The following is a 115,343-nucleotide window of genomic DNA, read 5'->3' as shown; positions in this document are numbered from 1 at the left end:
GAAATGGGTATTCATCTGAATATTTTGCAAGCCAATATTGAATGTCTTAAACAAACAATTTTAGGTATCATGGTCGTCGAAGTCATCGGTGATCAAACACCTTTACCTCAAGGTATAGATTATTTAACTGATAAAGGACTTCAAGTAGAGATTATGGGCTATGTCGACGAATCTATTGTTTGAATTATTTCTTTCAACCGGGGAAACACTCTATATGGTGTTTGCCTCAGGATTGTTGGCTATGCTATTGGGATTACCTTTAGGCGTGTTGTTATTTAGTACGCGCCAAACCAATTTATTGCCGATGCCCTTACTTAACAAAAGTTTATCCTTAATGGTTAATATGGCACGTTCAATTCCTTTTATCATTTTAATGTTAGCCATTATTCCTATTACACGTTTGCTAGTCGGGACTTCGATTGGTACTAGCGCTGCTATCGTCCCGCTAAGCTTAGCAGCCACACCTTTTTTTGCGCGCATGATAGAAAATAATCTTAACCAGTTACCTTCGGGTTTAATTGAGACGGGCTTAGCGATGGGGGCTACCACTTGGCAATTAATTCCCGCTATTTTATTGACAGAAGCCTTACCCGGTATGGTAGGTACACTAACGACCACACTCATTACTTTAATTGGCTATTCTGCCATGGCAGGAGCTGTTGGCGGAGGGGGTCTAGGTGATTTGGCCATACGTTATGGTTATCAACGTTTTGATGCCGGCGTCATGATCATGACTATCGTGATCCTCATTGTTTTAGTACAAGGCATACAGCACCTGGGAGATTATTGGGCAAAACGCTTAAATCATCATTAAACCCGATTGCTGCGCGGTTTGTGCTCAAAATGACAAAAATAGACTGCACTTACAATGATGCGGTGAAGGTTAAATTTTACTCATGTTTCGGATATACTAATTATGCTAAAAAAAATTTCTCATTACATATTGAGTTGCCTATTACTAAGCAGTCTATTCGGCCTGAGTGCTTGCCATCATCGTGAAAATTCACAGCAAATTCGTTTAGGTACGATTAGTGGACCAGAAACAGAACTCATGCAAGTCGCCAAACAAGTCGCTTTACGAGATTATGGTTTGCAAATAAAAATTATTGAATTCTCCGATTATTCGCTACCCAATCGAGCGTTAAACGATGGTAATCTCGATGCCAATCTATTTCAGCATCAAGCTTTTTTAAACGACGAAATTCGTAACCGAGCTTATGCATTGACTCCGATAGCCAAAGCGTTTATTTATCCTATGGCTATCTATTCTGCAAAAATCCAGCATTTAAATGAATTAAAACCGCATGCTATTGTGGCCATTCCTAATGATCCAAGCAATGAAGCACGCGCTTTATTATTGCTAAGCTCAGCTGGATTATTGACACTTGATACACACAAAGGCGCATACATGACCCCTAACGATATCCAACTTAATCCTAAACACTTAGCTATCAAAGAGCTAGATGCTGCGCAATTACCGCGTGTACTTGCTGATGTTGATTTGGCAGTTATTAATGCTAATTATGCTGCGCTAGCCCAGCTTTACCCGCAACAAAATGCACTATTTAGTGAAAGTAAAACCTCTCCTTATGCTAATCTATTAGTGGTAAAACTAAGCGATAAAAATAACCCGAAGTTTATTAATCTAATAAAGGCTATACACTCTCCTGAAGTATTAGCCGCCGCCGCTCGATTATTTCATTGTACAGCCGTTCCAGCTTGGAAGTAGTTGTAAAACTAAACTTAATAAGACAATAAATAATGGAAAAGCATATTAAAGCAATTTTAAGCGCACTCGGAGAAGACCCGGAACGGGAAGGTTTAAAAAATACACCGTTACGCGTAGCCAAATCCTTACGTTATTTAACCAGTGGTGCGCGTGAATCTCTAGATGTCCTGCTAAATGGTGCTGTATTTCATTCGACAATGGAAGAAATGATCTTAGTCAAAGACATCGAATTATATTCCTTGTGTGAACATCATTTATTGCCTTTTATTGGCGTCTGTCATATTTCCTATATTCCGAACGGAAAAATCATCGGTTTATCAAAAATACCGCGTATTATTAATTTTTATGCACGACGCCTACAAATTCAAGAAAATTTAACTCGTCAAATTGCCGATACTTTGATGAAAGTATTAGATGCCAAAGGTGTTGCCATCATTATTGAAGCCAAACATTTATGTATGATGATGCGTGGTGTTGAAAAACAAAAGGCTTCGATGAAGACCTCGGTAATGCTAGGTCTATTCCGAGAAGATTTGCGCACGCGATCGGAGTTTTTAAGCTTAGTTGTCTAGGTATCACGACACAACTTAAGAGCTAAAATTATATTTTAAATAAAAAAAACTTGGCGTATGCGGTAAATACGGAGGATCAACCCAATAGGTATCATTAATTGGCCGTAATATTTTTTGTCGATAGTTCGGATAATTAAATTGTGTGCCAAGCAAATAATAAAAAGTGGCCTGCTCATAACGCAAAGTATGCAAGGCAACGCGTTGAAAATAAGGCTTATAATCGTTATACACCAGTGGTGTGCGTGAAAAGATTAAAAAGTTTCTATTTTTAAAGTGTTTGAAATTAGTAATTAAATCATCTTCACGACCATGATAAGACCCTTTTAAAAATACCGATGCATAATGATTCGTATCGAAAAAAAATAAACAAGCGTCCGCATAGTTAGGACTTGCATAAATATAATGCAGCGAATATTTTTCTTTTAACAAGTCATTAATGGTTTTATGATGAAAAAAATAAACGATCTTATTATAGTTTAAACCCAGAACATGCCGATCTTGCACCGATTTAAGAGGAATAAGCAATAAGCTAACAATCAGGATTAGCTGTAGTCCACTCCAATAAACGGTAAATTTTAATAATTTTCTTAGGTTTTTACTGCTTAAATACTGACCCGCCCACACATAAATTAACGGAATAAAAGCAAGCGGCCAATGTAATCCTATCGGTTTAAAACTACTCAGCAGAAAAAATAACAGTAATGGGATAAAAAAGAAGTAAAATACCGCCTGCTGTTTTAATTGCTGTTTTGGGAATTTAGCAAGCGCGAACACTAATGGCGGCGTAATTAAATACAATAAAATAAGCACATAGGCAAAAATGGTTTTAAAACTAAAACCCATATCATTATTTCGATTGTAAATATTAAATAAAATATTTGACCAATCATGATGATAATTCCAATAGATATTCTGCACGACAAAAGGCAGTGTGAATAAAGCCAATAAACCTAGACCTATGAGACGCGCCCGGTTTGGCGCAATAAAAAGAAAATACACTGCATAGGCTAAGCCTAATAGACATGCAAAATATTTTGAGAAAAAAGCCAGTCCTAAAAACAATCCGCCTAGCGCAAACAAATACCATGCATCATTATTTCTTAACGCTTGTAAGACGCACATCACCGACAAAAACGAAAACATAAATAAGGGTGTATCGGTAGTCACAATAATATTAAATAGACTAATCGGTGCAATCATTAATAGAATGCTAGCAATAGCCGCACGCTCTGGATCCTCTTTTTTGAGATAAAGATAGCTTACGACACCTAGTAATAGACTGCTGAAGATGGCCGGTAAACGCAGCGTCAAGGCATGATGACCGAGTTGCAATAACGGGTATAAAACAAATCCTATCATGGGTGGATGATCATAACCGCCGCCACTCAGATAAGCGCCCCATATGGCGTAATAGGCTTCATCCGCAGTAATGGGAATAAACCAGGCTAATAGGAATTTAATCGCAAGTACGCATAAAAGCGCGAGCGTGACGCTAACCGTAGGAGAAAAAAAGTGTTTCACTTGTTATTTTTAGTCGATATTTGAAAGAAAAGAAACTATGCCGATACTAACCTTAGACCTGAATAAAAACAAGAAATCTATTCTACAAGTATCTTAAACTTCTAAGTTTATTCGAATTATATGTTAATATAATTCACACTATCACGATAAAAAAAAGGGAGCCAATATGGATAATGACGATCGAAAAATAATTATACTTTCTGAAAATAGCAATCCACAAGACGAGCATGGTAGAACACCATTACATGACTTTGCTGTGGGAAAAGGGGCACTCGATCCTATGCCTCTTGAATATATTAATGCAACGAAAGACATGATCGATATTTTGGTAAAAATGGGCGGAAGGTTTGATATTAAGGATAACGATGGTAAGAGCGCGCTTGATTTAGCTTTAGATCATGCTCCTGATGTGTTAGTTAAGATTTTTATTGACTATTCATTAAGAGAAAATCCAAATCTAGCTAAACCTTCTTCCCTAGCAGCAGATTTATCAGGCTACTGGGATACTTGCAAGCTAGCAAGTAAGCAACTCAATGCGCAGGCAAGCACTTCCAATAGTAGCCCAGCATTCTTTAAAGCAGCTACTCCAGCGAATGCATCTACTTATAAGGAAGAAAACGAAAAGCAACAAATCAACAGACATCGGTTAAATTAAAGACTGATCGTTTTGTATGGTAAACCTACGGCAATAGGATAAGAAATTGTAATGAAATACATTATTATTATTTTATTTGCTGTATGTGTTTTGTACATTCATCGTCGCGGAAAACAGCGTTATCCATTTTGGCGTCAGCTTTCGGATCATTCGACTTTTTTCGCGCCGCTGAATGTGTTTATGTACTGCTTTTCGGCGGTGCCTAATACGCCCTATCTAAAACTGGAAAATTTTCCTGAATTAGAAATTTTACGTAAAAATTGGCAGCTGATACGCGAAGAAGGCATGCATCTTTTAAAACAAAAACACGTTAAAGCTTCCGAAAAATATGATGATGCCGGATTTAACTCTTTTTTCAGAACCGGTTGGAAACGTTTTTATCTAAAATGGTATAATAGCCATCATCCCTCCGCAGCAATTCACTGTCCGAAAACCACGGCGCTATTAAAAACATTACCCTCAATTAAAGCCGCCATGTTTGCAGAATTATCGGATAAAAGTCGTTTACCACGTCACCGTGATCCCTATGCGGGCTCGTTACGTTATCATTTAGGTCTAATAACACCGAATGATGATTGCTGTTATATCAATGTCGACGGCAAGCACTATAGTTGGCGGGATGGTGAAGCTATCATTTTTGATGAAACCTATATTCATTATGCAGAAAATACCAGTGGTCAAAACCGATTGATTCTATTTTGTGATATTGAACGACCTTTAAAATATCGTTGGGCACAACAATTTAATTATTTAGTGGGACGTTACGTGATGAGCGCTGCAGCTGCGCCGAATGATGCATCGGATCAGACCGGTGCTGTGAATCGCATCTTTAAATATGTTTATTTTATTCGCCGTATCGGCAAATGTATTAAAAAATGGAATAAACCCACTTATTATTTAATTAAATGGACCTTATTTGGTGGCATCGCTTACGCCATCTTTTTTTCACTCTAATACTTTTTGCAATAAATTTTTGTTTGTGTTATCGCTCAATCCACAATTATTTCTCGGCACTTGTCAAAAATCTAATTGCTGTGAGCATTGTAATCAGGTTTGATAAATCGCTGTTCAAAACTTAAAAATTGTTGTTCTAATTTCCATTCACTATCCGCTTTTTCGTTGCCCGCTAAGAAATCTTGACAAGTCGAAGACAACTGAGCGCAGCTTAAACTATTTTTACAATACGAAACCGGATGTTGATAATCGGCCGCTTGCCATAAACTCGCTCCGGGTAAAAAACTATAATGAATACTGTTCCGAGCTAATTGTTTTAAGATCAAATAAGAAAAATGATAATTTCTTACGGCTATTTTGAATTGCTCGGTCAGATTGGTTCTTAAAACCCCTTCATCATCTGTAGATAAAGCCACTGGAACTTGATATTGTCTATAAAGTAGTATCGGATGTTGTTGACCTTTAACGTTGAGTATAGCGGCATTACTACTGAGATTAATTTCAACTAATATTTGTTTTTTAGCCATTTCTTGCAATAACTGTAAAGCGTGATCCTCATAACGAATGTCTACACCATGACCAATTCGATTAGCATGCGCATTTTCTATGGCTTGACGAATATGAAAGCGTAAACCCTTCATCGACACCAAACCGGGAACCAATTCGCCGGCATGTAAACTAATCTTAACCTTGGGATAATGTCGATGTAGAAATCCTATCATGCGCATTTGCAAACAATAGTCGCGCATAGATATTTTTCCATCTTCCGCTTGCACAAGATTAATACCCACGATGCGTGGATCACGGCTCGCCGCTTCAAAACCGGTTAACAATTGTGCAAAAACTTGCGTGCGCGGCTGCTCACGCAATACTTGATATAAATAACGCAGTTTAAAATCTGGGCACAGCTGCTTTCCAGGCCCGTTTAAAAAAGTTTGTAATGGCTTTTGATAGCTATCTAACTGCTTAGAAATATCCTGCACGATAGGAATAACCCCTGATTTTAAAAGTTTTTCGCGCAAGCTGTCTAAATTATCATGCCAAGCCATCTGACTGCCTAATAATCCGGATTTATTATCATCAGGCATAATCATTAGTTCCAGGTAGATTAAATTTTCTCGACATGCCCTTTCCACCGCTTCATTCACCATCTCGGCACGATGCTTCATCAAAATAGGCAAATATTTTATAAACGTCGCAAAAAAATGATCATGCCCCGATTCTTTACCCGGACGAAAATGGCGCATCGACCAGGCGTCAATCAGCTGATTGTATAAAATTGGAAATTTTTGTATCTGCGCAATGCTCAGTTGCTTTGGACAACCGCGATCGCTGTGTACGCTAAAATTTTTTCTATTGACACACAAAGCATCCTGTCGCGCATAACGCAACATATTCTCTGGCATACTCACACCGCCGAGATGATTATGCAGATCCCCTCCTTTCGGCATGTCATGCAAAAAACGGCTTAATTTCTTCGGTTGGTTCTGTACCGAATTAAAATACGCCGCGGTTGCTCGTTCGCTAGCGCTTTCCGCCATAGATAAACTGCAGCTAACTAGTAATACACAGAAAGTTAATACGCGCATCATTTAAAACGTCTCTCTTTTGAAAGTTAACGTCTATCCCTGACTAGTTAGTTGTGCTTGTTTAAATAAAGTAAAAAAATTAGTGGTGGTTTGATTGGCAATATTTTCTAAAGAACAATCACGCAATTCAGCTAAATATTCGGCAACGTAACGCACGTAAGCTGGCTGATTAGGTTTACCGCGAAATGGATGCGGTGCTAAGTAAGGTGAATCTGTTTCAACTAATAGACGCTCCAAAGGTAATGTTTGCGCAATAGCTTTTAACTCAACAGCATTTTTAAACGTTATAATTCCAGAAAAAGAAATATAAAAATTATCTTCAATAGCGGCCTCAGCCATACCTAAATCTTCGGTAAAACAATGAAGTACACCACCCACCTGCTGCGCACCCTCTTCTTTTAAAATGCGCAAAGTATCTGCGCGCGCTGCTCGAGTATGCACGATCAATGGCTTATTCACCGCAATAGCCGCGCGAATATGTTGCCGAAACCGTTGTTGTTGACATTCCTTTGCTGTATTTTCACGATAATAATCCAAACCCGTCTCGCCTATTGCCACCACTTTAGGATGTTTTGCAAGCTTAGTTAATTCATCCAATGTCGCTTCTTCAGGGACTTGTTCGGTGGGATGCACGCCGACGGAAGCAGAAACATCGGTAAATTGCTCAGCAATCGTTAATACGGCCGGAAAATTGGCTAAATCAATACAGACACAAAGAAAGTGCATCACACCTTGCTCTCTAGCAAACTCCAGACAAGCAGTTAGGTCTTTTTTAAAATAATCCAGATCCAATCGATCCAAATGACAATGTGAGTCAACTAACATGATTTACCTTGTAAAGCCCAACGAGAAAACAGATCTTCTAGCATTAAGGGTAAGTTCAAGGTGATTTTAGCGGTATGCGCTTGTAATACCAATACGCTATCAAAATACTGCAACAAAAAATCCGTCGACAAGCACGCGGCTAAATGCGCTAACGCACCCTCTATCGCTAAATATCCATTCAGTAACCGGCATTTAAGCAATTCGCTGATGACATTCAATAGCGTCGATAATAATTGCCGCGTATCACTTTTCACATACTGTGCTGCACAATGGACGGGATCCAGTTCTTGATTGAATAACTGCGTTAATGAAACCAACAAGTCGGTATAAAATGAATAATAATTTTGCTGGGCATAGCTCAATGCAAGTAATGGCGCACCGGCGGATAAACGATAAAGCTTATCGATAGGTGTTGATGCTGGAAGTTGCTGCGCTAACCAAGTCGTCGCCAGCGATTTTTCTGGCGTCGCAAAACGAATCACTTGGCAACGACTACGAATAGTTGGTAATAAGCACTCAATTTTTTCAGTCAATAAAATAAATAAGGTACGTTCACTCGGTTCTTCTAAACTTTTTAATAAAGCATGACTCGCTGCCAGCAATAAGCTATCTGCTGGGTTAATTACAATAATTTTATAGCTTGCTTGACTGGTGTGATTTAATTTTTCTATCACTGCGCGTACTTGATCAATTTTAATGCCCTGGCTGGATTTTTCTGTAGCAAGCCAACACAAGTCTGGATGTGTTGCCGCTGCAACTAACACACAATCACGACAATGGCCGCACGCTATTTGATTCACTGCCTGCTTACAGAGTAAGGTTTTTGCAAAATTTGCTACAAATAAGGTTTTACCTAAACCCGCTTGTCCTACCAGTAATAAAGCATGCGCTAATCGGCCTTCTTGATGACAGTGATACAGTTGCTGCCATTGTTGAGCTTGCCATGGGAAGGGCGCTGAATAATTATTCATCCGATTTTACCCATAATGCTAATAGTTGATCCAATACCTGCTTAATTTGTTTTTGCACATCCTTTAATGAACGACTGGCATCAATCATATGATAACAATCAGCCATTTGTTTGGCCCGCTCGAGATAACTGGCACGTGCACGCGTAAAGAAATCTTGTTGCTCGGCTTCAATACGGTCTGCGGTTTTTCGACGTTGTGTGCGACGTAAGGCAATATCGACCGGCGCATCGAGTAATAAAACCGCATCAACTTTTAAATCTTGCTGTACCCACAACTGTAAACTGCGGATAAAGGCTAAATCAATACCTCTACCGCCGCCCTGGTAAGCATAACTGGTTTCGGTAAATCGATCACAGAGTACCCAATCACCTCGCTGTAAGGCCGGTTTAATGACATAGTGTATATGTTGCGCACGTGCAGCAAAAAATAATAATAGCTCGGCTTCAGGAATAATAATTTCCGGTGAAAAATCGGATTGTAACACTAAAGCACGTATGGCTTCTGCGATTTCCGTACCACCCGGTTCACGCGTAATGGTCAGCGGGATCCCCGCTTGTTGTAAATAATCGGCGATAAACTTGAGTTGCGTTGATTTTCCTACGCCCTCAATGCCTTCTAAGTTAATAAAGCGCGCTCGATTGATTTGCATAACACATCCAACTGAATATTTCAGCAATTATACCTAACTGGCGGTTTTGCGAATAGCACAATGATAGTTTATGTTTAACCCAATTAGCGAAATTGATGATTTGTTTAGCTTGGCCTATTTAAGCTTTCGCGCTGTTTATTCATGTAGTTTTCAGCTTTTTTATTGAATTTTGCATATTTTTTATTTTTTTTTTATAATTCGACCAGTGTACCTATCAGTAATAAATTAATTTTTAATAAAAAAATACAAAAAAAGGAATTTATGCATCGTCAATTAGTCGCCATTACTACTGAAAAAATTGAAAGAAAAGCAATCCAGTCGAAAATGCTCACTGATCTAAAAAAAGATAAAGTCGACGAACAAGTAGGTAATAAAAATCTTTTAATCGAATTATTAACGATAAAAATATTTCATTCTGATAAATTTAAAGAACTAACCGGAGGGTTTTCAAGCAACACTTACCACTATAAAAAAACCAATCTTGTTTTACGCTTTCCTAAACCGCATAACCCACTTTATCGTCATGCCCGCATAGAAATACATAATCTAGCTGAAGCCAAGTTATTTGAATTAACTCCTATAAAAATAATAGGGTATTATACAAAATATTCTTTGTTAGTAACAGAATTTATTCCTTCCTTTCAAGCTTATTCAGAAAAAGATTTTAAACAAACCGAAAAATTAATTGCGTTAACTCATTTAATTAAAAAATTACATTATTCTCAAGCGTTATTTAAAAAAAATCCTGAAGCTTCGCTTTGCTTTATCGATTCATCAACAAAAACTTTTCAAACCATCAAGTCGATCCTAAGTGAAGAAGATTATAAAATATTGCATAAATTAGATGCAATAAGATGCTGTTTGACAAAGTTTAACATTATAAAACGACCTGCTCATGGTGATTTACATCATTTTAACCTTATTGAAATAAATGGAAAAATGCAATTGATGGATTGGGAATTATCTACTCTAGAAGATCCCGCGCTTGATATTTCCAGATTTTTCTGTGTATCCGATTTAAATAACGAGCAAAAAGATATTTTTTTGCAATACTATAAAAGCGCTCTGAATATTCCTTTATCAGAAGCTACTATTACTAGCTTAGCAATTCGTGTGAAATTATTTGAACCCTTAAATTATTTTTCGATAGTTGTTTGGGCTAAATATGCGATATTATTTGCCTATGGCGATAAAAGAAATTTACTAGAAGCTACAATTAAAAATTTCACTGCAAAAACCTTAAACGCTATTGAAAAAATTGATTTAGCAACTATTAGCCATAAAAATAATGTTGAGGATAATCTCACCTATTCCAATAATTTCTCCTTATTTAAACCCCCTTCCGAAAATGTACCTCCTAAAGAACAAGAAAAGAAATTATTTAAACACCGTTAAATGACTATTTCCAAGTTCGAATCCGCACGCCTATCTAGCAAGATAGGCCAATGCAATTTTAATTTTAAGAAAGCAGCGCATAAAGCTGTTGTATGTTGCGGATATTGCAGATTGAATTATCGAGATCTAACAAAAATTTTCTCGTTCAACTAGTTAATTAAAGATTCTGCCGATAATGCACGCAAATAATTAAAAAATTATTACTTTATCTTCTTAGTTTTCTGTCACAGCGGCATCTTGGTATAATATGATCGAGAGCTACTGGAAAAACGAAAAATTGAATATTAAAGGAGGTTTATGCTGGGGCAATTTATACAAGCGATTGCAAAAAAAGAAAATTGTCATTTTTGTCAAATTTTATCGGATATTATCACCGAAAAAGAAGGACCCGAATTACAAAATAAAAATCTTTTAATTCAATTGTTAATCCTTAAAATCTATCAACCGAACCAATTTAAAGAAATCAAAGGCGGTCATTCCAATGATACCTATCATTATCCAACTGAAAATTTGGTGTTACGTTTTCCAAAATATTATAGCCCCTTATTTCCTGAGCTATCGATAGAAATACAAAACCTTAGGTTAGCGAGATTACTCAATTTAACGCCCTTAAAAATAATTGCTTATTATACAAAATACAGTTTCTTGGTAACAAAATTTGTTTCCAACTATCAATTCTTATCTGCTGCTGACCTCAAAAAACCCAGTAAATTAATTGCTTTAGCGCGTATAGTTAAAAATTTACATTATTCGGAGTTTAACTTCAAAAGAAATTCAGAAACGGGTATTTCTTTTATCGACGAAGCATCGCAATGTTTTCAAACCATTCTACCTATCTTAAATAAAAAAGATCATCGCTTATTAAAAAAACTAAGGGGTATTAAAAATTTTCTGGCAAAGTCAAAAGTTTTATTTCCTTCACATGGAGATCTACATCATCTTAATATCATCGAAAGCAACGGATATCTGCAATTAATGGATTGGGAGCTTTCTAGTATGGAAGATCCTGCCTACGATATTTCTAGGTTATTCTGTGTGAGCGAATTTAACTTTGAGCAAAAAGAGCTTTTTTTGAAAACCTATAAGCATGCCTATATCAATTTATCAGATGGTGATATCAAAAATTTAATAAAAAGAATATTTTTATACGAATCTCTAAATCTTTATTCAATCGTCACTTGGGCAAAATATGTAATGCCTCATTTTTACGATGCTCAGCAAATCTTACTAAAAGAAACTATCAAGCACTATAGTCAAAAAGATAGGCTAATTCGTTATTAAGTGATATCTCTTTCAACGCGTCATTGTAGCTAGAACTAACTACTTAAATCATTTAATTTACAAAAAAATGCACGCATCGTTTTACTGACATACCATAAACTTTGACACGATCTTTTTTTCTTAACAATTGGATAGCGCTGATCGAGTTGATAAAGTTGTACGGCTAAATTATGTTCGGCTAAATGCTCGGAAAATTGATGCGACCCATCGCCTTTTGCCACAAAATATAAATTTTGACTATGATCCGGATGCAAAGCAGCAGTGATAGAAGCAAAACTGGGGCTGCCTATCGGAGTCGGTGGCAAACCTCTGCGCGTATACGTATTGTAGGGTGTATCTTTACGGAGATCTTCAATAGTTAACTTACCGGTATAATGCGCACCTAAACCATAAATAATACTGGCGTCGATTTGTAAGGGAATCCCCTCCTGCAAACGACGCACGATCACGCCGGCAATCATTGGCCGTTCTTTAGCAACCGCAGTTTCTTTTTCCACTAAGGATGCTGCAATCAATGCTTGGTACGGTGTTTTATAGGGTAAATTAGTGGCACGATTCTTCCACGCAGCCTGTAGTTTCTTTTCTAATAATTGATACGACCATTTTAATAAATCACTATCATTGACACCTGCGCTAAAATAATACGTGGCTGGATAAAATAAACCTTCGGGATTCTGCGCGGGTAAGCCCAAATTAGTTAAGACTTGTTCCGAAGAAACATATTTAAGCTGATGTTTAACAAAGTCTATGTTATTCAACGCGCTAATTAATTGTTGAAATGTCCAACCTTCAACAATCGTAAAACGGTGAAAAATAGCTTTCCCAGCTAACATTTGACTCAACAGCTGACTGGGTGTCGTACCCGGATCAAACTGATATTCCCCAGTTTTTAATTTACTCGTCGCCCCTTTTATATAGGCTAAAAATAAAAAATAACGCGGATGTGGCATGTCACCTAATTTTTGTAAATCTGCAATCAAGCGATGTACGGATGAACCGGGTGCAAAAACGATGTGTATCGTTTGGGTTGGATTTAAAGGTGATTGTAAAAAACGATGATAATGCGCGACAAAATAACTGCATAAAAAAGCGACAATCAGCATGACTAATGCAATCAAGGTCAATCTTTTAGACATAAGATTTCTTCCGAAACTATGTAATTTGCTTGATTTCATTATTGAACATGGGCTCCGGGTCCGCACTTACCTCATGTAAACTCCGGTCCTCGCCAGTCGTTCGCCGCGAACTCAAGCAAATTCCTGTGTTTCCAAAGAAGTCTCATAATCGTGCAAAAAGCAAGGATGCATTCGTTCCACCAAATCCAAAAGAATTAGAGAGTGCATAATCCATTTTTAATTCTTGTGGAACATTCGGTACAAAATTCAGATCAACAAAATCATCATCGGATATATTCAGCTCAGGGGGATTTCCTGGATTATCTAAATTAATGGTCGGTGGTGCTTTTTGGTCTTTCAAGGCCAAAATAGTAAAAATAGCTTCTACCGCACCCGCCGCTCCTAGTAAATGGCCGGTCATCGATTTAGTCGAACTAATTGCCATCTTCTTGGCATAATCGCCAAATACACGGCGGATGGCTCTTAGTTCTAAATAATCGCCTTGTAAGGTCGACGTGGCATGCGCATTGATATAAGCCACTTTTTCCTTATCGATATTCGCATCATGCAAAGTATTCAACATAGCCGTCATCGCACCCTGCCCGTCGGGCGCTGGGCTGGTCATATGAAAAGCGTCAGCACTCATACCAAAACCCACGAGTTCGGCGTAGATCGGTGCATTGCGTTGTTTAGCACGTTCATATTCTTCTAAAACTAAAATACCCGCGCCGTCACCTAATACAAAGCCATCACGCGCTTTATCCCATGGACGACTGGCTGCTTGCGGATCTTTATTCCGATTAGATAAGGCCCGGCACGCAGAAAATCCACCTAAACCTAAAGGTGTGGTCGCCATTTCCGAACCACCAACGACCATCACATCGGCATCACCATATAAAATAGTGCGCGCTCCTAAACCGATATTGTGTGTGCCTGTAGTACAAGCCGTTACTACTGCAATATTTGGGCCTCGTAGTCCATAACGTATCGAAATTTGACCGGCTAACATATTGGTAATGGCACCCGGGATAAAAAAAGGAGAAATTTTCCGTGGACCACCTTGTTCTAATCGTGTGTGATTTTCTTCAATAAAAGGTAAACCGCCAATTCCAGAGCCTACTGCAACACCGATCCGGTCAGCGTTTTTTTCAGTCACTTCAAGTTTTGAATCCGTCATCGCTTCTAGCGCTGCCGCTAAACCATATTGAATAAATAAATCCATTTTACGACCATCTTTTGGCGTAATACCATAATTTTCTGCTTGAAAATCGCGCACGCTAGCAGATATTTGACAGGGAAAAGTAGAAACATCAAATTGGGTGATAGTGGTTACTCCACTTTTGCCAGCCAATATCGCTTCCCAGGTTGTTTTGGTGTTCAAACCTAATGGCGTCATCATACCGACACCGGTTACTACGATACGTCGCTTTTTCTTCACGTTATTTTCCCCCTTCAAATGAACTGACTTATGTACTCTTCGCATTTGAGTTTTTGTCTGCTTTGCCGCTGATACATAATTCTCTTCGCGGCAAATGACAAAACACAATGAGTGTGAGCCTATATTTAGATGGAATTTATTATTCGTTGTGTTCTGAGTCTTCAGTTTCAGCTTGATGTTGCTTAATATAATCAACTGCTTGCTGAATGGTACGAATTTTTTCAGCTTCTTCATCTGGAATTTCGGTTTCGAACTCTTCTTCTAAAGCCATAACTAATTCTACGGTGTCTAAAGAATCGGCACCCAGATCATCGACAAAAGAAGCTTCCATGGTCGCTTCTCCTTCACTTATCTCAAGTTGATCAATCACTACCTTCTTGACACGCTCTTCAATTGTACTCACTGAGAATCTCCCCTATTTAATATAAATAAAACCTGTCGCTTAGTTTATTCAATTCCTGAATGAACGCAAGCCACTTTAATTAATTTAAGCAATTAAGTTTAGCCGCTTATAAAACTAAACTTACTTTGCAAAGCTATTCTGATCAATTCATATACATTCCGCCGTTAACATGCAACGTGTTGCCGGTCACATAAGCAGCCCAATCCGAGGCTAAAAAGACGCATGCGTGAGCGATATCCTGAGCACTGCCCAAACGTTTGACTGGAATTTTTTCCAACAACATAGTGCGTTGATTTTCATTTAATTGACTAGTCATATCGGTAGCTATAAATCCTGGCGCCACAACATTCGCAGTAATATTCCGCGTTGCCACTTCTTGTGCCAATGCTTTAGTAAAACCAATTAATCCTGCTTTTGCCGCCGCATAATTGGCCTGACCAGGATTTCCGGTACACCCTACTATAGAAGAAATATTAATAATACGTCCAGATTGTGCTTTTAGCATTGGCTTCAAACACAACTGCGTTAGTTTAAAAACAGCACTTAGATTAGTCTCTAACACGGCATTCCATTCATCGGCCTTCATGCGCAATAACAGATTATCACGAGTAATACCCGCATTATTTATCAATATATTAGGAGGTCCAAACGTTTGTAATTCAGTCATTAAATTTTTTATCGATGCATCATCATTTAAATTTAAGACGAAACCTTTACCTTTCAATCCTTGCTCTAGTAAGGCGTGAGAAATTTTTTCTGCACCGGCAGCGCTGGTAGCCGTTCCAGCAACCAGTGCACCTTGTTGCGCCATCGCAACCGCAATCGCTGCACCAATACCACGGCTAGCACCTGTTACCAGTGCCACTTTATCTTTTAATAACATAAAACCATCCTTAACCGATTAAAGCTTCTTGTAGTATTTCTGGATCCTGTAATGAGAGTGTGGGTATCGATGTAATACGTTTATTCAAACCTGCTAACACTTTACCTGGACCACATTCAATCATTTCTTCAATGCCACGCTTCTCAAGCTCTTGTATTATTTCTACCCAACGCACGGGATTGTATAATTGTTCGACTAATGCTTTTTTTATCAAATTTGGATCATGTTCGATAGCGACATCGACATTATTAATAATAGGGATATGTGGCACAGAAATATGAATGGTCTCCAATGTTTCGGCTAAATGTTTTGCAGCGGGTTTCATTAAAGCACAATGCGATGGAACGCTAACGGGAATCAGTTTCGCTAATTTAGCGCCTACTTGTTTAGCCTGTTCAAGCAAGCGCTGCACCGCAGCGGCATCTCCCGCCACCACCGTTTGACCGATGGAATTGTAATTAGCGGGCGATAAAACTTGGCCTTCGGCTAGCGACTCACACAAAGCCTGTATTTTATCATTATCTAAACCCACGATAGCCGCCATCGCGCCTACGCCGGGTGGAACCGCTGCTTGCATTAAGCGTCCTCGTTCAGCCACCAAACGTACCGCTGTCATAAAATCCAATGCCCCACCACACACTAAAGCAGAATATTCACCTAAGCTATGACCTGCCATAAACGTCGGTTTGAGACCCCGTTGTTGCTGCCAAACACGCCATAAAGCCACACTGGCTGCTAATAAAGCAGGTTGGGTGTTTTCTGTTTGATTGAGTGCGGCTTCTGGACCGTCTTGACACAATTCCCATAGGTCAAATTTTAAGACGTGCGAAGCCTCTATAAATGTGTCTTGAATGATAGAAAACTCTTTAGCAAATTCCGCTAACATTCCTAATATTTGTGAACCCTGTCCCGGAAAAATAAATGCAATTTTTTTAGCCATAATTATTTATTCATTCAAATTAAACATAATAAAATCAAAAGTAAGAGACGATAATTTTTTGTTAGAGGGCATCTTAAACTGTATTAGACTGAGAAAAAAACAGTGCTTTTTGGCCAGCATCGTGCAATTTAAGACGCCCTCTTAGTAGCGCACTAAAGCCGAACCCCATGTTAACCCTGCACCAAAACTTTCCATTAATAATAATTGGCCTCGTTGGATGCGACCATCCCGCACGGCGACATCTAAGGCTAACGGAATAGAAGCAGCCGATGTATTGCCATGTTGATCTAATGTAACCACAACATGTTGCATAGTCATTTTAAGTTTATTCGCCATCGCTTGAATAATGCGCAAATTGGCCTGATGTGGAATTAACCAATCAATATCTTTTTTATTTATTTTATTCGCGGCTAAAGTTTCTTCTAATACGGCACTTAATTTCTTCACTGCAATTTTAAATACATCACTGCCTTGCATGGTAAGATGTGGAATATCACCTTTTTTCAAACCGGTGCTTAATGATAATAAATTTTGATAAGAACCCGCCGCATGCAGATGTGCAGAAATAATGCCAGGTTCATCAGCGGCTTGTAATACCACAGCACCCGCACCATCACCAAATAAAATACAGGTGGATCGATCTTCCCAATTAATAATATTCGACATGCTTTCACTGCCTATGACGAGTGCAGTCTGAACGACACCGTTACGAATGAACTGATCCGCAACACTCAATGCATAATTAAAGCCGGCACAAGCCGCTACAATATCAAAGGCCGGACAACCATCTTCACCCAATGCCGCTTGAACTAAACAGGCTGTGCTAGGAAAAAATTTATCGGGTGTACTCGTAGCAACAATAATTAATTGTATCTCTTTAGCCGATAACTTAGCCGCTTCCAAGGCATTTTTAGCCGCCGCAGTGGCCATGCTCGCTGTGCTATCGTTAGGACCAATAATATGACGTTCACGTATGCCGGTACGTTCAACTATCCACTCATTCGTGGTAGCCACCATCTTCTCAAGTTCGGCATTCGTTAATATTCTTTGCGGTAAATAACTACCCGTGCCTGCAATACGTGAATATTTCATAAAGACTGTTCAGATTCCTTCAATAAACCGGTCACTTGTTCTCTTATACGTTCAGGGATATTTTTTTGTACTTCTAAGATCGCTTCATTAATCGCATTTTTGAAAGCCAATATATTGGCACTACCATGACTTTTAATCACAATGCCGCGCAAACCGACTAAGCTTGCACCGTTATAATGGGCTGGATCAAATTGTTTACGTAATCCTTTTAATACATGTAAAGCCATTAACCCGGAGAGACGCGAAAACCAATTACGATTAAACGCTAATTTAATATAGTGACCCATTAATTTTGCCACACCCTCTGTCACTTTCAATGCTACATTTCCGACAAAACCATCACAGACGATGACATCTGCCAAACCTTGATAAATCTCATCGCCTTCGATGTAACCAATATAATTGATATGCGCATTCTTCAATAACTCAGCGGCCTTTTTAACTTGTTCATTCCCTTTAATTTCTTCAGCGCCAATATTCAATAAGGCCACACGCGGACTGGGAATATTGTCGATCTCAGAACTTAATATCGAACCCATAACGGCAAATTGCAGTAGATGTTCAACCTCTGTATCCACATTCGCACCCAAATCTAAAACGCGTACTTTGGTTTGTTCTTTCATGGTAGGTAGCATGGCACTGATAGCCGGTCTATCGATGCCGGGGATAGTTTTCAGTACAAAACGGGCGGTCGCCATCAATGCGCCGGTATTGCCAGCGCTCACGCAGGCCTGCGCTTCGCCTTCTTTAACTAAATTAATTGCAACGCGCATTGAAGAATCTTTTTTATTGCGCAGTGCTAAAGCGGGAGGTTCATCCATCGATACAACCTGAGTAGCCCCGTGTAGCGTCAGTTGACTCGCTGCAGGCTTATTTTTTACCAGTTTCAGCTGCTCTTGCAACTCAAGCAAATCACCGACAAGAATAATATGTAGCTGTGGCTCTTCCTGTAACGCTAAGAGCACAGCGGGGACTATCACGGAGGGACCGTAGTCGCCTCCCATAGCATCTATAGCCAGAGTATAACGAGACATTTTAAGGTGTTATTCCTTAGCTTTTAGTACCTTTTTTCCACGATAATAGCCATCTTTGGTAACGTGGTGACGAATATGCGTTTCTCCACTGGTTGCATCAATGGAAATAGCCGGCGAAGTTAATGCATCATGCGCACGGCGCATGTTTCTTTTGGAACGGGATTTACGTGATTTTTGGACTGCCATGATGGCCCTCTTATATAAGCAATTCTAAAAGACGCATATTATGCGGTCTGATGGTCGAAAAAACAACCGGCGTTTTTTGTATTAAGGATTTACTACTAAGCCTTGGTATTTCATTAACAATTGTTCTGGGGTTTCTTGGTATTCGGGATTAATGACAATGCAAGCGACAGGACAAACTTCAACACATTGCGGAGCATCAAAATGACCCACACACTCAGTGCATTTATTCGGCTTAATTTCATAGATAAACTCACCCTGAATAATCGCTTCATTCGGGCATTCGGGTTCGCAGACATCACAATTGATACAGTCATCGGTTATTAATAACGCCATTTTACATCCAATACTCTTCGCACTTGAATTTTTGTCTGAGTTGCCGCTCGATTCGCAATCCTCATGTATGGGAAATACACTTGGGTGCTTCATTCTCACGACGCCTTGCCAAAAATCCCATTGCTACGAGCAACTATTTTATACTCTTCTTTTAAACTTGGTTTGTAAAGCCTCGGCAACCACCACCGGTACAAACTGTGCTACATTACCGCCAAAACTCGCAATTTCTCTGACTAAATTAGCCGAAATAAAGGAATATTGTTCGGCGGGGGTTAAAAATAAGGTTTCTAAATCAGGCATCATTTTTCGATTCATACTCGCCAATTGAAATTCATACTCAAAATCAGAAACCGCGCGCAGACCGCGCAAAATAACCCGCGCATTATATTCCTTAGCACAGTTAATGAGTAAACCCTCAAATCCATGCACCTGTACATTACTTAAATCTTTTAATACTGCTTGCGCTAAAGCAATACGTTCATCGACAGAGAATGCCGGTGCTTTACTCGGATTCTTCGCTACAGCGACAATCACAGTTTCAAACAAACGTGCCGCACGTTGCACTAAATCGACGTGGCCGTTGGTCATTGGATCAAAAGTACCGGGATAAATAACTTTAGTTTTCATCACACCCTATACCTCTTGTATTAACCGTGCATACCAAAGAAAAATCCTAAAAATATCAAACCACCTATCCATGCATTATTCAAAAAAGCTTTAAAACATGCTTCAGGTTTTCGGTCTTTAATTAAATAATGTTGATAAATAAATAAACTGATTACCAATACCAACATCACATAATAAATTATGCCCAACTTTAAGCAGACGCCGATGATACTTAATAACAGAACAAAACCACATTCTAGCGCGGCAATAAATTTCACATCGTGAGGGCCCAAGGCGATGGCACTGGATTTAATGCCCACACGCTTGTCATCCTCTCTATCCACCATGGCATAAATAGTATCATAAGCGACACACCAAGCATAAGCGGCCAGAAACAACAGCCAAGCCATGCTCGGTATTTTTCCAGTTTCTGCAGCAAAAGCCATTAAGATAGACCAAGCGCCAAATACGATGCCTAAAAATAATTGCGGCCAGGCGATATAACGTTTAGTAAACGGATAGAGTGCAATCATCCCTGCAGCGATTACCGCCAATTCTATGCTTAGGCGGTTCAGTTGATAAACCACAAGAAACGCTAATAATGTCAAAACGATTAATATCAACACGGCTTCTTGCAAACTCACTGCGCCTGTCGCTAAAGGTCGATGCTGAGTTCTTGTCACAAAACCATCCAGATTTCTATCGGCGATATCATTCATCACACAACCCAGTGATCGCGTGAGCACTGCTCCAATTATAAATAAAGCAAGGATTTTAAAATCTATTGCGCCCGCACGCGCAATCCATAACGCCCATAGTGCAGGCCATAACAATAAAAAAATTCCTATCGGTTGATGTAAACGAAGTAAGGCGAAATAAGCTCGCCAGCGCGGTAGGTAGTTCATGCCGCTTATCGTATAATAGGATATCTTCATTCACAAGGAGCGTTGTTCATGTTAAAAAAAATTAGGCCCAAAATAGTTTTTCTTTTTTCATGTTGCTTCCCGATAGTGGCCAGTGCATCGATTCCTGGATTTTATCTCTTAGGCCAACTCGGCACAGCTGACACTCATCAAGAAGCCAGCAATGCCGCCGCACAATCGATTAATAGTAAAATGGCTTTTACGGGTCGCATCGCCGGTGGTTATCAATTTAATCAAAATGTTGCTTTTGAAATTGGTTACACGCGTTTTTCGGATGTCGATTTTTCCGGCGTCGGTGGTGTGTCAGGCGCAAATGTTTCTTTAAGTGAAAAAGCTATCGATTTCATGGCGAAACCGATGTTACCTATTTCGAGTAATGTAAATCTTTATGCCAAATTAGGTTTAGCGTATCTTAAAGCCAATGGTTCTGCTGTGGTGAATGGTCGTAATTACTTAGGTTATTCCGATAGTTGGAATCCCAGTTTCGGTATCGGTCTTAGTTATGATATTACACCGTTTGTACCCATCGATTTAGCTTGGACACGCATCCAGAGTGTCGGAGGCGGTAACAGCATACCCAGTACCGACTTTTATTCTATCGGTTTGGCGTATTATTTTGGTTAATGCGTTTGTATTTAAAAATGTAGTTTACTGTTATCTGCAAAACATAATTTTGCTAAACTATTTTTAACTCGTTAAACTTTTATTAGGAAGCATTATGCTAAAAAGAAGTACAAGTACCTTACTACTGGCTAGCGCTATTCTCGGTATCACGCAAAACACGCAAGCTGAAATGCCAGGTTTTTATGCAGGTGCTCAGCTTGGTTATGCAAATAATCATATTAATACCACTGATTTAGTAACAGTCAATAACGGAACTTCGCCCGTACCCTTACCCGGTCTAAATAATATTTTGTTAACGTATCGTCTTAGTTTTGGTTATCAATTTGATCAATATTGGGCGATGGAGTTTGGTTATCGTCATTTTAGTAACTCCGACACATCAATCGGTACTAATAATTACATCGCCAATGCATCGACTAAATCCAGTGCATTTGACTTAACGGCAAAAGGTATACTTCCGGTCACTTGTAAATTAGCACTCTACGCAAAATTTGGTGTTGCTTATCTACGACCTAATGCACAAGGGGCGGTACTTATCTTTAATTCACCCTACTCTGGAACCATGAATAGCTATTCTAAAACTTTAGAACCGACGTTTGGCTTAGGCATCAGTTACGCACTAAAACCGAATGTTCCCGTCGAATTTTCTTGGAATCGCATTCAAAAAATGGGGGGTAGTAATCATGCACCGAGCAGTGATTTTTATTCACTCGGCGTATCGTATTATTTTGGATAACGATAAACTATTTAGTGAGTAATTTTTTTGTATTTGCTCAGGTTATCCCTAACAAATTGACATTAAATCGTATTAGCGATTAAATAGTAAGCTCTAATAATAAAATTTCCGTGGAGAAAATAATAACAATGCTTAAAAAAATACTCATTACTAGTGTATTAACCGCTAGTGCGTGTGCTGTGATAAACGCGAATGCAGCGCTTCCTGTGGGTTTATATGTCAATGGTCAGGTCGGTTATGCTGATACACACATGAAATCGCAAGTAAAAAATAACGGTGCTAGTTTTGCAAACGATGGACTGACAGGTCGTTTAGCCATTGGTTATAAAATCACACCCAATTTTGCTTTAGAATTAGGTTACTTACAACTACCCAGCGCAGAATTCAAAATTGGTTCAGTTACTTTTTCTAATAAACAGCATGCTATCGATGTTGCTGCTAAAGGACAGTTACCCATTACCAACAACGTTGGTATTTATGGCAAACTCGGCGTGGCTTATTTAACCACACAGTTAGAAGCAAATAACTCTATAACCTCTAGAGACATCAATTCCAGACAAGGTATTGATAAACATCAATGGTCACCTGAAATCGCTGTCGGTATGGACTATAACATCACACCTAACGTCACTGTGGATACCTCTTTAACTCATATCCAAACCCTGGGCAACGATCGTCCTGGTAACATCGACTTCTTGGCTGTCGGTGTCGGCTATAACTTCGGCTAAACACGCACTTAACTAGTTAAGCTTTGGTTAGCTAGTTAAGTTTCTTTACAGTCATCTCAAGCTAACTTTTTATTTCATCAAACTTAAAGTTGGCTTATTGCAATCGAAGCGCTTAACTTTATATTTTTTTATCCCTGGCTCAGTACGCTTGGATCTTGTTGATTCGAAATTTTCATTTTTTAACTCATGAAGGAACGAAACTCACTTTCAATGCTGCATTTGTTACTGCAGGCTGGGGATTTACCGGTGTTACAGAAAAAAAACGTGCCCTAGCGGATGAGGAGGGTTCTACCGGCTCCACCTGTTCCTTACTGACTAAACTACCCTTTTCTGTCTGCTCAACGTTTAATTTCTTTTTGAGCATTTCTGCATAGTCTTTAACATCCTTTTTAAAATCATTTTCATTACTGGTTTTCAATAAATTAAGCAAGCTTTGCCAAATTTCTGCGGTAATTAAATCTTTTGGCATTTCCTCAAGAGCCAATAACCACGATAAATTATCTTCTGTTGAAATCACAGCAAAATTTTCTTGTGTTAAAAAGTCTATTTTTTCTAAGAATTCGAATGCACGATGCAATGGCAAAGGACTAGAAAAATTGGCTAAACTCTGACGATTGGTCAATGTATTTAATCCCGCTTTTTCCAAAGCGATTAGCATATGCGTTACTGGAATAATAAGCGCTCCGGAATAAGCGCTAATAAACTGCTGATTTTCTGCCGTTAATGTGCCGGTGTGTTTCATTTTAATCAAACAATTCGCCAAAAAAATAGCTTGCGTACTTTGCTGAATAAGTTTGACATAATCTTGAGTTAACATACCTTCCACACATAATTTACTGAATGCAAAAAAGTGTTCATCGTTAAAACTGCTTTGCTGATAAGCTTGACTCAACACTTGAAAATATTCCCCCATTTTTTCAGCATTGTTTTTTTTGTCTAAGTGTTCTCGTGTTAATTTGGAAAAATGCGCTTGACCATAATTTAAAGTGCATAAATTTTGATAATTTATAGTAAACCAAGCCGCATAAGATGCTTTTCCAGGTTTTACGGGATGCTCGAATAGAAAAAAACGATTAATGTTAAATAAATCTTGATTAGATAATAAATCCTTATCCCGTTGCAAAGACTTCAAATACGTTTCGGTAGCACGTATCGCAGGATGATCCGATCCACTTAATCTTTTTATTAAGCCTTTATTACGACGGTAAACATGGAACGCCTCAGTAACTTCTTGGGTATTAAGCATAAATTTTCCTTAATTTATGAGTATTATTAATTAAGTGTTTAAAAGATTTTTAATTTTTAGTCATGCTTAGTCCATAAACCCTCCTTTTTTATACTAATTTTCTTTGTAGACGCCGCTATCTTAAGCAAAATAATAAAAAAAGAAAGCTTCACATAAAATTATTTCTCTGATCAATGAAAATATAAATATGCAAATTAAAAGAAAATTATTTTTTGCGTAGAGAAGTTGACAAAAAATCAATCCGATTGTTTAATAGTTGCTCGTTTGACTAGTTAAACTCTTCAGGAGAATAATAACAATGTTTAAAAAAGTTCTAAGTACAACTGTGTTAAGTGTTTCTGTATTAGCTGCAATGACTGCAAATGCAGCGGCACCCGGCGTTTATGTAACTGGCCAAGTCGGTTATATTAATTCGCATCTAGGCGGCAAAACTAAAGTGTCGGATATTCTTGCTCCAATTGTCAATGACATCGACCCTGCTATTAGAAACAAAAACCTATCCAATAATGGTTTAGCCGGTCGTATTGCGATTGGTTATCAATTTAATCAAAATTTTGCGGTTGAAGCCGGTTATTTACAAGTCGGTCAAAGCAAAGTAAAAAGCGCATTACACGATATCGCTGACAACATGCAGCTTAGTGAAGGCACTTTGAAACTCCAACAAAATGCTATTGACCTGGTAGGCAAAGGTATATTACCCCTAGCTAGCAATTTTAATGTTTACGGTAAACTCGGTGTAGCTTATGTCACAACCGATATAACAGGTACCATAAAAGCCCCTGGTTTTCCTACTGTAAATGTTGATTTAAATGATAGAGCTAATGTTGCTAAACACACATGGGCGCCAGAAGCGGCCGTTGGTGTTAGCTACGACATCACGCCAAATGTGTCAGTAGACACTTCATGGACACACATCCAACCCTTAGGAAACAAAAAACCAGGCAATATTGATTTTGTTGCTGTCGGTCTTGGCTACAACTTTGGTTAAACCTTCGTTTAGACCATAACTTCAATAAAAACCCCTTTTTAAGGGGTTTTTCTTTTTTTTCATTAGAAAAATGATTTTTAAGAGATTTCCTATAAAAATAGTCCTATGGATGACTAATTTAGGACTTTTTGCTCAATTATCCTTTTAAACATATTGCTTATTTTTTAGACAAATGATATAAAAGGTCCTTAATTTAACTAGTTAAATTCTCATGAGGAAAATAATAATATGTTTAAACGTATAATCGCAGTAAGCGTACTGGGCGTTTCCGCGCTCGGTATGATGGCTGCCAATGCAACGACTCCTGGCGTTTATGTTGAAGGACAAGTTGGTTATGCCAACACCGGAAAACACTTTGTAAAGCCTTTCCCTTCTTCAGGAAAAGTTTCTTCCAAATATCAAGGTGGTTTAGCAGGTCGTTTGGCGATTGGCTATCAATTTAACCCTAATTGGGCAGTTGAAATGGGATATTTACAATTAGCTCAGCAAAAAGCTAATGTAAAATCAAACATTTCCAAGCAATCTGTCACACTTAACCAACATGCTTTTGATGTCGTTGGAAAGGGTATTCTTCCTATTAACAATAAGCTTGATATTTATGCTAAAGCAGGTATGGCTTATCTAGTAAACGACCTAAAAGCTGATGTAGTGAGTGGACCATCTATTATTGCGCCATTGGCTAAACATAGCTGGGCCCCTGAAGCAGGTGTAGGCGTAACGTATAATATAAGCTCTAATGTGTTTATTGATACTGCTTTTACGCATATTCAACCCATGGGTAAAAATAGACCGAATAACATCAATATGACCACGATAGGTTTAGGATTTACTTTCGGTTAATTTTGTTTAAACCAACATTCTGTTTGTAAAAAACCCCTGGAATAGGGGTTTTTTTTGGTTCTTTTGCCGCTTTGATCCACCTTTAGGCCTATTTCATTCCCATATATCAATATTATTGATAATAAAGTTGACAACTATTTATTCAAGTGATAGAAATGCCGACAGTTTAACTAGTTAAATTCTTACGAGGAAAATAATAATATGTTTAAAAAAATAATCGCAGTGAGCGTATTAGGCGTTTCCGCGCTGGGTATGATGACTGCTAATGCAACAACTAATGGTATTTATGTGACTGGCCAAGCCGGTTATGCAAAGACGCACATGAAGAATACACTCTCTTTTGATCCCGTTCTTCCTGGCGGTAAAACAATGCCTAACGGCGATGTGGCTGGACGCTTAGCAATCGGTTATCAATTCAACTCAAACCTAGCTGTCGAATTGGGTTACCTACAATTATCTAAGTTAAAAGCGACTTCACCCCATACACCCGATTACTACGCTGGATTAGTAACGTTAAAGCAAAATGCCATTGATTTGGCTGCTAAAGGCATTTTACCGATCAACGATAAGTTTAATATCTATGGAAAATTAGGTGTTGCTTACTTAACCAGTGAGGCGGATTACCTTAATAAAGATACGGGTAATAACAACAACAACTGGAATGGTGATAACTTGGGTGTCGCTAAACATCAATGGGCTCCTGAAGCAGGTATTGGTGTAGGTTTCAACATCACACCTAATGCTTTTGTTGATACCTCATGGACACATATCCAACCAATCGGTGGAAAAAACAAACCCGGCAATATTGACTTTGTTGCGGTAGGTATTGGTTACAGCTTCGGTTAATTCCTGAGTTTAAACCAACATTTCGGTATATTAAAAAACCCCTGTTTTAGGGTTTTTTTTTAATCCTTACTGCGCATAAGTCTCTAAAAATTTATTAGAAATATTGATAATAAAGTTGACAACTATTTATTTGAATGATAGATAATAGACAGTTTAACTAGTTGAACCTTACGAGGAAAATAATAATATGTTAAAAAAAATAATCGCAGTAAGTGTATTCGGCGTTTCGGCACTGGCAATGATGACTGCTAATGCAACAACTAATGGTGTGTATATCACTGGCCAAGCCGGTTATGCAGAGACGCACATGAAGAATAAAATCTTTTTAATGCCCGTCCTTCCTGGCAGTAAACCAATGCCTAATGGTGGGATAGCTGGACGTCTAGCAATTGGTTATCAATTCAACCCTAACTTAGCTGTTGAATTAGGTTACCTAGAATTATCTAAACTAAAAACGACTAGCCCTAATATCACAGTACATGGAGAGTGGTATGCACCGGGATCAATAACATTAAATCAAAACGCCATTGATGTGGCTGCTAAAGGCATTTTACCGATCAACGATAAGTTTAATGTCTATGGAAAATTAGGTGTTGCTTACCTAAGCAGTGATCTTACCTACCTCAATGAACATACAGGCAATACAAACAACGATAATCATGACTTTGGTATCGCTGAACATCAATGGGCTCCTGAAGCAGGTATTGGTGCAAGTTTCAACATCACAAATAATGTTTTTGTTGATACCTCGTGGACACATATCCAAACTATCGGTGGAAAAAAGAAACTCGGCAATATTGACTTTGTTGCGGTAGGTATTGGCTACTCATTTGGCTAATACGTCAATCTAGAATTTTCCTAAAAAAAACCCCTGTTCTAGGGGTTTTATCATATATAATTATTGTCTTCAATTAACCATGACGACTACCATTTTCACTGGATAAGCTGCGTTTTCCTAGTAAGGGTTTTAAATATTGACCGGTATATGAGGTCGGTTGTTTGGCAACCTGCTCAGGTGTGCCGACACAAACGATTTCGCCACCTTTGCTACCGCCTTCTGGACCAAGATCAATAATCCAATCCGCAGTTTTGATCACATCCAGGTTATGTTCAATTACTACTACGGTATTCCCGCGCTCACGCAGACGGTACAGCACCTTTAATAATTGTTCGATATCATAAAAATGTAAACCGGTCGTTGGCTCGTCCAAAATATACAGTGTACGGCCGGTATCGCGTTTACTGAGTTCTTTAGCCAATTTAACACGTTGCGCTTCGCCGCCGGATAAAGTCGGCGCGCTTTGACCCAAGTGTAAATAACCCAGTCCGACTTCGATTAGGGTTTGTAATTTTCGTGCTAAAACAGGAACAGGATTAAAAAATTCGTGCGCTTCTTCTACGGTCATTTCTAGGATTTGATAAATATTTTTTCCTTTGTAACGGATCTCTAAGGTTTCACGATTATAACGCTGACCTTTACAGACATCGCACTGTACATACACATCCGCTAAGAAATGCATTTCTACTTTGAGCACACCATCGCCCTCACAGGCTTCACAACGCCCACCTTTCACATTAAAACTAAAGCGTCCCGCTGTGTAACCACGTGAACGCGCTTCGGGCGTAGCAGCAAATAAATCGCGTATCGGTGTAAACAAACCGATGTACGTGGCCGGATTGGATCGCGGCGTGCGCCCTATCGGACTTTGATCTATATCGATCACCTTATCCAGCCGTTCTAAGCCAGTAATGGATTGATAAGGTGCTGCTTGCGGCAAAATGGCCGCATTTAATTTTTTCGCTGCAAGTGGATATAAGGTGTCATTTATCAGTGTTGATTTTCCAGAACCTGACACGCCAGTAACGCAGGTCATTAAACCAAGGGGAATTTCAACATCAATCTGTTTTAAGTTATTGCCGCTCGCGCCAGACAGCTTAATCACATTATTCTTATCGAATTTGCAGCGTTTTTTAGGTAATTCAATACGTCGCTCGCCGGATAAATATTGACCAGTTAATGAATTTGTATTGCGCATAATTGCAGCGGGCGACCCTTGAGCAATCACGCGACCGCCATGCACACCCGCACCCGGGCCCATATCAACCACATAATCTGCATGTCGAATGGCCTCTTCGTCATGTTCAACGACTATCACGGTATTGCCTAAATCGCGCAATCTCAGCAATGTACTTAACAAACGACCGTTATCACGCTGATGCAAGCCTATCGACGGCTCATCGAGTATGTACATCACCCCCACTAAACCTGAACCAATTTGACTGGCTAAACGAATCCGTTGCGATTCACCGCCAGATAAGGTATCAGCACTACGATTCAATGACAGATAATTTAAACCGACATCAATTAAAAAGTTTAAACGATCGATGATTTCTTTTTGTAAGCGCAAAGCGATCTTTGCACGTTGACCCGATAAATTTAATTTTTCAAATAATTCTTTTAATTTATCCAGTGGTAAAGCCACCCAATCGGTAATGGCTTTATCCGCAATAAAAACATGCCGCGCTGCGACATTAAGACGTGTACCTTGGCAACTGGTACACGGTTTAGAGGCTAAATAACGCGCTAAATCTTCACGCACTGAATGCGATTCCGTCTCTTGATAACGGCGCTGCATGACCGGTATCACCCCTTCAAAGGGTTTCTTCTTCTTATAGACATAACCTTTTTCACTCTCGTAATGAAATTTTATTTCTTCTTTGCCACTTCCATACAAAATAATTTGCTGAATAGTATCTGGTAATGCATTAAAAGGTGACTCTAAAGAAAAATGATAATGTTTCGCTAAGGTCGATAACAACAAAGAATAATAAGGATTTTGTGCGTCCCAACCACGAATAGCACCGCGCGCGATACTTAATTCCGGTTGTGGTATCACCTTATCCGCATCAAAAATCATTTCATGGCCTAAACCATCACATTGCGGGCAAGCACCGGCCGGATTATTAAAAGAAAATAAACGCGGTTCTAACTCGCTAATACTATAACCACACTCTGAGCACGCAAAACGCTCAGAAAAAACTAATTCCTGCGACGTCTTTCCTGACGCCTCTTGCACCACCACCGTCACTAAACCTTCACTCAAGCCTGCTGCAGTAGCTAAAGATTCACTCAAACGTAATCGATTGTCAGGTTTGACTCTCAGTCTATCGATCACAACATCAATGTTATGTTTTTGCTTAGCTTTTAAAGACGGCATTTGATCCAATTCGATCAATTCACCGTCAATGCGCGCTCGTAAATAACCTTGGCTACGTAATTCATCAAATAAAGGTTTAAATTCACCTTTTCGACCTTGTACTTTTGGTGCCAAAATAACTAGGCGCGTCTCATTCGGTAGCGCCATCAATGTATCCACCATCTGACTCACACTTTGCGCGGCTAAACTGGTGTTATGCACAGGACACCGTGGCTCACCAATTCGAGCAAACAACACGCGCAAATAATCATAAATTTCAGTAACCGTACCGACGGTCGAGCGTGGATTATGCGAGGTTGATTTTTGATCAATCGCAATCGCGGGAGAAAGTCCTTCGATATGATCGACATCCGGTTTTTCCATCATGGAAAGAAATTGCCGTGCATAAGACGACAAGGATTCCACATAGCGACGCTGACCTTCAGCATATAAGGTATCAAAGGCTAACGAAGATTTACCCGAGCCGGATAATCCAGTCACCACAATTAATTGATCACGTGGAATATCGAGATCGATATTCTGTAAATTATGGGTGCGAGCACCACGAATGCGAATTGTATCCATAGATAATTAGGAAAGTTTTGATGCAAAAGCTAAAATCTTTATCAGCTATTGCTGAAACACCACACTATAACCTTGAAAATTATGAAAAGAAACCTCTAAAAACCTCCTTTTTAATGCTTTCTTTTTTGTGCGACAAGATTTAGAATTCAATGTTAAACTGTTTTAATTTAGTTAGCGCAGGAGTATTCGAACATGGCTAGAGGCATTAATAAAGTTATTTTAATCGGCAACTTAGGTGCTGATCCGGAAATGCGTCATATGCCCGGCAATGGTGCAGCAGTAACCAATATTAACCTTGCCACTAGCGAAAGCTGGAAAGATAAAGCGACTGGCGAACAACAAGAGCGCACCGAATGGCACCGCGTGATTTTATTCCAACGCCTCGCTGAGATTGCCCATGAATATTTAAAAAAAGGTTCTAAAGTTTATATTGAAGGGCGTTTACAAACACGCAAATGGCAAGATAAAACAACGGGCCAAGATCGCTATACTACCGAAATTATTGCCAATGAAATGCAAATGTTAGATAGTCGCGGTGGCAGCACGGGCAGTGAATCACCCTCCTTCGCTACACAAAATACTTCCGCTGCGCGACCCAAACGCGAAGCTGACAAATTACCAGAAATGGCCAGCGAAGCATTTGATGACGATATTCCATTTTAACTGTATTTTCCAAAATATCATCATCGGGTAGTATACCTATCATTTTTATGCTGCGCACTGCAGTGCGCAGCAATCCTTTGTACATTTTATGCACATAATCTATCTCATTTAAAATGAAAGTACTTGATTTATTTACCGACTTGACTAATCTTTTTATAGGGAACATTTATTCTCAAAGAAGAGCGAACACGAGGGGGGATAGTGAAATATTTAATTGCTTGGTTATTAGGCATACCTATTGCTGTATTGTTACTTATTTGGTTATTCAGTCATCTATTTTAAAATCTAACCCTTCATAGAATAAAATTTTTATATACAAAATGATCCAGGTTCTATTTTCAAGTAGGAGTATTCATACTATGAAAGCAAAGTTATTTGTTATCTTAGGCTTAATCGCATTACCGATGGTAGCTACAATAGCCATGAGCAGCCATCGCGCCATGCAACAAGAAACCACTGGTCAATATGTTGACAGTAGTGTCATTACCTTAAAAGTGAAATCTAAATTATTAGCCGACCCAGATATAAAAGGTCTCGCTATTTCAGTCATGAGCAATAAAGGTCAAGTCAAACTCGGCGGTTTTGCGAATAATTGGGCACAAAAACAAAAAGCCGGCATGCTTGCTAAACAAGTTGAAGGCGTCACCGGTGTAACCAACAATATTGTTGTTAAAAAAATGCATCGATAAAAAATAAAAAACTATTAGGTAAGAAAAACAAGGTTCATCCTTGTTTTTCTTACTCTATAATTAAGTGTGAAGCGTAATTAGATTTGACTATAAATACTGCGCGCCAAGCTAACACTTTTAACATAATCACGTGTTTCCTTCCAAGGTAAAATCTCTACCCAAACATCTTTTGCTAGGCGCTGATACAATCCTTGAAAATGTTTCACCCGATTAGGGCCGACGTTATAAGAAGCCGTTGCTAAGGTTGCATTGCCATCAAATAATTTTAATAACTGTCTTAAATAAATACTACCTAAGCGAATATTCTGTTCAGGATCAAGCAAATCTAGACGGCGTAAAGCCAGGCTGCGCGCTAATTGGCTACCAGTACTCGGCATAATTTGCATTAACCCTAAAGCACCAGCACTGGATTTAGCATTCCACATAAAAGCACTTTCTTGACGCATAATTGCCCAGACCCACGCCGAGTTTAAATGGGTTTTACGCGCAGCTGCCAGTACTGAACGCCGATAAGCAAAGGGGAAACGTAATTTAATATCATTGTGAATATTCGCTTTGCTCGCACCCACAATAGCTAAGTCATACCAACCCCATTGTTTAGCCAATTGCGCAGCCGCTTGACGTTCAGACAAGCTCAAACTATCCAGTGCCCATAACCATTCCTGACGCGCTTCACCCACAAAACCTAAAGCCAGCAATTCTTTAGCACGTTGTATGGCAAGATGATTCCCGAGTGCGGCGCGATCACCCAAAATATTACGCGTAGACGGATGATAGTTTAACTTCAAACGTTGACTGGCTAGTACACCATAATAATCAACTTCTTTAGCGAGACTTGTATAAATGCTATTCGCCGCTGCAATTTGCTTGGTCTCAGCTAAGGCCCGCGCCCGCCAATAACGCCAACATGCGGATTGCTGTTCTTTGTGTGACAAATGATCCAACCAATAAAGCACCTTATCCCATTGGCCATTTAACAAACTATTCCGTACGCGCCATTCACGTAAGGTGGCATCGGCATAAATCGGTTTAATTTTTTTTAACCAAGCACCCGCTGCACTGTGACCACGTCTAGCTAAACCGACAGCGAGATCAGCCAATATTTGCTGGGTTTCTGCTTCAGTTAAATCATAGGCTTTACTTAATTGCGACCAATCTTCTGCTAATGTGATAGGATCTTTATTTGCCAAACGTTTCATACCAAACAATAAAATTTTTCGATCGATAGTATTATCGGGATCAAATTGATTGCTGTGTTTAATTAACAAGGGATAGCGTTGCACTCGATACCAATGTTTAACTTGTTGGCGTTGTGCTAACGGTAAAAATTGTGCAACGTGTTGAATAACGTTGACATTATTTTTGTTCATTGCTTGATCTAATTTTTTCCAAATTAAATCGGAATTCAATCCGCCGGATTGCTCCCAACGACCAAAAACTTTACGACAAACACTCGGCGGTGAATTAACTTCTAACCAAAGTGAGGCTATTTTTTTAAACGCTAAAGATTTTTGTTGCGTCGCTAATAAAGATTGCAGGTAATAACATTGTAATGGTGTACCATAAATAGGTTGATAGTAATGAATGAAATGATTCCAATCCTGTTTTTTGGCCAAATAAGCTAACCAATCAGCACGTAGCCTAACAGCCAAAGGTGTATCGTTATAGGTTTGCAAAAACTCGTCGATTTCAGCGCTATTTGCATAAGACCATTGTTGTTTTAATTTGATAAAAATTAAATAAGGATATAAAGGGTAATCTTTTAGTTTAACTTTTAAAGCAGAAAACTGTGGATAATGTTTAGTCATTAACAGCTGTCTCGCCTGCCAAAATAGTTTTCGTTGTTGATCTCTATTCTCAGCGTGGGCTAAACATGGCCATATCAAGAGTAAACTTATGATCAATACGGTGCTTTTTACAGTCCCCATAGCATTCTAAGAGTAGGAAAAATTTATGCCCCTCTATTTTATATATATCACTTTAGGGCTGCTTACCAGCTTAATCGCTTTTACATTATTGCATTTTTATAAATTAGAACGTCAACACGACAAATTAATCCAAATGGAAAGTCGTTGGACAGATATCAATCGTTTACTCAATCAACTGCATGATGCGCGGGTTATTGATCAACGTCATACAGCAGCCAACAAAGAGCAACTTTTACTCCAACTCAATACCTATCGCCAACAATTTGATCAACATCAACTAAATAGTTTAAAACTGTTACAAGATAGTTTACAACAAGGTTTGCAGCATATCAGTCAACGTATGGACAAATTAACTGAAAACACACAAGAAAAATTATTGGCGATTAGTGGTCAAGTCGAAAAACGTTTATTTGATGGCTTTGCACAAACCACCGCTACATTTGCTGATGTGGTAAAACGATTAGCATTGATCGATGAAGCACAAAAACGCATCACTGAACTTTCCACGAATGTGGTTAATTTACAACAAATTCTTGCCGACAAACGCTCGCGCGGTGTTTTTGGCGAAGTACAACTGCATGCCTTAATCGAAAATGTCTTACCAACAAAAAATTACAGTCTACAACATACCTTAAGTAATGGGAAACGTGTCGATTGTCTGTTACTGCTACCCCCACCCACCGGTAGCATCGCCATCGATGCTAAATTTCCCTTAGAAGGTTTTAGAAAATTAACCGAAATCGATCTACCAAAAAGTGAACAACGTGCAGCGGCAGCGCAATTTCGCCAGGATATCCGCCATCATATACAAGCTGTCGCCAGTAAATATATTATTCCCGGCGAAACTTCAGAAGGTGCTTTATTATTTATTCCTGCTGAAGCGATTTTTGCCGAAATTCACGCCCATTATTATGATTTGGTCGAAGAAGCACAGCGTCAACGCGTCTGGTTGGTCTCACCGACAACGATGATGGCCGTTCTCACCACCACCAGCGCTATTTTAAAAGATGCCGCGACACGCGAGCAAATCCATTTGATACAAGAACATTTAAGTGTTTTAGCCAAAGACTTTTCACGTTTCAAAAAACGTATGGATGATCTATCCCGTCACATACAGCTTGCCTATACCGATATTCAAGACGCTAAAACCTCGGCGGATAAAATCACTTCACGTTTTGAAAAAATTGAAAAGGTTGAATTAAGTGCTAATTTGCTGGAATAAAACTGAACAACTGAATTATTTTTCACGGCAAGTAACATTTGCCACAAAAATTGTTTATCTAATAAAAATAATAAGGATAATTTTTTAATTAAGACTTAAGTTTTTGGTGTTATCTTAAAAATGTCATTAATCGAGGAGAAAATATGTCCAATGTTGTAATAATTCAGCTTAATGACAATCTAGAACAAGGAACAAGAAAAAATGAAAGCATAAACCCCTGTTCTCAATTAGGAAAACATTACTATCAGCTAGCATAACTGCTATGCGATGGACTAGCTGGTGGGTAGGAGTACTCGTAATAAATACAGCAATAGGTGCATTACCCGGTTTAATAGCGGGTGCAGTGTCTGGATCTGCTTATGCACAATGGAACCAATGTATTGAAGAAAAAAATTCATATGTCGTTGATAAGTGCACTTTGACATCTGCGGAGTTTGGCTATGGAGCTTTATATGGCGCAGCGGCGACTGGACTTATAGGTCCTGCTTTAACAATATTTGGACTTTTTAAAAACCCAACTATCGACGGTGCCAAAAATTCCATGATTGCGGGCGGTTGTGGTCTTGCAACGTGCAAAAAATAACACTAAAACTTCTTTTTTGGTTATGGGATAAACTTTATTGGTAGTTTTTATTAAAAAAATAGTATCCCCCCCGTACGAGACGGGAGGTTTTTTGATGAGCTGATACCGATTTAAGGTACTGAAACATGATTTTTACAGCAACTAATCGCACGCACTAGTACATAAATTGCACATAAACCAATGATAATATAAATAATTCTAGCTATCGGGCTGTAATCTCCAAAGATGCCGGTAACTAAATCGAAATGGAATAAACCGACTAAACCCCAGTTCAAACCACCGATAAATAAGATAACAAGTGCAATCCAATCTAAAACGCTCGGACTTTTGAACATAAATACTCCTTTATTTAAGCAAGTGAAACTCACGTAACACACTAAACGTCTTATTTTTGGCTCATTTGACAGTAATACCCCCTTACTGTAGCTCAAAAATTTAAGATAAACAAATTTTGTTAATTCGACAACATACTTTAAGCTTTATTCCAAGCAATTAGGCTAGTGTAATGCTAAACAATTATTGTCCTTAAACTTTGTATAAATATCTTCTTATTTATATTAATTAATAAAAAATAACTATTATTTTTAATAGTCAAATAAAATATACTTGGAATACACGTAGATCCCATTTGTGGCTGAACGCCGCAACCAAGTGTCAGCATAAACCAAAAAAAGAATTATAAGCAAAAATTTTTTAGTCAACTGCATCAACTTGATCCATCTATAATTGTAAATGTAGTTGGAAAATGTTGGTTTATATCACTTCCACATGCATTATAATTGATTAATCCACCAAAAATTTAATATTAAATTTAAATTTCCGTATTCGAGTTAATCATGTTTTTTATTTTTTCTAAATGATAATAATTACTATTCAATAGTATTCTTAGAGGAATAATTATGCAAGAACAATCAGTGCTAGAAAATTAAAAACGAAACCATACATTAACGTATGGTAAACGTTAGTTGATTTTGTTAAATAATAACAACTATTAATTAACGGTTACCCAATACAAAGTAAATATTAAGCTTTGAGTTCAGGAATCTTCACCACTAAGGCGTCACAAGATAGATGGTGGATTACAGCACTGGCTGTAGATCCAAATAACACTCCAATACCATGTCGACCATGGCTACCAATGATAATTAAATCAGTTTTTAATTGTTTCATTTTATCGAGTATCACCACTTTCGGGGATCCGACTTCAACAAATTGATGTTTTGTAGGGATATCAAATTTTTTCGATACTTCTGCTAATTGTTTTTGCGCTTCGGCTAGCATTTCACCTTCTAAATCGATGACAGCAGGGTAGGCTTGAGCAACACCATAAGCATTAATATGTTCCACTGCATGAATGACCGATAAGCTGATATGCCCACCTTTGGCTAAGGCGTGAGCACGCTTCAAGATAATGTCATCACAGGTAGGGTGTAAATCTATCGCTACTAAGATATTTTCATAAATTGTCATATCTTATCTCCTGACTTTAGGTAAATAAACTATATTCCTAATATTTATCCTACACTAAGCAGACAAAGATATACAGCGATAGTATTAAACTTTGGTCGGGACGACTGGATTTGAACCAGCGACCACCTACACCCCATGCAGGTGCGCTACCAGGCTGCGCTACGCCCCGAGCAGCGCACATTGTAATGTCAGGACCGTCAACTCGCAACTAGCAATTAATTCCAAAAGCAATTAATCCTTGCAGCAAATGCAATGACAAAAGATTAAAATTAATTTTTTTGATTCTTTAATTGGGATTTTAATTTCTGGCTGGCTTGAAATAACACCACATTCCGGGAAGTGACGATGGTCGTCACACCGGTTTTTGGATTTCGACCCGGTCGTTCTTTTTTTCTACGCCGACGAAAACTACCTAAACCGGAGATTTTAACCGGCTCCCCTTTTTCTAAGGCAAATACAATTTCTTCAAAAAAAGCATCCGCCAGTTTTGTTGCTAGAGGTCGGCTGAGACTGGGCTCTTGTTGTCTTAAGCTGTTAATTAAATCAGCTTTAGTTAACACTGGGCTCATAGTACTTTAATCCCGTATATGAATAGCAAAACTCTGTTTAAGATTGTCGATTACTTTTTGCATTAAATCATCCACTTCAGCATCAACTAAGGTACGTGTCGGATGCTGCCAACATAAAGCCAAAGCTAAACTACGTTTTTGCGGTTCTTGTGCTGAAAAATAGACATCAAACAGGAAGGATCGATACAACAACTCACCCGCTTTATGATTCACACGCTGCAAAATAGTTTGTGCGGGATATTTTTCATCTACCCAAAAAGAAATATCCCGTCTTACCATAGGAAATTTAGAATAAGCTTTAAATTGTGGCAAATGCCTGTGCTTAATGGCAGAAGTTTCTAGTTCAAAACAATACACAGGACCCATTAGATCTAATTCAGTGATGATTTTTGGATGTAAAGCGCCAAAATAACCGACAATCTTACCCTCACGTAGTAAGTCACTGGATAGACCGGGATGTAAAGCAGGATGTGTTCCTGGCATAAACTGAATATCGTTTTTAGCGGTTAAACTCAGTAAGGCTTCCAGATCAGATTTCATCGTAAAAAAATCTAAGGGTGTGTTAGCAACACCCCATTGTTCCGGTAAACTATGCCCACTGGCAACGGCAGCTAAATATTCTTGCTGTTCAAGTTTTTCTTTATGCAACTGAAAACAAACACCCGTTTCAAATAAACGACAACTTAATTGCTGTCGTTGTTGATTATAGCGCAAAGCATTCAACAAACCCGGCCATAAACTGGTACGCATCACTGAGAGTTCACTGGAAATCGGATTTAGCAAACTGATTGATTCAACGTGCGGAATTAGCGTTTGCTGTAGTTTAGGCGCTGTAAAGCTATAATTGATGGCCTCATGATAGCCTCGGTCGATAAGTAAATCTTGCAGACGAGTTAAGGAAAGTTGTGTTTCAGATTGCGGTAAAAATCTTAAAGGACTATTCGGCAGTGTGACTGGAATATGTTGATAACCATGAATCCGCGCTAACTCTTCGATGAGATCAACTTCTAAGGATAGATCAAAACGCCAAGTCGGCGGCGTTACCTGCCAAGCGTGCGCATCCTTATGTTGTACATTAATTCCTAAGCTAGCAAAAATTGTCGAAATTTTTTCTTCGTTTAAGGAAAAACCTAAAAATTTTTGTAAATACGCCGGACGAAATTTTATGTTGGGCACAGCCTGGGTTGCTGATTGCACCTGCGTGATAGGCCCTACTTGACCGCCCACTATTTCCGTCAATAATTCTGTCGCCCGCTCCAAAGCCGACACAGTAATAGCCGGATCCACACCGCGTTCAAAACGGTAAGCCCCATCGGTATTCAATCCATACTGCCTAGCACGACCGGCAAGGCATTTGGGATTAAAAAAGGCGCTTTCCAAAAATACATCCTGAGTTTGCTCGGAGACAGCAGAATGCAAACCGCCCATTATACCGGCTAACGCTAGCGCTTGATTTTTATCCGCAATCACCAAGGTATTTGTATCTAAAACCACGTTTTTACCATCTAATAAAGTAATTTGTTCTTGCGCCTTGGCATAACGTACACACACTTCATCTTTTAATTGCTTAAGATCAAAGGCGTGCAGCGGTTGACCTTGTTCTAACATCACATAATTTGTCACATCCACCACGGGATGAATGCTACGCACACCACTACGACGTAAACGCTCTTGCATCCATAAAGGTGTTTTGGCTTGCGTGTTGATATTACGGATAATTCTTCCGGTATAATGCGGACAATCTGCTACGGCAGTCACTTTAATAGTCAATTTATCTTCTATAAGCGCCGTCTGTTTGACAATGGCAGGTTCAGTCAGTGTTTGCTGCGTTATGGCGGCAATATCACGGGCTAAGCCTTTGACACTTAAGCAATCGCCGCGATTAGGTGTCAGATGAATATCCAAACAATGATCATTTAATTGCAAATACTCGCGAATATCTTTACCGAGGGGTGCATCATTAGGTAATTCCAAGATCCCGGCATCTTGTGTTACTTCAGCAAGACCTAACTCACTGCTGGAACATAACATGCCCTGTGAAAGCACACCGCGTAATTTAGCTTCCTTAATCAATACCTCGTTGGGTAATTGCGCGCCTACTTGTGCAACAGCAACTTTTAAACCCACTCGACAATTTTTAGCACCGCACACGATCTGCAAATCTGAATCCATACCAATATTCACTTCACACACTTGTAAACGTGAGGCATCGGGATGCGGCACTGCGCTTAACACTTCACCGACAACAACTTGATTAAACGCTCCGGCAACCGGATGCACTGCAGCGACTTCTAAGCCGGCCAAAGTAAGTTGTTCAGCCAATTGCTCGACACTTAAGTTAGGGTTCACCCAGGTACGTAACCATTGTTCGCTTACTTTCATATTAAAATTGCTCTAAAAAACGACAATCATTTTCAAACATTAAACGCAAATCGGGAATTCGATAACGTAATAAAGCTAAACGATCGATGCCCATACCAAACGCATAGCCTTGATATTTATCCGGCGCTACACCCACTTTTTCTAAAACATTAGGATGCACCATGCCACAACCTAATATTTCTAACCATCCGGTCTGACTGCACACACGGCAGCCTGCTCCGTCACACATCACACATTGGATATCTACTTCCGCCGAAGGTTCAGTAAATGGAAAATACGCAGCACGAAAACGAATCAATAGATCGTTTTTTTCAAAAAATTTCTGTAAAAACTGCGTTAATAAACCTTTGAGCTCAGAAAAATTAGCTGACTCATCGATCAACAATCCTTCAACTTGATGAAACATCGGTGTGTGTGTGACATCTGAATCGCAACGATAGACCCGGCCGGGTGCAATCATTTTTATCGGCGGTTTAGCGTCTTGCATGGCGCGTATCTGTGCGGGTGACGTATGCGTGCGCAACAGTAAACCATTCGCAAAATAAAAGGTATCATGTAAAGCACGCGCTGGATGATTTTTCGGAATATTCAATGCTTCAAAATTATAATAATCATTCTCGATTTCAGGACCTTGCTCCATCGTAAAACCCACGCTGGTAAAAAAATCGACAATGCGATTACGCGTACGCGTTACGGGATGCAAACTGCCATTCGACTGGCCACGACCAGCTAAGGTGATATCCACTTTTTCACGCGCCAATTGCGCGTTGATTTCTTGGTTGACTAATAACGTACTCTGCGCTTTCAACAAGGCTTCAATTTGTTGCTTAGCTTGATTAACCGCTTGTCCTGCTTTAGGTTTTTCAGCCGCTGGCAACTGAGCTAATTTTTTAAGGAAATCATTTAATGCACTTTTTTTACCTAATAGCGAGCTACGTAATTGTTCTAAATCAAAAGAACGTTTTGCTTCGGCTATCGACTGCGCCGCTTGCTGAATAATTTGTTGCAAATCATCTATCATGAAACTAAACCTTTTTTAATTCTTGAATCAGATGCAGAGCTCGGCTCTATAAATCGTTCAGTCTAGCATATCCGTAAGATATATCGGTAGAAAATATCCGCAGCTAAAGAGATCTATGCTGAATTTCTGATTGTTACCGAACTAGTCCGGCTCAGCTCATTTTCAGAAATAAGTGATGGCAAAGTAATATTTACCGTAGGTAACAATACGTAAACAGGATTTTGAGTTAGGTCAGTACTTCCACCCGTTTTATATCCACACTCGTTCAAGGAATCTTTACTGATTTTGCTCGCTATATTTCTGCTATTTTCTGCATGATCATCCTGTTTACCGAGCGTACCCGCTAGCGCAGAAAAAAAACATGCTACTGCCGCAAAAGCTGAGATGAGTTTTCCATCGAAAACTTGGATGGATCGACCTGCTGCATTGGCAGTTAATAAAATACCATGCGTGATCCGACCCAAAAGAGATTTTTTATTGGCTGCAGACACGCGCTCTTCAATCTTCTGTGTCGTATTCGGATCAGTCGGTGCAAACAATTGCTTGAAACCGCTACAGAAATTAAGGATAGTTATTACTGTAAACGGAAGATCTCCCAAAAACGCAGCAAAACCCACGATCCAAGAACCTATTAAAGTAAATGCAGGAACTAAGCTAGGAATCCCAGTGAAACATATGAAAAATAAGCCAAATAATGCAAAACCCGTAAACACAACTTGTAAAAGATAACTTAACAACTGCGTAACAGTAAGATTTTTCAATGCTTTTATTTCTTTAATAAGACATTCTAAAAACTCCCTACCCGAAGAAAACTTCGTTTGAATAATATTAACTAAATAAACCCATGCTTTAAATATAAGTAAGCTTAAACCTAGCGTCATTCCGAATATTAAAACGCTGATTAAAATAGCAGGTAATATCGCGGGTAGCGTTGGGAAAAGCGTAGCAAGTAATGCCATACCAAACATAATAGTTAAAGAAGCATTGCTGAGGCCAACACAAACTGAAAAAAAAGCACCGATTACAAGCAAATATTTCATACTTATTGACAATTGCTTGCGTTTACCTTGTTGGTCAATCACTTCGGTGATGCCACCGTTTTTTGCTAAAGTGCGTAAAAATTTACTGCTGTGAACAGAAAAAAGACCATAATTTGCATAAGTACTCGCAGAAAATATAGCCAATCCCGCCAACCCAGCAACTACTAAAGGAGCGCCAAGTCCATTTAATAATAAGAATATAAATCCACCGGTAGCCAAGCCGACAGCTAATGCGCTAAGCAAGCCAATACAAATAGCAAATCCGTGTAAAAACTTATCTGTTAGGGGGGTAAAGAACAAAATAGCCTCAGCCGCTTTATCAAAAGTTTGATTGATATCCTTAGGAGTTTCACTCTTTAATGCACGAATACAATCAGTAAGACAATCTATAAGTTCTGCATTTAATTCACAATTGATGGGAGGTAAATCTTTATCGATAAATACACTGACTTCATTTTGTAATTTATTGACTTCTGCGATCAAGGCAGCATGGATAGATCGTCGAAAAGATTTGTCTATACCGCTTTTGAACGTAATTTCTTTGCGTAATTTTTTGTCTTTTTGTTTACGTAATGCAGGATCTTCCCACGCCTTTAAAAAGCTTTGTAGATTCCAAAGCCTCGTACATAAACTCTGCTGATTAGAGGGAAAACGTAAAAATTTAAGTGTGAAGCGATTTGCAATATATTTAAAGAATCTTTTCTTTTTATCCGTTTCATCAGCAAATGTTCCTTCTACACAATTATTAACATCTTGGACAAACTCCTTTTCCAGAATATCTCCTAATTGATATAAAAGCTTAATATAAGCAGAAAAATTTCCTTCCAGTAATAATTGATTATTTGCTTCGATTAATAGCTTGAATTGCATAATGATTTTTTTATTTTTGTGGAAATTTGTCACGCGCTTATGAATTCGATATTTCTATATTAATGCAACATGACATATTTAATTATAAATGCTAAAACTTAGGTTTTGCTTAAGTGATTTAAAATAAAATCATCCAGAACAAACGTATTTTAAAAAGAAAAATGAAATGCATTAATACTATCGCATTAGAAGATACTCGGACTAAAATATAGCTTTAAATACCTGACTTTTATTAACGGTTAGGAAGTTAGTCTAAAATGATCCGAAACTGATAATCCAGCAACTGATAAGTCACCATTTCTTTCCTCCTTAGGAAGATTAAAAAGAGCAAAATTTTTAAGACTACTATATTTTACGTTTTTTGCTTGCAGTGCTTCTAGCACTTTAGGTAGATGGCTGTTTATTTGAAAAGTAAAAAGAGGAAATTTTTCAGCTGATATTTTTAATTGACTGATTAAATGGGCTTCATTACTCGTAATCAACACTAAATTTAGATTGTTTTCAGTACAAAGACTGTACATTGAAAAACCCCAAATAGGATGTACATTTTTCATACGGTCAAGTTCTGTGACAAGCGCATCCCATTGCTCACTATTTTTAGATGTCATACCCTCTGGCTTTTCTGCATCGGGATTTTTAAATAAAATATTCGCTTGGAGTAATTTTGTCATTCTTTGGGAATCAACGTCAGATTTCGATGCCACATCGATCGGCCTAAAACCTTTTTCGCCTTCTGTATAGGGATTAGCACCGTATTGCAATAAAAGATTGACTAGGGTTTCTTCCTTTTCTCCTACCTCATCTAATTCGACAGCCCTATGCAGAGGCGTATTACCTAAAATATCTTTAGTATCTACATCAGCACCGTATTTTAGTAGTAAAGCGATGGCTTTTCGTGCGCGAAATACAGCTGCCAGATACAAAGGTGTTCTACCAAACCCGTCCTGTGCATTTAAACAGGCTCCTTGTTTTATAAGAAATTTTATTAATTTTATCGGTTGAGAAGTATCGATCGCTTGATGCAGTAAGGTATAATTATCTTCCTCTTTTCCCATTTTCATATTTATATTCAGGTTTTTCTTTTTAAGAAGATAGACAATAAAATCAATATCATGTTTTATCTCCATTGCTTTAAATAAAGCAAAATTTAAAGCTTCGGGCGACACATTTAATTGCATATCAAGTATTCGAAAATCTACCATATTCTGTTTTATTTTTTTTACGCTTTGTTCATCCATACCTGCCTTTCCTTTATAAAAATGTAATCTGCGTTGATTGCTTAATAGTCGCTATTAAGCGGTTTGATTTTACGCCAACGCTAAAAAAAATAATTTTTTGTTTACTGAATTAGTAATAATCTTGATTAAAAAAACATCAAAAATACAGCGCTTTAACTCAAGCGATCATATTCTTCTAAAGTTATTCTTCTCGCTTCTGTCTCTAACATAATCGGAATCTCATCTCGAATAGGATAAGCCAAACGATCAAAACGACAGATAAGTTCTTGAGCCGATTTTTCATACACCAAACTTGCTTTGCATAACGGGCAAACTAGAATACTGAGCAAATATTTATCCATCGCAACCTCGTCGTAGAGCGACTGTTTCTCTTAAATAAGTCGGTAAAGCTTCGGCCGCAGTAACTATTTCACCACGCCGATAAGCATCTGCGGCAATCACCGCAGCGTCATAGGCCTTAGGATAACGTTGTGGAACCCAACGCTGCAACTGATTCTTGAATTCTGTTTCGAATAAGTCATGGTATTGATCCCAACCACTACCGACTCCCACGAAACGGGTTAAACCGCTCATGTCACATTGGTGTGGTAAGCATAATTGTTCAACGCCGCAGGCTTGCATAATTGCTGTTTCAGTATGTAAACGATAGGCAGCAGAAAAAACCTCCTGTAAACGCGCGTCGATAGCCGTTAGCACCCGCGGCGCTTGCAATTCTCGATAAGCACCTTGTGCCAAACAATGTAAACTAGACACTAACACAACCGGTAAATCAGCAGCAAAAGCACTCGCTTGAATAACGCTTGCAGCAATACGTATTCCAGTAAAACTACCGGGTCCACGTGTAAAAGCTAACGCGTCCAGATCGCGTAACTTAAGCCCCGCTTCATCTAACAAGGATTGCATCATCGGTAAAATCAGTTGTGAATGGGCGCGCGGTGCACATTGATAACGTTCCTGTATATGCTCTTGGTATAACAAGGCCGCCGAACAGGCTTCGGTACAGGTATCAATGGCTAATAGCTTAAGTGACATACATTTTAGTTATACTTTAACGCTTCGCCATAGTAATTGGCTGCAGCAGAGGACAATTCACCCGTTTCTTTATCAGGGATATAAAAAAACTGTGATTGAAATTTATTCACGATATTAGCATTACTGGATTGATCTTTGCTAATTTTTGCACTGTCAGGTTGTTGTTTTTTTAAATAATCAAGTACTGCTACTCGTTTTAGCGGCGGTATTGGCAAATCCTTTAACCACTGCTCGATGCGTGGTAGCTTAACTACATAATCGACTAATTGTTCAAAATTCAAATTAGCGCTTAAGCTCTGAAAGCATGAAACACGCCTAGCAAATATTGATAACCCAGCTCGGTTATTCTTACCGCTTTAACTAAAAGAATAATTTTGACTTGATAGTTAAATTTGACGTCCTGATCCTCTGGGCGCAAATCTTGTTTTTGCGTATACTGCATTTTTGCAATCAAATAGACATAAGCGGTAATCCCTTGCCAAAAAGGGATCATTTGCTTTTGAATGAGATAAATAAGATATAAATTACAATCGCGATTATTCCAAATTTTTGCCCGAAAATTTCCTCTACGATTGCTTTTTTTAAGCAACACAGTCGCGGATCATTCGCTGTTAAATTATTTAAAACAGCGGCGATAGTTTTATTTTTTTGAACTAATTCTAATAGATTGTCGTGCATGGGTTGCACAACATTTGAACTTGAAGCATTCGGCTTCTTGTAATTTTCATCCATAAAAATTAATGTTTATTTAATTAATAGATTTATTAATAAATGGTATTGCGTGAAGCGCAATTTTTAACGTACTCATTTTTCAAGATATTGTAATTTATCTTCTTTATCTTTCCATTCATCGGCGTCGGCAGGCGGGTCTTTACGGTGCGTAATATTCGGCCATTTTTGCGCGAGTTCTTTATTCAACGCTAAAAATTCTTGGTACTTTTCCGGCAAATCATCTTCGACATAAATAGCATTGACTGGACATTCTGGTTCACACAGACCACAATCAATGCATTCGTCAGGATGGATTACCAACATGTTCGGCCCTTCGTAAAAACAATCGACCGGACATACCTCGACACAATCGGTATATTTACAACGTATACATTTTTCAGTGACTAAAAATGTCATTGGACTACTTTAAAAATACAAATTGAATTAAATCTGGTGCCCGGGGCCGGACTCGAACCGGCACAGTGTTACCACCGAGGGATTTTAAGTCCCTTGCGTCTACCAATTTCGCCACCCGGGCAATATAATATTATCTTTCTTTTTCTTGCTCTCTAACTGGAGGCTAGGGCCGGAATCGAACCGACGTACGCGGCTTTGCAGGCCGCTGCATGACCACTCTGCCACCCAGCCAATCTCTTTATATCTAATGGCTTTGTCTTTTTGTTAATTTCTTCGTTGGATGCTCGTTTCCGGTGCTCATGTACTTCGCAGTACATTCTGCTCCTCAACAATCACCCGCCTTGAACTTAACAAAAATACTTCAGCCTCTGTGTCTATAACATCTAAAAATAAAAACTTTGGAGCGGGAAACGAGGCTCGAACTCGCGACCTCAACCTTGGCAAGGTTGCGCTCTACCAACTGAGCTATTCCCGCAAAACGGGTGTTATTGTAACTGCATGAAAAATACTGTCAAGAAGATAAATCATGCCAAGCCGCTTTTAAATATAAACACATACTCCATAACGTTAACAATACTGCAAGATAAAGTAACACATAACCTGACCAAGCAAATCCTATCCAAGCGTCCGGTTTATAAAGTAGTAATAAAATGATGGCTAACATTTGTAAAATTGTTTTTATTTTCCCTATCATGGTTACGGCCATGTGCTTACGTTTACCAATTTCTGCCATCCATTCACGCAATGCAGATACCATAATTTCGCGACAAATAATAACAATCGCGGGAACCGCTAAATAAGGTAAGGAGCGATCACCGACTAATAATATCAATGCTGTTACAACAATTAATTTATCCGCAACCGGATCGAGGAATGTACCTAGTTTAGATACTTGACCTAAACTGCGTGCTAAATAACCATCTAACCAATCCGTCATCGCAGCAAAAATAAAAATGATCGCGGCCAATATATGGCTACCTCGAAATGGTAAATAAAATAATAAAATAAAAAATGGAATTAAAACAATGCGCAGAAAGGTCAATGTATTGGGGATACCCATAAGGTGTATACCAGCAGCTAGCAAATTTTGTGATTAGCTTAGTGTAACCGGTTAGTTTAGGCTTTTAAAGCTAAATAAATCTGTTCGGCTAAACGTTTACTGATACCGGGTACCTTAGCGATATCGGGGGCACTGGCATTTTGTAAGGCTTGTAACCCACCAAACTGGCGTAATAATTCGCGGCGTCGTTTCGCGCCGATACCTGGAATATCTTCCAATGCCGAAGTTCGTCTTTTTTTTGCACGCCGACCACGATGACCGGTGACAGCAAAACGATGTGCTTCATCGCGTATCGTTAAAATAGCACGCAAGGCCAATGAATCGGCTGCTAATGTAATCGCTTGCGATCGGGAAGAAAGATATAGGCTTTCCCGTCCTGATCGTCGCCCCGGTCCTTTCGCCACGCCTATAATGAGGACACCACTGATCTGTAATTCTTCTAAAACGTGTTCGGCCTGTTTTAATTGACCTTTACCGCCGTCGATAAGCAAAACATCCGGTAAATTTTTTTCTTCTTTCTTCAAATATTTATAACGGCGTAGCAGTGCTTGACGCATTGCCGCATAATCATCGCCAGGCGTAATATCCTCAATATTAAAGCGCCTATAATCCATTTTTCGTGGACCTTGTGCGTCAAATACCACGCACGATGCCACTGTTGCTTCGCCTTGTGTGTGACTAATATCAAAGCATTCTAAACGTTGCGGTAAATTATCCAGGCGCAACGCCGTTTGCAAACATTCGAGTTGTTTATAAAACGCCAATTTATCCGAAAGATGCGCGGCTAAGGCTTGTTGTGCATTGTCATTGGCCAATAGCAACCAGTGCTGCTTTTCACCGCTCGGTTTACTCAGTAATTTAACTTTATGTCCCGAACGCTCCGCTAGCGTAGCCATTAACCAGGCTTGTTCGGCAATTTTTAACGGCAAAATGATCTGTTCAGGAATGCTATGCGTAATTTCATTTTGTAAATAAAATTGTCCAATAAAAGCCGATAACACTTCTGCGGCTTCATGTTCTGGAGGAACATTCGGAAAATAGGCTTTTCCACCCAATAATCGACCATGGCGCACATTCATCACATACAATACATAATGAGAGGTTTGTTGTGCTAAACCAATAATATCCAAATTTCCCTGGCCGGTAGTAATGACTTGTTTTTGTTGAATTTCACGCAGCGCTGCAATCTGGTCACGCAAACGCGCTGCAGTCTCATAATCTAATTCTTGAGCTGCCTTTTCCATTTGTTCAGCAATATCATCGATAACCGTTTGATTTTTTCCTTGTAAAAATAAAACGGTATTGTTTACATCACGCTGATAATTTTCTGATGTAATCAATCCAACACAAGGGCCGGTACACCGTTTAATTTGGTATTGTAAGCAGGGTCTAGTACGATTGCGGAAAAAACTATCTTTACATGACCTAATTCTAAATAATTTCTGCAATAAATTTAAAGTTTCCCGGACTGCCAAGATACTCGGAAACGGTCCAAAATATTGATATTCTTTGCTGCGGGCACCGCGATAAAACGCTAAGCGCGGATAACTTTGATGTTTGCTTAAAATAATATACGGATAACTTTTATCATCACGTAATAAAATATTATAGCGTGGCTTGAGTTGCTTAATAAGATTACTTTCGAGTAGTAAAGCTTGGTTTTCAGTTTCAGTCATCGTGGTTTCGATGGCGGTAACCTGTCGCATCATCAACGCAACACGACTACTTTGCTGAGCTCGGAAATAACTGGTGAGACGTTTTTTTAAATTTCGTGCCTTTCCAACATACAATACTTGTTGCTCGACATTTAAAAATAGATAAACGCCAGCACTTTGACTGATAAAAGCAAGTTGCTGCTTTAAATTCGACGTTTCGCTAGCACCTGCCACCACAATCACCCATCAACAACTTAAAAATCAGCTTAAACGCTTGTTCCTTCAAGATGCAAACAGCATCTTGAAGGAACAAGTATATTTTATTTATTTAAGTTATCAAATATCTGTTTTACTGTTTTCAACGCGGGCAAGTTAGGAAACTGCGTAGCCAAAGCATCCACTAAAACGCCGACGCCTTTAAAGCCGGTTTTGGTCGTAGCTTGTTGTTGATTCAGTTCCTTAGAGGCATTAACTTGTTGATTTTGTTGGCTTTTAAGTTGATCTTTAATCATTTGCACTTCGTGGCGTAATTCTGCACAGCAATCGCTGTCTTGCGCCCAAACGGGACTCACCGCAAAAACAGCTAATAGGAATAATGTGACTGGTTTTAATACTGACATCCGAAAAAACCTCCTTATGACCTAAAAAGGGATCCCCGCGCACAGACGTTGCACGTCCAGCACGTACTTAGATTTAACTAGGGTAAACAACCCTTCATTTCGATACCAAACAAACGAAGCATAGTCTAAAGCCTAGAGTTATGCTAAATATTGTATTTTTAGGTAAATTTTAGCTAAATTAATGTGCAATTGTGAACTTTAGATCGTTGACTTTTTTTATTTTTAATAACGTTATTCAATTATAAAAAAAATATCTATTGAAATGAAATCTATGAACACTTGATAATTTTACTGAAAAGATCTTAAATGAATGTTGTCATAATTATTTTTATTAGCGATTTTATAGAATATTAATGATAAACACTTAGACCATTTTATTTATAAGGTTCAAAGTTAGTAACTTGTTAGGTATTCGCCTTGACTCGTACCATCGAGTTTCAAGGCGAAATTTGATGAGACTATAACCTAACTACACTGTTTCTCACTTTAATTATCTATTTTTAAGATACCAGACACATACTCAGAGGTTATTGCGTTGCTTCCTTTTCCCAGGAATTTTCAATATAAATAAATGTAACACTTTCACCTTTAGAGACTATAAATTGTCGTTCATCATCGAGTAAAACATTAATAGATGAACACAGATTTTCTGTAATTACTAATCGCTGACCATCATAGGCGAATTGAGGTAACTTAATGCAGCTCAATTGATGGTTTTCAGTTGCAGAAATATTAACAATGAAATACTTTGCAAAATAGCTTGCCATTTTTTCTCTGGAATTATTTAGTTCATAAATATCAGTCTTATCAGTTACTTTTATAATTGAGTCGGATTGAATTCCATTTATAGTATAACCGAGTGGCTTGTTTGGACCATTGATCGTTAACGAAGCAACAATTTTTTCATGCACAACTATTTCTGCTTTTGAAGGTCGGTCAGATTCGCTTATATTTACATGAAATTTATTCATCGTATTTTCATTGAAACGTCCCCCGGCTAATTGATAATTAACGATTCCATTTGAAGTGTGTACCCTCAAATAGCAAGCATTGAGCTCCTTATCTGTTGTTGGAGCATAAACGAACCCATACCCACCATGCAAAGCAGGGTAAATAGTGCTGGGTAAAATATTATCTGGATCATAATACCCCACTAACGTTGTTACCGGCACACCTAATTCGAGAGGAACTCTAGTTGTAAAAAAATCACTTATTGAACCATCAATCTTTTCACTTGTCTTATTTTGGAAATCGACACCATAATCATTTCCGTCTTTACATAGGAGATGCGATGGACCTGGAGCTTGAGTAGCTTCAATGTAATTCTGAGACACATTTTGATTATTGACTCGTACTTTCCAATTGCTATTTTTCACTTCAAAAACACTATAGTGCCTGTAACTGACTAGATATTCCTCGTTATTTACAAAAATATGCATTGTATACCCTGCATTACTTCTTACATAAACAATACTATCTTCAAGCTGATATTCTGCTACAGGGAGACAGACATTGCGAGTCCAATTACCGTCACTTGGTAATATGTTTACCTTTCCCATCTTTAATAGATGTGTTCGAATAAACTTTCCATCAGGATCATTGGCAATTTTATTAAATTGAGATTGAGAAGAGATAATAAAAGCATCTTTTTCTATATAATGGGTATAGTTAACATATTCTAGAGTCTGCGGATTCCATATTTTAAAGCCAGTAGGTGATTTTTTTGAAAAAACAGCCTGTTGCTCAATATAATTTTGCATAATACTAAGTGTATAGGGTGTATGTAAGGTATAAGAAGATAATGGTGAGCTGGCTACGCCACCTGCCATAGCATCAGTATTAAAACGATTTCCTTCAAAAGGGGGGATACTGCCACCACAACAAGTTTGATGTCCGTCCTTATCCCAATAGAAATTAGCAATAAAACGATTATTACGACGATCCCATCCCCATCCTGCATTAGTAACATCAGGAATTGCACGCCGATGCGATGAGCCTCGCCATTGTTCTGGGTAGTGTCCAAGACTATAGGCATGACCTGCCTCATGACTCCATTCATTCCCTACAGAATTTTCAATGGTGAGTATACCACCTCCACCACTACCTCCATGAACCTTTATTCCATTAGCATAGACCCCACGTGCATTATGCGCGGTAATCATAAATGCAACATAACTTATCGGACCTTCTTGCGTGGCATCGGAACTATTCAAGCCATAATTAGCAAAGTTAATACCTTTAGATATAAGAACTTTAGCAATAGATTGTCGCATATCTCCCTCGTGCCAACCTCCATTTGTTGAAGATTGGTTGGTATATTCAGTTCCATCTGGCATTACTACATGAGAGAAATGAACAGATTCATATTCTCCAACAATAAGTCGACTAACGGGAATTTTTTGATAATAATCGAGATGCAGAGCAGGTGTGTCAGCAAAAGAATATTTATTTCGGGGAGTTGTTAACATACCAATATCAATCGTTTGGAAAATAACTTCATTTGGCGCACCAATAATGATGTTGTTTAAAGTACTCATTTTATCTGTATCATTGATAATCAATGTTAAGCCCGGATTGATCCATTCAGCTGGCAAGATGCCAGTCCATACATTGTTTGCATAAATAATAGAAGTGTTGTCTGGTGAGTCTACTACAGGGAGATTTTCTGGAGGTTCAAGAACGATAACACCCAGCATTGAGCCCTTAGCACTTTTGCCAGTAACAGAAATGACTGACGAAGGAACAATTAAAGGTTGCACCATGATCAGAGTATCTCGTTGCGCCACCAAAGTTGGACGTCTATCCTCTGGAATGGTTCTTTGATAAATTGTGATATTTTGCGCGTAAGAAATTCTGGCCTCAAAACTACCATCAAGGTCATTTAATATAGGAAGTTCATTAAATGCAACTTGATTTGAATTAGCTTTTGCAAATTGATTATTGTCATATAATGGAACTTCATTTTCACTTTTTATTTCTGATGAATAGAATGCTTTAGCATAATCTTGTGTCTCTGTGTGTACAATTTTATCAAAATTAGTTTCAGTTGTTGGATTAAATTTCATATATCTCCTTATAATGTAATTTCAAAATGAACTAAATTAAAAATTATAAACTTTAGAATAATAATTAAAAACTGCAATATCGAGTGCCCACGAGCCCGTGTTTGTTTGATTGGATGTTCTAATACGTTCACTTGTTCCTTATTTTCCTGGAAATTAATTGATAAATTTTTCTCTTTTAATTTAATTATTGTTATTTTTAAATAAAAAATATAAAATAAAAATTCTTTTTTAAAAAAATTAGAAAAGGAATTTTATGCCGTATTTTATTGAACAAAAAAAAATTTTAATTGTCCCTTTATCTTCATTTATCCGCTTTAATAAAAAAATTTCCGGAGAACAATTTGCAAATTTATTTGGAAATTCTTTGGGTGACACATTTAGTTGTGACGAAGAAATACACGATCATGAGAAATTTTGTAAAAATTTATTGCACAAAATCCTAACTTCAAAAATTGTGGCTGATTTTAATCTAGGAAAAAAAACTACACAGGAATTTATTGCAGAATTATTGAATTTTTTAAAGTTACCTGCCAGCCAATCATCACATCTTCAAACAGCTTGGAATTCATTGCTTGAGTTTGATAAAGAAACAGCGGATACCTTTTATGAGTTAATTAAACTCACTCATCAAGGAAAATCAATTTATTTTATTGGGGATACCAATGAATTGCACGCTAAAAAAGTCTTAGATATTTTTAGAAAATTTTCATTCAAGCAAATCTATTTAAAATTTTTAGAAAATTTACCTGAGACAATACCAACTGAGCCTTTGACAGTGAGTCAACTTGCCGACCCAGAATTGGCAAGTAATGTCTTATCCCAGTCACACGGCAACGTGTATTTTTGTTTATCTTATATGTATAACACTTTAATAGAACAACCTAAAGATATCTTGAGTAAGTTATTTACCGCTTTTAGTTTCACACCAGGCCTGTTAATGTGTTTAAAAGATTATTTAAATACCTTGGGTAAAACTAAAGACGATATTTTACTGGTAAATCCTTACAAAAAATCTAATGCTATAACAAAAAAATTAGCATTTGATACTATCTCAAAAGATAATTTTTATACTGATTTACATAAATCTGTTGATACTGCCGTAGCATCAATGTTTACCCCGCTATCTAGCGAACGCATTCTGCAACGATAGAATCATTCTCTTATCAACCCAACCTTAATTTTATAGGATAAATTTTTAACAATTAAACATCAGGAAACCAAGCTATGCTACCCACTCAAACTGCACATAACATAACTCAAGATTACTCCGCTTATATCATCAATTTATCGACTATCCATACAGTCGCGCCCATCTCTAAGGTATTAGATAATTTTGCTAAGTTGCACTACGACTATGCGAATAGTTGGTTGCACTTTGAATGGTATAGCAAGCTTTGGGTCAGTTTAAAATACTTGACAATGACAGCGACCATTAATGAATACAAACTGGGAAAAATAAATACTGAGGAATTTATTGAACGCTTATTAGGTATTTTTTATTTTCTCAAGAACAATCCTCAAGTGGAAAATCCCCAGCAGTTATTAAAAGACACTTGGAATTCATTGATTACCTGGACCCCCGAATCAACAACAAAATTACAAACCTTAGTTAACAAAAATCAATCTATTTATTTTATTTCCAATACGAACCCATTAAATATAAAAAAAGTCATAGAATTATTTGAGGAAAACTTTCCTAATGATTGGAAATTACCTGAAGAAACCGAAGCAAAACCTTTAGAAATTGCTAATAATTTTTATCTTTGTACTTCTTATCAATATAAAGAATTTAAAGAAGGAACACCTGGTTTGATAGCTAAATTAAAAGAATATCTGTTGAATAAAGGCGAAAAATTAGAAAATATATTGCTAGTAAGTCAATACAAAAGGGATCTAGATAAAGCAAAAGAATTAGGTATTGAAAGTCAATCGGCTGATCAATTCTTCCCTAAGATTGCAGCGCAAATAGCATCACAACCCACAGTTTTAAATAATGCAATCGTGCCGCTCACTCAGACTGGACCCTTTTTCATTTTGGCTAATAATTTGTTAAATTATAATCGACGCGATGAAACCTTACAGCAGGAAGAAGAAAACAATGATGAAAAAACTCCGCTACTTAAGCACTAATAAAAAACCAACGGAAGAATATTATTCTGCCGTTGGTGTATCTGATGATTTATCCGCATAACCCTCTTCTTCTTCCAATAAGCCATAACGCAAAGCAAGATGGGTTAACTCGACATCGTTGTGCACACCTAATTTTTCATACAATCGATAGCGATAGGTATTCACCGTTTTAGGGCTTAAACAAAGTTTTTTGGCAATGCCGTTCACTTTTGTACCATGTGTAACCATGTACATAACTTGCAATTCACGTTCGGAAAGTTGCGCAAAAGGTGATTTGGACGCATCAGAAACTTGACGTAATGCCATTTTTTGCGCAATTTCTAAGGTTATATAAATTTGACCGGCAACCACTTTACGAATCGCGGTAATCAATTCTTCAGCATTGGTATTTTTGGTAATATATCCCGCCGCCCCAGCACGCACCAGACGATCCGGAAAAGGTCCTTCACTAAATACAGTAACGACGATAATTTTAAGTTTAGGATTTACACGAATTAAACGACGGGTGGCATCTAATCCACCTATACCCGGCATTTTTAGATCCATCAATACCACATCAGGTTTAGTTTCCTTTACTAAATTAATAGCGGCTTCGCCACTTTCGGCTTCACCGATCACATTAATATCACGAACATCCTCTAACAAGCGCTTCATACCCAAACGTACTAAGGCATGATCGTCAACGATAACGACGTTAATCATGGAACGCCAACTCCTCTTGTCAATTTCATTTTTTTGGCGGAGGGACAGGGATTCGAACCCTGGAAGGAGTTACCCCCTTGACGGTTTTCAAGACCGTTGCTTTCAACCGCTCAGCCATCCCTCCTACTTTGATCAGTAGCTACTACCTTATAACAAAACGAAAATATTATCTGTTTGCACCTTTCTGAATCATTATAAGTGCTATGGCTATATTAGCATAAACTATATAGGATGTAGACTATAAAGAAATACGTCAAACACTGAACTAAGATTACGCAATTAACTTTTATTGTTCACCTTGTACATTCAGCATTTGACGCTTGTGTTTAAAAAATTTCTTTAATTTTTCTGCACAGCATTCAGCTAATAATCCATCTGTAAAATCAAACGTATGATTTCGTCCTTTTAACAGAGACCATTGCGTGGTTATAACGCCAAAACGTGTATCATAAGCACCAAACACCAGTCGCTTAATCCGAGCTTGAATCATCGCACCTACACACATTAGACAAGGTTCTAAGGTAACATACAATGTCGACTCGACTAAACGATGATTTTTTAGCTGTTTGGCCGCTTGTTGCAGTAATAAAATTTCAGCATGTGCGGTAGGATCACACCGAGTGCGTGTTTGATTGTGAGCGCTGCAGATGATCTGTTGATTCAGTACCAATACCGCACCGACCGGGATTTCGCCATCCCTCTCTGCAAGCTCCGCCGCTTCTAAAGCACGCTGCATATAATAGATATCTAGATCAAGCTGCTGCATAACACAAAAATGTTGTTAAATAAATTTTTTGGAATTATCCCGCGGCTTAAACCGCGGGATTTGAGCTTGAGTTAAAAGACCTAATCTTTGTCTTTCACTCAACAAAGGCAGGTTGTAAATGGTAAAAAAATAGTCAACTTATTTTTGATTACACATCTTACAATGATCGCAGCCGCAATGACAGCCTTTGTGTGAGCGAGGACAGCATAAATATTTTATCAATGCGCCCACGGCTAAAATCGGCAGCATAATATCGAAGAATCGTGAAACCATGACGATGGTATCAACCGACTCAGGTTTCGCAAGACTTGCAGCGATAGCCATCAGAACAGCAATAATAATCACTATTGCTGGGAAGAATTTACGACACATAGTAGGGTCTCCTTGCAATTTTAAATAAAAAATTAGGTCTCTAACAACAATACAACGTTGTATTTTATTTTACCGTAACATAAGGCGGTAAATAGTATCATAGTTGGATTTTATTGTCTTTGCCTAACCGCTTCGAATAAACAGATCCCGGCGGCAACCGAAACGTTTAAGCTGCTAACGCTACCTGCCATGGGAATAGCGATCAAACCATCACAGCGTTCTTTGGTTAAGCGACGTAAACCTTTACCTTCGGCGCCCAAAACCAACGCCAATGCTCCCGTCAATGTCGTCTCATAAATAAGCTGTGTGGCCAAGTGATCCAAACCATAACACCACACTCCGGCCTTTTTAAGCTTTTCTAAGCTTGTTGCTAAATTCGTGACCGTAAAAAGCGGCGTCATTTCAGCTGCACCTGCGGCTATTTTTCGCACACTTGCTGTCATATTCACTGAACGGTCCTGTGGAATAATGACGGCATCTGCACCGGCTGCATTCGCAGAACGCAAACAGGCACCTAAATTGTGCGGATCTTGAACCTCATCTAACACTAATAAAAACGGCGGTCTTGTTGGGTCTTGTAATCGATGCTCTAACAAAATAAATAAATCGCGTTCGTTTAATGGTTTAGAAGTTTTTATTTCCGCTAACACACCCTGATGTACGCCATCTTTTGACCATTCATCACATTGATACTTTGATAAACTTTGTATTGGAATACCAAGAGAATCTGCCAACTGCAGAATCTGTTGGATGCGTTTATCTTCGCGGCCCTCTTGTCGATAGAGTTGACATATTCTTTCTGGATGTGATTTTAATAACGCATTAATGGCATGAAAACCAAAAATAAATTCTTTTTTAAGTGTATGACTCATGTTAAAATTTTACTGCTTAGTAAATTAAGCATCCAAATGATAAAAGGATTTAAACGTGCCCCATAGTTTAACACTTCAAATAAACCTTGAAAATTTTAAGTTTTTTAAATATAAATTTTTTAGATTTTTACTCTCTCCTGCGCAAAAAAATGTGATGCAAAACCTTAAAAAGATTCATGAAGACCTATCCAGATTAAAAAAGCCAACTCTTTATTTAACAGAAAACAATGAAAACCATATTGGTCGTGGTGATACTCATGCCATAACCAAAACTTTAGAGGAAAAGCTTGAACGAGATCGCATTCGTTTAAACAATCTACATGCTGCTTTCAAACAAAAAAACATTAATTTAAACGATCTTACCGCGGCACTTGATCTAGAAACTAATAATTTAGAAGCTTTGCATGAATCACTCAAACAGAAAAGCATTAATTTAGACGATCTATACGCTGTCATTAATCAAAAAGAAATAAGATTGGAAAATCTCTCTAAGGCACTCAAACCAAAAAAAATTACATTAGAAGATCTAGTAGAGGCCTTAGAAAATAATTATCATATTAACAATAAGGAAATCTTATCCGCCATCCTATTATGCTTGGTGGAACCCATATGGGTTCATGGCAACTTGTCAGTTTTCGTTCTTTCTTTTCTATCACCCTTTGATTACTTTTGTTCTAACTTAAGTGAATATAAAGGCCCTAGGAAATCAAAATTACGCGTCGAAACAAATACTGATAGCAACTCTATTGAGTTTTGCCTCAACTTATACATAATAAGCACTGACGTTGATAAAATTGAATACCCTGCTAATGACAATTCCAAGCTTATCGAAGGCTCAGTTGATCTATTCTTTTCATTAGAAAAGACCACTCCAGCGCAAGTAAAATTATTACCTATCACGATGCAATTTAACTTTTCTGATGAACAAAAGTCTGAACAATTTCAACAAAAATTAGCAAAAAAATTTAAAGGCTGGGTATTAACTCAAAGTGAATCCGATTATATACCTATCAAACTTGAACAATGGCGGGCTATTCAGATAGATTTTTGGGTATTTCCGATCTTAATAGGACTTTTAGTTGGCTTAAGCGCTATGGTTAGTTTCATCGTTTTAAGCTTAACGCCTGTTTCTCCCTTGCTGCTACCACCTTTAGGCTTAGCATTGGGTTTATGCTTAGCAAGTGTTATGAACGCTTATGCACAGATTAATATAAAAAAAGAACAAAGCAAACCTCAAAGACCTATCCATCTACTCAATAAAAAATCGACACAAGACCCGGGGTTTTTCAATCATCCTGCGCCACATAATTCTTCTACAACCGCTGAAACTCAATTTATATTTAATAGATAAAGAACTCGCTATTTTCTTTTTTTGTATTTTTTAATTTTTTTTGCAGATTTTTGCACTTCCGGCTCGATTAATTCAAAATCAATTTTACGTTGATCCAAATCGACACGCCCTACTCTCACCTGAATTCCGTCGCCTAAACGATAAACTATTCCGGTACGCTCACCTTGCAAGCAATGACGATTCGCATCAAATTGATAATAATCATTATGCAAGGCGGTGACATGCACTAAGCCTTCCACATAAATATTTCGCAATTCAACAAATAAACCAAAACCAGTTACATTGGTAATAATGCCATCAAAGGTTTCACCGACGCGATCGCGCATATATTCACATTTCAACCAATCTAATACTTCACGTGTCGCTTCGTCGGCACGTCGTTCGGTAGTCGAACAATGTTCACCCAAACGAGAAATAGTCACCTTATCATAGAAAAAATTCTTTGGTTTACGTTTTGCTAATACATGGCGTATCGCTCGATGAACTAATAAATCGGGATATCGACGTATCGGCGAGGTAAAATGTGCATATGCATCGAATGCCAAACCAAAATGACCAATGTTTTCTGGACTATAGATGGCTTGACTCAAGGATCGCAACATAACGGTTTGGATTAAATGTGCATCCGGTCTGTCAGCAATTAATTTTAACAAGCTTGAATAATCTTCGGGTGTGATGACTTTTTTATTCGGAAAACGTAAACCCAATTCGGCGAGAAAACTTTTTAGATCCGCTAATTTTTCCGCTGCAGGAACCGCATGAATCCGAAATAAAGTGGGAATTTTAGCTTTCAATAAAAAATGCGCTGCGGATACATTAGCTAGTAACATACATTCTTCGATAATACGATGTGCCACGGTACGCACGCTAGGAATGATCTGTTTAATTTTTCGATTGGGTCCAAAAATAACTTGTGTTTCGGTGGTCTCAAAATCAATCGCGCCGCGCGCTTCACGCCTTTGACGTAACAATTGGTACAGACTATGTAGATTTTGTAAGTGGGGTAATAGATTTTTATACGCGGGAGGACATTTATTAGTTGTTAACCAAGTCGCCACTTCATTATAAATTAAACGTGCTCTAGAGTGGATGGTAGCAGGATAGAATTGAAAGCGTTTTAATTCTCCTTTACTAGAAATCAACATATCGCAAACCATGCACAGTCGATTGACTTTAGGCTTTAATGAGCATAGCTCATTGGAAAGCACTTCCGGTAACATTGGCAATACACTATTCGGAAAATAAACCGAATTTCCTCGTGCTTCTGCTTCTTTATCTAATTCACTTTGCGGGCTGATATAATGACTGACATCCGCAATAGCCACTACTAAACGCCATTGTTTTTTTTGTTGCTCACAATAAACGGCGTCATCAAAATCCTTGGCGTCCGCACCATCAATCGTAACAAACGCCAAATCTTGGAGATCAATCCGATCCTCTTGCTCATCACTCATTGGCACACCGGCTTGTAAAGCCGCAATTTCTTCCTGTACCGAATCGGGCCAGATATGCGGAAGATTATAATTACGTATCGCTATTTCTATTTCTAAACCCGGCGCCATATGTTCGCCGAGTATTTCGGTAATGCGACCAATCGCTTGCTGACGAAAACTAGGAAAACGCGTTATTTCAACGACGACAATCTGTCCCGATGTTGCTGCGCTTTCATCATCAACACCGATTAAAATATCTTGTGTAATACGACTATTCGACGGTACAACAAAAGCGACACCTTTCTCTTTGAAAAAACGTCCGACTAAAGAAGGTGTGTTTCGTTCTAAGACTTCAGCAATCACTCCTTCACGTCGATTACGTCGATCCATTCCAATGACGCGCGCTAAAACTCTATCGCCGTGAAACACCAACTGCATCTGTCGCGCACTTAAATACAGATCATCGCTACCATCATCAGGAACTAAAAATCCAAATCCATCACGATGACCAATCACTCGACCACGCACCAAATTCATTTTGTCTGGCAAACCATAACCTTCACGTCGCGTTAAAACAATTTGCCCATCGCGTTCCATCGCCCGTAAACGACGACGCAAGGCTTCTTGGCGTTCGGGATCGCTTAAACCCAAACGTTGATTAAGCTCCTCGCGTTTAACCAGATGGCCACATTTTTTTAAGAAATCTAAAATATACTCGCGACTAGGAATGGGATTATCATATTTACCGGCTTCACGTGCCGCATAAGGATCAACGAAGCGTTTCGATTTTTTTGCCATAGTTATCACTAATTAATGAGTTGAATACACATTCGACTCTTGAAAATTCAGAATCGTTCCAATCGTTAGTCAGGCAACTGGTCCAAATGTGCAAATACGTTAGGAATAAATTTTAATACCACAAAGTTATGCCTTAATTCTATATAAGGAATTAGGTAATATAGCATAAATAGTAGTTTTTTTTGAAAGATGATATTTTATCTAAAAATCACTCTATGCAAATGAAAGACTAAACGATAGGGCATATCAAATTTTTAGCTTAATTTAAAAAGGAATAGTTAAAGAAAATTCTTCAATAACCTATATCACTGCGGACTTTCCCCCAAAATACCCAATAAGACCAAGCCGTATAAATTAAAATAATGGGTAATAAAATCAACGTGCCAATAGCAAGGAAAAGTTGTGTTTCAGGAGAAGAAGTTGCTTGCCAAATCGTAAAATGAAAAGGAACTATCATCGGAAATAAACTGACCGCTAAACCCATATATCCGAGTAAAAATAAAGCTAAGGCTCCAAAAAAAGGCATAATATCATTAGATTTTTTGAGTAAACGCCATTCCACTATAGCTAATACGGCAGTAATTATAGGAATAGGTGAAAAATAGAGCTGATTGGGCCACGTAAACCAACGTTGACGCACAGATTCATCGACAAAGGGTGTCCAGACAGAAACAATGATCATCGCAATGATAACACCAATTAAACAAATCCGTCCTTGATGCCGAGCAGATCGTTGTAATTCACCCTCAGTTTTTAAAATTAGCCAACAGGCACCTAATAAAGCATATCCAAAAACCAAGCCTAAGCCTGTAAATAATGAAAACGGTGTAAAACAATCCCAAGAACTACCGATAAATAATCGACCTTTAACTGCGAACCCTTGAATAAACGCACCTAAAATTATACCTTGAGCAAATGTTGCAATTAATGACCCCAAACTAAAGCCACGATCCCAGAATGTAACATGTGCCTTTTCACCAAAATGAAACTCAAACGCCACGCCACGGAATGCCAAAGCCAACAGCATAATCAGCACAGGAAAATAAACAGCAGGAAAAATGATAGCGAAAGCCAATGGAAATGCCGCCATCAAACCCACCGCTCCAAGAATTAGCCAAGTTTCATTACCATCCCAAACTGGAGCAATTGAATTCATAACTAATTTACGGGCTTCGCGATGCGGTGCGAATGCATAAAGAATACCCACACCGAGATCAAAACCATCAAGCAAAACATAGAAAAAAATGCCGATCCCCAATATTAATGTCCATAGCAAAATTAAATTATTTGTCATTTGAATACTCCGGCGGAGACAAAATAGGATGGCTTGGCTGTTGTCCAGCAATAGGCGAATTGGGTTCTTCAATAAAACCTTTCCGGGCAACACGGGTCATTAAAAAAATCCCTACAGGGAAGATAATTAAATAAACCAACATGTAACCGAATAAAGAGAGTAAAACATCTAGACCTGTTAATGAAGGACTGACAGAATGCGAGGTCCTTAACAAACCATAGACCGTCCAAGGTTGGCGCCCTACTTCGGTGGTAACCCAACCAGCTAATATCGTCAGAAAACCAATCGGTGCAATGTATTGAGAAGATTTCAAAAACCAACCTGTATCAAATAGCCGATGTTTAAATCGCAACCATAAACTCACTAAAATGAACAATAACATGATCGTACCCAAGCCCACCATGATGCGAAAAGAAAAGAACGGAATCGCAACGGGTGCACGATCCTGAGCAGGAAATTGTTTTAATCCCGGAACCAGTCCATTGATATGATGGGTGAGAATGATACTACCTAATAGCGGTATTTCTAACACATCATGATTCATTTCTTTTTTCTGGTCGGGAATCGCAAACAACGTCAAGGGTGCGCGTTTTTCAGGCGACCAATGTGCTTCAATCGCCGCTAATTTTGCGGGCTGATACTTCAATGTGTTAAGACCATGTAAATCACCCAAAACAATTTGTAATGGAACCAAAACAGTTAAAAGCGCGGTGGTCATGGAAAACATTTTTCGACCTTCTTGTGCAAATCGCAGCTGATGAATAAAATAAGCACCCACCGCAACAACCACAAATCCAGTCGTGATATAAAAACCGACCACGGTATGTGCAAAACGATAAGGAAAAGAAGGATTAAAGATAATTGCTAACCAATCGCTGGGGAAAAAGCGACCATTGATTAATTTAAAACCAGCAGGCGTCTGCATCCAACTATTCGTTACTAAAATCCAAAAAGCGGATAATAAGGTTCCAAAAGCCACCATTAATGCAGAAAAGAAATGCGCCCAACGTGGCACAAGCTTACGGCCGAACAACAATATACCGAGAAAAGACGCTTCTAAGAAAAAAGCAGTTAAGCCTTCGTAGCCTAATAAGGGAGATAAAACATTAGCCGTTGCATCCGAGAAACGACTCCAGTTTGTTCCAAACTGAAAGGGCATAACGATCCCTGACACCACCCCCATTCCAAATGAAATAGCAAATATTTTTGTCCAAAAGGTGGAAAGACGCAAATAGATGCCACGATGCGTAAAAAAATTCATTCCTTCTAACACAGCAATAAAAGACGCCAATCCAATCGTAAACGCGGGCAGCAAGATATGGAAAGCAACTACCCAGGCAAATTGTAAACGAGACAAAAAAAGCGGATCGAGATGTATCATTAATTTTCCTAAAGCGAAGTATTAAATGTATTAATTAACTGAGGCATCTATTAGCAACTTTATGAAATAAAATTTACCTATATAGGTATAAACCTATTTATCAAATTATCAAATTATTTTTAATATATATTAAAAATATTAGCTATTATCCCATATTAAACTTCTTTTACAAATCACCGTATAAACTTTGTAATACACTGACAGCCGCTAAACCGGCCGTTTCTGCTCTCAAGACGCGTGGCCCTACTTGCATAGAATTATAATCTGCGTCACGAGCACACTTCAACTCATTTTCTGACCAGCCGCCTTCAGGACCCACCAGTAGCGCAACACTCTGGCAACGCGGTAAAGAATTGATATTTTTCTTAGTGCAAGGATGTAAAATTATACGCTGATCCGCTTTTATCGAAGACGTAGCGACATCGAAGGTCATAGGATTCTCTAATTTCGGCAAACGTGTTCTTCCTGATTGTTCGCTCGCGGCGAGCATCACACCTTGCCAATGTAAACAACGTTTCTGCCAACGTTCAGGTGCTAACTTAAGTGTACTATGTGCTGTTAACAAGGGTATAAAACGTGTAACACCCAACTCCACGGCTTTTTGCAGCATATAATCCATTTTTTCCGATCGCAATACCGCTTGCGCTAAAGTAATTTGCATAGGCGATTCCCGATTCACCTCATCAAATTTACCGAGCTCTGCGGTAACCGTACTTTTAGTTATTTCAACAATTTTGGCAGGAAATTCTCCCGCTTTGCCATTAAATACAATAAACACATCACTGGCTTGCAGACGCAATACACGAACTAAATGTCCCGCAGCCTCCTTAGATAAGTTTACAATTTGTCCCGTGTGTGAAGCTTGTGGTTGATAGATACGAGTTAGACGCATAGAATGCTTAACGACCTCATGTAATAGTATACTGATAAATGTTTTATGAAAAAGATTAGTGTCATTATTTTAGCGGTTTTTTTGAGCAGTTGTGTGAGTTTTACACGAACTCCTACACCACTCCCTAAGCCCAAAAGAGTTAATCACTATCTTCCCTGGGCACAACGCAAAGCCCAATTGAATGCTATACAAAATTTTCGTGTCAATGGTAACCTTGCCATCCATGAAACAACCGGTCACGGTGTCAATGCTTCATTCAGCTGGGAACAGAACTATCCTAATTATCAACTCAACTTTTTTGGTCCCTTAGGCACACAAAGTGCTGTACTCACTGGCAACCCTAAGCGAGTCAGTTTAACTACGCATCAACAAACTTATCATGCACAAAATCCAGAAAAACTTTTACACGATCAACTAGGTTTAAATTTACCGGTATCACAATTCTATTATTGGTTACGCGGCCTACCCGCTCCTCAATCACGTTATACCACTAATCTAGATGCTTATAACCATATCATGCAACTCCGTCAATCCGGTTGGCGCGTTGTTTATCAACATTTTACTAACATCGGAAAAATTGATTTACCCGATCGTATTCAGCTATCCAACTGCCAATGGCAAGTTCGAATTAAACTTACCCATTGGGACATTAAATAATACGCTTCGCACTTGAATTTTTGGTTGCGTTGCGGCTCAACTCGCGATCATATAATATACATCCCGGTTGCTTCAACGCGATCCACTCCCAAAAAATCTAATTACTGTGAGTATAACCATGTACTATTGGCCTGCCCCTGCTAAATTAAATCTTTTTTTACATCTTACCGGTCGCAGACCCGATCACTATCATGAACTGCAAACTGTTTTTCAACTGATTGATTACTGCGATGAATTAAGTTTTACGCAACGCGCCGATCCACAAATTAATTGCACGTGTGTATCATTACTTAACCCCGTCACTGCAGCAGTCATTCCCGATGAAGATAATTTAGCCATTAAAGCGGCACGGTTATTACAAGATAGAAATAAAAACTTACCCGGCGTCGATATACTTATCAAAAAACGTATTCCGATCGGCGGCGGTTTAGGTGGCGGTAGTTCCAACGCTGCAACGACACTCGTCGTGTTAAATCATTTATGGAAGTTGCATTTGCCTTTAGACGAATTATTAAACTTAGGTATGACACTCGGCGCCGATGTACCCATATTTATTCAAGGTGAAAGCAGTTGGGCTGAAGGAATAGGTGAAAAACTACACCCAATACCGTTACCTGAAAAATGGTTTGTGGTAATGATTCCACCATTAACAATTTCGACTGCAAAACTTTTTTCACATCCCCGATTGACATACAACACGACACCCATCAAAATACAAACCTTTTTAAGCGGATCATTAAATACACATAATGATTTTGAACACATCGTTAGGCAGGATTATCCAGTGATTGCAGAAGGCTTAGACTTCTTAAATCATTATGCCCCTGCTCGCTTATCAGGGACCGGCGCGTGTATTTTTGCTACACTCAGTACAAAAATAGCCGCTGAAACACTACTAGAAAAAATTAAAGCGCCTTATCAAGGCTTTGTGTGTAAAGGGTTAACCACTTCACCTTTACAACAAATAATGAAAAATTGGGGTGTCGCCAAGTGGTAAGGCACCGGGTTTTGATCTCGGCATTCCTAGGTTCGAATCCTAGCACCCCAGCCATACATATCCATCTAATCTTTATATTTAACACAATGAGGTTCCTCTGTGTCTGAAATGATGCTCTTTACTGGTAACGCTAATCGAACTTTAGCTGAAAAAGTAGCTAAACATTTAGGCAAAGAATTAGGTAAAGCCACTGTCAGTCAATTTAGTGACGGTGAAATCATGGTAGAAATTTTAGAAAATGTCAGAGGACAAGACGTCTTTATTATGCAACCGACCTGTCCGCCGGTTAACACCAATTTAATGGAACTCATCATCATTGCCGATGCCTTACGTCGCGCATCGGCGAAACGTATCACGGCGGTCGTTCCTTATTTTGGCTATGGCCGTCAAGACCGACGAATTCGTTCCTCACGTGTTCCAATTACTGCGCGGGTCGTTGCCGATATGATGACGGCTGTGGGTATTAGTCGTTTACTCACGGTGGATCTACATGCTGATCAAATCCAAGGGTTTTTTGATATTCCCGTGGACAATGTGTATGCCACACCAGAAATCTTAAAAGATATGGAAAGCCAAAAGTTTTACAAAAGCAATGAGCAATTAATTGTCGTATCACCGGATGTAGGAGGCGTGGTTAGAGCGCGTGCCATTGCTAAACGCTTTAATGATGCTGATATCGCTATCATCGATAAACGCCGTACCGGTCCAAATAAAACCGAAGTTATGCATATTATCGGTGAAGTGAAAGATCGTAATTGTTTATTAGTCGATGATATCGTCGACACGGGTGGCACTTTATGCTTGGCCGCGCAAGCTTTAAAAGAAAATGGTGCTCATTTAATCATGGCATATTGTACACATCCGGTTCTTTCTGGGAATGCTATAGAGACTATTCAAAATTCAATTATCAATGAACTCGTCGTCACCGATACCGTTCCGTTAAGTGATGAAGCAAAGCATTGCAAAAAGATCCGTCAATTAAGTTTGAGTGATATGTTGGCGAAAACAATTTGCCGCATTAATTCGGAAGAATCGGTCAGTTCGATGTTTGTCGACTAAACCTCGCTTTATTGATGAACCTCCTTGTTCAAAAATAAATTTTTATTATCAACTAAATTGTTTACTCGCTGTTTTTGTTTTTGTTTTTTCTTGCGTTTTTGTATTATCACGCGAAGTAGATGAATTAACTGAACTAAAAAGTGTGGATGTAGATGTTCCTTGCATTGCTTGCTTTTTTTGCCTTTCTTGCAATTTTTTCTCAAGTTCATTACGAAATATGTTGTTAGACACTGCACTCTGTTGATCTGTAGAATCTTTCAAGCGATTAGCGTTTTTAGGCGGAGCTTTTAGAAGCTTCTTTAAGCTTTCTTCTTCCTTAAGTTTGTGATCCACTGCAGGGGTGGTTGAAATTTGCTGTAGTTGTTTATCCGTTGTTGGTGTTTTATTAATTTCCTCGAGTGGTGTATTCCAAAATTTAATAACTTCCTTTCTCTTAGCTTCCATAAGTTTAGGAATATTTAATTTTTGTTCTAGAGGAGTTGGCTGTGGTGATTGTTTAGTAACTTCTTTAGACACTGCACCTTGTTCCTTGGTAGATTTAGGAATAGATTCAACGTGTTTTGGTTTATTACTATCAACAATAGGGGCAGCAAGCTTTTCTTTCTCTAACTCTGCTAAACGGTCATATTTTGCTTTAAGAGTTAATTCAATTCCATTCAATTCTGAAGATAAAATTGATTTTTCTTGTGATGATAATTCTTTATTCTTAAGTTGATTAATCTTCTCTATTCTCTCGCTTTCTAATACTTCCCTTTGTTGCTTTAGCTGTTCAGATTCTGATAACTGTTTTGGTTTAGCATTACGATCAACAACAGGTGGTTGTTCTTCCAGTTTTTTCAGTTCTTCCAGTTTGTTTTGAAGCTCAGTTAAATGTGAACCATCCTTTTTAGCATGGATAACTTGATAACCTGCTTGTTTGGCTGCATCAATGTTTTTCTTTGAATCATCGATTAAAAAAACATCCTCTGCATTGCCTGAAAAAATCTTTTTTTCTCCAGATTTTTCAATAGTTTTTGCAATAGATTCTTGTATGTATGCATTTTTATTTTCTTTTGCGGGATTTGCTGGAAACTTAGCGATGATGTGTATATCTTCTTTAATAAAATCTTCATCTAAACCTATTTTTTCCAGAAATTTCGGAATAATGGGAGCAAAGGAATTAAATGAATTGATGGCAACATAATGACCCTGTTGATTTATATCTTCAAAAATATTCTTCCAAGTATCCATTGAACCAATTATTGGAAAGCCCTGTACTACCGCCCAATCTCCATTGACGTATTCTGGAGCATCAGGGTTGGCCCTTTTTTCTTTAATAATTTCATTATGCGTATGGCCTGATACGATAGTTCCATCAAAATCAAAGACAAATAATTTTTTTTTCATAAAATCTCCTGAAATTTTTTATTACCTATTAAAAGTATAATACTTAACTAAACTTAAAAAAATATTAAGTTAATTCACTAGATAATATGAAATAAAATTTAGAGAATCGATTAATCGACAAAAACCACAGATTAAAGAAATAGAGATTTATAGCTAGAATTTTATTTAAGAGGCTCATCCCGCATCCTATAGCTTGGTATTTGTCAGGGTAACTTTTGTAAAAATTCCTAAAAACACCTGGAATTTTATTGTAAATCCCCGTAAACTACTGCACTTATTCCTGGTCGCGGGATGAGATACTCACAGCAATGGGATTTTTGGCAAGGCGCCGCGAGAATGAAGCAGCCGGAGTGTATTAACATACATGAGGATTGCGAATTCAGCGATAGCACAGTCAAAAATTCAAGTGCGAAGAGTATAATTTTTTGAATTTGAGGAAAAAAATTATATGTCAACAAATCATCAATTTGAACTCAACGCAGAAACTCGAGAGGTATTTGGGTCGGGTGCGAGCCGCCGTCTCCGCCGTCTTGAGAATCGCGTTCCTGCTATTTTGTATGGTGCTGCAGAGCCGCCCTTACCTATCTCTTTGGAACATAACCAAATATTGCAGGCGCTGGAAAATGAAGCCTTTTACTCGCATATTTTAAGCATAAAAGTCGATGGTATCGAACAAAAAGCGGTATTAAAAGACCTGCAACGGCATGCCTATAAGCCGCGTATCTTGCATGTCGACTTAATGCGCGTATCTGCAAAAGAAAAAATCACTATGTCAGTACCCTTACATTTTAATGGTGAAGCCGATGCACCGGGTGTCAAAGACGCTGGCGGTGTACTCACCAAACTAGTCAACAGCGTCGAAGTTCGTTGTTTACCGGCAGCACTTCCAGAGTACATTGAGGTCGATGTATCTAGCTTAGAACTGGATGAATCCATCTTATTATCCCAGCTCAATTTACCGCAAGGCGTTGAATTAACCGCAGCGATCAGTCATGAAGACGACCGGCCGGTGGTCAATATTCATATACCACGTGCGGTTGTCGAAGAGGATCTGACCGCAGCACCCGAATCAGCTGAAGTACCTGCTATCAATGTCAAAGATGATGCTGAACAAACAGCCAGTGAAGGTAAAGAAAAGGCCGAAAAGGACAAAAATTAAACCTCAGTATGGAAACTCATCCTAACTACTCACAGCAATGGGATTTTTGGCAAGTGCCGCGTTTTGCAGCAATCTGGTGTACACAATAAAGATGGGGATTGTGAATTGAGCGGCAACACGGACAAAAATTCAAGTGCGAAGAGTATACAGCTGATTGCCGGCTTAGCGAATCCTGGTAAAGAATACGTAAAAAGCCGGCATAATGCAGGAGCATGGCTCATTGATGCGCTATTACATCAGCATTCCTTATCCGCTTTAAAGATGGAAAATAAATTTCATGCTTCGGTGACGACCTGGTCACTCGCGGCTGGAAAATGTTACGTACTAATCCCCAACACCTATATGAACGATTCCGGACGTGCAATTAAAGCCATTGCTAATTTTTATCGCATCCCCACCGCATGCATGTTAATTGTCCATGATGATTTGGATTTATTACCCGGTGTGGCGCGCTATAAACAAGGTGGTGGTGACGGCGGACATAATGGTTTAAAAGATATTGTGGCTAATTTGCACAGCAAAGATTTTTGGCGCTTGCGACTCGGCATTGGTCATCCTGGCCAGCGTGACCGTGTCCATGATTATGTCTTGAGTACACCTTCTATTGCTGATAAACAAAGAATAGAGCTAGCCATCGAACTTGCGCTGAGCACATTCACCTATTTTGCCGAAGGTAAACAAGAACAGGCGATGCAAATTTTACATACACAACAAGAATAACAGGAACACTTTATGGGATTTAAATGTGGCATCGTTGGCCTTCCCAATGTTGGGAAATCCACTTTATTTAATGCCTTAACCAAAGCAGGTATTGCAGCGGCCAATTATCCTTTTTGCACCATCGAACCCAATGTGGGTATCGTCCCAGTTCCAGACCTACGTCTTAGTGCGCTAGCCAAGATTGTTAAACCGCAAAAAACAATACCTACTACGATGGAATTTGTTGATATCGCGGGTTTAGTGCAAGGGGCTGCACAGGGTGAAGGTTTAGGCAATAAATTTCTTGCACATATCCGCGAGGTTGATGCGATTGTGCATGTTGTACGCTGCTTTGAAGATACCGATGTTGTACATGTCACAGGCCAAGTCAACCCAGTTGCTGATGTGCAAACTATCCATACTGAATTAGCCTTAGCCGATTTAGAAAGCGCTGAAAAAGCGGTATTGCGTCTTAACAAAGCCAGTAAATCTAATGACAAATCGGCACTACTAACTAAAAATTTATTAGAACGTATTATTCCAGAATTAAACCAAGGTCGCTTATTACGTCAACTTGATTTCAATCCTGAAGAATTAGTGTTGTTGCGTCCTTACTCTTTTTTAACGCTCAAATCCACCTTATATATTGCCAATGTCGATGAACAAGGCTTTATTAACAATCCATTACTCGAGCAATTAGAAACGTATGCCGGTGCAAACAAAGCTAAAGTTGTGGCGATTTGCGCTAAATTAGAAGAGGATTGTATTGATTTAAATGATGAGGAAAAACAAGAATTCTTACTAGCCTGTGGTTTAAGCGAAACCGGCCTGGATCGTTTGATACGTGCCGGTTATGAATTACTGGATTTACAAACCTATTTCACTGCAGGTGTCAAAGAAGTTCGTGCTTGGACCGTACACAAAGGCGCTACCGCTCCACAAGCGGCTGCTTGCATCCATACCGATTTTGAAAAAGGCTTTATTCGCGCTGAAGTCATCAGTTACGATGACTTTTTACGTTATCAAGGTGAACAAGGCGCTAAAGAAGCCGGTAAGTGGCGTTTAGAGGGTAAAACCTATCGGGTCAAAGATGGCGATGTGATGCATTTTTTATTTAATGTTTAATGCTCACGCTATTATTAATACCTAAATTTTTGTAAATACGTTGTTTAAGCTTTTTGGTGGGTATCCTTTCTAAAAAAGGAACTACTATAAAAAACTAAGCTTTTTACTGTGCGTTCCAAAAGACTCAATTTATCTTCTCAAGCATGTTTTTCAATTTTTGCCCCATTTCTCTAAGGCACATTCAAAATTTTCTTATATATCATTTAATTTTTCTTCAAATTGTTCTTTTGAATTTAAATCCAGTTATAACTTTAAATAAAATTAAAATTCACTAATAAGTAATGTTTTTTATAAAAAAAACAATTTTAGAATCTTTTTTATTAAAAAAAATTTTTAATTTTTTATTTTTTTTTTAATAAAAAATATCTAATTGTAATATTTTTTGTTATACTTTAACTTCGATAGATAATGATTGTTTTTAAGTCAAACTCCAGGATAAGGAGCTCATATGAATTTAGACTATTTAGATCAAGACATCCCAAAATATTGGATTTTATTACTGCATTATTGGCTACCTTTTTTTAAAACTCCTAGCGATTTTTATTTTAAATGTCGAGATTTCATTGATGATCTTAAACGCTCGGGTTACAAATATTTTCCTTGGCACAAATTTCCTGATTTATTATTTATTTTTGAAAAATATGCTTATGAAACATCAGAAATAAATATAGCTAAGAAAATTATTGATACTATTTTTACTAAAAAAAGTCATCTCATTACCAAAAAACTCTTAGTACAGTTTTTTGAGCGATTTAATCCAGATAACACCCGTACACCTATATTAAACGCTGTTTTACAGCAACTACCAGCAAAATTGTATAGTGAGTATTTTAGCAAATTGAATGCAGTTAACTGTTCTTCAAGAAATCTAAAATGGTGCGCTCGTTTAAAAGATAAATTTTTACTAGAAGATAGATTAACACTCATCTTATCCTTGCCTGACAACAAACTAACAGCCAATCAATCGATTCTATTCAATTTGGCTATCCAAGAATGTGAAGAAAAATTTATTATGCATAAAGTTGAATCAAATTTTTTAAATGACAATGTCATAGAACATTTGCTTAAATTTATCTTCTCACGTACACCTACTTTGATTTTTTCGAATAGTTTTATTCGATCCTTAATAAATCAATCGCTAGAAACTCAAAACGCAATAATAATTTCTTATATACGAAAACTTGATGCACAAGATAGATATAACTTTTTTGAAAGTTTCTTAAGAGGTAGTAAAAATTTTCAGAAAAATACCCAATATTTTCTTAGCCTTTGTCCAGATGAACAATGGCCCGATCTCATCGATCAATTAATCATTTCTGTTTTTAACGCGATTAAATCTGAAAAAACGGACGACGATTTAACAGACCCTGTAAGAAAAGCAAAATCAAATGCGGATTATACAGATTTGTTACTATTAACGCAGCTACAAGAACAAACAATTACTTGTCCACTTAAGCTCTTTCAATTTCTTGCCATACAAAATTTAACCGAAATATCATTTGACTTAGACGCACTAAAAAAAGTTTTTACAGCAAATCATGGCTCGCTTGAATATCGTAAAAATTTCCCAATAGAATTCCAATCTGCCGTCGTTGAAAGTAGTATCTTAGCCATAAAAATATTTATTGAAGATCATTTTTTGATCTATGTACCCAAAGAAAACACGCGCAAGAATGCTCATCGATATTTTTATCAATTTTTTACCGATGCAGATACCAGAAAATCTGTGAATATAGCAGAGCTTTTACTAAAAAAATTACCTGAACATTTACAATCACAACCTAAATGCAAAGCTAATTTAAATTTTCTACAACAACTGTTATCACAACTCTACTTAATAGCAGAAGATCCAAACATTGCTAAATTTAAAAATGAACATCTTATGCAACAAAATAAAAAGCAAACAGAAGATGAAGAAAAGTTCGAAGCACGACGAGAACTTCTGCAACGTATCCGCGAAGGAAAGCAAAGCAGTGTCGCTTATCAACGCATGGAAGAACTTTTTGGTTCTAAAGCGTCAACCATGCAAGAAAAATGGAAAAAGAATTTAGGTATACATTTTTTTGATGCCAATGATAAAGAAGAGCGTAAACTGGCTTTTAAAGCAGCAGCAGAGATTATAAAATATAATCGTGAATGCAATGATTTTTGTTTAAGCACTTCACCTTCATCAACAAGTTATTTTGCTCTATAAAATTAAACGAATAACCTGACGATTAGAAGTCTATTACAAAAGTTGCTGCGCTAACATCCAATCGTCATTATAAATTTTACTGAGATATTTAATCCCACTATCGGGCAAAATAGTAACAATGGTTGTGGGTTCGGTCAATTTAGCAGCTATCTTTAATGCCGCCCAGACGTTTGCTCCTGATGAACCTCCCACTAACAACGCTTCTTCTTTGGCTAAACGCCGTGCCATCAAAAACGCTTCTTTATCGGTAAAAGGAATAATCTCATCCAATACAGAAAAATCGAGGGCTTTGGCTATATGATCTTCGCCCACTCCTTCGACTAAATAATTACAATTCCCTCCTTCTGGAATTTTTCCATTCTTAAAATATTCATAGTAAATGGAACCAACTGGATCGGGCATAATCACTTTAATGGCTGGTTTTTTTTCTTTGAGAAAACGACCCACACCCGACACTGTACCACCCGTGCTACCGGAGGCTATAAAAATATCGATATTACCTCGTGTTTGTTGCCAAATTTCTGGCCCCGTACTGAGATAATGCGCTTCAGGATTTTTTGGATTATCATATTGATCAAGTCGAAAACTATTAGGAGTTTCCATAGCAATACGCTTAGCAACATTGACATAATGCTCTGGGGAATCCGGCGCAACCGCTGTTGGAGTTACAACTATTTCAGCGCCATAGGCACGCAAAGTATTTTGTTTTTCCAGACTGACTTTATCCGGCATAGTCAAAATGGCGCGATAGCCTTTTGCAGCTGCCAGCATCGCGATAGCGGCACCGGTATTTCCTGATGTATTTTCAACTATCGTGCCGCCCGGTTTTAAGTAACCGTTTTGTTCGGCATCGGCAATAATATAATCAACAATACGATCTTTTACACTTCCGCTAGGATTCGCGAATTCACATTTAACAAAGATGGATACCTGTTTATTTGGAACTATTTTTTGTAATTTAATGAGCGGGGTATTACCTATCGACTGTAAAATCAAATTTATACTCTTCGATGTATTGCCATTCAATTCGCAATCCTCATGGTTACTATATATACCAAATTATTGCATGGAGACGGCACATGCCAAAAATGCCATTGCTGTGCATACCCTATGAAAAATTGATTATAAAAATTGTGCAATCTTTTTACCCATATCGGCGGGAGATTTTACGGTATGCACACCGGCTGCTTCTAGGGCTTTAAATTTTTCCGCAGCAGTGCCTTTACCACCTGAAATAATCGCACCGGCATGGCCCATACGTTTTCCAGCGGGAGCTGTTACGCCGGCAATATAAGCCACCACTGGCTTAGTCACGTAAGTTTTAATAAAATCTGCGGCTTCTTCTTCTGCTGTGCCGCCAATTTCGCCAACCATTAAAATGGCTTGTGTTTGGGGATCTTCTTGAAACATGCGCAGTACATCAACAAAATTCATGCCTGGAATCGGATCACCACCAATTCCGACACAAGTACTCTGTCCCAAACCTAAGTCAGTTGTTTGTTTAACCGCTTCATAAGTTAGAGTACCTGATCGTGATACGATACCGACGCAGCCGGGTTTATGAATATACCCTGGCATGATACCAATTTTACATTGTCCGGGTGTAATCACTCCAGGACAATTCGGTCCTATTAAACGCGAATGGGTATTATTTTCTAAATACACCTTCACATCTAACATATCCAATACTGGAATACCTTCAGTAATACAGACAATTAATGAAATACCCGCATCGGCTGCTTCAACAATGGAATCTTTACAAAAAGGTGCTGGCACATAAATAACACTGGCATCAGCACCGGTTTCTGCAACCGCATCCGCAACGGTATTAAATACTGGTAAATTTAAATGTTGTGTTCCACCTTTACCTGGTGTCACACCACCCACCATTTGCGTACCGTAGGCGATGGCTTGTTCAGAATGAAATGTCCCTTGTTTACCGGTAAAGCCTTGGCAAATAACTTTCGTGTTTTTGTCGATTAATATACTCATGTTTATATCTAACCTTTTATAAAAATGTTTTATTTTGCAGCCAAAAACTCAGGTGCGAAGCGTATTATGCAGTCATTGGAGATTTAACAGCAGCAACTATTTGTTCCGCAGCTCCAGTTAAACTATTCGCAGCAATGATATTTAAACCACTTTCAGATAATTTTTTTGCGCCTAGATCGGCATTATTACCTTCTAAACGCACCACCACTGGAATTTTAACCCCAACATCCTTGACGGCACCAATAATTCCATCTGCGATCATATCGCAACGGACGATACCGCCAAAAATGTTGACTAAGATACCTTTAACTTTTTCATCAGATAATATGATCTTAAATGCTTCCGTAACTCTTTCTTGTGTGGCGCCACCACCCACATCTAAGAAATTAGCAGGATTTCCACCGTGTAACTTGATTAAATCCATGGTCGCCATGGCTAAGCCTGCACCATTCACCATACAGCCAATGTCACCGTCTAAAGCAATATAATTCAATTCCCAATCGTGAGCTCGGTTTTCACGTTCATCTTCTTGCGAAGGATCGCGCATCGTGCGCAATTGGGCTTGTCTAAATAAAGCATTATCATCGACCACTACTTTGGCATCTAAACAAATCACATGATCATTTTGATCGATAATCAAAGGATTAATTTCTACTAAACTCAGATCGCGCTCGACGAACATCTTACCCAGACCTAATAAAATCTGCGTAAATTCTTTTAATTGATTAGCGGTTAATTGCAGTTTAAAACCAATATCACGTGCCTGATATGGCATCACCCCGAGCAAAGGATCGATGGTAATTTTTAATATTTTTTCGGGTGTTTCTTCTGCGACCTTTTCAATTTCAACACCCCCTTCGGTACTCGCCATGATAACAACACGACGCGTACTGCGATCTAATACTGCACCTAAATATAACTCGCGTTTAATATCACAAGGTTGAGCAATCAATATTTGATTAACTGGTTGACCATGCTCATCGGTTTGAAAAGTCACTAAACGTCGACCGAGTAGGCGTTTAGTTTCCGCCGCTACCGCCTCTTTACTGGTCACATATTTAACTCCGCCTGCCTTACCTCTTCCGCCTGCATGCACTTGTGCTTTGACCATCCATGCATTTCCACCTAAGGCTTCGGCAGCGGCCAAGGCCTCTTCTACTGTGCTAACGGGTTTACCTAAAGGTACGGGTAAACCATATTCGCTAAATAGTTCTTTACCTTGGTATTCATGTAGATTCATGGATTTCTTTTTCTCCTAATTATTAGCTGTTCGCATTAGCATTTTTGTCTACGTTACCGCTTTATCCGCAATTTTCATGCCTATATTGTATACACGTAAATTGCTGCAGGGTTACGGCACTTATCAAAAATCCCATTGCTGTGAGCATACTTTTTAAAAATAATGATAACGGATTGCTCGCCATTAAACTATGCTTTGTGCTATGAGATAGCGCTTATACATCAATTAACAAACGGGATGGATCTTCAAGTAACTCTTTAATGGTTTTTAAAAAGCTAACTGATTCCTTGCCGTCAATAATACGATGATCATAAGATAAAGCAACATACATCATCGGTCGAATAACCACTTGGCCATTTTCTGCCACCGGTCGTTCCTCTATTTTGTTCATTCCGAGTATCGCGCTTTGTGGTGGATTAATAATTGGAGTAGCTAAAAGCGACCCAAAAACTCCACCATTGGTAATAGTGAAAGTACCGCCGGTCATGTCTTCAATAGCAATCTGATTTTCTTTGGCTTTACGGCCATAATTGGCAATGGTTTTTTCTATATCTGCAAATGATAAACGATCCGCATCGCGCAGAATAGGAACCACTAGACCCCTATCCGTTGAAACGGCAATACCGATATCAAAATAATTATGATAAACCACATCATTACCATCAATGGACGCATTCACCGCTGGAAAACGCTTCAAGGCTTCGATAACTGCCTTGGTAAAAAAAGACATAAAACCTAAACGTGACCCATGCCTCTTTTCAAAACTATCTTTATAGAGACTGCGCAACTCCATCACTTTTTGTAAGTTAATTTCATTAAAAGTAGTTAAAATAGCCGCATTATGCTGTGCTGCCACCAGTCGCTCGGCAATACGCGCGCGTAAACGTGTCATAGGTACACGTTTTTCCACGCGTTCCGTGCTTTGATTTTGAAGACTTGACATAGCATACGCTGCGGAAGGCGTGTTAGCATTGCTTGCTGAAGTTTGCATTTCAGAACCGGATTCTTTCTTAGCAGAATAACTTTCTGGTTCCTGAATACTCCGTTTACGTCTAGAAGCAGGACCTGCCAAATTAGCACCGCTATCAACGGATATAGTTTTTTCTGCGACGGGTGCTGGTGCTGATAGAGGTGCAGAGGTTTTTTCTGTTTTCATACTAGCTTCCTTGTCAATGTCTAGATGCGCTAAAATTTCACCCGCTTTAACTAGCGTTCCCTTTTCTTTTTCAATTTTTCCCATCATACCGTCGGCGGGTGCCGGTACTTCTATAACAACTTTATCGGTTTCCAGATCGACTAAATTCTCATCCCGCATAACCTTTTCACCTGGTTTTTTATACCACTTGAGAATGGTGGCATCAGCAACCGATTCAGGTAACATTGGAACTTTTACTTCTATACTCATTCTGGATACCTCTATAAATGTACTCTTCGCACTTGAATTTTTGCTGTGTTGCCGCTCAACTCGCAATCCTCATGTATAATACACTCCGGTTGCCTCGTTTTCACGGCGCCTGGCCAAAAAATCCAATTACTGTGAGTACCATAATAATTTACCTTAGGTTAAAGCTTCTTTAACCAAAGTTTGTTGTTCTTCTGTATGCACCAAAGGTGAACCCACCGCAGGAGCGGCAGATGCGGGCCTACCCACATACCGTAGCGTTTGGATTTTTGCTAGGCACGCAACAAGTTCATGTTGGATACAATACCAAGCACCTTGATTTTTAGATTCCTCTTGGCACCATACAATATCTTTTACTTGGGAATAAGAATTTAGTACAGCACGCAACTCGGTATCTGGAAAAGGATATAATTGTTCGATGCGTATCAGTGCAATATCTTCACGTTTTTGCGTACGCCGTTGTTCGAGTAAATCATAATAAACCTTACCACTACATAAAACGACACGCTTTACTTCTTTAACGTCAACTTCACTATCCGAAATTATGGATTGCCACATACCGCTCGCTAATTCTTGCAAAGTTGATACGGCTAATTTATGGCGTAATAAACTTTTCGGTGTCATTAAAATTAAAGGTTTTCGATACAGTCGTAACATTTGTCGTCGCAAGCAATGAAAAATCTGTGCTGGTGTACTGGGTACACACACTTGCATATTATCTTGGGCGCAAAGCTGTAAGAAACGTTCTAAACGCGCTGAGGTATGTTCTGGACCGGAACCCTCGTAACCATGAGGTAAGAATAAAACTAAACCGCATAGTCTACCCCATTTTTGTTCTGAAGAACTTAAAAATTGATCAATAACAACCTGTGCACCGTTAACAAAATCACCGTATTGCGCTTCCCAAATCACTAAACTGTTTGGATTCGAAATTGCATAACCATATTCAAAGCCCATAACCGCCGCTTCTGAGAGTATCGAATCAATCACAGTAAATGCATTTGGATTTTTAGCCAACTGGGTTAGAGGTGTTATGGTTTGATTGGTATTAAAATCATGGAGCACAGCATGACGATGGAAAAAAGTGCCGCGTTCACTGTCTTGACCGGATAAACGTATTTCATAGTTCTCTTGCAATAAAGTAGCGTAAGCCATGGTTTCGGCATAGCCCCAATTTAACGGCAACTGGCCAGCCGTCATTTTGCGACGATCTTCCATAATTTTGGCAACTTGCGCTTGCAATACAAAACCTGGTGGTAAAGTTTCTAATTGCGTAGCCAATTTTTTCAATACGGATAAATCAACGGCCGTATCAACGGGTGTACGCCAATCTTGATAGCGATAAGGACGCCAATCAATACGATAAGGATTTTCGTAATCGCTAGTAAGTCGATGCACAACAGGTTGACCATTATCTAAGCGATTTCTATATTCATCGGACCATTGTTGAACTTCTTCTGCACTGACCACTCCTTGATTAATTAAGACATCGGCATACTGTTGTTTTGCGGTGGGTAATTTTTTAATGGTTTGGTAGATTAATGGTTGGGTCGCTGCGGGTTCATCGGCTTCATTATGTCCGTGACGACGATAACAAACTAAATCAATGACAACATCTTTTTTAAAGGTTTGTCGAAAATCAAACGCAAGTTGTAAGGTAAATAATACAGCTTCGGGGTCGTCACCATTAACATGAAAAATCGGTGCATCAACAATTTTAGCGGGATCGGTACAATACCAACTCGAACGTGCATTTTGTGGATCGGTGGTAAAACCGAGTTGATTATTCAGGACAATATGTAAAGTCCCACCGGTACCATAAGCTTCAGTTTGCGATAATTCAAAATTTTCCATCACAATTCCTTGACCGGAAAAAGCGGCATCACCATGGATCAGTAATGGTAATACTTGTTTTCTTCCACTATCTCGGCGACGTTCTTGGCGTGAGCGCACGGAACCTTCCACCACAGGATTAACAATTTCCAGATGTGAAGGGTTAAATGCCATAGCGACATGCATGACCCCGTGATCGGTTTTTATATCGGCGGCAAAACCCTTGTGGTATTTGACATCACCCGAACGATTTTCTTGGGTTAACTTACCGGCAAACTCTTCGAATAGTTTTGCTGGCGATTTACCTAAAATATTAATAAGTACATTTAATCTGCCACGATGCGCCATACCAATGACGATTTCTTGTACCGAAGCGGCACTTGCATGCGCGATTAACTCTTCGAGTAAAGGGATTAAACTATCTCCACCTTCCAAAGAAAAACGTTTTTGTGCAACAAATTTATTACCCAAAAATTTTTCTAAGCCATCGGCCTGAATTAAACCTTTTAAAATAGTTTTTTTTATTTGTGCTGCGAAACTCGGTTTACCCGCAACCGCTTCGATACGTTTTTGCAACCAAGTTCGTTGCCCATGATCGGTAATATGTTCATATTCAAAGCCTATACTGCGGCAATAGATCTTTTTAAGGTGAGCCAGTAAACTTTCTGCGCTAACACTTTGTAAACCGAGTAAACCATTAAGATTAACGATACGCGTTAAATCTTGCGCGTTAATATCGTGATTTTCTAAGCTTAAATCGATTATTTCACGTTTTGCAGCTAAGGCTAAGGGATCTAAGTGTGCTTGGTAATGGCCATAGCGGCGATAAGCATCAATTAAACTAAGTAGTTTATCCTGTAAATTACTGGGCTCATGAACCGTTCTTTTCTCGAGGGGTCGTTGCGCTAATTCAGTAAAATAAGAGCGAATATCAGCATGCGAAACATCATTTTCTTTATCACTGAGTTGGCTAAAATAGGTTTGCCATTCAGCACTTAGCTGACTCGGGTCATGTAGATATTGTTCATACAGAGTTTCTAAATAGGTACCATTACCACTAAAAAGATAGGAATTTTTTTGTAAGGCCTGCGCCGATTTTAATTGCTCAGTCATAATGGTTGAATTTACCCTATTGAGAATATTTTAATTACACTTCTTCTTGTAAAAGCTCAGAGCGAATATGGCCTATTGCCTTAGCCGGATTAAGTCCTTTAGGACATACCGTCGTACAATTCATAATGGTCCGACATCGAAATAAACTAAAGAGATCATTTAACTCAGCTAAACGCTGTTCTTTAGCAGCGTCGCGATTATCTACCAAAAAGCGACAAAGCCACAATAGCGCGGCGGGCCCCAAAAATTTATCAGGATTCCACCAATACGAAGGACAAGCACTGGTACAACAAGCACACAAGATGCATTCATAAAGCCCATCTAATTTTTCACGTTCTTCGGGTGATTGTAAGCGTTCTTTTGCCGGCGGTTCTTTATCGTTAATAAGATAGGGTTGAGCTTTTTCGTATTGACGAAAAAAGGGTTCCATGTCCACCACCAAATCACGTATCACGGGTAACCCTGGTAGCGGTCTTAATACAACCGGCGAGCGCAAGGATGAAACTTGCGTAATACATGCCAAACCATTTTTACCATTAATATTCATACCATCGGATCCACAAACTCCTTCACGGCAAGAACGGCGAAAGCTTAAAGTTTGATCTTGTTCCTTCAAACATTCCAAAGCTTCCAGTAACATCATGTCTTTACCCGAGGCGATCTCCAGTGTGTAATCCTGCATATAAGGTTTTTTATCGATCTCGGGATCATAACGATAAATGGAAAATTGCATAATTTAACCTAATGAATAAAATCAAACAAAAAATAATGTACACCTAGATATCTAGCTAACCTCCTTACAGAATCAGGTATTTATTTGATTTCTAAGCGGATTGGTTTTTGTAGCGGAGTGTACAAAAAAGGCAATCCAACAACGAAATCAAAAAAAGACGACGATTATGTATTAGTAGGTTCGTTCTTTAAGCTCCATGGGTGGTACTGTTAAAGGTTTCCGATTCACGGGTCTAAAATCTATCGTATCTACTTTAGAAAAATATAGTAGATGTTTTAACCAAACTTTATCATCCCGTTTTGGAAAATCTTCGCGACTATGCGCACCACGACTTTCTTCGCGAGTTAACGCCGATACCGCTGAAGCATAGGCTACTTCCATCAGATTATCGAGTTCTAAGGCTTCGATACGCGCGGTATTAAACACCTGACTATGATCAGTTAAGACAGCGTGATTTAAACGTTCCTTTAATTGTTTTAATTTAACTAAACCTTCTTCCATATATTTCGCGGTACGAAAAACCCCGAAATCGGTTTGCATCACTTTTTGCATCGCATGTCGAATCTCAACCAAACTTTCACCTTGTTTAGATTGATCCCAACGATTCAAGCGATTTAATGCCGCATCTAAATCATCTTGATTAATAGTGAGTAACGGTAAATCTTGGATTAAAGATTCGCCGACATGTAATCCAGCAGAACGACCAAATACAATTAAGTCCAGCAAAGAGTTACCACCTAATCGATTCGCACCATGCACGGAAACACAGGCACACTCTCCTGCTGCGTATAAACCTTCAACGACTTGATCTTGACCTTCAATATCCAGCGTAATCACTTGACCATGGACATTGGTGGGTATTCCGCCCATCATATAATGACAAGTTGGAACAACAGGAATAGGTGTGGTAATCGGATCCACATGCGCAAAGGTCAACGCCAATTCACGAATTCCGGGTAAACGTTTTTTAATAATCTCTGCACCGAGATGATCCAATTTTAATTTTACGTAATCGGTCCCTTCTGGATTAAATCCATTTCCAGCACGTAATTCTAATGCCATGGCACGCGCGACCACATCCCGCGAAGCTAAATCTTTTGCATGCGGCGCATAACGCTCCATAAAGCGTTCACCGTTTTTATTAATTAAATATCCACCTTCGCCACGACAACCTTCTGTCACTAAAACGCCAGCTCCAGCGATACCGGTCGGATGAAATTGCCACATTTCCATATCTTGTACTGGAAAACCCGCACGTAACACCATTCCGATACCATCACCGGTATTAATCATCGCATTGGTAGTTGATTGAAAAATTCGTCCCGCACCGCCCGTTGCTAAAATAGTTGCGCGTGTATGAAAAAAAACCACTTCACCGGTTTCGATGCACAACGCTGTGAGCCCAGCGACTTGGCCTTGTGGTGTTTTAACCAAGTCAATGGCATACCATTCATTAAAAAAATGTGTTTTGGCTTTTATGTTTTGTTGGTACAAAGTATGCAATAAAGCATGGCCGGTTCTATCGGCAGCAGCGCAGGTTCGCGCTGCTTGATCACCACCAAAATTTTTGGATTGTCCGCCAAACGGCCGTTGATAGATTTTTCCGGAGTCCATCCGTGAAAACGGTAAGCCCATATGTTCCAACTCATACACGGCTTCAGGACCGGTTTTACACATATACTCAATACTATCTTGGTCACCTAAATAATCTGAACCTTTCACCGTATCGTACATGTGCCAACGCCAATCATCTTCATGCGCATTACCTAAGGCACAGGTAATCCCACCTTGTGCTGAAACCGTGTGCGAACGCGTTGGAAATACTTTAGAAATTAATGCAACTTTCTGACCAGAATGCGCTAATTGCAATGCCGCGCGCATTCCTGCGCCACCCGCACCCACAATCACGGCATCAAATATATAAGTAGGCAAGGCCATTAGATTGTGCCCCAAAAAATAACTAAACCCCAGACAAAATAGAGGAATAGCGCAATGATAATAATAAGTTGAGTGATTAAACGTAAACTCGCTGATTTAATATAATCCGTCACTATCGTCCATAGGCCAATCCAGGCATGCCAAAATAAACTCAATAAAAATAAGCTACTGAACAAACGCATACCTATATGACTAAATAAGTTCTGCCAGGTGACATAATCTAATGGTTGATGACAAAGAATAAATCCCAATAAAAAAATAATATAGGCTGCCAAAATCACTGAGGTGGTACGCTGGATTAACCAATCACGTAATCCATTACCGCTAAGACTGGTTACATTAGTTAATTTTTTTACCATATATAAATTCCCATCAGACCGGTCATACCTATCGCCAATACAATAACCAAGCTAGCACTAAAGCGCGCGGACTTTAATTCTTCTGCAACGCCCGCATCCATCAACAAATGACGAACACCGGCTAATAAATGATAAAAAAGCGCAAATAAAAAGCCCAAGATGAGCAATTTAGTGACAGGATGCGCAAAACAGGTATGCACGGTAAAAAAAGCCTCTGGGCTATGTAAGCTAAGCGACAGGATGGCTAAAAAGATTGGGATCATTAAAAATAAGAAAAAACCAGAGATTCGATGCAAAATGGATACGATTGCCGTGATAGGAAAGCGAATTGTCAATAAGTTAAGATTAATCGGTCGTTTACTCACAAATTGTAAGCCTTTTAATGAAACAGGGTAAAAAGACTGGGCGATTATACGCTTAATTAACAGACAAATACAAATAAGTTGTACTTTTTTCTAGCACTTGAATGACAACACCTTCATTAACAATGAGTACTAATTATGGTCATTTGAATTAACATTCTTTCAGGCGTAAGTTGTTTAATGACAAAATAATAAATCAATTTTTAAGGAGTATAAATGGCTACCCTTAGACTAAATACTTAGAAGATCTATTATCCCATTTAGAAAGGCGTTCTAATAATCGGACCAAAAATGAAAGCTTTTGATGATTTTTTTTACATGGCATGCAGATTATAACAACTATCCAATAGGAAATTTCAATTTATCCGTTTCTGAGTTTAACAAACAAAAGTCTTGTCTCGCTTCGATTACCAATAATCAAAAAATAATTTCTTTGCTAAACTTCTGCGCAGAAATATATATCTGCTGATTTCACTTCGTTACTACGCCCAGCAACTGGGATATAAGCATTTAGATGCGTATCCCAACGCCTTCCTAATATTTCCACACCAGGTCGTTATCCAAAAATCACTATTATTGTTGACGCGTGTACGGCTAGCACGCATACCAACCTAAAATAGCCGCATCGTTATTAATCCAACGATAACCTAAGCCTAAATCTGTCAGCCATTGTTGATCACTACCATAAGCAGCTTGTGGATTCACATAGAAATTGTGGGTTTCATTGCCATCGAGTGACAACATTAAATCCGCTGACCCTACTGTATAAACACCGGTATAGGCATTCGCAGAAAATCGTGGGGCTAAGGAATCAGCTAAGCCATTAGTCGTATAGATACAGATAAGTGTGATTAAATAGTATTTTAACCAACGAATCCTGTTGCAATCCTTTTGCATGATCTGTTCCTTTAAATTCGCAACTCAATCTAAACTTACCAAGCGAGCTAACTTTTGACTCTCGTCAGTTTTTAATTCGCGGCTTTGCCCTCTGCTCAAATCTTCTGGCAAGCTCACATTACCAAAGCGCACGCGCAGCAAACGACTAACACTAACACCTTGCGATTCCCATAAGCGTCTAACTTCTCGATTGCGCCCTTCTTTAAGTACTACATGATACCAATGATTGGCACCCGATCCGCCACGCTCTTCGATATGCGTAAATGCCGCCATGCCATCCTCTAACTTCACCCCTTTTCTTAAACGCTGCAAAATTTTCTCATCAACTTTACCTATTACACGCACGGCGTACTCTCGTTCAATTTCGTAAGAAGGATGTGATAGACGATGCGCTAATTCACCATCATTGGTGAAAATTAATAAACCTAAGGTGTTAATATCTAAACGACCAATCATTATCCAACGTTGACCACGTAACGGTGGTAAATGTTCAAATACAGTCGGCCGTCGCTCAGGATCCGAGCGTGCACAAATCTCACCTTCAGGTTTATGATAGATCAATATGCGTCGTTTAAAATCGGACGTTGGTAGGAGCGGAATTGGCTTACCGTCTATAAAAATTTTTGCAGTCAAATCAATTCTATCACCGAGCTTGGCAGGCTGCTGATTTATACGAATTCGACCTTCGCGGATCCAACGTTCTATTTCGCGACGTGAACCGATACCTAAATTAGCCAATATTTTTTGTATTTTTTCATTCATAAGAAACAAAGCCGGTTAATTCTCTCATATTATGCTAAATTAAAAATCCCCGCTGATATTTTTTTTCTCTTGCTACATTTTTTTCCAATTGTGATTTAATGATATACTTAAAAGGATACTTTTCAGGATGAAAAGTTTGATACAGGAGCAATATGTTAGCGAGAATTTTTATTGCAGTATTATTAATACTCACTGCGGTAAGCACTTATACACAAACCCACCATACTAAAATTTATTCGCAAGTTTTCGGATCAAATCGTTTAAGTCCTTTTTGATAACGATGAATCTTTTCTGAATAATGTTGCGCATACCATTGCATATCAGCTATTTGACGGGCAGATAATGGCTTTATTTTACCAGGAGACCCCATCACCAAAGAACCATCCGGAATATACTGATTTTCTAATACCATGGCATTCGCAGCAATCAAACAATGCTTACCTATCACTGCGTTATTCAATATTTTTGCGCCAATCGCTATAACGGAATAATCACCCACCGCTCGCGCATGCACCATGGCATGATGGGCAATTGTTACATAACTACCAATTTGCATTGGCATATCTGGATCGGTATGTAACACCGCAGCATCTTGAATATTGGTATTTTCGCCAATTTCTATCACAGTATTATCGGCACGGACTACCGCTTGCGGTAAAATAATGACCTGATTATGGATAATCACGGCGCCAATCACATCAGCGCTTTCCGCAATAAAAATATCTTTACCTAATAGCGTTGGAGTTTTATCTTCAAAAGAATAGAGCACTTGCTTAACCTTGCTAATAGACTTGGTTTCATTGTTAAACGTTAGTCTACGATCCTCATTTACTCAGATAAAACACCAGTCCTCGACTATCGTTCCCTCAAACTTAAGTCTATCACTGGATTATACAGCAATCTAATTAAAGCATTTAAAAATTATTAATTTAATTTTGTAGGGTATCAAGCGCAGTATCATTCGTTTCACTCGTTTCATTATCAGCAGACAAAGAAATCTCTAACGGTTCTGTCAGTTGCGGCAAAGGAAAAGGCGGCAAATCTGCTAATTCTTTTAAACCAAAATGATCAAGAAATAATCTCGAGGTTGCATAAAGATTAGGTCGTCCAGGGACTTCACGTTGCCCAACCACTTGTATCCATTCTTGTTCCAACAAGGTTTTAACAATATTTGGATTTACTGACACACCGCGTATCGCTTCAATGTCCCCGCGCGTCACGGGTTGTTTGTACGCAATAATACTGAGGGTTTCCAAGAAAGCACGTGAATAACGCGCTGATTTTTCCGGCCAGAGTCGTTTAACCCAGGCATTGAGTGCACTAGCCGTTTGAAAACAATAACCACTAGCTAGTTGCTTTAACTGAATTCCGCGATCTTGATAATCTTCGCTTAATTCCAACAGAATTTTCTTAAGATTTGATTTAGTCGGCTGTTCTTCCGGGCTGAATAAATCTAATAAACGCTCGATACTCACCGGTTCACCGGCGGCAAGAATAGCGGCTTCACATATCGATTTTAGCGTTTGATTTTCCATACCCAAACTATAGCAGTAAACTGCCCATCATGGCGAGCAAATGCTGTGAGCGTGCATCTGCAATTGCATGTAGTATTAGTGTATTGTTATGCACTACTCGCTGGCATTGGCTAAGAAAAGTCGTTGATCTGACCCATTAATTCCTGTCTAATAGTAGCAACTCCAGGGGTGCTTTTTTTAAAGGCTGAGAGAATGTTCCCATTCAACCCTCATAACCTGATCGGGCTAAGACCTGCGTAGGAAGAAGTACATTGAAAACAAAAAATTATTCAGTTAAAAGCGCCCCCCTCTCTAATATCAATGCATTTACCTTAGAATCGCTATACCATGACGTGGATTTAATCCGTCAAATCCATCCGTTAATCCACAATATCACTAATTTAGTCGTTATGCCGACTACAGCTAATTTTTTACTCGCATTAGGGGCGGCACCGATTATGGCGCATGCCCAAGAGGAATTAGTAGAAATTATTCAATTAGCACAAGCCTTAGTCATTAATATCGGTACTCCTGATGAAACGTGGTTGACTGCCATAAAACAAGCCCAACACGCTGCTTTAAAACGTAATATCCCTATCGTCTTCGATCCGGTCGGCGCCGGTGCCAGCCGGTACCGCACGCAGGCATCCTTAACTATTATACAAAGAGGTATCGATGTCATCCGTGGTAATGCTTCAGAAATTATGGCTTTGTTAGATACCTCCATCACCACTAAAGGTGTCGATTCAACACAAATCAGTAGTCATGCCCTTGCATCTGCGCAAACCTTAGCTGAACAACACCGATGCATCGTGGTCGTCAGTGGCCAAATTGATTTTATCGTCAGTGCCACACAAACAATCACCTTAAACTATGGCACACCCTTACTTACTAAAGTGGTAGGTATGGGATGTTCATTAACCGCTATGATTGCCAGTTTTTTAGCAATTAATCCGGAAAGATTCAATGCTTGTGTTCATGCCATGGCTTGGATGGGATTAGTTAGCGAATATGCAGAAAAAAAATCCACAGGTCCTGGCAGCTTTTATTCTCAACTACTCGATAGCCTCTATTCAGTACAAAAGAATGATTTACAAGTCTTCCTTAAATCTAAAATTCCTGTATGAACATCTTATGTCAATCTATAACGAAGCATTAACCAGTGTCGTCAGTATTGCAGGTACGGACCCCTCCGGTGGCGCCGGCATACAAGCAGATATCAAAGCGATTTCAGCCACGGGTAGTTATGCTGCCAGCATCATTACCGTCTTAGTTGCGCAAAACACATTATCTGTCACTGCCATACAAGAAATTCCATTAGTGTTTATTCAACAGCAAATCGATGCTGTCTTTACTGATTTATCCATCGGCGCGGTTAAACTCGGTATGCTTTATCATGAAGAGATTATCCATTTAGTCGCTATAAATTTAAAAAAATATAAACCTCCATTTGTAGTGCTTGACCCGGTCATGATTTCTCAAACCGGTCATACTTTATTAAAACCTCAAGCGATACAAGCATTAGTGGATGTTTTATTCCCATTAGCGACATTGATTACACCCAATATTCCAGAAGCCGAAGCTATTTTACAACTTAACATTAATGATCATCGCAGTATGCAAGACGCCGCCACCTTACTCGCGACACGTTATAAAACTTCGATACTGCTTAAAGGTGGTCATTTAAAAACCACGTATTCGCCGGATATTTTTTATGATTATCCGCAAAAAAAAATATACTGTTTTGATAGCTTGCGCATAGACACTAAAAATACACATGGCACCGGTTGTACATTATCTGCAGCAATCGCTTCTTATTTAGCACAAGGCGAGAGTTTATTTAGCGCCATTACTCAAGCAAAACATTATTTGACTGAATGCATTTTAGCCGCAAAAAATTTAAAACTAGGTCATGGTCAAGGTCCAGTCCATCATTTTTATTTTTTAAATAAGGTAAAACAACATGTTTAATGAACTTAAAATTTCTGTTGCGGATGTCATGCCTAAAATTTATCTGCACCCTTTTAATCAAGAACTGGCCCAGGGTACTTTAGCTATCGAAACATTTACCTTTTACTTAAATCAAGATGCTTTATATCTTGCAGATTTTTCAAAAGCACTCGCGCTTACTGCGACACGATTACCACATGATCGGCAAAGTGAATTATTTATTCAATTTGCCATGAATGCACTCAAAGCCGAACGTGATCTGCATAATACTATTCTAAAAAAATATACTTCTACAACCTTTACAACCCATAAACAAAGTCCTTTTTGTTTTATGTATACCAATTATTTATTACGTATGGCAAGTACAGCGCCTGTAGAAGAAGCGGTAGCAAGTTTATTACCTTGCTTTTGGGTTTATCAACAAGTAGGACAACGTGCCTATAATAAAAAAATTCCCAATAACCCTTATCAAGCATGGATAGATTTATATGCGAGTGATGAGTTTAACCACTCCGTGGATTTAGTCATAGCCACTGTCAATGAACTTGCAGAACATGCAAGCATCTATTGCAAACAAAATATGTTAAGCGCTTTTAGATTAGCTACCTTGTGTGAATGGCAATTTTGGCAAGGCGCTTACTCACAACAAACCTGGCCAACTTAAAATAAATATAAAATTATTTAACCTTCGCTTTTTATTTTAATAAAAAAAAATTAAATTATTTTATATTTAATCTTAATGCTATTGTGAATACAAAATTGAACTGATATTCTTATTTTTATTTACTATCAAGTCATACATAATAAAGTCTATTTAAATAATAAATTTTTATTAATAATAGAGAGGGATATTAAATGTTAAATGAATACCAAATGGACCCTGCCCTTAATAAAAATCTTGTTTTTGCTTACCAACCGCCCCCAACTATAGAGACTTCAACATTACCAACTTTAGCTAAAAATTGGTTAGATGATTTACAAAGAATTGTTTGTACCACAAATAATAAATTACCAAACAACTGTTTTGCTAAGCATTTGGGCGAAACTTCCGAGTATCGCGCCAAAATTATATTATTAGAACAATTACAACTTATTTATCACCGCTTAATAGGGAATTTAGACACAGAACTAGGCAAACTCTCAGCAGACCATCGCCATGGTTTAATTGACAAATTAACCGAAGAGATTAAAGAGTGCACTGAAGGTTTTCATAACCGTGTAAACATTATTGTTGATTCATTTCATAAACCGCGAAATTTAGCCGAATTACTTTATATCGTGCGCTATCGATTGGTCCAAGAAATCGCTACCCAATTAACCGACGAAGTTCATGCCTGGAATGGTGTGAGTGTTATTGCAGCCATTGATGGTATAGGCATAAAGCCTAATTTTCCTGATGATACCTACTCGGGTGCTTTATCTAAGAATTCGATTCGACGCACATTACAACAAGCATTTTCTAAAAAATTTACTCCTTTTAACTTACCTTGCTTTTTAATTGCAGTCTTCATTGATTTCATTCCAGAATTAGAGATTGAAAAGAATGATGAAAACGGTATATGTTTACAAACGCAACAAAAAATAACTGAATTGATCAAGCGTTTTTTACCTAACTATATCAACGAAAAACCTGAGGATGAAAATAATTGGAAAAACTATTTTACAGTATCTTGCAACGAAAAAAATTCTTTAGTTTTTATTTTTGATAATGTTAATTGGGCTAAAATGTATCAATCTTTTTATCGTGCTTTATGCGATCAAAATTATTTGAAAAACCCTCAAATAAATACGTTACTTGATAGTGCTTATCGAAATTTATTTTTAGAAAAAAAACAGTTTAGGGTCCCGACAGAAGTTATTTCTAACTTGTTCGAAAAAGAAGACTATTCTGATTTACTAACGCAACTCGTTGAATTAAAAACGAGATTCCCCATATATTATAAAAGAATTAGTAAAAATAAAGTTTTTATTAAAAATGGCTTACCATTCATTAATTACTTATCAAGTCAATTAAAAATTAGTAAAGAATATTCTGAAGAAATCATGGAAGGGTTTCATTTAGTCATCCGTTTAGATTTACGTCGTAAAAATTTTCTTATTGAAAAAATAGCTGACACCTTTCTAGTAAAAAATCAAAACGGTTTTAATCTCTTGATGCTAGGCGCACTGAATAATCTGGACTTAGTAAAGGATATCTTAGCTTTCCTTAAAACGCATGAAACGATTGTTAATTCTGAAATAGCTGAAAAAATGCTTTTAATGAAAAATAGCGATCATTGCAATGCACTAATGATAGCCGCGAACAAACAAGCAGAAGCGATAATCACTATTTTAAGCTTTTTAACAACGCATATTGGTCGTTTTGCAAATGATACTGTGCGTAAGTTATTTACACAGCAACAAAAAAAAGATAGTGATACGGCGGTAACCTTAACTGTACGCAATAATCCCGATATGCTCAATAAGGTTCTAACATTCATAACCGACAATATGACCATCGATGGAGAAATTTTACATAAAGTTTTATTTCCCGAACAGGCCAATGGCACTTGTAATGCTTTGATGCTAGCGTTGAAAAATCAAGCCGATACAGCAGTTTCTATTCTAAAATTTATATCTGAAAATATCAAAAGTTTTGATCCTGAAATTTTAAGAAAAATGTTTTTAGAAAAGGACGAAAATGGTTTTACTATTTTAATGTTGGCTATTCGCTATCATCCTAACGTTTTACCCAACTTGCTTAAATTACTTAATGATCACAAAGTTTTTTTGCGCAAAGAATATCTAACTACATTATTTTTAGAAAAAAATTTATTAAATTACAATTTTTTAATGTTAGCAACAGAATATCAACCGGAATCGGTATCCATTATTTTACAGTTTATTCAAAATAAACAGAAAATTTTCAATCCCTATCTAGAAGAAATATTATTCAATAAAAATCAAAAGGGTTGTAATAGTTTGATGCTTTCCCGTCATCATCCAATAGCCATGACACCCCTCATAGATTTTATTCATCAACTACCCAAAGGCGTATTATCGCTCACTCTAGAAAAAATATTTTTAGAGAAAAATAACTTTGGTTTAACTTTTTTTATGTTATTAGCCAAGGACAAATCTCATTCTTTAAAGCTAGTATTGGAATTTATTGAAAAACATCCAGATCTTTTTACTCAAGAAAATTTGTTTAAATTGATCTTAGAAAAAAGTGAACAAGAATACAACTCCTTCATGTTAGCGGCACGTAATCAATATGATGGCGTAGATCATATACTAAATTTTATTCAAAAAAATCCTAAAATTTTTTCACCTGAGTTTCTTAATAAATTGATTCTTGCTCATGATCCAAACAAATGTAATACATTAATGATTGCTGCCACTTATCGGCCTAAAGTGGTTGAGTTGCTGTTGACATTTTTAGCTGATAATATTGCTCCTGGACCTATTAGTATTGACACCATAAAAGAGTTTGTTTTTAAAAAAATTCACGATAAACAAGCATCCAATGCGATATTTTTTGGTGGCCGTTATGATTACTATAAAAGTGTCTTGTCAGTCACCTCGCAACTAGAAGATCAAACACCTGTCAATGCCCTGCTAAAGTTTATCGACGATCATATTGAATCTTTTGGAATCCAAGTCCTTATTGATTTGTTAAGAGAACAAGATGCTCAAGATAACTATATTTTTCGCCCCACTTGTTCTAGATATCCCTTTCCCTTGAAAAAAACTTTAAATTTTCTCGCTAATTCTATAAATAATGAAAACTTAATCCCCATACAGGACTTAGCAGCTTATTTTATATTTGAACAAATTGCACTTTGGCCAATAAAAACTGTCGAAGACCATGCGTTGTTAGATAAAATTATATCAAATTGTTCAGCGCTATTATTGATTTATTTTAATAAAGACTATTTTGCCGAAAATCCTAGTAATTTAAAACTTGTGACCGATAAATTATTTCATTGTTATTTAAATGAACTTGAAGATCGAAAAATCAAAAAAATAACCTATACGACTAAATTTTCCTTTTTCAAATGGCGATATTCTACGGAACAAAAACTAGAGGCGGCCCAAGCCTTAGAAAAAGTCTTAGATACAAAAGATTTCGTTACCGGGGTGGACTTATTTGAACTCAAACTTCAATATTCTGCCCTAACGGCGGGTAGACTCGGTAATTTATTTACAGCTTACCAAGAAATTGACCTACTCGAAGCTGAGAGTTTTGTTGAATCTGATTTGAAAAACAATGCTATCAGTTCAGAAATGCGTGCGGTGGCTTAATTTTAATTTCTCGAAAGTTCCATTAATGTGCATAAGAACGAGGCAGTTTACTGGTAAAACCCAAATACAACGCAATAATAGCAGTCAGAAGATAAAAGAAACTATCTGAAATATTGATATGTACTAGCCTCAAATCGCCATTCATGGCGAAACCCCAAATCGCAATAGCAGCAAAGATTATACCAAAAAATTTAAAATACAAACGCGCATAAAACATTGATCCGCTAGCGGATAAAGCCAGCAAACCGATTAGAATATAGAAAATACTTAATAAAATCCCAACCGTAAAAAAGTTGAACAACACATGGTTAGGTGTAATAGGTGGAATAAAGCCCAATATGCCTAAAAGAATAAAAACAATAGCAAAAATTAAGGCCATTCCTCTTAAGAACACGCTGAAAACTCCTTTACAACGTTTGGCTTTCGCTACCGAAGTCACGAGTATACCGCTCTTACTTAAAAATGTGTATCTTTCAAACTCCAGGTGAGCGGTATCCCGCCTATATGACTGGCTCGAGCTAAGCTCGGGTTCAGCCATTCAAACAGAGAATCGCGCTTCTCCTCTTGAAAATCTCCATCGCGAGATGAAAACACGCTCGATGCTCTCGCATCGTGATGTGCAGTGAGTATAGAATACTTATAGAAATTAGCAAATAGATTCCGCGTCTTTGAAAAGTTGTCGCTTGTGTATAAAAATGTTTAATTATTAGGCATTAGGATGACAAATTCATGTTTACCCACAGATTCTGTGAATAACTTTGTGGACAGAGTTGGGGGAAGCTACTAAAAACCTTGATTTATAAGTCATCGTTACAATTTGTACAAGCTTTAAACAAAAGATAAAAAACTCCTTTTTTCAAATAGTTAGCTCCTGTCAATCAGAAAATTATATTTAATGCTGTTAAGATTACATAGAATAAATTAAATTAAGCCGACTTGTGCAAAAGTCCTGTACTTTCTTAGCTAAACTTAGCGTTGTCAATAGGTAGTCTATGGAAATTTATAACAAACTTTTCAAGCAGTTAAATCCAGAGGATCTATTATTGACGGGTAATAAACGCATAATTCCTTTTTTACATAAAGCTTATGCACAATATCAACAAACGCAAAAAAAACGTGTTTGGTGCACACCACAAATTTTTACTTTCACACGATGGTTAGAAATACTTTGGGAAAAACAATTCATCGAACAAAAGGGTTTTCCTTTGCGTTTACTCAACAAGCTACAAGAATGTCTAATATGGAAAACCATTATTCAGCAATCTTTTTATTCTTTTTTAGGTAACGCGGATACCGCCAAAAATGCTCAGCAAGCTTGGCAATTACTTCAACAAGCGCAACTTGATTATCAAACAACGCATTTTAAACAAAGCAATGAAACTGAAACCTGGCAAACCTGGGCCACTGATTTCGTAAGCTTTTGCCAAGACCATGCTTATGTTGATTTATCCAGTGCACTCAATCATTTAATTCTTTTATTCAACAAGAAAATTTTAAAACCTCCCTCACGTATTTTTTTAATTGGCTTTAATGAAATAAATCCACAATATAAAAAACTACTCAGCGTCTTAGAAGAACAGCACTGTCAACTTTATTATTTCGCACCGGTTCATTTACAAACAAAACAACACCGTCTGTGTTTAACAGACAAAGAAACTGAATCCCAACAAATGGCACTTTGGGCCTATCAATCCTGGCAACTAGGAGCAAAAAATATCGCCTGTGTGATTCCAAATCTAGTCGAGCAACGCACACAGTTACTCAACACCTTTACTGATGTATTCAGCGAATTAGCGCCGAACAATGTGAATCCTCCCCCTTTTAACATCGCTGCAGGTAATGGTTTGTTAGAATTTCCTTTAATTCAAACAGCAATGCTTATTCTTAGCTTAGACGAGATCAATTCATTTCAGCAAATTAATCAGTTATTACTCACACCTTACTTAGGAGGTTCGCAACAAGAACAAGCATCACGTACACAGCTTGATATCACCTTACGTAATACTGCGGAAAATAGATTGAGCTTAGAACAGCTGCTTAAAGTAAGCTATCAACACGCTTGTCCGCTGTTAAGTAATTTAATTAGCAACCTAAGTCATTTAATAAAAAAATATTCTGTTAATTTTTTAGCAAAACCTAGTTTTTGGTCAAAATATTTTGCTAGTAAGCTTCTCGCTTTAGCATGGCCTGGCGAACGTTCTTTAATCAGTAGTGAATTTCAATTGTTGGAATGCTGGTCAGAATTACTAACAGAACTGGCTAGTTTAGATTTTATTCTTGGTGACCTTTCGCAAACGCAAGCATTACAACAATTACATGAATTACTTAGCAATTCCATATTCCAAACCAAAACCTTGCATGAACCTCCAATCCAAATATTGGGTTTACTGGATAGCGCCGGTATGTATTTTGATAGTTTATGGGTAATGGGACTTGACGATAGAACTTGGCCAGCCGCCGCACAACCTAATCCATTTATTCCTTATGCTTTGCAGCGTATATACCAAATCCCTTACGCCTCGAACGAACGAGAATATTATTTTGCTTCCTTGCTAACGAAAAACTTAATTGGCTGCACAAAAAACATTATTTTCAGTTATCCGGAACAGCATTTGGATCAGATTTTACGTCCCAGTGTCTTAATTAAAACTTTACCAGAAATCAAATTAAGCGATCTGAAACTCCCTTTGTATCAACCTTTAGCAAAAAAAATAATGCACTTACAACAATGGGAATATTATACGGATGAAACACTAGCATTTTCTCCGGAAGAAAGTTTTAGTGCGGGCACACAACTTTTACAATCGCAAGCGGCATGCCCATTTCAAGCCTATGCACGCTGGCGTTTGCAAGCGCAGTTTCATTCTTTTCCGCAAAACGGACTCAACGCCCGCGATCGTGGCATACTATTACATCAGGTGTTAGAAAAATTTTGGAATGAAGTAAAGGATCAAAAAACCTTATTAGCACAAACACCGAGTGCTTTGGATCAACTCATTAATGCCGCTATTGATCATAGCTTAGGTTTATTTAGTAAAAAACGGCCGATGGTTTTTAAAACTCATTTTATCGACATCGAGCGCCGTCGTTTGCAAACTTTATTTAAAAATATCGTCGCTTTAGAAAAACAACGCCCGGTTTTTATACAAACGCAACATGAAACAAAAAGACAACTCACGCTTGCTAAAGTATCTCTGACACTAAGGATTGATCGTATCGATCACCTTAACGCAACAAACAGCATGATTATTGATTACAAAACCGGTATACCCGGTAAAATAGATTGGCTAGAAGAACGCTGTGATTATCCACAATTACCGTTGTATTGCTTAAGCTATCCGGAAACGGTACGCAGCTTTGCCATCATGCATCTACGCAGTAATAAGGTTACGCTTCAGGGCTTAAGCGCAGAAGAAACTGCTATGCAGCAACTTATACCCTTAAAAAAATTAAAAACCTCACAGAACCTAAGTCAATGGTCGGATCTTCTTAAGCATTGGCAAACTTCTTTGGAAAAACTCGCTATAGAATTCCAACACGGTGTTGCTGATGTCAATCCGAAACACGGTCCTAGCACCTGTCGACAGTGCGATCTGCAATTGCTCTGTCGTGTTAATCACTTACAAATTACACAGGCATAATATGAGGTCTCCATCACAACACTTAGCCGATGCCAAACAACGCCAGCAAGCACTCGATCCCAAGCAATCATTTATTGTGCAAGCACCTGCCGGCTCTGGAAAAACAGAATTACTAGTACGTCGTTATCTAGTGTTGCTAACCTGCGTCGCTGTACCAGAAGCCATTATCGCCATTACTTTCACACGTAAAGCCGCTAACGAAATGCGTTTACGCCTCATGCAGGCCTTAGAACTCGCGCTAAACACTGCAACGCCTACTGGCAAAGATACCGAACGTTATTATTTGGCCAAAAAAGTGTTAACACAGGATCTCGCTTTAGGCTGGAATTTATTAAGCAATCCCAATCGACTGCGTATACTTACCATCGATAGTTTTTGCCTATCCTTAATCAGACAAATGCCTTTACTCGCAGGATTAGGTGAAAAATTAATGCCGGTTGATCATCCTGAGTATTTATATCGTTTAGCGATACAAGAACTACTCAAGCAGCTCGAAGAACCATTGCCCTGGCAAGCCGCATTAAGTCATTTGTTGAGTCATTTAGATAATGATTTTCAACGTGTAGAAAATTTATTTATTCCCATGTTGGCTCGACGCGAACAATGGTTGGACTATTTGCTGCAACACCAACAACATTTACGCGAAGATTTAGAACACACTTTATTTAACATTAATCAAGTATTAGTCGAAAAATTAAATCGTTTAATTAGCCAAGACACCGCCAAAGAACTTTTTCAGGTTCTAAATTTTTCCTTACAGCAGCGCCTGCGAATACCTTTAGTCCAGCATGATGATTTAAACTTTTGGCAAGCAGTGAGTCAGTTATTGCTAACTGAATCGAATACTTGGCGCAAACAACTACGAAAAACTGAAGGTTTTGCTGCTGCCAATGAAATAAAAAATAAAGCGGCACAGGCAGAGATTCAAACACTAAAAAAACAATGTTTGAAGTTAATTGACCATTTAAGTCAACAAGATTTAGTACAAGAAACCTTAATCGCTTTAAAACAAGCACCGCCTTTGCATTATACCGAGTCACAATGGCAAATTCTCAAGTCACTCTTTGAATTATTACCGGTATTGGTTGCCCATTTAAAAATTATTTTCCAACAACAACAAAAAGTCGATTACACCGAAATCTTACTCGCAGCTAGCGCTGCCTTAGGTCAGACCGAGAATCCCAGTGATTTAGCACTCGCCTTAGACTATCAAATCCAACATCTACTTGTGGATGAATTTCAAGATACTTCCAATACACAATTGAACTTAATCGAAAAATTAACCGCCGGTTGGCAAAATCAAGAAGGTCGAAGTTTATTTTTAGTCGGTGATCCCATGCAATCCATCTATCGATTTCGCAAAGCCGAAGTCGGTTTATTTTTACAGGTGCAACATTACGGTATTGGCACGATGCAACTGCAAGCTTTAAGTTTGTCAGTTAATTTTCGTTCTACACCTGGCATTATCGATTGGGTGAATCAACAGTTTAGCCAATTACTGCCAAACACTCAGGACCTACAACACGGCACTATTTGTTTCTCTCCTGCAAGCGCTTACTCGCAAGCACAACAAAGTCACGCTGCCGTTTGTAGCTACTGGCAGCAAGCAGATGATGCAGTCTTAGCAGAATCCGCAGAAGCCGAGCAGATCATAAAAATTATTCAAAAAATTCAGCGTAAAGATAGCCAAGCTTCTATTGTAGTTTTAGTCCGTGCACGTAGTCATTTAAGCAGTATTTTACCGGCCTTGCAGCGCGCGGCGATTGCTTATCAAGCCGTAGAGATTGATAGTCTCGCCAAAAAATCAGCGGTGCGCGATCTATTAGCCTTAACCCGTGCGCTACATCACTTAGGGGATAGGATCGCTTGGCTCGCCTTATTACGCTCACCTTATTGTGGTTTGTCGTTAAACGATCTATACCAAATTACACAATGGTATGATGATGATGAAAAAAAAACATCGCTCAGTATTTGGCAACAGCTACAGCAGTTTGAAGAAATTCCACTCAGAGCAGACACTAAACAACGTTTACGTCGCATCATGCCCATTTTACAACAAAGTTTGCAACAACAAGGTCGACTTTCTTTGTCCTTATGGGTCAAACAAACCTGGTTAGCCTTAGGCGGACCGACCACCTTGTCAAGCTGGGAGGAAATGGATCATATCCATACGTATTTAAATTTTCTAGAAAATAAAATTAAACAGGAAGGCGCAGCATTGGATTTTTTTAAACTAGAAGATGAGTTAAGTCATATTTATACTCAAACCACTTCTGCCATCTCTGCACACCCTGTCGACGTCATGACCATCCATAAAGCCAAAGGTTTAGAATATGATCATGTCATCTTACCCGGCTTGCATCGGCGTGGTCGCCCTCTGCAATCTCCATTATTATTATCGAGTGAGAAAATCTTTGCACAACAAAAAAAAGATTTTTTATTGGCGCCGATTAAAGCCAGTCATGAAGAACAAGATTTAATTTATGATTATCTTTTTAGTGAAGAAAAGCAAAAAAATGCAGCTGAGTTAATCCGCTTATTATATGTCGCTTGCACGCGTGCCAAGCAATCCTTACATTTACTAGGCACATTAATTCGCGATGCCTCGGGAGAACTTAAATCCCCTGCTCCACATTCATTATTAAGTCATTTATGGCCAGTTATGGATATCCAACCAGAGCAGATTGTAGTCCATGCATCAGCAAAAAATACGCTAGCCATACGCACACAAAGTTTATTAAAACGTTTACCGGCAGATTGGCAATCTATTCCGCATCAATGTGTGACATCTTCCGAGATAAAATCTCAAGTGTACTCTTATCATTGGCAATTGCATCCCGAGCGGATATTAGGAACAGTAATCCATCGTTTACTGTATCAAATCAGTCAAGATGGTTTTCAGCAATGGAATAAAGAAAAAATACGCTCTGTACAAGCCATGTTAATCGGATTATTGGCACAAAACGGATTGCTTGCAGAGCAAATACCACAAGCCTTAGCGAAGCTGAATGCCTGTTTAGAAAAAACCTTAGCCGATCCCCGTGGACGTTGGATATTGAGCCAGCAACATCAGGCTGCACAATCAGAATATGCCATCACTGCCCTACTCAACGACAAGTTACAAAATTGTGTCATCGATCGAACTTTTATCGATCCCGTTACAAGTATTCGTTGGGTTATTGATTATAAAACCTCCGACTATCAAGGCAATAAACCTGAAGAATTTTTAAAAACCGCCATGCAACAACATCAACAACAATTGAATAACTATGCACAGGCATTGTTGTTAGATACGCAACAAACCGTACGCTGTGGTTTGTATTTCCCACTCACCTCACTCTGGTGTGAATGGAAATTTATTGAAACATCTATGACTGAATCAATCGAGCATTTTAAAGTCTGATGAATAAGGGGAGAGGAAGTAAACAGCATTTAAATTAATAAATTTTTTTAAAGTGATTGAGAATAAGTTTCGCAGATAAAATCAAAGCCATAACCAAAGAAATTATTTTGCAAACGGCTTTCTTAATACTGACTTAATAAATATCCGGTAATCTTCTAATTTATTTGAATGTAGGAGGAATATTTTTTCATTCATTAGTAATAAACCGTTTTACTAATAACAACGAATGTATCCTGTTCGTTAAATCCATTCAACCTGGAATCCATCATGCCTAGACAAACAATATCAAGAAAAAAATTCCAAGAAATCGCTGAAAATAATCCCACAAAAGAACGTATCCAAGAGTTAATACAGCTAACTCCCGTCATGGAAGCAAGTGCGAAAATTGATGAAAATAAGGGGGTTGTTGCCAGACTGAAACGAACAGCGCAGCGGGCTTTACAATTATTACATCTTGCAACGGGAGCTACAATATCTCTATTTTTTATAATTCCATTAGTGCTTATCATAGTCGTACCGATTCTAGTGCTTTCTTTAACATTCGCTATGGTGTGTTTACCTATTGTTCTGCTTAGTACACCGTTTATTTGGTTTTTTGCTTCAAAAAATAAAACAACTAAACAAAAAAATTCTGACACGCTAGCGAATGAAACAGCATTACTCTGTACACTTCAAGAAGCATCAAATAATAGAAATGATAGAAACGAAAAAGTCATTGGCAAGGAAAATTCTAATGATAATAATACCAACGCCCCAGTATCTCCAATAAACTACTCATTATTCTTCGATGAAAAAAATACACAATTACCTAATAGCATTCAAGATCAACACGCAAGTGCTTCCATAAGCAAATCACCCTAATAATAGAATAAAACATATTCATTCCCACTCTGGTGTGAGTGGGAGTTTACTGAAAGATTGGCGGCTAAACTATATCTATTTAATGAACTACTATGATGTTATTCTTGGTGTTGCAAAAATTTTTTATTTAAAAATTCCATTAATTTTTTAAAAACCAAAACCAATTGCTAGTCTGAGACCTTTATTTTCTTTTCACTAACAATATTTTGCATATTGCGTATTGCATCAGACACAAAAAAAATGTAATTCCCAGATTTAATTTTAGACTCATTTTATGGATCTCTAAGTTCCCCTAATAATTTCATAAACTCTATTTGCATTTATCGTAGTAATATCCATATAGCAGGCCTGCATGTCTCAATTCAAGTTTGATTATGTACTGGAATTTAAGTTATTTTTTTTAAAGATAAGAGAGTATTCTTCACTAAATGGCTTTGATTGGAGATTCTAATGGATGTTCAATAGACACTATTTCTACCGGCTGTTTACTAGTAAACAGCATTGATAATTTACGCATAACTAATGTTTTATCGTTATAACTTAATCTCCAATTATTCGACAAAATTTTGTTCAAAAAACTAACAAGCTTTGTCAAAAAATTATGAAATATACCGCTTTCTTTTTGTTGCAAGTTTTCTCCGATATCTTTAATTCTTTTAGCAATAAGTTCATTATCAATTTCAGTAAAAAGAAATTCACTCAATTTAGGATCTGCCAAATAGTTATAAAACTGCATAAAACAAGAGCTATTAGTAGGTATAGTGACAGGATTAGCCCCCGCGATTATCAAAAATACTGCCATAGCAAAGTGATTATTGTTTAGGGCGGTAAGTAATAATTTATTAAAATCTATTAAAAAAGTCGGTTCTTTATTTTCTACCTTAGAAATATGATTATTAGATAATTTTAATAAATATCCAGCAATAGGTAAAAATCCTTTTGTAGCGGCTATATTCAGTAACGTTGAATAGTCAATTGGACTAGTTGGAGGAAAAAGTAAACTTTTGATACTTTGAATTAATTGCAAACTACCTAACGCAGTAGCCTTTTTTAAAAGTAAAAATTTATGGTCTTCTGAAAAATGTTTTTTTTCAGAATGCTGATTAATATAATTAACTAATACCTGCATGGCTTCAAAATTTTCAGCTTCTAATGCAACTAATAACGCTTTTTTAATATCTCCAAAATTAAATTTATTTTCATATTGCAATAAAGCTTCAAGAATACGCATATCTCTCTGACGACATGCTAAATATATGGCAGGTGAGCCTTTGTATAGCTTTTGTAATAAAGTATTTTTCCTCTTTACGACAGCTCCTGCAGTAAGTAAAGTAAGTACAACATTATAATTTTCACTTTTTATTGCAAGCTCTAACGCTGACAAGCATTTTACCTGTCGCCCAATATTTGATTTAGCGGCAAGAAGTTTATTTACATGATCAACTTTACCCAATTGAGCGGCAACCATCAATGCAGTCCATCCTTTATGATTTAGAGAATCAACATCCGCTTTTACATCATCTGAACTATCTAATCGTTTCTGCAACTCATCCGCAGTTAAATTTATCACTGCATGATGCAATGTCAATTTCTCTTCAGAGATAGAAAATAAATCAGAATCGTCTTTTATCCTTTGTTTTTTAAATTCTGCATTAAGTAATTTTTTATTTAACAACGTATTTGCATAAAATTGCGTAGATTGAAGGGCCTGTTCAAATGCATCTTTTTGATCTTCGTAAAGTAATTTAAACATGAGCTTATCATTTTTTAACGCCTCTTGAGTATCTAACTCACCCTCCATTAATTCTGTGCAAAATGGCAGTTTGAAAACCTCAAAAATTTCAAAAAATGAATGTCCTCCACTATTATAAAGCATTAAAGAAGCAAAAACTGTCATGTAGTGCTTAAAAGAAATATTATAATCATGAGATCCTAACCTGCGTTGCAAAATCATATTTCTAATCTGCGCTAGCGTTGTACTAGAAATCCCGTTCGAATAGACTTGTGTTTGACGCGAAAACAAACGCTGACTCCATTGACTTTCTATCATATAATCTGATTGATCAGCCGATCGTTGGAAGGGGGAGTAAATATCCGCATAGCTTTCCTCAACAGGATTTACTACATCATGGTACATAGGAAGAGGAGATATAGACTTCATCAGCCCTTTAGCAGTTGTCCTAACCTCATCATGAAATGGCTTAATGAACCGCCCTCGTCCATCCATACCCATGGTGAAGATACTATTACTATAAATATTAGCTGGTATTGATTCATCATTTTGAGTATTTAACGTTGCTAAAATAGTACTACAAGCAATTTGATATAAATTTTTACAAGCAACTTCAGACAATCCATAAAAATCATTTTTTAGTAATTTATATGTTAATTCTGCATATTCTAATTCATACTTGTTTAATACATTCTCATCCAAATCACCTTTAAGTATTTTTTCAACTACAAATAAAGAGGGTTTTACATTTTGCAAGGAAAAGAGTCGATTTTTTAAACATTGAGTAAAATTTTCTAATTTAGCATGGTCCAAAGTCTCGGCATTATTTTGTAAAATATGGTAGGCTAGGTTTGTTTCAAAGTAACGTCTGATTGGATCATCATTAATAGTTTTAGAATCGGACTTAATAACAAAACTCTTATCTGTAATAACTTTTTCGATTTCCTTAATGAGCTCTCTATCTGCTTCGGTTTTTACACCCTCGAGATACAGCTGATAAAACTGGGTGAGATCAAGGTCATTGGCTTTAGTTTTTTTGCAAACAGTTAATACGAGGAGTAAAATCTCCCCAACAGATAAAGTTACCTTACATCCAGTTGTATTATTAGGAATTTCATTTGCTAAAACGTCTTTTATCGTATCTGGTAGAGAACTCATGCCTATTCTTTATTTTTATAATTATTAGAATTTATAATAAATTAAATTTATTAATTAAATATTAAGAGCAATTCTAGAAATTGCGAGATCAGCATAGGACAAAAAATTAGAAATTTTCACGCTGAAATAGCATTAAAAATAAAAAAGAGGAATAAAAAAATCTCTGTTATGACGAGCGAGTGGAATAAGTAGGCCATTAATTACCCAATATTCCTTGGATTGATGCAGCTTCGGTGCTCGCAACAACCAAATTTGGCAATAAAGCTCATAATGACGATAAAAATTGAAGCTGTATAATTAATAATGTTAGCTAGATAAACGTTTTTAACAGTAAACTAATCTGTGTGTGCAGCGCCTCAGCCGCACTATGCCAGTGGTCGTGAAAAAGATAGCCAATACCAATAAATAGACTCACCCATAACACAGCACCCGAATAAGCAAACACGGCAAAATAGCGAAACGGCAATTTTAATGCACCCGCCACATAACCGGTCAGGTGGCGCACCCCAGGAATAAAATAACCGATGACTAAGGCCCATTTACCGAAACGCTCAAACCAATTGTGCGCTGCTTGGTAGCGTTTTTCTGTTAGTCCGATATATCGTCCCCAACTTTGACTCAGATAATGACCGGTAGCCCGACCCAGCCCATAACTTCCACTGATACCGCAACAACTTCCTGCATAAGCGGCCAATAAACTGGAAACGATAGTCAGTTTTCCTTTGGCCATTAAAAATCCCAGCAGTAACAGCAAGGATTCTTCCGGTATCGGTAAAGCAAAAATTCCTAACGCAAACCAAATAAAAATCGCTAGGCTACCGTAGTGATTTAGCCAAGGTAGAAAATGATCCAAAGCGGGTAAGGACATAAATGTATTCAGTAAAATAAAATCGTTTGCACCAATTTAAACTTATCTTGCTGACCGATACATCAATTTGTTTCCTATCCTACTTTTCTTAGACCATAAATTAAGCATGATTAGTAATCGCATCTTCGATCTTTTTCAGTTCAGCTTGATTCTTATCATCTTTACTCGCTGCAACTTGTTCATCGACAGCGCTGGTGATTCCCAATTGATTATCCGCTATTTGATTGTCGAATAAATCGAAATCATCATTGCTGCTGATTATATCATCATCGTCATCATCATCGTCATCATCACTGACCTGAACATGATTCGAAGGATAAGGTAAAACGATCACCTGCGTACCAATATCTGCAAATTCTTTGTTGAGCCAATACGCATCGTCAACAAACATGCGCAGACAACCGTGACTGGCATTATAACCAGGTACGCCGCGTGAACCGTGCATCGCAAAACCGCCTTTAAAAAACATGCAGTAAGGCATCGGTGCCCCACCATAAGGCTTAGGAAATTTAGTTGATCGACAACCCGCTCCTCGTTTTTCATAGATTTTGAATGCTCCAGAAGGCGTATGACACGGCCTACCTAAATCCGGACACCAATTTTGGCCACCTGATCCCGGTCCCCAGCGAATAATATTTCCCGCTGGACCATAAGCCGCCCACGCATTCAATGCCGGAGAGTAAACGATCATTTTTCTTCCGGAAGGCGTTCTGTAAGGTGAAAATGGTGTATACTCCATCCAATTAGTTGCATCGAGATTTCGTGGTGCCGCGATCCTCATTCCAGGCCATATACCCGTATTCATACGGTTAATACGCTGCACTAATTCGCGTCGTTGTGGATTAGGAAATAAGGTGTACCAAGTTTCCCCTCTCGCTACGACCAAACAATAAAGTCGAGGATCATTGCACAAACTTTGTAACAACCAACCGCGCGCAGCAAAACTATCGCCATGCATAATTAAGAACACAACCAGTAATGCAATCAATAAACCAAATCTTATGAGTATACGCATAATGGCTCCTTCCGCTTTTTGAGGGCGGTTCTTTCGCTTTTTAAGAAAGCGTTACTCTTACTAAAAGGATAGTCTATTTTTAACGGCTAAGAAGAAATATCATGATTAAATTTTCAGAAAAAAATCGTAAGTGGTGGATCCTGCTCGCCATGTCAAGTGCCTTGGCCCTGGTATTTATTGACCAAACAGCCTTAGCCGTGGCTCTACCCGCTATGCAACGTGAACTTAACCTCAGCAATAGCCTGACGCAATGGATAATCAATGCTTATCTATTAGCGATAAGTGCCACTATTCTATTGGGTGGAAAAATAGGCGATAGACTCGGCCACAAACGCGCGTTTTTATTTGGGGTGCATGTTTTCGTTATTGCATCGGTGTTATGCGCTTTAGCCGAATCAGGCGCATGGCTAGTCACCATGCGTGCTATTCAGGGCATCGGTGCTGCCTTTATGATGCCTTCGACCAATGCTTTAGTCACCAATGCCTTCCCTGATAAAGAACGTGGTAAAGCCTTAGGAATTTACGTTGCGCTAGCGGCTATCTTTCTCGCTTTAGGACCTTTGTTAGGTGGACTCCTAACTCAAGTCTTTAGCTGGAGAGCCGTGTTTTGGATTAATTTCCCGATTGCATTAATTAGTATTTTTTTAGCGTTTTTTTCTCTCCCAAAATGGCAACGATCCGAAAAAATGAATCTCGATTGGTTAGGATTTTTTATCTCGATACTTTTTATTAGTGGATTTGTTTTATGTTTTATGGAAGGGCCGAATTGGGGTTGGACTTCTTTTTCGATCATCGGTTTATTACTATTAAGTATTGTGAGCCTTGGTATTTTTATTCTATGGGAAAACAAAACCAGCAATCCATTAGTTGAATTAGACCTATTTAAAAACCTAACTTTTTCCATTTTATTTAGTGTGCTACTGATTATTCAAGCCATAGGTATTGTGTTTGTATTTTGGGCAATATTTTTACAAAATGTGTTACATTTCACCCCTTTAAAAGCCGGCATACTGCTATTACCGGCGATGTTACCTGTTATTATTATGGCACCGGTCGGTGGTTATTTACGCGATAAATACGGGGCCACGCTACCGATGTTCTCGGGTACGTTACTTATCGTATTGAGTATTATTTGGATAGGAATTTTTAGTCCCTACCAAACCTACCCTATTTTATTCCCTGGTTTACTCGGCTTCGGCATTGGTTTCCCCTTAACGTTATCCGGCATTATGGTAACGGTGATGAATATGGTCAAAGTCGAGCAACGCGGCATTGCCAGTGCCATATTGAATTGTTCGCGCCAATTTGGCATCTCGATAGGCTTAGCGGTATTCGCTGGATTGTTAGGTAGTTTAAATAAATGGCAACTGGGTTCTTTCTTGAAAAACAGTGCTGCACCTTTATCTTCTCTAAAGGAATATCAAATTGATGGTTTATTAGTACAATCACAACGCGCGATGCAAGCCGTCAGTCATTTATCACAACAAAGTTTGCAATTATTAAAAATCGCAGCAGCAAAAGCGTATACCAGCGCATTTAGCATCACCATGTTTGTCGCAGCATTTCTTGCTTTGATTACCTTGGTGTTGATATTAAAAATTCCTCGAAAAAATAAATAATTTTAAAAGCAATTAAAATTTTCAAAATGCAGAATATAAAAGAAATCTACAAGATACTCTACTATATGAAATTCATTTTTAGAATGGCTTGGAAAATTAAAAAAATTCCGCTAATATGAGACAATAAAAATTATTCAAAAACATTAAATCTTTAATAATAATAAAAATAAACATTATGTTTAAGAAAATAAAATTATTTACACTCTCATTACTCATTTTAGCTTTTACTGGATGCACCACTTACCCTTGTTATCAACCGTATAATTCAAAAACTGAAAGTGGATATAAAGACCTTGAATTTTCTAAGAATATTTATAAAGTTTCTTTTATAGGGAATAACTATTTTTCTAAAGAACTTGTTGAAAATTTTTTACTTAAACGATGCGCAGAGTTAACCCTAGAAAGAGGATTCAAATATTTCATTATACTAAAAGAAGATACCCGATTAACAGATTCTAGATCCTGGACAACTTCATCATCGACTCCTAATTTTCCTCCTGTTATGACGCCTATGTCGATACCGAATGGAAATTCTCAAACAAAACTCCCAGCTAATTTTTCTACCTTTCCTGTTTTCCCAACTTCCATTTCAAGTAATTCTTGGACAGAAACCATAAATAAGTATTCGGATGTAGCTATAATTAAATTATTAAAAGATAATAAAAAGTATGCTGATGCCATAGACGCAAATACTATACTAAATCAGCTAATAGATTTGCCTACGTCTTTAGAAGTAACGCATTTTTTCGGTATAGAACCAAAATTCCGATGATAAATTTATTGGATTTAGAGCCAACATTCAAAACGCAAATGCAACCCGCTTCGTAAGTTAGCTTTTTTATTTGAATATAATCTTTAGAAAAACCAAATTTCTAAGGGATCTAAAAATAAAAAATATGTTTTATAAAATAAATCGATCTATCTATTTTTAATCAACGTTTTAGTTAAATATAATTTACAGTTTCAAAAATTTTTAATTAAAATTAAATCAGATTTTTCATTAAAAATTTTTGAGCTTCTTATCAGTTTAGGTTATTATTTAAGTTCGTAAAAGGACCAAATAATTTTTATTAAAAAAAATAGGGGATTATTATGTACGAACCAACTAAAATTTTATATTCAAATCTTAATGAAGCAGATAAAAAAAAGGTAGAGGAGGTTTACCAAACATACCGAACTAAAACTCAAGGCCATTGGTGGAGAGGGACAAACGAAACTCCCATAGCGGGCGGATCGATAGATTGTTCAGTGAAAGAAATAGTTGAAAATGGCAAAATAAACACAGCAAATGCTTGGGCTAATTTTGCTTTGTGTAAAATAGAAAGCAAACCAACTAATTTTTCTGACGTGAAAAAGCTGTTCGATAGTTATTACAGACCTGCTGCTGAAGATGCAAATTATGCAGGAAAACCTATACCTGAATTTGATAAATTTTTAGATATCCAAAAAAATTCCTGGCTTGCAGCAGGACAAGCTGTTTTCAATCTGCAATTAAATCAAGACAGTAAGAATAATCAAGAGAGTGAACTTGATAATCAATCTGCCTCTAGATCAACCCTGTCGAGATAGCCATCGCTCGTCCTACCCAAGCTATGAGAGAAATTCTAGCTTGGGAGTCTCAAAAAAGATTTATAAGAATGCAGATTTTTTATTAACTTTTATTTTCTTCGCCATTCAGTACCCGTAGCAGTATCTTCTAATACCACACCTAAACTCAATAATTCATCGCGTATTCTATCTCCCTCTTGCCAATTTTTAGCCGCTCGTGCTTGATTACGTGCGGTAATTAAATCATTGATTTTCTTTTCATCGCTTACCTTTTGTTGCAAGCCAAGTTTTAAAAAATGTTCTGGATCCTGTTGCAAAATACCTAAGATGCTTGCCAGATATTGTAAATATTTTGCAAGTTGCAACGCTTGCTTATTATCCGTTTCGCGCAAACGATTGATTTCTCGCGCTAAATCAAATAATACCGCTAACGCTTCAGGCGTATTAAAATCATCATCCATTGCCGCTTGAAATCTTTCTAGATATTCTCCTTGGAATTGTTCAACATCAAAAGTTTGCGGCGCTTTACTCAACAAGCCGCGTAAACTGGTATACAAACGTTGTAAAGCCGCCTGTGCAGTTTGTAAATTTTCTTGGCTATACTGTATTGGACTACGATAATGACTTGAAACTAAGAAATAACGAATGACTTCTGCGGGATATTGTTTTAACACATCACGCAATGTAAAAAAATTGCCTAAAGACTTTGACATTTTTTGACGATTGGTTTGTACAAAACCGACATGGATCCAGGTATTAACAAATTTGTGATCGGTCGCCCCTTCGGATTGTGCAATTTCATTTTGATGATGTGGAAAGACTAAATCTAAACCGCCGCCATGGATATCAAAATGTTCACCTAAAGCCGCCATCGACATCGCCGAACATTCAATATGCCAACCGGGACGTCCTGCTCCCCAGGGAGATTCCCAACTGGGTTCATTCGGTTTCGCTTTTTTCCATAGCACAAAGTCTAATGGATCCTTTTTTGTAACATCGACAGCGACGCGAGAACCACTGCGTAATTTTTCCAAATTTTGATGAGCTAATTCACCATAGTTTTTAAATTTTTCTACTGAGTAACAAATATCACCGTTATCGGCTTGGTAGGCATAATTTTTATCGAGCAAGATTTGAATCAAATCTAACATCTGTGAGATAGCATCGGTCGCTCTAGGTTCATGCGTAGGCGGCAGAATAGCTAACTGTGCAAAATCTTCATGCATGGCGGCTATCATGCGCTGTGTCAATGCTGACATGCTTTCATTATTTTCTTGTGCGCGTTTGATGATTTTATCATCAATATCGGTGATATTACGCACATAATTCACCTGGTAACCTTGCATGGTGAGATAACGTAACATCACATCAAACGCCACTAATACACGCGCATGACCAATATGACACAAATCATACACTGTCATGCCACAGACATACATACCCACTTGCTTGGCATGCATCGGTGTAAACGTTTCTTTTTTTTGCGTCAATGTATTATAAATTTTTAGCATGGAGTATTCTCTCACGAATTTTTTCGTTACCTAACAGGCTAAATAACTTTGCCAGCTCAGGGCCATCATGACGTCCGGTCAGTGCCAAACGTAACGGTGTAAACAAGGCTTTACCTTTTAGATTTAATTTTTGTTGTAACTGTTTTATTAAAACTTTAAAATTAGAATTTTCTTCATCCAATAATGTTAAGAGTGTCTGCCAATACCGAGGATCGACTTCGCGCAAAAAAATCTTGCTATCTATAGAGAAGTTTAATGCGTTGGCTTCGCCAAATAAAATAGTTGCCCATGCGACTGCTTCTTCAGGGAAACAGATCGTCCCGCGCATTAATTCAATAAAGTTTAGCTTAACAGCATCTGGCACTAAATTTTGTATTTTAGCTTCCAGCCAGATGCTTAGTTTATCATTTGAAATATGTAATAAAGCCTGTTTTTGCCAATACATTAATTGGGTTTGGTCATAGCGTGCAGGAGATTTACCGAGTCGACTGAATGAAAAATGTTCTGCTAAGTCATGAATATCCAGAAAATTCGGATTTGAGTAGGTATGGCCTAAACGTGCTAAGTAATTTTGCAAAGCTTCGGCAAAATAACCTGCTTCTCGCAAAGTTTTAATACTAAAACTTCCATGTCGTTTTGATAAAGGGGCACCATCATCACCGACAATTAATGCCATATGACCATACGCCGGAATAGTTAAACTCAAGGCCTGTAATAACATGATCTGGCGCGGTGTATTCGTTAAATGATCTTCACCACGCAGTACATGTGTCACCTTCATTAAAGCATCATCAATGGCATTACAAAAGAAAAATGCCGCGGACCCATCACTGCGTTGAATCACAAAATCGCCAATATCATCACTAACAAAGCTTTGCTCGCCTTTGACAAAATCATCGAAACGAATAACTTGTTTCGGCAGAACATGAAAGCGCAAACTTGCAAGCTTTCCTTGCGCTTTTTTCTCGGCAATTTGCTCTGCCGTTAATTGCCGACATTGACCACTATAACGCGGCGGTTTACCTGACGCCAACTGACGCTTGCGCATCATGAGCAACTCCGATTCGCTGCAAAAACAAGGATAGGCACGACCCATACTGACTAATTGTTCATAGTAAAGTGTATAGACTGCTTGTCGCTCAGATTGATAATAAGGGCCGAGACCTTTTTCTTGATCAGGGCCTTCTTGCCAAGGTAAACCTAACCAAAGCAAGTCTTCTTCTAATTCTTTTGCGAGCGTCAGCAATGAACGCGTCGCATCGCTGTCTTCTATTCGTAATAAAAAACAACCGGCTTGCGAATGTGCAAATAAAAAATTAAACAAAGCGGTTCTGGCATTGCCTAAATGGATATGGCCGGTAGGGCTAGGTGCAAAACGAGTTTTCATAATCAACTACTTGTTTAAAATTTGATAACTTAGTCCAGGATTGATAACTTAATTTAAAAATACTTATTTTAAAAGTACTTGCTTAAAATAACTACTATAAACTAATTTATCACTTAAGCTATGATTAAGCCTATGTCTACCCTCTTTATATCCGATTTACATCTCAGTAGCGACCAACCCGAAATAACCCAGTTGTTTCTGGATTTTTTACACCAGCAAGCCAGGGAAACCGACGCTTTATATATATTAGGCGATCTATTTGAAACCTGGGTAGGCGACGATAATTTAAGTCCATACAATCAAATGATTATCAGCGAACTCGCTGATTTAACGGCGAGGGGCATAGCCACCTATTTCATGCCTGGAAATCGTGACTTCCTCATCGGTAAGCGTTTTATTCAGCAAACCGGTTGTCACTACCTCGCTGATCCGACAATCATTAATCTATACGGAAATCCCACCTTACTCACGCATGGCGATAGTTGGTGCACTTTAGATAAACAATATCTGCGTTATCGGCGCTGGTCGCGCTATCCTTTTTGGCAATTTTTATTTTTGCAGCTCCCCCTGTCTTGGCGCCAAAAAATTGCTAAGTATTTACGTAGTCAGGAACATTCGAACACAGCCATTGCTATGCCTAAATATGATGTTGTCATCTCTGATCTATTAGCCTACTTGCAACATCATCCAGGTATAAATCAAATCATTCATGGACACACGCATTTACCCAGTATTCAACTAATAAAATCAACAGAAAAAATTTGGATTAGGCGTTTTGTGTTAAGCGATTGGCATGCTAATCGAGGCAATGTATTAATTGCTAATCCGGATCAAACATTATCATTAAGCTACTTTAGTTAACGAACGATTTTTAGCGCTTTAATCGACTTAAAAAAATTACTATGATTATTCCTATTATTAAAGGCTATTTATTTTTATATTGAGAATATTTCCATTATATTCATTCTTATCACAGATTACTTGAGATACCGAAGATCCCGTGTCTGATACAAAGAAAATCGGTTTAAATTTCGAATGGTTTTTTTCAGACTTATCTAAATTCAGATAATCTATTATCTTATCAAAACTAGCCTCTAAAAATTCTCGAAATTTTTCTAAAATAGTCCTTGTATCTAAAATAGCTTTGAATTTTTCCTCACATTCAAGTGTAGAATCAATTAAAGCATATTTTGCTAGCCAACCTTCGTTATAGGAAGAAATATTAATTTTATATTTTGTGGTCCCCTTAACAAAAAAATCCTCACCCGTGGTTTCAAATGTTTCGTTGGTCTTTAAATCCATTATTCTTTGCGTCAAAAAACTTTCTTGGATAAACAAAGTATCGTCCGCATAACTTAATTCAATTCTTCTTATCGTTGGGCTACTGAATCTATAATGTTCCTGCCCCAACTTATTAAGAATAAATGCATTAGAAAAAATAAAGCTCTGATGAAGAAAAAGTTTTAAAAATTTTTTAAAAAAATCTTTTTGCGTATTTTTTTGGTCCTTCCAACTTTGCCCACATGCACTGTTTAATTCACTTTTTACCTTGTTTTCAAAAAGTGGATTAAACATTTTATTGGCGGCTTCATTTATGAAAATGACTTCAATTTGACGTGCGCTTTCATATTGCCATGGCGTGGAAGTAATACTTAATAACTTATTTTTAATTGGAGTAAGTTTTTCTTTAAGTCCTTTGTCAGGGTTTTCCTTTTTTAATTCGCTCCTTAAGGGAAGAATATATCTTCGAATCTCACAAAAATTTCGAAATTGAGCTCCTAAAGGATCAAATTTCCTAACTAATTCTGTCTCATCTAACAATCTAGTTTCAAATG

Annotated in this window: 105 protein-coding genes, 6 tRNA genes and 1 riboswitch (2 of these 112 running past the window's edge); of the genes, 41 read left to right on the top strand and 70 right to left on the bottom strand. The window is 38.1% G+C overall.

Annotated elements, in window-relative coordinates:
- The 4 genes from AACL18_RS03710 to folE form a co-directional block, all read left to right on the top strand.
- A protein-coding gene (locus AACL18_RS03710; RefSeq protein WP_339051496.1) for a methionine ABC transporter ATP-binding protein crosses the window boundary here: on the top strand, nt 1-183 show its 3' portion. 864 nt of this gene lie to the left of the window's left edge; 183 of the gene's 1,047 nt are visible here — the last part of the coding sequence; its start codon lies beyond the left edge, outside the window; the stop codon is at nt 181-183.
- On the top strand, nt 161-814 hold the full coding sequence (locus AACL18_RS03705) for a methionine ABC transporter permease (RefSeq protein WP_339051494.1): 654 nt from the start codon (nt 161-163) through the stop codon (nt 812-814). Before AACL18_RS03710 ends, AACL18_RS03705 begins: the two co-directional genes overlap by 23 nt.
- A gap of 102 nt (nt 815-916) precedes the next feature.
- Nucleotides 917-1,729 (top strand): MetQ/NlpA family ABC transporter substrate-binding protein, encoded by an 813-nt coding sequence (locus tag AACL18_RS03700; RefSeq protein ID WP_339051493.1) that lies wholly within the window; start codon nt 917-919, stop codon nt 1,727-1,729.
- Between the two features lie 32 nt (nt 1,730-1,761).
- Nucleotides 1,762-2,301 carry a GTP cyclohydrolase I FolE gene (gene folE / locus AACL18_RS03695; protein ID WP_339051492.1) on the top strand — a complete coding sequence of 180 codons (540 nt, stop codon included), beginning with the start codon at nt 1,762-1,764 and terminating at the stop codon, nt 2,299-2,301.
- A 15-nt stretch (nt 2,302-2,316) separates the two neighbouring features.
- On the opposite strand, the gene AACL18_RS03690 is transcribed toward folE, so the two are convergent.
- On the bottom strand, nt 2,317-3,822 hold the full coding sequence (locus AACL18_RS03690; RefSeq protein WP_339051490.1) for an ArnT family glycosyltransferase: 1,506 nt from the start codon (nt 3,820-3,822) through the stop codon (nt 2,317-2,319).
- Between the two features lie 166 nt (nt 3,823-3,988).
- Between AACL18_RS03690 and AACL18_RS03685 the strand changes: the two genes are divergently transcribed.
- Both AACL18_RS03685 and lpxO read left to right on the top strand, forming a co-directional pair.
- Nucleotides 3,989-4,477 carry a hypothetical protein gene (locus tag AACL18_RS03685; protein ID WP_339051489.1) on the top strand — a complete coding sequence of 163 codons (489 nt, stop codon included), beginning with the start codon at nt 3,989-3,991 and terminating at the stop codon, nt 4,475-4,477.
- Nucleotides 4,478-4,528: 51 nt separating this feature from the next.
- Nucleotides 4,529-5,431 carry a lipid A hydroxylase LpxO gene (lpxO, locus tag AACL18_RS03680; protein WP_339051488.1) on the top strand — a complete coding sequence of 301 codons (903 nt, stop codon included), beginning with the start codon at nt 4,529-4,531 and terminating at the stop codon, nt 5,429-5,431.
- A 71-nt stretch (nt 5,432-5,502) separates the two neighbouring features.
- Here lpxO and AACL18_RS03675 read toward each other — a convergent pair whose 3' ends face one another.
- The 4 genes from AACL18_RS03675 to tmk are packed head-to-tail and all read right to left on the bottom strand — an operon-like array spanning nt 5,503 to nt 9,465.
- A complete protein-coding gene (locus AACL18_RS03675) occupies nt 5,503-7,023 on the bottom strand; it encodes an adenosine deaminase (RefSeq protein WP_339051486.1) in 1,521 nt (506 codons plus the stop codon).
- 30 nt (nt 7,024-7,053) lie between these two features.
- Nucleotides 7,054-7,845 carry a TatD family hydrolase gene (locus tag AACL18_RS03670; protein WP_339051485.1) on the bottom strand — a complete coding sequence of 264 codons (792 nt, stop codon included), beginning with the start codon at nt 7,843-7,845 and terminating at the stop codon, nt 7,054-7,056.
- Nucleotides 7,839-8,816 (bottom strand): DNA polymerase III subunit delta', encoded by a 978-nt coding sequence (gene holB / locus AACL18_RS03665; RefSeq protein ID WP_339051484.1) that lies wholly within the window; start codon nt 8,814-8,816, stop codon nt 7,839-7,841. The genes AACL18_RS03670 and holB overlap by 7 nt, the downstream gene beginning before the upstream one ends.
- Nucleotides 8,809-9,465, bottom strand: a complete 657-nt coding sequence (tmk, locus tag AACL18_RS03660; RefSeq protein WP_339051483.1) for a dTMP kinase — start codon at nt 9,463-9,465, stop codon at nt 8,809-8,811. The genes holB and tmk overlap by 8 nt, the downstream gene beginning before the upstream one ends.
- Nucleotides 9,466-9,726: 261 nt before the next feature.
- Between tmk and AACL18_RS03655 the strand changes: the two genes are divergently transcribed.
- The gene (locus AACL18_RS03655) at nt 9,727-10,860 is read left to right on the top strand and encodes a phosphotransferase (protein WP_339051482.1); all 1,134 of its coding nucleotides are present in this window, start codon (nt 9,727-9,729) and stop codon (nt 10,858-10,860) included.
- A 297-nt stretch (nt 10,861-11,157) separates the two neighbouring features.
- Nucleotides 11,158-12,141, top strand: a complete 984-nt coding sequence (locus AACL18_RS03650; protein ID WP_339051481.1) for a phosphotransferase — start codon at nt 11,158-11,160, stop codon at nt 12,139-12,141.
- Between the two features lie 35 nt (nt 12,142-12,176).
- Here AACL18_RS03650 and mltG read toward each other — a convergent pair whose 3' ends face one another.
- From mltG to ubiA, 11 genes are all read right to left on the bottom strand, one after another.
- Entirely contained in the window at nt 12,177-13,277 is a 1,101-nt protein-coding gene (gene mltG / locus AACL18_RS03645; protein ID WP_339051480.1) for an endolytic transglycosylase MltG, read from the bottom strand.
- A gap of 142 nt (nt 13,278-13,419) precedes the next feature.
- The gene (gene fabF, locus AACL18_RS03640; RefSeq protein WP_339051479.1) at nt 13,420-14,739 is read right to left on the bottom strand and encodes a beta-ketoacyl-ACP synthase II; all 1,320 of its coding nucleotides are present in this window, start codon (nt 14,737-14,739) and stop codon (nt 13,420-13,422) included.
- Between the two features lie 94 nt (nt 14,740-14,833).
- The gene (gene acpP / locus AACL18_RS03635) at nt 14,834-15,097 is read right to left on the bottom strand and encodes an acyl carrier protein (protein WP_339051478.1); all 264 of its coding nucleotides are present in this window, start codon (nt 15,095-15,097) and stop codon (nt 14,834-14,836) included.
- A 142-nt stretch (nt 15,098-15,239) separates the two neighbouring features.
- Complete coding sequence (gene fabG, locus AACL18_RS03630) at nt 15,240-15,980, bottom strand: 3-oxoacyl-ACP reductase FabG (protein ID WP_339051477.1); 741 nt, start codon at nt 15,978-15,980, stop codon at nt 15,240-15,242.
- 10 nt (nt 15,981-15,990) lie between these two features.
- A complete protein-coding gene (gene fabD, locus AACL18_RS03625) occupies nt 15,991-16,920 on the bottom strand; it encodes an ACP S-malonyltransferase (RefSeq protein WP_339051475.1) in 930 nt (309 codons plus the stop codon).
- 141 nt (nt 16,921-17,061) lie between these two features.
- Entirely contained in the window at nt 17,062-18,012 is a 951-nt protein-coding gene (locus tag AACL18_RS03620; RefSeq protein WP_339051474.1) for a beta-ketoacyl-ACP synthase III, read from the bottom strand.
- Entirely contained in the window at nt 18,009-19,046 is a 1,038-nt protein-coding gene (plsX, locus tag AACL18_RS03615; protein WP_339051472.1) for a phosphate acyltransferase PlsX, read from the bottom strand. The genes AACL18_RS03620 and plsX overlap by 4 nt, the downstream gene beginning before the upstream one ends.
- Before the next feature lie 9 nt (nt 19,047-19,055).
- Nucleotides 19,056-19,232, bottom strand: coding sequence for a 50S ribosomal protein L32 (gene rpmF / locus AACL18_RS03610; RefSeq protein WP_339051470.1), 177 nt, complete (start codon nt 19,230-19,232; stop codon nt 19,056-19,058).
- An 81-nt stretch (nt 19,233-19,313) separates the two neighbouring features.
- Complete coding sequence (locus AACL18_RS03605) at nt 19,314-19,565, bottom strand: YfhL family 4Fe-4S dicluster ferredoxin (protein ID WP_339051600.1); 252 nt, start codon at nt 19,563-19,565, stop codon at nt 19,314-19,316.
- Nucleotides 19,566-19,703: 138 nt separating this feature from the next.
- On the bottom strand, nt 19,704-20,192 hold the full coding sequence (coaD, locus tag AACL18_RS03600) for a pantetheine-phosphate adenylyltransferase (RefSeq protein ID WP_422395898.1): 489 nt from the start codon (nt 20,190-20,192) through the stop codon (nt 19,704-19,706).
- A gap of 20 nt (nt 20,193-20,212) precedes the next feature.
- Nucleotides 20,213-21,106, bottom strand: a complete 894-nt coding sequence (gene ubiA / locus AACL18_RS03595; RefSeq protein ID WP_339051468.1) for a 4-hydroxybenzoate octaprenyltransferase — start codon at nt 21,104-21,106, stop codon at nt 20,213-20,215.
- An 18-nt stretch (nt 21,107-21,124) separates the two neighbouring features.
- Here ubiA and AACL18_RS03590 point away from each other — a divergent pair, with 18 nt between their 5' ends.
- The 3 genes from AACL18_RS03590 to AACL18_RS03580 all read left to right on the top strand — a co-directional run bounded on the left by AACL18_RS03590 (nt 21,125) and on the right by AACL18_RS03580 (nt 23,182).
- Entirely contained in the window at nt 21,125-21,718 is a 594-nt protein-coding gene (locus tag AACL18_RS03590; protein WP_339051466.1) for an outer membrane beta-barrel protein, read from the top strand.
- A 94-nt stretch (nt 21,719-21,812) separates the two neighbouring features.
- Nucleotides 21,813-22,454, top strand: a complete 642-nt coding sequence (locus tag AACL18_RS03585; RefSeq protein WP_339051464.1) for an outer membrane beta-barrel protein — start codon at nt 21,813-21,815, stop codon at nt 22,452-22,454.
- 128 nt (nt 22,455-22,582) lie between these two features.
- A complete protein-coding gene (locus AACL18_RS03580; RefSeq protein WP_339051463.1) occupies nt 22,583-23,182 on the top strand; it encodes an outer membrane beta-barrel protein in 600 nt (199 codons plus the stop codon).
- Between the two features lie 184 nt (nt 23,183-23,366).
- On the opposite strand, the gene AACL18_RS03575 is transcribed toward AACL18_RS03580, so the two are convergent.
- Nucleotides 23,367-24,428 (bottom strand): hypothetical protein, encoded by a 1,062-nt coding sequence (locus AACL18_RS03575; RefSeq protein WP_339051462.1) that lies wholly within the window; start codon nt 24,426-24,428, stop codon nt 23,367-23,369.
- A 298-nt stretch (nt 24,429-24,726) separates the two neighbouring features.
- On the opposite strand from AACL18_RS03575, the gene AACL18_RS03570 reads away from it, so the two are divergent.
- From AACL18_RS03570 to AACL18_RS03555, 4 genes are all read left to right on the top strand, one after another.
- On the top strand, nt 24,727-25,416 hold the full coding sequence (locus AACL18_RS03570) for an outer membrane beta-barrel protein (protein WP_339051461.1): 690 nt from the start codon (nt 24,727-24,729) through the stop codon (nt 25,414-25,416).
- Between the two features lie 228 nt (nt 25,417-25,644).
- Nucleotides 25,645-26,256 (top strand): outer membrane beta-barrel protein, encoded by a 612-nt coding sequence (locus AACL18_RS03565; protein ID WP_339051460.1) that lies wholly within the window; start codon nt 25,645-25,647, stop codon nt 26,254-26,256.
- 201 nt (nt 26,257-26,457) lie between these two features.
- Nucleotides 26,458-27,102 carry an outer membrane beta-barrel protein gene (locus AACL18_RS03560; RefSeq protein ID WP_339051459.1) on the top strand — a complete coding sequence of 215 codons (645 nt, stop codon included), beginning with the start codon at nt 26,458-26,460 and terminating at the stop codon, nt 27,100-27,102.
- 238 nt (nt 27,103-27,340) lie between these two features.
- Complete coding sequence (locus AACL18_RS03555; RefSeq protein WP_339051457.1) at nt 27,341-27,940, top strand: outer membrane beta-barrel protein; 600 nt, start codon at nt 27,341-27,343, stop codon at nt 27,938-27,940.
- Nucleotides 27,941-28,013: 73 nt separating this feature from the next.
- On the opposite strand, the gene uvrA is transcribed toward AACL18_RS03555, so the two are convergent.
- A complete protein-coding gene (gene uvrA / locus AACL18_RS03550; protein WP_339051455.1) occupies nt 28,014-30,884 on the bottom strand; it encodes an excinuclease ABC subunit UvrA in 2,871 nt (956 codons plus the stop codon).
- A gap of 192 nt (nt 30,885-31,076) precedes the next feature.
- Between uvrA and ssb the strand changes: the two genes are divergently transcribed.
- The gene (gene ssb, locus AACL18_RS03545) at nt 31,077-31,547 is read left to right on the top strand and encodes a single-stranded DNA-binding protein (protein WP_339051453.1); all 471 of its coding nucleotides are present in this window, start codon (nt 31,077-31,079) and stop codon (nt 31,545-31,547) included.
- Between the two features lie 359 nt (nt 31,548-31,906).
- Entirely contained in the window at nt 31,907-32,236 is a 330-nt protein-coding gene (locus AACL18_RS03540) for a BON domain-containing protein (protein WP_339051451.1), read from the top strand.
- A gap of 77 nt (nt 32,237-32,313) precedes the next feature.
- On the opposite strand, the gene AACL18_RS03535 is transcribed toward AACL18_RS03540, so the two are convergent.
- Nucleotides 32,314-34,164 carry a transglycosylase SLT domain-containing protein gene (locus AACL18_RS03535; RefSeq protein ID WP_339051450.1) on the bottom strand — a complete coding sequence of 617 codons (1,851 nt, stop codon included), beginning with the start codon at nt 34,162-34,164 and terminating at the stop codon, nt 32,314-32,316.
- Between the two features lie 25 nt (nt 34,165-34,189).
- Between AACL18_RS03535 and AACL18_RS03530 the strand changes: the two genes are divergently transcribed.
- Both AACL18_RS03530 and AACL18_RS03525 read left to right on the top strand, forming a co-directional pair.
- Nucleotides 34,190-35,386, top strand: coding sequence for a DNA recombination protein RmuC (locus AACL18_RS03530; protein ID WP_339051449.1), 1,197 nt, complete (start codon nt 34,190-34,192; stop codon nt 35,384-35,386).
- Nucleotides 35,387-35,648: 262 nt separating this feature from the next.
- On the top strand, nt 35,649-35,969 hold the full coding sequence (locus tag AACL18_RS03525; protein WP_339051447.1) for a hypothetical protein: 321 nt from the start codon (nt 35,649-35,651) through the stop codon (nt 35,967-35,969).
- A 110-nt stretch (nt 35,970-36,079) separates the two neighbouring features.
- Here the strand turns inward: AACL18_RS03525 and AACL18_RS03520 are convergent, their stop codons facing one another.
- The 20 genes from AACL18_RS03520 to AACL18_RS03425 all read right to left on the bottom strand — a co-directional run bounded on the left by AACL18_RS03520 (nt 36,080) and on the right by AACL18_RS03425 (nt 53,119).
- Nucleotides 36,080-36,304: a DUF378 domain-containing protein gene (locus AACL18_RS03520; RefSeq protein WP_339051445.1), complete on the bottom strand. Its 225-nt coding sequence runs from the start codon at nt 36,302-36,304 to the stop codon at nt 36,080-36,082.
- A 688-nt stretch (nt 36,305-36,992) separates the two neighbouring features.
- On the bottom strand, nt 36,993-37,439 hold the full coding sequence (locus AACL18_RS03515) for a universal stress protein (RefSeq protein WP_339051443.1): 447 nt from the start codon (nt 37,437-37,439) through the stop codon (nt 36,993-36,995).
- 92 nt (nt 37,440-37,531) lie between these two features.
- Nucleotides 37,532-37,608 (bottom strand) — tRNA-Pro (locus AACL18_RS03510).
- Between the two features lie 100 nt (nt 37,609-37,708).
- A complete protein-coding gene (locus tag AACL18_RS03505) occupies nt 37,709-38,008 on the bottom strand; it encodes an integration host factor subunit alpha (RefSeq protein WP_339051441.1) in 300 nt (99 codons plus the stop codon).
- 6 nt (nt 38,009-38,014) lie between these two features.
- Nucleotides 38,015-40,390 (bottom strand): phenylalanine--tRNA ligase subunit beta, encoded by a 2,376-nt coding sequence (gene pheT / locus AACL18_RS03500; protein WP_339051440.1) that lies wholly within the window; start codon nt 40,388-40,390, stop codon nt 38,015-38,017.
- 1 nt (nt 40,391) lies between these two features.
- Entirely contained in the window at nt 40,392-41,408 is a 1,017-nt protein-coding gene (gene pheS / locus AACL18_RS03495; protein WP_339051599.1) for a phenylalanine--tRNA ligase subunit alpha, read from the bottom strand.
- Nucleotides 41,409-41,524: 116 nt separating this feature from the next.
- The gene (locus tag AACL18_RS03490; RefSeq protein ID WP_339051439.1) at nt 41,525-43,321 is read right to left on the bottom strand and encodes a hypothetical protein; all 1,797 of its coding nucleotides are present in this window, start codon (nt 43,319-43,321) and stop codon (nt 41,525-41,527) included.
- Nucleotides 43,322-43,560: 239 nt separating this feature from the next.
- Nucleotides 43,561-44,559: an ankyrin repeat domain-containing protein gene (locus AACL18_RS03485; protein WP_339051438.1), complete on the bottom strand. Its 999-nt coding sequence runs from the start codon at nt 44,557-44,559 to the stop codon at nt 43,561-43,563.
- A 152-nt stretch (nt 44,560-44,711) separates the two neighbouring features.
- Entirely contained in the window at nt 44,712-44,900 is a 189-nt protein-coding gene (locus AACL18_RS03480) for a Trm112 family protein (RefSeq protein ID WP_339051437.1), read from the bottom strand.
- Complete coding sequence (gene tsaB / locus AACL18_RS03475; RefSeq protein ID WP_339051436.1) at nt 44,893-45,591, bottom strand: tRNA (adenosine(37)-N6)-threonylcarbamoyltransferase complex dimerization subunit type 1 TsaB; 699 nt, start codon at nt 45,589-45,591, stop codon at nt 44,893-44,895. Before tsaB ends, AACL18_RS03480 begins: the two co-directional genes overlap by 8 nt.
- 5 nt (nt 45,592-45,596) lie before the next feature.
- Nucleotides 45,597-45,872 carry a hypothetical protein gene (locus AACL18_RS03470; protein WP_339051435.1) on the bottom strand — a complete coding sequence of 92 codons (276 nt, stop codon included), beginning with the start codon at nt 45,870-45,872 and terminating at the stop codon, nt 45,597-45,599.
- A gap of 8 nt (nt 45,873-45,880) precedes the next feature.
- Nucleotides 45,881-46,183: a hypothetical protein gene (locus tag AACL18_RS03465; RefSeq protein WP_339051434.1), complete on the bottom strand. Its 303-nt coding sequence runs from the start codon at nt 46,181-46,183 to the stop codon at nt 45,881-45,883.
- A gap of 212 nt (nt 46,184-46,395) precedes the next feature.
- On the bottom strand, nt 46,396-46,719 hold the full coding sequence (fdxA, locus tag AACL18_RS03460; protein WP_339051433.1) for a ferredoxin FdxA: 324 nt from the start codon (nt 46,717-46,719) through the stop codon (nt 46,396-46,398).
- A gap of 34 nt (nt 46,720-46,753) precedes the next feature.
- Nucleotides 46,754-46,840, bottom strand: a tRNA-Leu gene (locus AACL18_RS03455).
- A gap of 36 nt (nt 46,841-46,876) precedes the next feature.
- Nucleotides 46,877-46,950: transfer RNA gene (locus AACL18_RS03450), tRNA-Cys, on the bottom strand.
- 168 nt (nt 46,951-47,118) lie between these two features.
- Nucleotides 47,119-47,194: transfer RNA gene (locus AACL18_RS03445), tRNA-Gly, on the bottom strand.
- Nucleotides 47,195-47,230: 36 nt separating this feature from the next.
- Complete coding sequence (gene pgsA / locus AACL18_RS03440; RefSeq protein WP_339051431.1) at nt 47,231-47,779, bottom strand: CDP-diacylglycerol--glycerol-3-phosphate 3-phosphatidyltransferase; 549 nt, start codon at nt 47,777-47,779, stop codon at nt 47,231-47,233.
- A 56-nt stretch (nt 47,780-47,835) separates the two neighbouring features.
- Nucleotides 47,836-49,668, bottom strand: a complete 1,833-nt coding sequence (gene uvrC / locus AACL18_RS03435; protein WP_339051430.1) for an excinuclease ABC subunit UvrC — start codon at nt 49,666-49,668, stop codon at nt 47,836-47,838.
- A gap of 86 nt (nt 49,669-49,754) precedes the next feature.
- A complete protein-coding gene (locus tag AACL18_RS03430) occupies nt 49,755-50,054 on the bottom strand; it encodes a hypothetical protein (RefSeq protein ID WP_339051429.1) in 300 nt (99 codons plus the stop codon).
- Nucleotides 50,055-50,581: 527 nt separating this feature from the next.
- On the bottom strand, nt 50,582-53,119 hold the full coding sequence (locus AACL18_RS03425) for a M66 family metalloprotease (protein WP_339051427.1): 2,538 nt from the start codon (nt 53,117-53,119) through the stop codon (nt 50,582-50,584).
- Between the two features lie 253 nt (nt 53,120-53,372).
- Here AACL18_RS03425 and AACL18_RS03420 point away from each other — a divergent pair, with 253 nt between their 5' ends.
- Entirely contained in the window at nt 53,373-54,269 is an 897-nt protein-coding gene (locus tag AACL18_RS03420) for a hypothetical protein (RefSeq protein WP_339051425.1), read from the top strand.
- A gap of 74 nt (nt 54,270-54,343) precedes the next feature.
- Complete coding sequence (locus tag AACL18_RS03415) at nt 54,344-55,249, top strand: hypothetical protein (protein WP_339051424.1); 906 nt, start codon at nt 54,344-54,346, stop codon at nt 55,247-55,249.
- A 21-nt stretch (nt 55,250-55,270) separates the two neighbouring features.
- On the opposite strand, the gene uvrY is transcribed toward AACL18_RS03415, so the two are convergent.
- From uvrY to rlmB, 5 genes are all read right to left on the bottom strand, one after another.
- The gene (gene uvrY / locus AACL18_RS03410) at nt 55,271-55,951 is read right to left on the bottom strand and encodes a UvrY/SirA/GacA family response regulator transcription factor (protein WP_339051423.1); all 681 of its coding nucleotides are present in this window, start codon (nt 55,949-55,951) and stop codon (nt 55,271-55,273) included.
- 34 nt (nt 55,952-55,985) lie between these two features.
- A tRNA-Ser gene (locus AACL18_RS03405) sits at nt 55,986-56,075 on the bottom strand.
- A gap of 162 nt (nt 56,076-56,237) precedes the next feature.
- Nucleotides 56,238-56,717 (bottom strand): tRNA adenosine(34) deaminase TadA, encoded by a 480-nt coding sequence (tadA, locus tag AACL18_RS03400; protein ID WP_339051422.1) that lies wholly within the window; start codon nt 56,715-56,717, stop codon nt 56,238-56,240.
- A 138-nt stretch (nt 56,718-56,855) separates the two neighbouring features.
- Complete coding sequence (locus AACL18_RS03395; RefSeq protein ID WP_339051421.1) at nt 56,856-57,089, bottom strand: hypothetical protein; 234 nt, start codon at nt 57,087-57,089, stop codon at nt 56,856-56,858.
- Nucleotides 57,090-57,199: 110 nt separating this feature from the next.
- Nucleotides 57,200-57,961 (bottom strand): 23S rRNA (guanosine(2251)-2'-O)-methyltransferase RlmB, encoded by a 762-nt coding sequence (rlmB, locus tag AACL18_RS03390; protein ID WP_339051420.1) that lies wholly within the window; start codon nt 57,959-57,961, stop codon nt 57,200-57,202.
- 154 nt (nt 57,962-58,115) lie between these two features.
- On the opposite strand from rlmB, the gene AACL18_RS03385 reads away from it, so the two are divergent.
- The gene (locus AACL18_RS03385; protein ID WP_339051419.1) at nt 58,116-59,312 is read left to right on the top strand and encodes a hypothetical protein; all 1,197 of its coding nucleotides are present in this window, start codon (nt 58,116-58,118) and stop codon (nt 59,310-59,312) included.
- 8 nt (nt 59,313-59,320) lie between these two features.
- Here the strand turns inward: AACL18_RS03385 and rnr are convergent, their stop codons facing one another.
- The 4 genes from rnr to AACL18_RS03365 form a co-directional block, all read right to left on the bottom strand.
- The gene (gene rnr, locus AACL18_RS03380) at nt 59,321-61,543 is read right to left on the bottom strand and encodes a ribonuclease R (RefSeq protein ID WP_339051417.1); all 2,223 of its coding nucleotides are present in this window, start codon (nt 61,541-61,543) and stop codon (nt 59,321-59,323) included.
- 292 nt (nt 61,544-61,835) lie between these two features.
- Nucleotides 61,836-62,837, bottom strand: coding sequence for a cytochrome d ubiquinol oxidase subunit II (gene cydB, locus AACL18_RS03375; protein WP_339051415.1), 1,002 nt, complete (start codon nt 62,835-62,837; stop codon nt 61,836-61,838).
- Nucleotides 62,827-64,218 carry a cytochrome ubiquinol oxidase subunit I gene (locus tag AACL18_RS03370; protein ID WP_339051414.1) on the bottom strand — a complete coding sequence of 464 codons (1,392 nt, stop codon included), beginning with the start codon at nt 64,216-64,218 and terminating at the stop codon, nt 62,827-62,829. Before AACL18_RS03370 ends, cydB begins: the two co-directional genes overlap by 11 nt.
- 166 nt (nt 64,219-64,384) lie before the next feature.
- Nucleotides 64,385-65,110, bottom strand: coding sequence for a 16S rRNA (uracil(1498)-N(3))-methyltransferase (locus tag AACL18_RS03365; RefSeq protein WP_339051413.1), 726 nt, complete (start codon nt 65,108-65,110; stop codon nt 64,385-64,387).
- Between the two features lie 45 nt (nt 65,111-65,155).
- Between AACL18_RS03365 and lolB the strand changes: the two genes are divergently transcribed.
- The 4 genes from lolB to AACL18_RS03345 all read left to right on the top strand — a co-directional run bounded on the left by lolB (nt 65,156) and on the right by AACL18_RS03345 (nt 67,823).
- The gene (gene lolB, locus AACL18_RS03360; protein WP_339051411.1) at nt 65,156-65,767 is read left to right on the top strand and encodes a lipoprotein insertase outer membrane protein LolB; all 612 of its coding nucleotides are present in this window, start codon (nt 65,156-65,158) and stop codon (nt 65,765-65,767) included.
- 118 nt (nt 65,768-65,885) lie between these two features.
- Nucleotides 65,886-66,764, top strand: coding sequence for a 4-(cytidine 5'-diphospho)-2-C-methyl-D-erythritol kinase (gene ispE, locus AACL18_RS03355; protein WP_339051409.1), 879 nt, complete (start codon nt 65,886-65,888; stop codon nt 66,762-66,764).
- Nucleotides 66,744-66,818: transfer RNA gene (locus tag AACL18_RS03350), tRNA-Gln, on the top strand. The genes ispE and AACL18_RS03350 overlap by 21 nt, the downstream gene beginning before the upstream one ends.
- Nucleotides 66,819-66,872: 54 nt before the next feature.
- Nucleotides 66,873-67,823, top strand: a complete 951-nt coding sequence (locus AACL18_RS03345) for a ribose-phosphate pyrophosphokinase (protein ID WP_339051597.1) — start codon at nt 66,873-66,875, stop codon at nt 67,821-67,823.
- A gap of 48 nt (nt 67,824-67,871) precedes the next feature.
- On the opposite strand, the gene AACL18_RS03340 is transcribed toward AACL18_RS03345, so the two are convergent.
- Nucleotides 67,872-69,209 (bottom strand): HAD family hydrolase, encoded by a 1,338-nt coding sequence (locus AACL18_RS03340; protein ID WP_339051407.1) that lies wholly within the window; start codon nt 69,207-69,209, stop codon nt 67,872-67,874.
- 448 nt (nt 69,210-69,657) lie between these two features.
- Here AACL18_RS03340 and AACL18_RS03335 point away from each other — a divergent pair, with 448 nt between their 5' ends.
- The 4 genes from AACL18_RS03335 to AACL18_RS03320 all read left to right on the top strand — a co-directional run bounded on the left by AACL18_RS03335 (nt 69,658) and on the right by AACL18_RS03320 (nt 74,386).
- Nucleotides 69,658-70,368 carry a 50S ribosomal protein L25/general stress protein Ctc gene (locus AACL18_RS03335; RefSeq protein ID WP_339051406.1) on the top strand — a complete coding sequence of 237 codons (711 nt, stop codon included), beginning with the start codon at nt 69,658-69,660 and terminating at the stop codon, nt 70,366-70,368.
- Nucleotides 70,369-70,431: 63 nt separating this feature from the next.
- Complete coding sequence (pth, locus tag AACL18_RS03330) at nt 70,432-71,088, top strand: aminoacyl-tRNA hydrolase (RefSeq protein ID WP_339051404.1); 657 nt, start codon at nt 70,432-70,434, stop codon at nt 71,086-71,088.
- A gap of 12 nt (nt 71,089-71,100) precedes the next feature.
- Nucleotides 71,101-72,192 (top strand): redox-regulated ATPase YchF, encoded by a 1,092-nt coding sequence (gene ychF, locus AACL18_RS03325; protein ID WP_339051402.1) that lies wholly within the window; start codon nt 71,101-71,103, stop codon nt 72,190-72,192.
- Between the two features lie 448 nt (nt 72,193-72,640).
- A complete protein-coding gene (locus AACL18_RS03320) occupies nt 72,641-74,386 on the top strand; it encodes a hypothetical protein (RefSeq protein WP_339051401.1) in 1,746 nt (581 codons plus the stop codon).
- Nucleotides 74,387-74,419: 33 nt separating this feature from the next.
- Here the strand turns inward: AACL18_RS03320 and AACL18_RS03315 are convergent, their stop codons facing one another.
- The 13 genes from AACL18_RS03315 to scpB all read right to left on the bottom strand — a co-directional run bounded on the left by AACL18_RS03315 (nt 74,420) and on the right by scpB (nt 88,552).
- On the bottom strand, nt 74,420-75,382 hold the full coding sequence (locus AACL18_RS03315; protein WP_339051400.1) for a cysteine synthase family protein: 963 nt from the start codon (nt 75,380-75,382) through the stop codon (nt 74,420-74,422).
- A 126-nt stretch (nt 75,383-75,508) separates the two neighbouring features.
- Entirely contained in the window at nt 75,509-76,378 is an 870-nt protein-coding gene (gene sucD / locus AACL18_RS03310) for a succinate--CoA ligase subunit alpha (RefSeq protein ID WP_339051398.1), read from the bottom strand.
- Nucleotides 76,379-76,442: 64 nt separating this feature from the next.
- Entirely contained in the window at nt 76,443-77,618 is a 1,176-nt protein-coding gene (gene sucC / locus AACL18_RS03305; RefSeq protein WP_339051397.1) for an ADP-forming succinate--CoA ligase subunit beta, read from the bottom strand.
- Between the two features lie 214 nt (nt 77,619-77,832).
- Nucleotides 77,833-79,023, bottom strand: coding sequence for a 2-oxoglutarate dehydrogenase complex dihydrolipoyllysine-residue succinyltransferase (gene odhB / locus AACL18_RS03300; RefSeq protein WP_339051396.1), 1,191 nt, complete (start codon nt 79,021-79,023; stop codon nt 77,833-77,835).
- A 153-nt stretch (nt 79,024-79,176) separates the two neighbouring features.
- Complete coding sequence (locus AACL18_RS03295; RefSeq protein ID WP_339051394.1) at nt 79,177-81,966, bottom strand: 2-oxoglutarate dehydrogenase E1 component; 2,790 nt, start codon at nt 81,964-81,966, stop codon at nt 79,177-79,179.
- A gap of 34 nt (nt 81,967-82,000) precedes the next feature.
- Entirely contained in the window at nt 82,001-82,699 is a 699-nt protein-coding gene (locus tag AACL18_RS03290; RefSeq protein WP_422395897.1) for a succinate dehydrogenase iron-sulfur subunit, read from the bottom strand.
- A gap of 171 nt (nt 82,700-82,870) precedes the next feature.
- Nucleotides 82,871-84,637 (bottom strand): succinate dehydrogenase flavoprotein subunit, encoded by a 1,767-nt coding sequence (gene sdhA, locus AACL18_RS03285; protein WP_339051393.1) that lies wholly within the window; start codon nt 84,635-84,637, stop codon nt 82,871-82,873.
- Nucleotides 84,637-84,996 carry a succinate dehydrogenase, hydrophobic membrane anchor protein gene (gene sdhD, locus AACL18_RS03280; RefSeq protein ID WP_339051391.1) on the bottom strand — a complete coding sequence of 120 codons (360 nt, stop codon included), beginning with the start codon at nt 84,994-84,996 and terminating at the stop codon, nt 84,637-84,639. Before sdhD ends, sdhA begins: the two co-directional genes overlap by 1 nt.
- Nucleotides 84,990-85,361, bottom strand: a complete 372-nt coding sequence (sdhC, locus tag AACL18_RS03275; RefSeq protein WP_339051389.1) for a succinate dehydrogenase, cytochrome b556 subunit — start codon at nt 85,359-85,361, stop codon at nt 84,990-84,992. The genes sdhD and sdhC overlap by 7 nt, the downstream gene beginning before the upstream one ends.
- A 591-nt stretch (nt 85,362-85,952) precedes the next feature.
- Nucleotides 85,953-86,255, bottom strand: coding sequence for a hypothetical protein (locus AACL18_RS03270; protein WP_339051387.1), 303 nt, complete (start codon nt 86,253-86,255; stop codon nt 85,953-85,955).
- Between the two features lie 24 nt (nt 86,256-86,279).
- Nucleotides 86,280-87,017: a 23S rRNA pseudouridine(2605) synthase RluB gene (gene rluB, locus AACL18_RS03265; RefSeq protein ID WP_339051386.1), complete on the bottom strand. Its 738-nt coding sequence runs from the start codon at nt 87,015-87,017 to the stop codon at nt 86,280-86,282.
- Nucleotides 87,018-87,249: 232 nt separating this feature from the next.
- Nucleotides 87,250-87,786 (bottom strand): gamma carbonic anhydrase family protein, encoded by a 537-nt coding sequence (locus AACL18_RS03260; RefSeq protein ID WP_339051384.1) that lies wholly within the window; start codon nt 87,784-87,786, stop codon nt 87,250-87,252.
- A 160-nt stretch (nt 87,787-87,946) separates the two neighbouring features.
- Nucleotides 87,947-88,552 carry an SMC-Scp complex subunit ScpB gene (gene scpB / locus AACL18_RS03255; RefSeq protein WP_339051382.1) on the bottom strand — a complete coding sequence of 202 codons (606 nt, stop codon included), beginning with the start codon at nt 88,550-88,552 and terminating at the stop codon, nt 87,947-87,949.
- A 154-nt stretch (nt 88,553-88,706) separates the two neighbouring features.
- Nucleotides 88,707-88,812, top strand: a riboswitch (TPP riboswitch).
- On the opposite strand from scpB, the gene thiM reads away from it, so the two are divergent.
- The 4 genes from thiM to AACL18_RS03235 all read left to right on the top strand — a co-directional run bounded on the left by thiM (nt 88,804) and on the right by AACL18_RS03235 (nt 94,765).
- Nucleotides 88,804-89,658 carry a hydroxyethylthiazole kinase gene (thiM, locus tag AACL18_RS03250; protein ID WP_339051381.1) on the top strand — a complete coding sequence of 285 codons (855 nt, stop codon included), beginning with the start codon at nt 88,804-88,806 and terminating at the stop codon, nt 89,656-89,658. Its footprint overlaps the riboswitch before it by 9 nt.
- A gap of 7 nt (nt 89,659-89,665) precedes the next feature.
- Nucleotides 89,666-90,502 (top strand): bifunctional hydroxymethylpyrimidine kinase/phosphomethylpyrimidine kinase, encoded by an 837-nt coding sequence (gene thiD / locus AACL18_RS03245; protein WP_339051380.1) that lies wholly within the window; start codon nt 89,666-89,668, stop codon nt 90,500-90,502.
- Complete coding sequence (locus AACL18_RS03240) at nt 90,495-91,145, top strand: TenA family protein (RefSeq protein ID WP_339051379.1); 651 nt, start codon at nt 90,495-90,497, stop codon at nt 91,143-91,145. The genes thiD and AACL18_RS03240 overlap by 8 nt, the downstream gene beginning before the upstream one ends.
- A gap of 191 nt (nt 91,146-91,336) precedes the next feature.
- A complete protein-coding gene (locus AACL18_RS03235; RefSeq protein ID WP_339051378.1) occupies nt 91,337-94,765 on the top strand; it encodes a hypothetical protein in 3,429 nt (1,142 codons plus the stop codon).
- A 22-nt stretch (nt 94,766-94,787) separates the two neighbouring features.
- Here the strand turns inward: AACL18_RS03235 and AACL18_RS03230 are convergent, their stop codons facing one another.
- Together AACL18_RS03230 and AACL18_RS03225 are read right to left on the bottom strand one after the other, a co-directional pair.
- Entirely contained in the window at nt 94,788-95,204 is a 417-nt protein-coding gene (locus AACL18_RS03230; RefSeq protein ID WP_339051377.1) for a DUF4383 domain-containing protein, read from the bottom strand.
- Nucleotides 95,205-95,221: 17 nt separating this feature from the next.
- Nucleotides 95,222-95,359, bottom strand: a complete 138-nt coding sequence (locus AACL18_RS03225) for a hypothetical protein (RefSeq protein ID WP_339051376.1) — start codon at nt 95,357-95,359, stop codon at nt 95,222-95,224.
- A 398-nt stretch (nt 95,360-95,757) separates the two neighbouring features.
- On the opposite strand from AACL18_RS03225, the gene AACL18_RS03220 reads away from it, so the two are divergent.
- The 3 genes from AACL18_RS03220 (at nt 95,758) to AACL18_RS03210 (ending at nt 102,670) form a co-directional block, all read left to right on the top strand.
- The gene (locus tag AACL18_RS03220) at nt 95,758-98,406 is read left to right on the top strand and encodes a PD-(D/E)XK nuclease family protein (protein WP_339051375.1); all 2,649 of its coding nucleotides are present in this window, start codon (nt 95,758-95,760) and stop codon (nt 98,404-98,406) included.
- 1 nt (nt 98,407) lies between these two features.
- The gene (locus AACL18_RS03215) at nt 98,408-101,809 is read left to right on the top strand and encodes a UvrD-helicase domain-containing protein (protein ID WP_339051373.1); all 3,402 of its coding nucleotides are present in this window, start codon (nt 98,408-98,410) and stop codon (nt 101,807-101,809) included.
- A gap of 267 nt (nt 101,810-102,076) precedes the next feature.
- Complete coding sequence (locus AACL18_RS03210) at nt 102,077-102,670, top strand: hypothetical protein (RefSeq protein WP_339051372.1); 594 nt, start codon at nt 102,077-102,079, stop codon at nt 102,668-102,670.
- A gap of 424 nt (nt 102,671-103,094) precedes the next feature.
- On the opposite strand, the gene AACL18_RS03205 is transcribed toward AACL18_RS03210, so the two are convergent.
- The 3 genes from AACL18_RS03205 to AACL18_RS03195 all read right to left on the bottom strand — a co-directional run bounded on the left by AACL18_RS03205 (nt 103,095) and on the right by AACL18_RS03195 (nt 107,443).
- Nucleotides 103,095-105,560 carry an ankyrin repeat domain-containing protein gene (locus tag AACL18_RS03205; RefSeq protein WP_339051371.1) on the bottom strand — a complete coding sequence of 822 codons (2,466 nt, stop codon included), beginning with the start codon at nt 105,558-105,560 and terminating at the stop codon, nt 103,095-103,097.
- 310 nt (nt 105,561-105,870) lie between these two features.
- Nucleotides 105,871-106,428, bottom strand: coding sequence for a DedA family protein (locus AACL18_RS03200; protein WP_339051370.1), 558 nt, complete (start codon nt 106,426-106,428; stop codon nt 105,871-105,873).
- Between the two features lie 100 nt (nt 106,429-106,528).
- Nucleotides 106,529-107,443: a L,D-transpeptidase gene (locus tag AACL18_RS03195; protein WP_339051368.1), complete on the bottom strand. Its 915-nt coding sequence runs from the start codon at nt 107,441-107,443 to the stop codon at nt 106,529-106,531.
- 101 nt (nt 107,444-107,544) lie between these two features.
- Here AACL18_RS03195 and AACL18_RS03190 point away from each other — a divergent pair, with 101 nt between their 5' ends.
- The 3 genes from AACL18_RS03190 (at nt 107,545) to AACL18_RS03180 (ending at nt 110,631) form a co-directional block, all read left to right on the top strand.
- Nucleotides 107,545-109,062: an MFS transporter gene (locus AACL18_RS03190; RefSeq protein ID WP_339051367.1), complete on the top strand. Its 1,518-nt coding sequence runs from the start codon at nt 107,545-107,547 to the stop codon at nt 109,060-109,062.
- Between the two features lie 175 nt (nt 109,063-109,237).
- The gene (locus AACL18_RS03185; RefSeq protein WP_339051366.1) at nt 109,238-109,834 is read left to right on the top strand and encodes a CC0125/CC1285 family lipoprotein; all 597 of its coding nucleotides are present in this window, start codon (nt 109,238-109,240) and stop codon (nt 109,832-109,834) included.
- A 320-nt stretch (nt 109,835-110,154) separates the two neighbouring features.
- Nucleotides 110,155-110,631 (top strand): hypothetical protein, encoded by a 477-nt coding sequence (locus AACL18_RS03180; protein WP_339051365.1) that lies wholly within the window; start codon nt 110,155-110,157, stop codon nt 110,629-110,631.
- A gap of 89 nt (nt 110,632-110,720) precedes the next feature.
- Here AACL18_RS03180 and cysS read toward each other — a convergent pair whose 3' ends face one another.
- The gene (gene cysS / locus AACL18_RS03175) at nt 110,721-112,121 is read right to left on the bottom strand and encodes a cysteine--tRNA ligase (protein ID WP_339051364.1); all 1,401 of its coding nucleotides are present in this window, start codon (nt 112,119-112,121) and stop codon (nt 110,721-110,723) included.
- Nucleotides 112,105-113,508, bottom strand: coding sequence for a glutamate--tRNA ligase (gltX, locus tag AACL18_RS03170; protein WP_339051363.1), 1,404 nt, complete (start codon nt 113,506-113,508; stop codon nt 112,105-112,107). Before gltX ends, cysS begins: the two co-directional genes overlap by 17 nt.
- 132 nt (nt 113,509-113,640) lie before the next feature.
- Between gltX and AACL18_RS03165 the strand changes: the two genes are divergently transcribed.
- The gene (locus AACL18_RS03165; protein WP_339051362.1) at nt 113,641-114,369 is read left to right on the top strand and encodes a UDP-2,3-diacylglucosamine diphosphatase; all 729 of its coding nucleotides are present in this window, start codon (nt 113,641-113,643) and stop codon (nt 114,367-114,369) included.
- A 57-nt stretch (nt 114,370-114,426) separates the two neighbouring features.
- Here the strand turns inward: AACL18_RS03165 and AACL18_RS03160 are convergent, their stop codons facing one another.
- A protein-coding gene (locus AACL18_RS03160; protein WP_339051361.1) for a hypothetical protein crosses the window boundary here: on the bottom strand, nt 114,427-115,343 show its 3' portion. 406 nt of this gene lie beyond the right edge of the window; only the last 917 of its 1,323 coding nucleotides appear in the window; its start codon lies off the right edge, out of view; its stop codon occupies nt 114,427-114,429.

The organism is Rickettsiella endosymbiont of Xylota segnis (assembly GCF_964019545.1).
Taxonomy (GTDB): domain Bacteria; phylum Pseudomonadota; class Gammaproteobacteria; order Diplorickettsiales; family Diplorickettsiaceae; genus Aquirickettsiella.
This window is presented reverse-complemented; position numbering and strand designations above follow the sequence as displayed.

Excerpts from the sequence above, each read along its gene's own strand:
- ispE (WP_339051409.1), top strand. The coding sequence starts at position 65,886 with ATGTACTATTGGCCTGCCCCTGCTAAATTAAATCTTTTTTTACATCTT.
- tsaB (WP_339051436.1), bottom strand. The coding sequence starts at position 45,591 with ATGTCACTTAAGCTATTAGCCATTGATACCTGTACCGAAGCCTGTTCG.
- AACL18_RS03215 (WP_339051373.1), top strand. The coding sequence starts at position 98,408 with ATGAGGTCTCCATCACAACACTTAGCCGATGCCAAACAACGCCAGCAA.
- AACL18_RS03655 (WP_339051482.1), top strand. The coding sequence starts at position 9,727 with ATGCATCGTCAATTAGTCGCCATTACTACTGAAAAAATTGAAAGAAAA.
- AACL18_RS03530 (WP_339051449.1), top strand. The coding sequence starts at position 34,190 with ATGCCCCTCTATTTTATATATATCACTTTAGGGCTGCTTACCAGCTTA.
- AACL18_RS03365 (WP_339051413.1), bottom strand. The coding sequence starts at position 65,110 with ATGCGTCTAACTCGTATCTATCAACCACAAGCTTCACACACGGGACAA.
- AACL18_RS03210 (WP_339051372.1), top strand. The coding sequence starts at position 102,077 with ATGCCTAGACAAACAATATCAAGAAAAAAATTCCAAGAAATCGCTGAA.
- mltG (WP_339051480.1), bottom strand. The coding sequence starts at position 13,277 with ATGTCTAAAAGATTGACCTTGATTGCATTAGTCATGCTGATTGTCGCT.
- uvrA (WP_339051455.1), bottom strand. The coding sequence starts at position 30,884 with ATGGATACAATTCGCATTCGTGGTGCTCGCACCCATAATTTACAGAAT.
- AACL18_RS03335 (WP_339051406.1), top strand. The coding sequence starts at position 69,658 with ATGTCAACAAATCATCAATTTGAACTCAACGCAGAAACTCGAGAGGTA.
- AACL18_RS03705 (WP_339051494.1), top strand. The coding sequence starts at position 161 with ATGTCGACGAATCTATTGTTTGAATTATTTCTTTCAACCGGGGAAACA.
- sucC (WP_339051397.1), bottom strand. The coding sequence starts at position 77,618 with ATGAATCTACATGAATACCAAGGTAAAGAACTATTTAGCGAATATGGT.
- AACL18_RS03370 (WP_339051414.1), bottom strand. The coding sequence starts at position 64,218 with ATGATACATCTCGATCCGCTTTTTTTGTCTCGTTTACAATTTGCCTGG.
- AACL18_RS03425 (WP_339051427.1), bottom strand. The coding sequence starts at position 53,119 with ATGAAATTTAATCCAACAACTGAAACTAATTTTGATAAAATTGTACAC.
- AACL18_RS03235 (WP_339051378.1), top strand. The coding sequence starts at position 91,337 with ATGTTAAATGAATACCAAATGGACCCTGCCCTTAATAAAAATCTTGTT.
- AACL18_RS03485 (WP_339051438.1), bottom strand. The coding sequence starts at position 44,559 with ATGGATGAACAAAGCGTAAAAAAAATAAAACAGAATATGGTAGATTTT.
- fabF (WP_339051479.1), bottom strand. The coding sequence starts at position 14,739 with ATGCGAAGAGTACATAAGTCAGTTCATTTGAAGGGGGAAAATAACGTG.
- sdhA (WP_339051393.1), bottom strand. The coding sequence starts at position 84,637 with ATGGCCTTGCCTACTTATATATTTGATGCCGTGATTGTGGGTGCGGGT.
- ssb (WP_339051453.1), top strand. The coding sequence starts at position 31,077 with ATGGCTAGAGGCATTAATAAAGTTATTTTAATCGGCAACTTAGGTGCT.
- cydB (WP_339051415.1), bottom strand. The coding sequence starts at position 62,837 with ATGACAAATAATTTAATTTTGCTATGGACATTAATATTGGGGATCGGC.
- AACL18_RS03240 (WP_339051379.1), top strand. The coding sequence starts at position 90,495 with ATGTTTAATGAACTTAAAATTTCTGTTGCGGATGTCATGCCTAAAATT.
- AACL18_RS03540 (WP_339051451.1), top strand. The coding sequence starts at position 31,907 with ATGAAAGCAAAGTTATTTGTTATCTTAGGCTTAATCGCATTACCGATG.
- ychF (WP_339051402.1), top strand. The coding sequence starts at position 71,101 with ATGGGATTTAAATGTGGCATCGTTGGCCTTCCCAATGTTGGGAAATCC.
- AACL18_RS03650 (WP_339051481.1), top strand. The coding sequence starts at position 11,158 with ATGCTGGGGCAATTTATACAAGCGATTGCAAAAAAAGAAAATTGTCAT.
- rlmB (WP_339051420.1), bottom strand. The coding sequence starts at position 57,961 with ATGAGTCATACACTTAAAAAAGAATTTATTTTTGGTTTTCATGCCATT.
- pheT (WP_339051440.1), bottom strand. The coding sequence starts at position 40,390 with ATGAAAGTAAGCGAACAATGGTTACGTACCTGGGTGAACCCTAACTTA.
- AACL18_RS03220 (WP_339051375.1), top strand. The coding sequence starts at position 95,758 with ATGGAAATTTATAACAAACTTTTCAAGCAGTTAAATCCAGAGGATCTA.
- AACL18_RS03670 (WP_339051485.1), bottom strand. The coding sequence starts at position 7,845 with ATGTTAGTTGACTCACATTGTCATTTGGATCGATTGGATCTGGATTAT.
- AACL18_RS03385 (WP_339051419.1), top strand. The coding sequence starts at position 58,116 with ATGCAAAACCTTAAAAAGATTCATGAAGACCTATCCAGATTAAAAAAG.
- AACL18_RS03165 (WP_339051362.1), top strand. The coding sequence starts at position 113,641 with ATGTCTACCCTCTTTATATCCGATTTACATCTCAGTAGCGACCAACCC.
- thiD (WP_339051380.1), top strand. The coding sequence starts at position 89,666 with ATGTCAATCTATAACGAAGCATTAACCAGTGTCGTCAGTATTGCAGGT.
- AACL18_RS03480 (WP_339051437.1), bottom strand. The coding sequence starts at position 44,900 with ATGGATAAATATTTGCTCAGTATTCTAGTTTGCCCGTTATGCAAAGCA.
- lolB (WP_339051411.1), top strand. The coding sequence starts at position 65,156 with ATGAAAAAGATTAGTGTCATTATTTTAGCGGTTTTTTTGAGCAGTTGT.
- AACL18_RS03570 (WP_339051461.1), top strand. The coding sequence starts at position 24,727 with ATGTTTAAAAAAGTTCTAAGTACAACTGTGTTAAGTGTTTCTGTATTA.
- AACL18_RS03290 (WP_422395897.1), bottom strand. The coding sequence starts at position 82,699 with ATGCAATTTTCCATTTATCGTTATGATCCCGAGATCGATAAAAAACCT.
- sdhD (WP_339051391.1), bottom strand. The coding sequence starts at position 84,996 with ATGGTAAAAAAATTAACTAATGTAACCAGTCTTAGCGGTAATGGATTA.
- AACL18_RS03565 (WP_339051460.1), top strand. The coding sequence starts at position 25,645 with ATGTTTAAACGTATAATCGCAGTAAGCGTACTGGGCGTTTCCGCGCTC.
- AACL18_RS03270 (WP_339051387.1), bottom strand. The coding sequence starts at position 86,255 with ATGCAAAAGGATTGCAACAGGATTCGTTGGTTAAAATACTATTTAATC.
- AACL18_RS03420 (WP_339051425.1), top strand. The coding sequence starts at position 53,373 with ATGCCGTATTTTATTGAACAAAAAAAAATTTTAATTGTCCCTTTATCT.
- folE (WP_339051492.1), top strand. The coding sequence starts at position 1,762 with ATGGAAAAGCATATTAAAGCAATTTTAAGCGCACTCGGAGAAGACCCG.
- cysS (WP_339051364.1), bottom strand. The coding sequence starts at position 112,121 with ATGCTAAAAATTTATAATACATTGACGCAAAAAAAAGAAACGTTTACA.
- uvrY (WP_339051423.1), bottom strand. The coding sequence starts at position 55,951 with ATGATTAACGTCGTTATCGTTGACGATCATGCCTTAGTACGTTTGGGT.
- AACL18_RS03295 (WP_339051394.1), bottom strand. The coding sequence starts at position 81,966 with ATGACTGAGCAATTAAAATCGGCGCAGGCCTTACAAAAAAATTCCTAT.
- AACL18_RS03535 (WP_339051450.1), bottom strand. The coding sequence starts at position 34,164 with ATGGGGACTGTAAAAAGCACCGTATTGATCATAAGTTTACTCTTGATA.
- rnr (WP_339051417.1), bottom strand. The coding sequence starts at position 61,543 with ATGGCAAAAAAATCGAAACGCTTCGTTGATCCTTATGCGGCACGTGAA.
- AACL18_RS03700 (WP_339051493.1), top strand. The coding sequence starts at position 917 with ATGCTAAAAAAAATTTCTCATTACATATTGAGTTGCCTATTACTAAGC.
- rpmF (WP_339051470.1), bottom strand. The coding sequence starts at position 19,232 with ATGGCAGTCCAAAAATCACGTAAATCCCGTTCCAAAAGAAACATGCGC.
- AACL18_RS03590 (WP_339051466.1), top strand. The coding sequence starts at position 21,125 with ATGTTAAAAAAAATTAGGCCCAAAATAGTTTTTCTTTTTTCATGTTGC.
- AACL18_RS03340 (WP_339051407.1), bottom strand. The coding sequence starts at position 69,209 with ATGAAAAAAAAATTATTTGTCTTTGATTTTGATGGAACTATCGTATCA.
- fabG (WP_339051477.1), bottom strand. The coding sequence starts at position 15,980 with ATGTTATTAAAAGATAAAGTGGCACTGGTAACAGGTGCTAGCCGTGGT.
- AACL18_RS03185 (WP_339051366.1), top strand. The coding sequence starts at position 109,238 with ATGTTTAAGAAAATAAAATTATTTACACTCTCATTACTCATTTTAGCT.
- odhB (WP_339051396.1), bottom strand. The coding sequence starts at position 79,023 with ATGAGTATAGAAGTAAAAGTTCCAATGTTACCTGAATCGGTTGCTGAT.
- lpxO (WP_339051488.1), top strand. The coding sequence starts at position 4,529 with ATGAAATACATTATTATTATTTTATTTGCTGTATGTGTTTTGTACATT.
- AACL18_RS03605 (WP_339051600.1), bottom strand. The coding sequence starts at position 19,565 with ATGGCGTTATTAATAACCGATGACTGTATCAATTGTGATGTCTGCGAA.
- AACL18_RS03205 (WP_339051371.1), bottom strand. The coding sequence starts at position 105,560 with ATGAGTTCTCTACCAGATACGATAAAAGACGTTTTAGCAAATGAAATT.
- pgsA (WP_339051431.1), bottom strand. The coding sequence starts at position 47,779 with ATGGGTATCCCCAATACATTGACCTTTCTGCGCATTGTTTTAATTCCA.
- AACL18_RS03525 (WP_339051447.1), top strand. The coding sequence starts at position 35,649 with ATGCGATGGACTAGCTGGTGGGTAGGAGTACTCGTAATAAATACAGCA.
- plsX (WP_339051472.1), bottom strand. The coding sequence starts at position 19,046 with ATGTCTCGTTATACTCTGGCTATAGATGCTATGGGAGGCGACTACGGT.
- ubiA (WP_339051468.1), bottom strand. The coding sequence starts at position 21,106 with ATGAAGATATCCTATTATACGATAAGCGGCATGAACTACCTACCGCGC.
- AACL18_RS03195 (WP_339051368.1), bottom strand. The coding sequence starts at position 107,443 with ATGCGTATACTCATAAGATTTGGTTTATTGATTGCATTACTGGTTGTG.
- fabD (WP_339051475.1), bottom strand. The coding sequence starts at position 16,920 with ATGGCTAAAAAAATTGCATTTATTTTTCCGGGACAGGGTTCACAAATA.
- AACL18_RS03415 (WP_339051424.1), top strand. The coding sequence starts at position 54,344 with ATGCTACCCACTCAAACTGCACATAACATAACTCAAGATTACTCCGCT.
- AACL18_RS03520 (WP_339051445.1), bottom strand. The coding sequence starts at position 36,304 with ATGTTCAAAAGTCCGAGCGTTTTAGATTGGATTGCACTTGTTATCTTA.
- AACL18_RS03490 (WP_339051439.1), bottom strand. The coding sequence starts at position 43,321 with ATGCAATTCAAGCTATTAATCGAAGCAAATAATCAATTATTACTGGAA.
- AACL18_RS03515 (WP_339051443.1), bottom strand. The coding sequence starts at position 37,439 with ATGACAATTTATGAAAATATCTTAGTAGCGATAGATTTACACCCTACC.
- AACL18_RS03345 (WP_339051597.1), top strand. The coding sequence starts at position 66,873 with ATGATGCTCTTTACTGGTAACGCTAATCGAACTTTAGCTGAAAAAGTA.
- holB (WP_339051484.1), bottom strand. The coding sequence starts at position 8,816 with ATGAATAATTATTCAGCGCCCTTCCCATGGCAAGCTCAACAATGGCAG.
- AACL18_RS03580 (WP_339051463.1), top strand. The coding sequence starts at position 22,583 with ATGCTTAAAAAAATACTCATTACTAGTGTATTAACCGCTAGTGCGTGT.
- AACL18_RS03685 (WP_339051489.1), top strand. The coding sequence starts at position 3,989 with ATGGATAATGACGATCGAAAAATAATTATACTTTCTGAAAATAGCAAT.
- AACL18_RS03200 (WP_339051370.1), bottom strand. The coding sequence starts at position 106,428 with ATGTCCTTACCCGCTTTGGATCATTTTCTACCTTGGCTAAATCACTAC.
- AACL18_RS03620 (WP_339051474.1), bottom strand. The coding sequence starts at position 18,012 with ATGAAATATTCACGTATTGCAGGCACGGGTAGTTATTTACCGCAAAGA.
- AACL18_RS03190 (WP_339051367.1), top strand. The coding sequence starts at position 107,545 with ATGATTAAATTTTCAGAAAAAAATCGTAAGTGGTGGATCCTGCTCGCC.
- fdxA (WP_339051433.1), bottom strand. The coding sequence starts at position 46,719 with ATGACATTTTTAGTCACTGAAAAATGTATACGTTGTAAATATACCGAT.
- AACL18_RS03430 (WP_339051429.1), bottom strand. The coding sequence starts at position 50,054 with ATGTCAGTATTAAAACCAGTCACATTATTCCTATTAGCTGTTTTTGCG.
- AACL18_RS03320 (WP_339051401.1), top strand. The coding sequence starts at position 72,641 with ATGAATTTAGACTATTTAGATCAAGACATCCCAAAATATTGGATTTTA.
- rluB (WP_339051386.1), bottom strand. The coding sequence starts at position 87,017 with ATGAATGAAAAAATACAAAAAATATTGGCTAATTTAGGTATCGGTTCA.
- gltX (WP_339051363.1), bottom strand. The coding sequence starts at position 113,508 with ATGAAAACTCGTTTTGCACCTAGCCCTACCGGCCATATCCATTTAGGC.
- scpB (WP_339051382.1), bottom strand. The coding sequence starts at position 88,552 with ATGGAAAATCAAACGCTAAAATCGATATGTGAAGCCGCTATTCTTGCC.
- AACL18_RS03585 (WP_339051464.1), top strand. The coding sequence starts at position 21,813 with ATGCTAAAAAGAAGTACAAGTACCTTACTACTGGCTAGCGCTATTCTC.
- AACL18_RS03560 (WP_339051459.1), top strand. The coding sequence starts at position 26,458 with ATGTTTAAAAAAATAATCGCAGTGAGCGTATTAGGCGTTTCCGCGCTG.
- AACL18_RS03180 (WP_339051365.1), top strand. The coding sequence starts at position 110,155 with ATGTACGAACCAACTAAAATTTTATATTCAAATCTTAATGAAGCAGAT.
- AACL18_RS03555 (WP_339051457.1), top strand. The coding sequence starts at position 27,341 with ATGATGACTGCTAATGCAACAACTAATGGTGTGTATATCACTGGCCAA.
- coaD (WP_422395898.1), bottom strand. The coding sequence starts at position 20,192 with ATGAAAACTAAAGTTATTTATCCCGGTACTTTTGATCCAATGACCAAC.
- AACL18_RS03395 (WP_339051421.1), bottom strand. The coding sequence starts at position 57,089 with ATGTGTCGTAAATTCTTCCCAGCAATAGTGATTATTATTGCTGTTCTG.
- AACL18_RS03505 (WP_339051441.1), bottom strand. The coding sequence starts at position 38,008 with ATGAGCCCAGTGTTAACTAAAGCTGATTTAATTAACAGCTTAAGACAA.
- AACL18_RS03575 (WP_339051462.1), bottom strand. The coding sequence starts at position 24,428 with ATGCTTAATACCCAAGAAGTTACTGAGGCGTTCCATGTTTACCGTCGT.
- tadA (WP_339051422.1), bottom strand. The coding sequence starts at position 56,717 with ATGCAGCAGCTTGATCTAGATATCTATTATATGCAGCGTGCTTTAGAA.
- sucD (WP_339051398.1), bottom strand. The coding sequence starts at position 76,378 with ATGAGTATATTAATCGACAAAAACACGAAAGTTATTTGCCAAGGCTTT.
- tmk (WP_339051483.1), bottom strand. The coding sequence starts at position 9,465 with ATGCAAATCAATCGAGCGCGCTTTATTAACTTAGAAGGCATTGAGGGC.
- AACL18_RS03675 (WP_339051486.1), bottom strand. The coding sequence starts at position 7,023 with ATGATGCGCGTATTAACTTTCTGTGTATTACTAGTTAGCTGCAGTTTA.